We start from the raw sequence: 115,343 nt of genomic DNA, 5'->3' as shown, positions 1-115,343 counted from the left end.
ACAGTGTGCTTAATACTTAGGGAGAGATGATAAATGAAATTTGTTTGTGGAACCTGTCGCCAGTTTCAAAGAGACAAAGAGAATGACAAGGCTATCTGCAGTGCTTGGGGAAACCCGACGTCAGTGAAGCGTGATGGTTGTCAATTTTGGATGCCCAAAAGTGAGCGGCTATATCCGATGGAGGAATCCAATTTACAGGAATAAGTAAACGCCCAACATCGGGGGGAGGCATTGGGCGTTCGTTTGTTAACGATCAGGTTAACAAGCGCTTATTTGATTAGAATTTGTAAGAAGCGCCAAGGTACACAGAGCCAACCGAGAATGTGTATGTTTTTGGGTCACCAATATCGACATTGAAAGCATCAGCTTCATAAGCTAAACGCATTGCTAGACCTTCCACCATCTGAGGAGCATATTCTAGACCTAAGCCATAGCGGAAGCCTGTTGCTGAATCACTTTCTTTTTGACCGTTGTATTTTACATCCATGTTAACGCGAGATAGGCCTAGTGTAGCGAATGGGCGTAGACCATTGTCGAAGCTGTAACCAAGGTTTGCTGCTAGCGAGAACGCAGTTGGGTTGATCTTTACGCCTTGTAAGCTCTGATGTGACAAGTCACCGTAGTTTGTGTAACCACCTTCCAGAGCAACGATACGGTTGAATTGGTAGCCACCATACACGCGTAGTGAACGCTCACCGTCAATGGTTGGGAACGCTGATACATCTTGGTTTTCTAGTTTACTTTCTGTTAGACCGTAACCACCACCAATGTAGAAACCTGATTCTGTAGAGTTCGCCCACGCGCCAGTTGCCATTAGTGCAGAAACTGCAAGTACTACTGCTTTTTTCATTTTGATACCTTAAAAGATTTTTTAGAGTGTTTGTTTGTCGGGGCGTAATGTAAGGGATCTCTGCGGAGAACTCTGTGCTAGAAGTGTCGTGAAATGTGGTGGAAGTGTCATAGAACTGTTTGTGACTTACGTCAATAAATGACAATCAAATACGCAAACGTTTACTCGAATATTATTGAGTCGCATCACACTTTTTTAGAACGTCAGGGTGGTTTTGTAGTACGTTTATCAGTATAACTGCCAACGATTACGACTAGAGAGGTAACGATGAATTATAAACAACTGCCAAAAATCGACCTACACTGCCACCTAGATGGAAGTGTGCGCCCGGAAACTATTATCGAGTTGGCGGAGCAACAGAACATCGATTTGCCTAGTAAGGACGTTAACGTTATTCGCGACATGATGATCGCACCAGAAACCTGTCCTAACCTTATTGAGTACCTAAAGCGTTTCGACTTACCACTGTCTGTCATGCAAACTAAAGAAGCGCTAGAACGTATTGCTTTTGAAGTGTATGAAGATGCAGCGCTTGAAAACGTAACGTATATGGAAGTGCGATTTGGTCCACTTCTACATCGTGAGAAAGGTCTGAATGTTGAGGAAATCATCGGTTCAGTCGTTGCGGGTATGCAGCGTGCTGAGAAGGTGCACGGTATTAAAGGCAATATCATTTTGTCGCTGCTGCGTCATATGCCAACGGATGAAATTAAACATGTCATTGATGTTGGTTCGCAATATGTAGGCAAAGGTGTGGCTGCTTTTGATCTTGCTGGCGGTGAAGAGCTGGGCTTCTGCGAGAAGTTCATCCCATTTGCTCAATATGCAAAAGAAAAAGGTCTCAATGTCACTATCCATGCTGGTGAGCAGGGCGAAGGTCAGAACGTATATGATGCGATTACAATGCTCGGTGCGGAGCGAGTGGGGCATGGTATCCATATCGCGACTCATCAAGCGGCATTTGATCTAGTCTACGACAAGCAAGTTGCTCTGGAAACGTGCCCAAGTAGTAACGTTCAGACCAAAGCGGTAGACAGTATGGATGTTCACCCAATTGAAGATTTTAGACAGCGTGGCATTCCAGTAACGATTAACACAGATAACAGAACCGTCTCCAACACCACCATGACAAAAGAAGTACAAAAAGTGATGGAACAGTTCAACTTGAGCGAAGACGACTATATTCACATCTATCGCAATAGTGTGAATGCGGCATTTACGGATGAAGCTACGAAATCACAGCTCCTAGCAAATTAGCAATAAGCTGAGCTAGTGTCACCAGCCATAAAAAAGACCCAGTTGTTATACGACTGGGTCTTCTTCTATAAGATACGAACGGCCTCTTAAATGACAAGCATTTAGCCTATGTACTCGCCTTTATAGCTAGACCAGTTCTCTAGAAATACACTCTAAAGCCGGCCCTTGCCTCAAGTTCTATTTCAAATTCATCAAGATAAATTGCCGGTGTAACATCTACATAAAATCCAACAGGTTTAACGCGAAACTCAGCTCCAATCCCCGGCGTAACCGCAATATAGCGACTATTTCTATCAACATAATGACCGCCGACAAAGAGGTAGATTGGCGTATCTTGAATACCGAAGGTTTTGTTGACGCCAAAGCCCATACGGTCGTCGAGGCTAACATTAAAGCGAAGATCATTGTGCTTGAAGTCTAACCCCCAATATGGGTCTCCAACAAAAAGACCAACTCCGGTATCCGCTTTGGCGGCTGAGCTAAAGCCCAAGCACAGCGCCAATGTCATCATTATTACGTTTCTCATGTTTGCTACCACTGCTATTTCGTAGGCGTCAACCATAAAAGATCAATGCAAAAATAATGTTAGATAGTTATTGGTTTGACGAATGTCTCACACGATCGGATAGTCTCTCACCATTGCTGACAGTAGGGAAACCAAACAGAAACAACTGCTAACAGCTGGAGCGCTAACTTGAGCGTTGCTCGCAGAATCGCTTAGTCGAATTAATACTTGCCTAAGCTTTTTATGGAAAAAGACCCTCACCAATGGTGAGGGTCTTTTATTAGAAGTCGACTTCGTAGCCTAAGCTAAAGGTCCTACCGCGACCTGAGAAGTAATAGGCACTATGGTGACGGATTTGGCTAAAGTAGTTGATGTACTGCTCATTAAACAGGTTTTCAATACCGACACTGATTCGGCCATACTGTTTCATGTTGTAGAACATCGAAAGATCCATCAGGCCATAGCCATCAAATTTCTGTGCACTGCCCGCATCGTTCTGCTCTTTTGAGCGCGAGAACATGTGGTTGTATTGTACTCGGCCATTCCAGTTATCTGAAAACTGGTGGTTCATTGCGACCAACAGGCGATCTGGCGATAGGTTTTTCAAATCCATATCGCTGTCTACACGACCGTCTTGGTTAGTATCTACCTGACCTTCGACATGCGAATATAGCGCTTGAAGCTGAGTAGTTGGCAAAATGTGGTAGGTGGAGCTTAGCTCATAGCCTTTGATGTCGGTTCTTTGACGGACAACATCATAGGTACCGCCTTTGTTTAGGCTCAGGTTAGCGCCATCTTTTGCGATTGACATGTAAGTGCTACCGCTAATGAAGAACTTATCGTTGCTGTAACTTAGTCCAACTTCATAGTTGTCGGTTACGACGGGTTTAACTGCCGGCATGGTATTGAAATCGATAGGGTGTCCGCCAGATGGAGCATCAACACCAGGGCCGCCGATCCAATTACCGCGAAGTACTCGGCCAATATCAGGTAAGCCGAATCCTTGGCTAAAGCCCACGAACGAAGACACATTTGGTGTGAAATCATAGACCGCGCCCGCGTTAAACACAGCTTGAGAGAAGGTTTGTTCTCCACCGATGATGTTCACCTCACGATGACCGCCGTTGCCGTAGCCCCATAGAGTTTGACCGTTAGCGACTTTCACACGTGTATTTTCAAAACGTACACCACCAGATAGACGCAATGAATCTGTAACCAGCATGTCACCTTGAATAAACGGAGCGATACTCTGGTACATCATATCTGGTGTCACATCGCGGTTTGATTGTGTCAGTTTCTGCTTAGTCGAGTCTTCTAGGCCATCAAGCCCAATCACCCAACTGTCATCAAGACCCAATAAGTCCAGCTTCACATAGCTTAGTTTGAAACCTTTTTTGGTCGAAACGATAGCGCCTTGGTCATACTGTTTGTCTGGTGTTGGCCACCAAGATGCTTGTCCGTAGACAGCTTCAAAGTTTTGATAGAAGGCCTGGAATTTAAGCTCACCGCCTAAGAAGTCGTAGTGATCATAACCAAAGTTGTAGAGTTCAGCGTAGTTAGAGGTTGGGTCGCCACTTGGCGTGCCTTTTACAACCGTACCCGGAACACCATTTTGCCAATCGCCTTTTACTGCAACGTAGTTTTGGTTACTTTGCAGTTTGAATCGGCTGGCACTAAAGCTGACGCGTTGATTGCCACCATCAAAGTTGTAGCCACCTTTTGCAAGAAAATTGGTCGCGTTGGAGTCTTGGGTTTCACCCTGGATCGAGTTCATGCCAATAGGGTTGCCATTACCATCGTAATACAGCCCTTGCTGCTCCCAAGCACCACCGATGAACAGATCATAGTCTTCATCGTACTGGCTAAGGTTGTAGTAAACTTTGCCGCCAGTGCCATCTTCTTTAAGGTTGGAGGTTACTCTTGTGCCTATGGTTTGTTTCCAGTGATCGCCTGGCTTCGCACTCTTGGTCACATAGTTAATGATACCGCCAGTCGCGCCATTGCCTTGCACCGCACTCGCACCTTGAACCACTTCTACGCGTTCTAGCATTGAAGAGTCAACGGTATAGCCATTACGGTTACCATTTCGAAGAGGGTTATTTTGTGGAACGCCATCGACCATAATCAGCGCAGTGCGGCCGCGAAGGTTTTCACCTTGCGTCGATAGTTTTTGACGACTCGGGGTCATGCCTGGTACCAAGTTTGCGATAACGCTGGTTAGGTCGTCGGCGACAGCCGTTTGCTGTTTGAGCTCTTTTTCTGAGATAACGTGGATAGACCCAGGGATCTTATCTGCGTCTTGGCTGTAACGTGTTGCTGTCACAACCATGTTTTCATCGGCGTTGTCTTGTTCTGTTTTTGTCGATGATGCTGTTGTTTCAGCTGCGTTGGCTTGAGCAATGGATAGTGCGAGTAATGAGAGAGATAAAACTCGGTTCCCTGTTGATGATGCCATGAGATGTAATTACCACTGATTTTTAATTTTGCGGCAATGGTAGTGCTTATGATAATAATTATCAATACCGAATTTTCAATGTGTTGTACCTGATGTATAACACATTGAAATGATTAGCGAGCGACGCACATTGGGGTATTGGAAACTGGGTCTTCAATCACCATGGCATCAAGGTCGAACACTTGCTTGAGCAATGATTGAGTAAACACCTCTGAAGGCGTGCCTTCGGTCATTAGTTGGCCATCCCTAAGAACAACCAAATGGTCACAATAGCGGCAGGCTTGGTTGAGATCATGTAAAACGACAACCACTGTTTTGCCTTGCTGATTCATGGCTTGCATGGTGTGCATTAGCTCAACTTGATGAGATAGATCAAGGTAGGTGGTGGGTTCATCTAGCATGACAATTTCGGTGTCTTGCGCAATGATCATCGCGATCCAAGCACGTTGACGCTGTCCGCCTGAGAGAGCATCGATGGGCAATTCGGCTAACTCGCTAATGCTGGTGGCAGCCATAGCGTGTTCGACGATGAGGTTATCCTGTTCGTTGAGTTTTCCCCAATGTGAGGTGTAAGGCGCTCGTCCATATTCCACAAGGCGGCGGATAGAGATACCTTCTGGGCTAGCATGCGTTTGAGGCAACATTGATAACCTCTGTGCAAGCGCTTTGGTTGGGATCTTTGTTAGCGGCGTGTTGTCAATAAACACTTGGCCTGACTTCGGCTGATTAATTCTTGCTAGAGTTTTCAACAGGGTTGATTTTCCACAACCATTAGGCCCAATAAGAGCCGTGATTTTGCCCTTTGGGATAGACAGGTTGAGATCTTGGATAATGGTTTTATTGCCATAGGCAACGTGTAGATTCTTAACAGACAGCATTACCAACCCTTGTGTCGTTTTAATAGAAAGATGAAGTAGGGTGCCCCAATGACGGAAGTCAGGACGCCAGCAGGAAGCTCAATTGGCGGCGAGATACCTCTAGCAATAGCATCAGCGATTAGCACCAATAATCCACCAATCAATGCAGAGCCGATAGCGAGCGCTTTATGATTGTGTCCAAATAGCATGCGAGCTAAATGTGGCGCTAACAATCCAACAAAACTGATCGTTCCTGCAATGGAAACGCTGAGACTCGCCAGCATGACGGCGCTGAGTATTGCGGCTATCTGTACCTTTTCGAGTTGCACACCCAGAGCAATGGCGGATTCGTCACCAAGGCCGATGATATCCAGTCGCCATGCGTACCATAGGGCAATTGGCAATAAAATGGCCAATCCGAGCCAAATATAAGGTAGCTGCTCCCATCCTCTTCCCCATAAACTTCCTGTCAGCCAAATCATGGCGGTGTTGATCTCGATAGGATGGACAACTAAGAGAAAGTCGATACCACTGGCTAAAAAGGCGCTGATAGCAATACCAGTAAGCGCCATTCGCGCAGGAGGCAGCTTTACCGCCTGTGCAATGATAACCAAAGCAAGTCCTACACTGACACCACCAAATATGGCCGCCAAAGGCAGATACCAAATTGGTGCATCGGGATAGATGGTCAATAGCAGTGTGGCTGCGAAACCAGCGCCAGCACTCACCCCAATTAAGTCTGGAGAGGCAAGGGGGTTTCTGATCACACCTTGTACAAGCGCACCAGATACACCAAGTCCCGCACCGACACCTATGGCAAGCAATAGGCGCGGGAATCGATATTGGTTGACGACAAAGTCGTAGTCACCACCGTGAAAAAGGGTATCAACGACTTGTAGCAATGATAATTGAGTGACACCGACGAGCATGCTTACGATGCCTACAGCAATCAGAATTACCACCAGAATTAGCCAAGAAAGCTTCATGAGTTGATGCGGCCTTTTATGGAAATAAGGATGAAAAATGGCGTGCCAATTAGGGCTGTCACTACGCCTACAGGCGTTTCGCTTGGGAAAGCAATAGCGCGAGCCAAGGTGTCAGACAGCATCAATAATAATGCGCCAAGAAATGCGCTCGCAGGTATCAAAGGGAAGAAGTTGTTTCCAACGAGCTTGCGTGCCATATGAGGAACCAATAATCCTAAAAAGCCAATTGGACCTGCTGTGGAGACACTGATACTGGTCAACATAACAATCGCTAGGCAAGCAAGTAGACGAATGACAGTGGTGTTGACGCCAAGCCCAGTCGCGACATCGTTACCCAGCACCAATAAGTTTAATTGATGAGCCAGTCCCCAACTGAGTAACAGAGCAAATAGACTGATCGGGACGAGCAGAGTGATAGAGTCCCAATTAAGGTTACTGACAGAGCCAATTAACCAAGATTGAATGCTATAGGCTTGGTCGTCTGCAAGAATAATGGTGGCTCGAGTTAACCCTAACAGCAGAGCATTGACTGCAATACCAGCGAGAACAAGCTTGACTGGGTGAGGTCTATTTTCGAAGAAACCACCAAGATAAATGACCAGTAGACCACTTAGCGCACTTCCCAGTGCGCCTGCTACAAACGTAGGTAGCGGAAGGGTAAGTATTCCAAAACTGGTCAATACAATCATAAGTGCCGCACCTGAATTGATGGCGAGCACCGACGGTGAAGCAAGTGGATTTCGAGTAAGGCCTTGCATGAGCACACCAGCAACGGCTAAGTTGGCACCAATCAGCGCACAGCCCAACACTCTTGGCATGCGAAGCGTATTGATTATCTGGTGTTCCATATTATTGGCATCGAAAGCAAACCAATAGTGACTCAGAGCAGAGAGCGTTAAATCGAAACTAGACCAAGCGATCAAGGAGATGTTTAGGGAAAGAAACATTCCCAAAAAAAGTGCAAGCCAAAGCTTGCACTGTTGGAATTGGAACATGGGAAATCTACGGCTTTTGAATAATGTCAGTTAGGTTCTTAGCAATGCCTTCTGCTGCGATTATCCCTCGGTTTAGTGACCACAATTGTGGCGACACTTTGACGGCTTGCTGTGACTTTGAAACGTTCAGCATTTTAAAAAGAGGGTTGTTTGCCCAGTCATCGTAGACGGTATGAGGTTTATATGGACCCAGCAGCAGCCAATCAGGGTTGATCTTCAAAAGCTGCTCAAAGCTCACTTCAATGTACGCTTTGTTTGTTTTCGGAACGGCTGGCCCTTTGAGTCCCAATGCAGTAATAACGCCACCCGCGTAGGAGTCTGGTCCATGTAGCCACATGCCTTTGTCAGTTACGACCGCAAACTGAAAGTTGTCTGCTGATGATAAATTTTGGCGATACTGAGCCATGATCTGCTGGTGCTTTTCAATTCGAGCTTTCATTGCAGCTTCACGGTTTACCGCAATTCCTATCTTCAGTGCTGAATCAAGGTTTTCCTCGTAAGTCTCGCCTCGGCTTTTTAAAAGGATGGTCGGTGCAATGCTTGAAAGATCGTTGTAAATGGTAGCGTGACGTTCAGCATCCGCGATGATGAGATCGGGTTTAAGCTCCGCGATGGCCTCTAAGCTTGGTTGTGGACGCACGCCAACAGATTGCCAAGGTTTAATTAGTTCGCGAATTTCAGGAAGAATGCGTTCGATGTTCTTGTCATCGGCGACACCGACTGGAGAGATGCCTACCGCCGCGAGCGCATCCACAAAAGAGTACTCTAGAGCGACAACACGACTTGGGCTGCCTTGAATAGAAACTTGTCCTTGTTGGTCTTCGAAAACTCGGGTGTCGCTTGCCACAGCGGAAATACAGACAAAAGCGAGAAAATTGACGATAACAGCACGAAGTCCTTGTGCAAAAGAGATATTCATAGCGAGCTCAATGTAAAAAATAACAGGTGCGCAATCCTACATTGATTGGGAATGGTTATCAATAGCATTAAATATAAGTTGCTAATATGAAGTAAAACAAACCATTACATAGAGTGAATGGTTTGTTTCGCAGCTGAGAACTAATAGAGAGTAGCTATTGAGGGCGTTGTACCGTGATGGTTTTGTCTAGCGTGGCGTAATCGTTGCCCCCTAAGCGAGATAGTGGGTCGACTTTAAGCGCGTCGATGACTAAGCGCTCGTTTTGCATCGTGACGACTTGGTCATCGATGTAGACTTTCTCTATTTTGGCGATAAGCAAGTGTTGAGGTGTATTACCGACTTCTAGAACATCGTGAAGGGTGCAACCAAAGGCGATAGGGCATTGTTTAACTCTCGGCAGATTGAAGCCGTCTAGATCGTCGAGTTCCACTTGGCTAGCGATGATTTCTGACTCGCCATGACTCAATGTTGCAGAGGTTTGAGTCATGGTTTCGGCGCTTCCAGTAGACGCAATGTGGATGACTAGCTCTTTATTGTTAATGGCGTTCACCGCGGTGTCTTTTAACGTGCCATCAGGCTTTTTGCCCACTGAGAGCATCAACAATGGTGGATTGCTCGATATCGGAGCGAAATATGAAAATGGAGCGAGATTATAATTGTCGTCGGATGATTCTGTGAGCGCCCAAGCTATCGGGCGAGGGATGACGGTTTGCGTCATCAAATGATAGATAGCGTTGGGGGATAACTCATCGAGGTTAAGCTGCATACTGACTTCTCCGTGTCGTCATTTTTAGTATGTCAAAACAGTATCATATTCAATTGACAGTGTGGAGATCCGAAGCGTCCTAGACTACACCTATAGAGTCAGCATAGATAAGGAAACCCCATGATGATCCGACTAGGTACGCTACTCGCTGCTCTGGCAGTGACGTTCTCGTCACAAGCTGAGTGGATGCTCGATAGTAGCAATTCGACACTCAAATTTGTCTCCACTAAAAGCAACAGTGTAAGCGAAATACATCACTTTGAAGCGATGACAGGCACGATCAGTGACGATGGCAAAGCAACGCTGGTTATCGATTTGTCCAGTATCGAAACCAACATACCCATTCGAAATGAGAGAATGCAAACCATGCTATTTAACGTTGCTGACTTTGCTAAAGCAACGATTACCACCGTGGTTGATATGAGTGAACTGGACAATAGCGATATTGGCGGCATTTATAGCATCATTAACGACGTCACTGTGGATTTGCACGGTAAGCAGAAAACTTATCCCGCCAAACTGACGGTAATGAAAATGAGTGATGACAAGGTGGTGATTGTCGCAACTGATCCTTTGATTGTATATGCCGCGGATTTTGGTTTGGAACAGGGTATAGAAAAACTACGTGAAGTGGCGGGTCTGCCGGCTATTGCGACGTCGGTACCGTTGACGTTTATGTTGGTCTATAACCAAAAATAACCAAAAATAACCAAATAAAAAAACGCTGCGTAATTTCGCAGCGTTTTTGAGTCTTCCAAGCTGGGGTCAGCTTACACTCTAAAGTAAGCCAGTTTTTGCGTTAGCTCATCGGAAGCTTGAGCCATTGACTGTGACTGCTGAGCCAAACTTTGGCTCGCTTGTCGGATTTCGCTAATCGATAGATGCACCACGCTAACGTTTTCATTGACGTCATTGGCAACAGTGCCTTGCTGCTCAGCCGCCGCCGCAATTTGCGTCACCATATCGTAAGTGTCGTTGAGTTTGGCTACCGCAGTATCCAGTTTCTCCTGAGTTTGCGAAGCCAAATCCACACTCTCAGACACCTTAGTTTGGTTTGCTGCCATTACTGACAATACGCTGTCGGTGCGCTCGTTAAGCTGATCAATGGTGGTTTGTACTTGCGCCGTAGACTCTTGAGTGCGGCTAGCCAGGTTTCGAACCTCATCGGCAACCACGGCAAAACCGCGACCTTGTTCACCGGCGCGCGCTGCTTCAATCGCTGCATTGAGGGCAAGAAGGTTGGTCTGCTCTGAAACTTCGTGAATCACGTTTACTACCGAGCTAATATCGCTTACGCCTTGTTTCAGCGCTTCCATGAGCTGGTGGGTGCTGGTGATGTCATCAGAAATACCGGCGATATTAGTCAACGTATAGCCCATGCTGCGACTGCCTTCAGCGGCAAAGTTTTTGCTCTCTTCTGTTGTTGTGGCAGTGTGCTCTGAGTTACTAGCGACGTCTTGAATGGTTGAAGACATTTCATTCATTGCTGTTGCAAGCTGCTCAAGTTGCTGGCTTTGAGAGTCAATACTGGTAGAGGTTTCTTCGCTCGCAGCGGCAATGCTACTAGACAGTTGGCCTGAATAATCTGCCGACGACTTCGCTGCGGTGATGGTATCTTTGAGCGCCGACATCATGCGTGCAAGTTCATTACTTAAATAGCCCAGTTCATCTTTACGGTCGCTCGACATATTAACAGTTAGATCGCCGTCAGCTACTCGATGAACGCGTTGTACTAGGCTCTCAATCGGCTTGACGACATTCCGAGCAATGTAGACGCTCATAATAATTAACACGATGGCAGCTAGGGTATCGACAATGAGATCTTTAATTAGCTGGCTTTGGAATGCTTTGTCGATGTCTGCAGTTTGAACACCCGAACCGATAATCCAGTCCCATTCGGGAATGTAACTGACGAAAGAGATCTTTTGCGACTCTTCGCCGTCGCTACCAATCCAGTAATAGGTAACAAAGCCGCTACCTTGTTTGGTCGCAACTGCACTCATTTCCTGCCAGAAATAGTGACCACGAGAGTCTCGCAAATTACTCGCTTTAGTGCCGTTTAGCTGTGGGTTAGTCGGGTGCATGACCACCTTTTCATCGGAAGTTGCGATGAAGAAGTAGTTGTTGCCGTCGTAGCGTAGCGCCTCAATGGCTTTCGCTGCCGCTTGCTTCGCTTGCTCTTCGCCCATCGAAGCACTGAGTTTTTGATAGTGACTTGCTAAGGTGTACGCCACTTCGACATTCGAGCGTACTCGGTCTTTACGTTGGTCGTAGCTTGAGTTTTTTTGAATGATAAGATTATAAGTACCCAGTGAGAATAGAATGAGTACGGCAAAGCCGACAAGAGCCTGTAACTTCGCTCTGATCGACAAATTATTCAGTTTCACAAAAATATTCCTCTTTACCTTATGAATGCAGCAAGTTCCATTTGAAATACCATCGACAGTGTTTTGATTGGTCAGTAGCAAGTCATAGTATCACTTATTACTGATAATAATGGTACTTATTGATTTAGATTATTTATTAACTGCCGAAATTTCGATCTATTTAATATAATTGGCTGGGTTTGGTATGGAAATAGAGGGTTGAATGGATTATTAGAGTATAACTCTCACTGTTGATGGGGGTTTATCTATCTGTTTAATCAATGAATTGGTCGTGGATTGATTGTGGTTATATTAAATGTGGTGTTTATTTATTGGTGATTTTATCGCATTCAATCTGGTATTTATTATCTGAATTAAAGTGAAAGAGAGTTTGAAAAAGTGCTAATTGCTAGCACTTTTCATCAACACAACATTCATCTTGTAAGAAGTCAATGACGCCTGTGAGATGCTCGTATTTCGCAACACAAAATAGAGTTCGACCTTCACGACGTTGCTCTATTAAATTGGCTGAAGCAAGACTCGAAATATGGTGTGATAGTGTCGAACCGGGAATATCAAGTCGCTCTTGTATCTCACCGACAGGGATACCTTGTCGTCCTGCCTTAACGACTTGTCGATAGATAGCGAGGCGGGTAACGTGTCCCAGTTCTTTCAATGCTTTTGCTGCAATTTCAATCTGCATCTGTTTCTCTCCGCAATTACTATTTCGATAGTAATCGAAATTTGGAGTCAGCGCTAGGGACAATCAAGAAAAGCACCAGTGCAAATGCCAGTGAACCAAATAGGTCTTCCGGGCGATGCATACCAAGCCAAAGTCGACTGGTCGCGACGCCAACTGCCCATAAGATCACTAAGGATGAGAGAATAGGATACTGGTGGTTGGCAAATAACCCGGCAAAGAAGAGAACACATACTGCCACAAAAATCGTGTGACCAGAAGGAAAGGAATAGTCAGTTTCACCCAACCAGTGCTTGGTTCGCCATTGGCTTACTTCATCACTCGCTAAAACGATGATCTGGTTTTGGTCAGTACTATCAAGCGTGTAGAACTGCTCGGGTGAAGAGAGCAGCCCCTCTGCCGCTAGTTCATGAGTGTAAGGTCTAGGGCTTTCGGTCCACTGCTTCAAGAACGTCTTAGCGCCAAAGCTGAATACCAGCAGTAACCCTAACTGGGCAATCAATATTACTTTATGTTTGCTGGCTCTCGTAACCCAGAGTGTTATCACTCCAAGTATCGCTAATGTGATTAGGAACCCTTGGTGACCAGCAGAATAAGAGAGTACTTGCATCACGGTACCTAGCTCGTTGCTTACTTGAGCGCTGAGCTCATATGGGTAGAGCAAAGATGATAGAACGAACAAAATGGTCGCGAAGATAGCGAGGCAGACAATCCCCAACAATTTATCTTGGGTAAAAAATCGCAGTTGATGAAGATTCAAGTTTGGCATAGGGAGTCGGGAGTGCTGATGTAAAACAGGGTGGATAGGGTATTGGATTGATTGTATTGATAATTCAGGGGAATGTCATAATTTGTTTGAATTGCCGTTTTAAGCCACTTATTTTCACTGGCGCATGAAAACAACAAGGTACAAAGCAGCATTAAGTGGCAAGCAATGTCGCCACTTGCCACACTAATTCGAGATGCTACTCACTGTCTTAAAGATCACGCATTAATTCTTCATAATCATCATTTGCTCGTTTGACTATGGTGCTTAGATCATCTGCATCTCGATTGTTGAGCGTGATTTGCCATGCTTTATGATCGTGAATCTCAAACCCTCTCACTAGCGTTGAGTGTTGCGAACGTTTGAAGCTGAGCTCGGTCAACTCAGTATTATGGTGTTCATTAGACTCGACAATATCGATATCGAGTTCACCTACTGGATTGACGTGAATTTGAGCGTGACGCTGGTTGCTGCCATGCAGCACAAAGTTGCGATGTGTTTTGATCATTGTCCTCTCCTCTGGAAAGTAACGATTCCTACTAGCCTATGAGACAGTGTAGGAGAGGATGAGTGACGTCTATATGAAATTTAAGTGAAGCTTGATACGGGTCAAACAAACATGCACAAAAGCGATGTGACCACATCTAACTTTTGACATTACTTGGTTGTGAAATGCTCTCGCAACGCGGAGCGGCGGTTTTGAGTTGGATTGTAACCATCCATAGGAACGGTATCTTCATAGCCTTCAAGAATAAAACGTTGCGGAGGCAAAGCAGGCGTGACGCGACGAAGCTGGGGGGAACGGGGTGTGCCGACACGTTCATACACCCACAAGCCACTGCCTGTTTTGAGACGCACAATACGACCATCAAACTCGAAGGAAGTCGTCACGAGTCGATGGTTGCGAAGCGCACCTGCGTCAGAAAACGTCAAGATCTCTGTGCTTTGTTTTGGAGCGCCAATTTCAATCCAATTGCCGTAGACGCGGGTTGGGGAGATATGGTTTTGGTGACTGCTATAAAACGCAAAGCCAAGCAAGCCAGACAGCACGACGATGACCAGCAGTATTACTACCAGCATATAAGAGTCGGTGTTGGGGGTTGCTTTGGCTCTGATCCTTGTCATTCGCTCGGCCTTCCTTGTCGCCTAATTGAGTCTGTGCTCGGTTGTGTTTTTAGCGTCTATTTAGGTTATCGACTAAAGCCGTTATAACTTTACCAAACGCTAGATAGGGAATGTCGCTTCCTCAGCATTAACCATAGCGCTAGATATGAAAAGCTGACAGATAGGCTTTGTAATACTTTGTTATTTCAAGACTTCCGTCAACCTAAAGGGCAAAAACAGCTGGTTTACATCGACTTTGGCCTTGAGGCGAGCCGCCAATAAATACAAGCCACCTATCTTACGATGCAAGAATAACGCATCAGCTGGGGGAGTATGCCAATAGTCCTGCTCCATACTAATTACCGTGCCCGCTTCACTGATGCGCTGTGCAAGGTTACTGGCGCCAAAATCATAGCTACCTTGGTGCTTAAGTGGCTCGCCGGCAAGTTTAACTAGGTTAACGACTGCGTCTCTCTGCGCAGGTAGGATTTGTTGAGTGAAGAAGCCAATTTGCTGCAATGCCTCATAGAGCGCGTCGTCGTCACCGTCGAGGATGGCGCTGAAAGCGAGACGATAGCCATCGCTGATGCGGTCGTCGTAAGCTCGAGTCGCACCAAAATCTAGCAGGACGACTTTGTGTTGCCGCTCATCAAAAAGAAAATTAGCAAAGTTAGGATCCGTTTGTACCAGCTTAAAATCGAATATCTCTTTGAACAGAAGCTCCAACAGTAGGGTAACCACGCGGTTGCGAGTTTGCTGACTACTGTCCACTAACGACTCTATCGCAACGCCATCTACATAGGTCATGGCTAGCACATTATCGGTTGTAAGTTCATCTCGGACGTCAGGCAAGATAAATTGCGGGGAGCTTGCGAGGTAGTTGCGAAATTGGCGCAGAAGTTTGGCTTCTAATAAGTAATCTGCCTCGGCATGAAGCTGTTTCTTTGCCTCTTCCAGTAATCCTTTGTAATCGACATCCTTGGGAATGAGTCCAACCACATTGAGTAGGGTGCCTACATTGTCGACGTCACTGTCGATACTTTGCTTAATACCTGGATACTGCACTTTAATCGCCAGTTTAGTGCCATCGTCTGAGTGGGCTTGGTGTACTTGTCCAATCGATGCACTGGCGATGGGTTTGAAGTTAAATTCGATAAAGTTCTGCTTCCAGTCGGCTCCCAACTCTTGTGTAAGAACCGAGGAAAGTTGACTGGCAGGCATTGGTGAAGCATCGGAGCGCAGCCTTGAAAGAATGTCAGCCAATTCTGGGCTAATAAGATCGCCCGCATCCATCGACATTAACTGACCGACTTTCATCGCTGCACCACGAAGATGAGCCAGTTGATCGGCCACTCGTTTGACGTTACTCGGGGTGAGTAGCAGTTCGCGCGCCTTGGGACGCTTTCCTTGAGCAAACTGTTTTGCGCCCTCTGTGACCATAGAGCCTGTAACTCGCGTTGCCAGTGAGGCTAATTTTCCGAAGCGGGTGAGGCGATTGGTTGGAACTTTACTTTCCTGATTGGACATACCTTGTCTCTGATTAATTGGTTCTGTTTATTTATACCATCACAGACTAGCAAGTGATCAATGACTTGTTTTCGTTAACTTTGTGAGGTAAAACGATGTTTTGCCTTAAGTAAATTACAAGGAAGTCATTATGATCAAAGAAAACACCTATTTTGAAGGAAACGTAAAATCCCTCGCTTTTACACAAACTGACGGTGACAGCAGTGTCGGCGTTATGGCGCCAGGTGAATACACGTTTGGAACCGCTGCTCCAGAGAAAATGACGGTAGTAAAAGGTGCGCTAACGGTCCGTTTAGCTAACACGCAAGAGTGGAAAACCTACACAGCGGGTCAGGCGTTTGACGTTGAAGGCGACTCAAGCTTTGATTTGCAAGTCGAGCAAGCAACCGCTTATCTTTGCGAATATCTGTAGCATTAACAGCGACAGCGTTAAAACGAATATCGCAAAAAAGAACGCATCGACGTATTCAGTCGATGCGTGACACACAGGCAGTGGATTAAGGTGTCAAATCTAAAACTTGATTGTTGAATCAATAACGTTCAAATTCGCCGCGATTATAGTCATTAATAGCCTGCTGTATCTCTTGGCTACTATTCATAACAAATGGACCGTAGTGAACGACTGGCTCGTTGATAGGTTCACCAACAAATACCAACAATCCAGAATCTTCTTTCGCTTTAATCTCCATAGTCTCTCCTTTTGAGACTAGTGCAAGTTCACCTTTAATCAATTTTTTCTCACTCAATGAGATTTCACCTTCGTAGACATAAACCATGGCGTTGTGGTGTTTGGGTGTGCCCAAAACAAGTTGGTCGCCTTTTTCAGCGCGCCAATCAGCAACGGTTGCCGCTACGCCTGTTTGCGTGAGAGGGCCTGTCAACGCCTCACCATCGACGGTTAATGTGCCAGCTAATAGACGCACCAATCCAAATCCCGGTTTTTGATACTCGGTAATCGTTTCTGGTTGGAAATCGTGGTATTGCGCTGGCTTCATTTTGTCTCTGGCCGGCTGGTTTATCCAAATTTGGAAACCGTGCAGTTGACCGTCATCCATTATTGGCATTTCGCTATGGATCACGCCACGGCCTGCTGCCATCCATTGAGCACCGCCAGAGCGTAACTCGCCCACGTTCCCCATATGGTCACGATGCTGGAAGTGTCCTTGCATCATATAGGTAAGTGTCTCAATACCGCGGTGTGGATGAGGGGGAAATCCGCCAACATAATCTTTTTTGTCGTCAGATTTGAGCTCATCAATCATAAGAAACGGCGAGAACGCCTGATTGTCAAAGCCGTGTACGCGACGAATTTTTACACCATCACCATCAGAGGTGGCATGCGATGGAATGATCTGTTGAATGGTTCTAAATGAAGTCATTTGGGATCTCCTTGTTATCTGATAGTCAAACTATAGATCTCCGGAGATCTAAAGAGCAGAGTGGTAATGTGAAAGAGACGTTCGAATAGTTCGAACTAAAAACTGCATGTGTATTTTTGTAAAACTATATAGTTTTGTGACTTGTTCGTAATTTTGAGGGTCTCGTCCTTTAGAAGAGAACGAAAATTTGTTTTATTAGAATCAATCCAACGAGATGTTGGCGACCCCAGGTTTAAAGATTGGCGAACAAACAAATCAAGAGAGCAAAACATGATAGTAGGACTAGATATCGGCGGCACAAAAATAGAGGGTGTCGGACTCGATGCCAATAGCTACGAGACCTTGGTTGTTCATCGTGAACCAACGGCAAAAAACAGTTATTCAGAGTTCTTAACAGCGGTGATGTCTGTGATTGATGCTGTGAGCCAACATGGGGAGATCGAATCTATTGGCATAGGCTGCTGTGGTTCTGTCGGCAATGACGGCCTGATGCAGGGAGCAAATGTGTCTGTGTTAAATGGACAGGACTTTATTGGTGATATTCAAAAGCAGATCGATGTCCCAGTTGTTATTGCCAATGATGCAGATTGTCTTGCGCTTTCTGAATATAAAGATGGCGCTGCAAAGCACGCGACCAACTCTTGTGTCGCAGTCATCATTGGAACTGGCTGCGGTGCTGGCGTGGTGATCAACAATGGCTTGGTGACCGGTCTCAATAAGCTCGGTGGCGAGTTGGGACACAACCCACTGCCTAACTTTAATCCAGAGGTTGATGGTAATCCTAACCAATGTTACTGCGGCTCGATGAACTGCGCAGAATCATTTGTCTCAGGTACGGGCTTTGCTCGCACATTCGCAGAGAAGTATGAACCCGCAAACTCTAGAGAGATTATGGCTCTCTATGAAAGAGGCGACGACCGAGCCATTGAACACTTCAATTTGTACTGTGATCAGCTTGCTAGAACTTTGGCGGCTATTGTGAACTTTGTCGACCCTGAAGTCATCGTGCTTGGTGGTGGGATGTCGAACGTAGACGAAGTGTATCCTTTGGTTCAGCAAAAGCTCTCGCAATACACCTTCACAAAATCGGTCACGACCCAGGTTGTAAAAAGCGTACATGGCGATTCGTCTGGTGTGCGAGGCGCCGCCTTCTTGCACACGCTCTAGTCAAAGCTAATCTCTTTGTCACATATAAACACTTAATTCGCAAATATAACGAGTTCATAAAAACAACTATGACACTAAAAGACGACCTGTTTCTAACTCTAGATTTTGGTGGCTCATCGGTGAAAGGTGCAGTCATGTCGGTGGATGCACAAATTCATGAGCGCTTCTCGCTCTCTAGCCAGGCTGACAGTTATGAGCAGTGGCTAGACACGTTTACCCCTACGTTCGATGAGCTTGCCGCTCGCTTTGCACTGAAAGGCATCGCAATAAGTACTTGCGGAGCTGTCAATGTGGATACTGGGGTGATAGAAGGGGCAAGTGCTCTCCCTTATATCCACGATATCGACGTGAGAGCTTTATACCAAGCTCGGTTCAATCTACCAGTAGAGCTAGAAAACGATGGCTGTTGCGCTGCACTTGCAGAAGATTGGCTCGGAGCTGGAAAAGAAGATAACGAGTTTTGCCTACTAGTTTTGGGCTCCGGGATCGGCGGCGCTATCGTGCGTGATGGTGGAGTCATCAAAGGGACCCACTTGCATGCCGGGGAGTTTGGCTATTGCATACTCCGTTTTGAAGAGGGGCAGCCTATTACCTATTCGAACGCAGCATCCACTCGTGCCCTGGTTGAAAACGTGGCAATGGCCAAAAATCAAAAGGTCGAAGAGTTCGATGGTATTAAAGTGTTTTCGTTTTACGAACAGGGCGACAGTGACGTACAACCGTTGGTTGAGCAATGGTATGGCGATCTGGCAACGATTCTCTTTAATGTTCAGTACTCTTTGGATCCTAAATGCATTCTTCTTGGAGGGGCGGTCAGCCGCAGCCCTCGATTAATTGACAATATCAATCGCAAACTGGATGAGCTGCAATCAAGCATTCCGATTGCCCGAATACGTCCGGTTCCCGCACTGACACAATTTGGTAACGACGCCAACCTGATTGGCGCTTTAAAACATTTTCTGAATAGACAAGGTTAGTAAGATGACGACATACACTTTTCCGCAAAACTTTTTGTGGGGCGCGGCTGCGTCTGGCATTCAAACAGAAGGCACTACAAATAAAGCCAACGATTCTATTTGGGATCTTTGGCACCAGCAAAGTCCAGAGCGTTTTTATCGTGGCATTAGTTCTCAAACGGTAACGGATACTTATCACCGATACAAAGAAGATGTACAAGACATGAAAAAGGTCGGTTTCAATTCGTTCCGTACCTCTATTCAGTGGTCTCGCCTAATCAAAGATTACGAAACGGGTGAAGTATGCCAAGATGCTGTTGAGTTCTACAACAACTACATTGATGAAATGATCGCCAATGGCATTGAGCCAATGATGAACCTTTACCACTTTGACATGCCAGCAGAGCTTCAAGAGAAGTTTGGCGGTTTTGAGTCAAAGAAAGTGGTCGACCTATTTGCAGATTACGCAGAGACCGCGTTTAAGCTTTTCGGTAACAAGGTGAAGCACTGGATCACGTTTAACGAGCCAATCGTGCCAGTAGAAGGTGGTTACTTGTATGACTTCCATTACCCATGCAAGAAAGATGGCAAGCTCGCCGTTCAGGTTGCTTTCAATATCATGCTTGCTCACGCAAAAGCGGTACACCGTTTTAACGCGTTGGAGTTGGAAAACTCGCAAATTGGTATCGTGCTTAATTTAACTCCTTCTTACACGCGAAACGACAGTGAAGAAGATAAAAAAGCAGCGTGGTATGCAGACCTTTTGTTTAATCGCAGCTTCCTAGACCCAATGGTGAAAAATGAAATCCCTCAAGAGCTGTGTGATGTTTTGGCTGAGCAAGGGTTAACGCCTGAAGCAACAGCGGAAGAGATTGCCGCGATTACAACCGCAAAAGTCGAGTTTCTTGGTGTTAACTATTATGTTCCGCGCCGTGTGAAAGCACGCGAAGCAGAGTACGACCTAGATTACTTTACTCCAGAGGTATACTTCGAGAACTACGTAAACCCAGAGGGTCGATTCAATCCATATCGTGACAATAACGAAATCTTGCCGACGGCTATCTACGATATCGCTAAAAATGTTCAAGAGAATTACGGCAACATTCCTTGGTACCTTGCTGAAATCGGTATTGCGATGGATCTAGAATCAGAGGGAGAGCCAGGTGCCGACGGTCTGATTGACGATTCATTCCGCACAGGCTTGATGAAGGAGCATCTAGTTCAGCTTCACAAAGCAATTGAAGAGGGCTCAAACTGCTTTGGTGTTCACCAGTGGACCTTTATCGATAACTGGTCTTGGTTGAACTCGTTCAAGCGTCGTTATGGCTTCTTCCGCTTGGATCTAGAGACTGGTAACCGAATCCCTAAGAAACATGGAGTTTGGTTTAAAGAATTGGCGACGACGGGCTCATTTGACGACTAATTATATTTTTTGAGGCAAAGCGGTGGACTGTAGGTTGTCAATGGCCTTCATCATTTGATACAGTCCCCGCAGCTTCGTATAACCCCAATAATACGGTTTGGGGGTCTCTACCAGTTCCCGAAAAGTGCTGATTACGAAGAGTTAGGATGGCATTGCTGTCTTTACTCTTTGTATTGGCGTTCGAAACTTTTCTTCATCTGTTCCTATACTCAGAGTAAGTGCATCCGCAAGCCCCATAAGCCGTTAAGGCTCTTATAAGCATAATAGGTGGTATATGAACGCATTTATTCAAGGTCTCCCAAAAGTCGAGTTACACCTTCACATCGAAGGTTCTCTAGAACCAGAACTACTTTTCAATTTGGCAAAACGCAATCAAATCGACATACCTTACGACTCGCCAGAAGCGCTTCGCAAAGCGTATGAGTTTGATGACTTACAGTCATTTCTCGATATTTACTATCAAGGCGCCAATGCGCTGCAAACCGAGCAAGACTTTTACGACCTAACTTGGGCATATTTAGAGCGTTGTCAGCACGATAATGTGATTCACACAGAAATCTTTTTTGATCCACAAACCCATACTGATAGGGGTATCGCGTTTGATACCGTTATCAAGGGAATTGTAAGCGCGTTAAAAGATGGGCAACAGAAACTGGAGATAAGCTCGCAGTTGATTATGTGCTTCTTGCGTCACCTTTCTGAGGAGGCGGCAATTGAAACACTCAAACAAGCCATTCTCTACAAAGATGACATTGTTGGTGTAGGTCTGGATTCTTCTGAGCAAGGTCACCCACCTGAAAAGTTTGCCCGTGTATTTGAAATGGCTAGAGAGCATGGCTTCTTGACGGTTGCTCACGCAGGGGAAGAAGGTCCTGCTCAGAACATTATTGATGCGATCAGTATGCTGGGTGTTAGCCGTGTTGATCATGGCGTACGCTGCGTTGACAATGAGGCGCTGGTGGCACAGCTTATTGAGTCTAGGATGCCGCTCACGGTATGTCCGCTATCAAACATAAAGCTTCGAGTGTTTGATGAAATGCAAGATCACAATATTGTGGAGCTACTAAGAAAAGGCGTTGCAGTGACCATCAACTCAGATGACCCAGCTTATTTTGGTGGCTATATGACAGACAACTTTGTCGCGGTCAGTCAGGCTCACCTTTTAACCCATGAAGAGCTCGCACAGTTTACGCTTAATGCTATCGATGCCAGCTTTATTGGTGACACACAGAAGCAAGCTTACCGGAAAAAGGTGACGGATTATTTAAATTCGGTGGTTTAGTGAGGTCGATATAAATAGAGGTTAAACGCCAAGAAAAAGTTAAGTCGTCACTCCCGAAAAAGGTGGCAGCCTCAAAAAAGGAATGACGACTTGAGTGGTAGACTCAGAGGTGGTTAATCAACTGAGTGATTTATTTGTAGCGCGTTCTGTTATTACCTGCAATACAACAGGTTATGAAACCTCAATTAGAGTTCGATTTTGTGAAACATTTCACTTTATGTAGCGAAAAATTGATGTAGTGCACTTTGTTGTACTACATCATTTTGCGTTTGATTGTGTGCAAGCTCAATTGAGCGCGCTATCCTTAAGCTAACGTCTTCTCAGCATCTAGAGCGAGGAAGTGACATGGGGAAATTGGCTTGGCTAGTGTTGTTCATTGTATCGTGCAACGTTCATGCTTTGCAGCGCTCGTGGGATGAAGTATCGGTGCCGAGTGAGGGGGAGTCCAATTCAATAGGCAGTTATGCCAATGGCTGTTTAGCTGGGGGACAACAACTTTCTCTAACGGGTGAGGGCTATCAAGTCATTCGCTCGCAACGTAATCGTTACTACGGCCACCGAGATATGATTGCCTACTTGACCGAATTAGCTCGTAACGTCGATAAGCTCGGGATAGGGCATTTACTAGTTGCCGACATCTCAATGCCAAGGGGAGGGCGATTTACGTCTGGGCACGCGAGTCATCAAACCGGGCTTGATGCCGATATTTGGCTAAGACTTCCCAATGCTCCTCTCAATGCGGAAGAGGCAGCGGATCCCAAACCTTACCCTGTCGTAGATATTGAAAAGTATCGTTTTAAACAAGATAAATGGACGACGAATCATGAACTCCTGCTTCAAGTTGCTGCTGTCGATGAGCGGGTAGCACGTGTCTTTGTTCATCCTTTAATCAAAAAGCAGCTTTGTGAAGTCGAATGGAAGGAGAGAGATTGGCTTCGTAAAGTGCGCCCATGGTGGGGGCACTACTACCATTTTCACGTAAGACTGCATTGCCCTGAAGGGGAGGGAAAGTGCATAGCGCAAAACCCTCCACCACCGGGAGATGGCTGCGGACAAGAGCTTGCATCGTGGAAGCCCTATATTCCAGCTAAGAAAAAGCCTGCAGACAAAGTAACGAAAAAGGTGACGCCTAAAAAGCGCGTTTCAAAACCAAAGTTTCAAGAGTGTATTGCGTTATTGGCTGAGCCTTAAGAAAGCAGTTATTGAAGTCGATACTCGATGGTGACCTGATTGCCGTCGACACGGATATTGGTAATGTCGCCGTCGATCGTTAGGCGAGTATTGAAAACTCGGTCAGCTTCGCTAACAAAATGGCTGCGCATTGATGGTAGGTGGTGGCATGGGTCGATATGCAATAGTCGACAAAAGCGATCGACAAAGGTGGCGTCTAAAGGCACGTTGCCATTGAGTCGATTAGACAGTTCAATTTGACTGACGTTTAGGCGTTTGGCCACTTCCATTTGCGTAATGTGCATTTTTGCTTTCTGTGACATCCAGACACGGTAAAGTGCTTCAGTATCTTGTTGTGTAAAATTCATTATTAACCCCTGCAATTAGTTGGAATTGTTCCATTCCCTTCTATACCCAAGTAACCTGTAGCACTCTGAATTCGGCATCTTGTGGCCTCTTGGGTAGATGTCGCGTATTTCAGCTTAGCTTAGGCTTGATGTTGTCAGAGCCTTGCAAGCCAGGTAAAGCCACTGTCCGATTGAGGACAAATGCGCGTCAATATTTTGAACTACGTTGTGTCGCACTGAAGCTGTTCTCACTATGTAAGAATTCATTCACCTTTCTTCACTGCGCTCCTAGTGTGTAACCTTAATTATTATGTCATTGAACAAACGAAAGTTATCTGCTCCCTCAACATACTATTGTCGAAAAATTACACATACTGATAACAATATTAGTGATGCGCTTCTCAAAAAACATTCATTAATTCCAATTTGCTGCCTGGTTGTATAGCATTTGTTAATTATTGCAGGGTTATTGATTTGCAGTAGTAATTGACATAACTATAAAGCTAGGAAGTGGATGGATACATTGACTGCATTTTCTCTTGATATGAGAACGCTGAATTTTGTGATGATTTTGTTCAGCGTTATATACTGCATTGGATTGCTGTTATTCGCTACGACTCAAGAAAAAACCAAAGGAATAAGACTGTTTGCATTGGCGCTATTGGCCATGGGGGCAGGTCCATTATTAATAAGTTTACGCGGTGTCGCCCCTGACTGGGTCTCAATTGTTACTGCGAACACATTGATCGCCGTCTCCTTTCATATGATCCTGCATGGCATGTGTCAGTTCCGTGGGGTTCAAGCACAGTTTGCGCATAGCTTCAGTTGGGTCGTTCCACTTGTCTTGGTGCTAAATCTCTATTTCACTTATGAAGCCAACTCGATCAATCAACGCATTTTGGTTAGTGCGTTGTCAATCGCAGTCGTTACGCTGGCAACTTCGTTTGTAGTCATAGTGGGTAAACACAGAGACTACCAGCCTGCAGTTTTTACTATGGCCGCGACGTTTGGTTTCTACGGGTTGTTTATGTTGTTCCGCGCTGCTTATACGTGGGACAGTGCTGAGATCTTCCAGTTTATGGATGCTGACTTAGTACATAAACTGACATTTCTCTTCAGCATTTTTTTAACGGTAGCCTCTAGCTTTAGTATGCTGTGGCTGATTAATGCCCGTCAGATGGATGATATTTATGCGCTGTCTTATTTCGACTCCTTGACCAATCTGCGTAATCGCCGTGCTCTTGATAGTTATACGTTGGCGCTGGCAGAGGGTGGTGGTAAGCCTAAACAAAGCATTATTATGCTTGATATCGACAGGTTTAAATTGATCAATGATCGCTATGGCCACGTTATTGGCGATAAAGTGATAAAGGCAGTCGCTTCGCAGATAAAAGGCACTTCGAATGCCCCCAAAGCTATCTATCGATTTGGGGGCGATGAATTCATTATCGTCTTAAACAATCAAACCATCGACTTTGCACTGTTCCTTGCTGAATCCATGCGCAAGCGCGTCGCAGAGCACGTGCGCGTGGATGGTATGCCCGTCAAAGTGAGTTGCAGCTTTGGGGTCGCAGAGTCTCTTTGCGATGAAAGTTGGGACGCTCTGGTTGCGCGAGCAGACGAAGCCTTATATCGAGCAAAGCAAGAGGGTCGCAACTGTGTTCAAATGGCCTCTGAGCAAGCTCAACTTATCGTAAACGCATAGAGCGAACAGCCATTATCCAAAAAGTAGCGGGGCATGAGCTTTACCTATGGTAAAGATGGTCAGCCATATTCCACAGGTAATCAACATCACGAGTACTCGAGTACGTTTTGCGAGTGGGAACTGGAAGATAACCATAGTGCTGATCGCATAAACGATAAATAACCCGAGTTTCTCAGTAAGCCACGGGTTTGATAGTGGAAATTGTCCAATAGTCATACAAAGTCCCGCCGCACTTAATAACATAAAGGCGGTAAGTACTTGATGGATGACCAGAGCAAACTTGTTTTCAACTAAAGCGGAATGACTAAAACCCCACCAAGCGCGAATGATGAAGCTGATAAAGCTCAGTAGTGCCAAAGTGACGTGTGTTTTCAAAAGAAGCGTGTACATAATATCTAAATAACCTCAAGCCGCCGCCGCGGTTGCCACCCAAGTCGTGCTCGCTGACTCAAACATTGAGTTCAGTGCTAACTAGCACTAGCAGGGTATAAAGCTTTTACACAGTGTTTACATTTTCATGTCGCCACGATAGGGAATAGTACAGAGGTGGTCTTTGATGTAAATCAAGTGTTACTTCATTGTTTCTTTTATCTGCACCATAGGGTTCTTAGAACGTGATGTCTGCCGGACAATGTACCTATTTATACAAATCCATACGTTTTACTGATGTTCTAATCCACTGAAATTAGGGGAGATACTTTACCTATTTACAGAACTCATACAACACGCCGTTTAGTCATGTTGTTTTCAAATTGATGTAAGTTTGCCTAGTTGTTTCTTGATTGTTTCCGGGTGTATGTTGTTTTCACAATAAAAACAGCGCAAATAGCGTGAACATTTTTGGTCGGTGCGTGCCGACTTACTCTATCCCTCGGAGAAACAACATGGCGATTAGAACATTAAACCCATATACCAATCACATAGAACAGCGATTCGATACTTGGCAAGACGCTCAAGTTGTGGAGCGGATTGATACGGCTCAGGCTGCTTTCGAAGCGTGGAGAGCAACAAGTCATCACGAGCGAGCGGCTTTGCTTTCCCGCGTTGCATCGATGCTAGAAGAGCGAGCAGAGCACTATGCGGCGCTTATGACGACAGAGATGGGTAAATTGCACAGCCAAGGTGTCGCGTTAGAAATCCCACTGTGTGCTCAGATATGCCGCTACTATGCTGAACATGGTGAGCGCTTTCTCACTGCAGAGCCTATTGAAGAAGTTGCCACAGGCCGAGCTGAAATTCAAAATCACCCGCTCGGTGTGATTTATGGCGTCATGCCTTGGAACTTTCCGTTCTATCAAGTGATTCGTTTTATTGCACCAAACGTAATGGTGGGCAACAGCGTTGCCTTTAAACATGCGTCTAACGTTCCTCAGTGTGCAAAGGCTATCAGTGAGTTGTTTGAAGATGCGGGGGCGCCAAAAGGATTGGTTCAGCACTTGTTTGTTGCATCGAGCCAGTCAGAGCTGATTATTGCTGATAAACGCGTACAAGGTGTGTCGCTAACAGGCAGTGAAAAAGCCGGAGCAAGCGTAGCTGCGTTGGCAGGAAAATATTTAAAAAAAGTGGTCATGGAATTGGGCGGTAACGACCCGTTTATCGTGCTTGCTGATGCCGACGTGAATAAAGCGGTAGAGCTGGCAACAATCGCGAAGATGTTTAATTCTGGCCAGGTGTGCATTAGTGCTAAGCGATTTATTGTTGCCGATGAAGCTTATGATGAGTTCATGGAAAAGTTTGCTGCAGCGCTAGGCACTCTAAAGGCGGGAGATCCTATGGATCCTCAAACCGGGTATGCGCCTGTCGTGAGTGTTCAAGAACGTGATTATTTACTTGAACAAGTACAACATGCCGTTGAACAAGGTGCTAGCTTAGTATTGGGGGGTGAGTCAGAAAACCTCGAAGGGGCATGGCTCAAGCCAACTATCCTTGCCGATGTTACTCCGCAGATGGATGTGTTCGACCAAGAGCTATTTGGACCTATTGCCGTAGTATATCGCGTTAGCAGCGATGAAGAGGCGATAGAACTTGCTAATAACAGCTCTTATGGATTGAGCTCTGCTGTCATTTCAGAAAACATCGATCGCGCCAATGCGGTCGCCGGGGCTTTGGACTGCGGCGCATCGTTTATTAATACGTTCTCAATGTCGGAGGCATGCCTCCCATTTGGCGGTATTAAAAACTCTGGTTTTGGTCGTGAACTAGGCCGATTGGGGCTGGATGAGTTTGTAAACAAGAAGCTGGTTAGGTTCGCATAACTTTGACTCTACGGTCGAGCATGTCCATGTTGGACATGCTCGTCGTTATTTCATTTCAGTACGCTGGTCCTATTGAGAGCGACCAAAAAGCATGTTGTAAAATCGCTGCCTGTCTTTTTCGCTGCTGCTGCGGTGAGTGAGGTAGGTAACGTGTTCGTTATCGGCGGCATTTTCAGACAACGAAATGCTCCACAACGCATTGAGCTCATTGGGAACAATGGAATATCGTACGTCGATAATCCTCTGATTACTCTGTTCGCTAAGAGCCACAAAATCATCAGAAAACCAAGAAAAACGCCCGATATCTTTGGCTTGCTGCGAATTTTCATGTAACCAAGGAAACGCTTTTTCCTCGTTTAGCTTTTCTACATTGGTGCCAGGATACACAGTCAGCTTTTGTCCAGCTCTCACCGCATCAATGTAAAACCTTCCGTCAGCTTCATAGATAATCTTCCAAACCAGAATATTGCCAAAACTGGGTTTCGCTTCGAGCCTAACTGGGCTGTGATTACGCTCGTTTGCGACTTGCCAGCCTGTGCGCTCTGCCCTGTCTCTTTGCAGCATGCCTAGGGTTGGATAAATTAGCGCCCATAGGAATGCGACTCTTGCAATTGCTGGGCTTCGCTTCCACAGAGCTATAGCCAACACGATGAGCAGTGGGAGCGTGAATAGGGGGTCGATGACAGAAATGCTGTTCCAAGCAAAGCGCTCATTAGTCAGCGGCCAGAGTAGTTGCGTGCCGTATGACGTGCACGCGTCTAAAAGTCCATGAGTTGCATAACCAAGTGTGCAATAGAGCCAAGATTGCTTGAATGAGAAGCCACGCTTTTTGGCGATCAGAGGGTGAAAAAGCATGGCACAAATAAGGCTCCCTATCGGGATAAACAGCAGTGAATGAGTAAATTGGCGGTGAAACTCCAAAAACAACAACGGATCGTGCGAAGAGCGGATCAATACGTCTATATCGGGTGCTAGTCCAGAAAGCAGACCTAAAACCCCCGCGACCACAAACCTAGGTCGGTTACTCACCGATTGCGATAATGATGCTCCCAACAGTCCTTGTGATAATGGATCCATAAATAGTACTTTGATCGCCCGAGAATAAATAACTTAGAATACAATAAGCTATAGCAGTAAACCGTTAGAAGCGACAAGGCGAATGGGAAAACTAACGGTAAAATGAATCTGCCATTAAAGCTTTTAGACTTCGATGGCAGATAAATTAGGTTTACTGGGTCAATACTCGATTAGGACTGAGCCGGAGAGGCGACTTGATCGACAAGATAAAGAATCGATTGATAAGGGATCCCGCTATGGTGAGAGAGGCCAATTTCACAGGTAATACTGTTGCTAAAGCCTCGGGTGCACCCTTGTGGTACTTGTGCCTTAAGAGGTGCTACAGCCGCTTCATTGAGTTCTGGAGTAGTGAAGCCTTTGTCACCTGCCCAACCACAACATTGAATGTGTTCTGGGATGATGACGTTGCTAGCACAAGCTTTTGCGAGCGATAGCATAGCGCTTTCCAATCCCATACGTCTTGAGCTGCACGTGACATGCAGCATCACGGTTTCATTGATTGGCGATAGTGTTAGTTCGCTGAGCAGATAATCACTGACGAATTTTACTGGTTCAACAATGGTCATCGGTTTAGTGAACTGCTCTATGCTGCGTTTCGCGCATGGGCTGGTGTCCATCAAAATAGGATATTTGCCATGCTCCGAAGCTTCCCATAAAGCAAGCTCTAGCTGTTCACTCTTTTGTTTGGCGATGTCGGTCATTCCTTTGCTGTCATAGGGCATGCCACAGCATTGGTCACTGAGTGATTTTGGAGTGATGAGTGATACTCCCGCTTTTTCAAAAAGTGACACTGTCACCTCGCCAAGGGAGCGCTGGTCATATGCATTGGATTGAGTATTCATATTGCGGCTGGCACAAGATGGTAAATACACCACTTTTTTGTCTTTCGCCATTAGGTTATTTGAGAGGTTTCGGCTGTCAAACTTGGCTCCTCGCGGTGTTTCTGGTAGCCAGGCTGGGGTAGCTTTTTTGGTGATTTTGCGTATTCCTTCGGCGGCCTTAACGACACGCTCTTGGCCTAGGATATTGGTAGCAACCGCACCACTTTTGAGACCGAATCGCGCTATGGCTGTGGTCGCGGTAAAGTGATCTGCCGTCCACTTGGCGAACGGTCGGAATTTTTTGTATTTCGGCTCTCGAAGTTTCTTAATCAGATCACCGGTGTTGATACCGACAGGGCAGCGATCGGCACACAACCCCGTGGCTGCGCACGTATCGATGCCTTGGTACTCAAAGACTTGCTCCAGTTCTGTCGCCTCAACCGTTTCACCAGCGGCTTTGCGACGTTGAAGTTCACGGAACAGAACAATGCGCTGACGAGGTGAAAGGGTAAGGGTGCGAGACGGGCAAACTGGCTCACAAAAACCACACTCGATACAGCGGTTCACAATGTCATCGGCAGCGGGCATAGGTTTGAGATTTTCGATGTGCGAGTGGGGATTGTCGTTAATAATCACACCAGGGTTGAGCAAACCTTCTGGATCGAAGAGTGTTTTGATTTGTTGCATCAGCGCGTAGCCTTCTTGTCCCCATTCCAGTTCGACATAGGGAGCCATATTGCGCCCTGTACCGTGCTCAGCTTTCAACGAACCTTGGTATTTGACGGCAACAAGATCGGCCACATCATCCATAAAACCGCCGTAGCGGTTGATCTCTTCCTGGCTATCAAATCCTTGGGTAAACACAAAGTGCAGATTGCCCTCTAGTGCATGGCCAAAAATGATGGCTTCGTCGTAGTGGTATTTGTCGAAGAGTTGCTGCAAGTCACGCACGCCGGCCGCGAGGTTTTCTACTGGGAAAGCAACGTCCTCAATGATGACGGTGGTGCCGACTTCTCGCACAGCGCCAACCGCTGGGAACATGCCTTTGCGAATGCCCCAAAGCGTGGCAACAGTTGCTGGATCAAGTGTGAATGGTACAGACTCGACGATAGTATATTCGCTCAGCGCTGTCATTACCGCGTCGGTGTGGCTATCTAATGTATGCTGGCAAGACGCATGAACTTCCACCAAGAGTGCGGTCGCTTCTAGGTCGAGTTGCTGAATGAACTCGGGCATGCCTGGTTTATCTGCCACTGAGCGTAGAGCGCGTCCATCCATCATCTCTACTGCGGCAACTGGCGTTGTTGCTATCGTCGTTACTGCCTTACTTGCTGTTTCAATATCGGAAAACACCAGCAAAGTAGAGGCTTTGTATTTGTGTTCCTCGACCGTGTTATAGGTAATATCAGCGATAAAACCTAGGGTTCCCTCGGAGCCAATCATCAAATGCTCTAGAACTTCGATAGGGTCGCTGTAATCAACGAGCGCATTCAGTGCGTAGCCAGTGGTATTTTTTAAGCGGTATTTATGAGCAATTTTCTCGGCGAGCTCGCTGTTGGCTTTGGTTGTCTCTGCAAGGTGTTTGAGCCCTTCAATAAACTCAGGTTTGTCCGCTTTAAAGCGCTCGATACTTGCCTTGTCTCCGGTATCTACCAAGGTGCCATCACTCAGCACTATCTTCATGCTGTCGACGGTTTTATACGAGTTTTGTGCGGTGCCGCAACACATGCCGCTCGCGTTGTTGGCAGCAATACCGCCAATTTTACAGGTGTTGATAGACGCAGGGTCTGGGCCGATTTTACGTTGGAATGGGAGTAGGTATTTATTGGCGTCGGCGCCGATAACACCGGGTTGAAGGCGGATTTTGGCGCCTTGCTCAAAGATAGTATGTTCGCGCCAGTCGTCAGTGAGAGCGATAAGGACAGAGTCAGACACCGCTTGGCCTGACAAACTGGTGCCAGCGGCACGAAAGGTAAATGGAATACCGTGTTCACGGCAACACTGGATAGTAAATATCACCTCATCGAGATCTTTAAGGCGCAGCACGATCTGTGGGATCAGTCGATAGAAGCTCGCATCGGTACCATAAGCTAGGCGCTCTGCTTCACCGGTGATGATGCGCTGGGAGTCGATTCTGGAGGCGAGTTGCTGTTTGAGCAATTCATAATCGCGTTTGTGACTCATCTTGGTGTCCTTTATAAGTTCTTATTCGTCTTCCAATAACAGTACGATCAACTGACTCGGGTCATGGGCGCCGTAGGCGAGCGTTTGTTGAATGTCCGCGGTTTTCGAGGGGCCAGAGATTAAAAGCGCATTGGTCGGCATGTAATGATCCCAATTGTTCTCTTGCATCACTTGCAGAAAGTGTCCGTAAAGCGCTGACTTTTTGACGACTGCTATGTGACTTGGTGGCACTAGAGATAAGGTACGCGGCTCGTGCTCGTTTGGCCACAGTACCAGTGCGCCTGTGTCTGCAATACCGCCTAGCGTGTGGGTGATGCCGACATCAATATCGCTAAAAAGCTCGGCTTTCCAGGCTTCGATTTTCTGGTTGAATGACGTCACTTGTTTATCTTGAGCGGCAGCTTCGAAATCGCGGATGAATTCTCCTGCTGTCCCTATGGCAACGCGATTGAAGCCGTAACTGTTCATCACATCACGTAGGGCTTGGGTAAGTTCAGAGCGCTGTATTGTGCGAACATCTGCATGATTGGCGCTCATCATGTCGACAAAGCGCTTCGCTTTGTCATCAATAGTGATATCTGGATGACTACCCCAAGGATAAAACGCTAATTCTTCCGCTGACTTTGGGGTGCGTTTAGCTTGTTTGAGTCGGCCAAGAATAGTGTCTTTGGCAAGTCTAGTGTCCATCTTGGTTTCCTCGCTACTGCTTATCGCTTTTGGCTTTGCTGCGTTCAGCCATGATCTGGTGTAAGGTTTTCTTAGCCGGTTTTGGGCTGGTACGACATTGTGTCCAAGCGCCGAGTTTATCCGGGATAAGATTTTGCAGCTTGGTCGCCATGTAAGTGCCTGTGTGATACAAGTTTGGATTACTTGCTGCGAGCGCGAACCCTTTCATTGCCGCGGTTTCAAGACCACTGCTGGCGGCGTTTTGCCCTTTCAGTGCTAGTGTTTCTTTTTCCGCTTTGTTTTTGGCTTCTTTACGTAGGCGAAGCAGCATGTCCGGTATCGGAATTCGTACTGGGCAAACCTCGCCACATGCACCGCAGAGGCTAGAAGCGGTAACAAGGTCTTTGGTTTTATCTATACCCAGTAAATGAGGCGAGATAATTTTGCCAATAGGGCCAGGGTAAACTGTGCCATAAGCATGACCGCCAATTTTGGTGTAGACAGGGCAGTGGTTCATACATGCGCCGCAGCGAATACATTGTAGAGTCTTGCGAAGCTCTTCATCGTGGTACGCTTGACTACGTCCGTTGTCGAGCAAAATTAGATGCACTTCTTGCGGGCCGTCTTTCTCACCGTTTTTGCGAGGAGAGGTGATCATGTTGAAGTAAGTGGTGATGGCTTGCCCAGTCGCAGAGCGAGTTAACGCGCTGTAAAGCGGTGGTACATCAGACAAAAACTCAACGACTTTCTCGATACCGGTGATGGCAATGTGCACGTTTGGTACCGTTGTCGACATGCGGCCGTTGCCCTCGTTTTCAACTAGACACAGCGTGCCGGTTTCTGCAACGGCAAGGTTGACACCGGATAAACCAATATCGGCTTCGAAGAATTTTTGTCTCAGACGGGTGCGGCCGGTTTGAATCAGGCTATCTACATCTGTGGTAGGTTTGAAGCCATCGAGATGTTGCTCAAAGGTGTCACTTACTTCCTGCTTATTTTTGTGAATCGCTGGCATGATTATGTGAGAGGGCTTGTCGCCATCGAGTTGAACGATGTATTCGCCCATATCACTTTCTAAGCATTCAATACCGAGTTTCGCCATCTCATGGTTCATCTCGATCTCTTCGCTCACCATGGATTTGCCTTTGATGATTTGTTTGGCATCGTGCTCATCAGCAATAGCGGCAATGATGGCATTCGCTTGTTCTGGGTTTTCTGCCCAATGAACTTGAATGCCATTTTTGTAGCAATTGAATTCCAACTGTTCGAGAAGTTCTGGTAACTTGCTTAGGCAGCGTTGGCGGATGGATTCGGCAAGATCTCTTATCTGCTTCTCTTCCTTTTCGTCACTAAATGCTGTTTTACGCTTATCACGCAGATAATCCATCGCACCACGAAAGTTTGCTCTGAGCTGTTTATCACCTAAGGCATTTTTGGCTAGCTGGTGGAACTGTTCAGGAGTTTGGCTCATTGTGCATTCTCCTGTGTTCGCTCAAGAAGAAATGAGGCTAGATGACGCCCTTTGATGGGCTTTCCTTGATATTCAAACGCGCCATTGATGTTGAGAAGGCATCCCCAGTCAGCACTCACCAGCGTATCGGATTGGGTCGCTTCGATATGGTGAGTTTTGTCTTTCACCATCGCTTCGGAGATATTCGGGTGGCGTACAGAGAAACTACCACCAAAGCCACAACACTCGCTTTCATAGTCTTGCATACGAAGCTCGACATTGGAGAGCTGACTCAGTAGTTCGGTCGCCGTGACGTGGACGTTCATTTCACGTCTTGCCGCGCAGGAGGTGTGTATAACAACGCTTGTTGGTTGGCCTTTGTCGTCAAGTTTGACGCGACAGACATTAACGAGAAACTCGGTAAGTTCAAACACTCTGTCGCAGAACTTATCGACTTGAGCTTGATTGTTATCCCCCTTAAATAGGCGGCGATAATGGTGATGCATCATGCCACCACACGAACCAGACAGAACAATAATCGGATACTCTTCAGGAAACAGATCCATCTGGCTTTTTGCAACCTGTTTAGCTTCTGATTCATAGCCCGATGTATAGGCAGGTTGTCCGCAACAGGTCTGTTTTTCGACGAACTCAACTTCAATGCCTTGTTGCTCTAAAAGGGTCATGGCATCTAAGCCTGCTTTGGGGTCAAATACGTCTACTAGGCAGGTGGCATAGAAGTAGACCTTGCTCGGTTTTGAGGGATAGATTCGCATTGTATTGCTCCAGCACTAGACCCATTTTTATGGGTTCATATTTTTATATAGACTAGTTGTAAGGTTATGAAAAATAAGCGCACTTACCTTCTTGAAGTGTTTCACAACTTTGCCGATAGTCGGCAAGTGCGCCTTTGACTAAAACCTAAATCAGTTTATGAGTGCATCGGTCACATGAAAACCGTACACCATTGCCAGTCCGATAAGGCCAGTGACAACTAGGTAGTAGAACGTAGGGATAATGGTTTTTCGCAACGTCAGACCTTCACGGCCGAGTAGTCCCACCGTGGCAGAGGCTGCGACGACGTTGTGAATAGCAATCATGTTACCCGCAGCAGCGCCAACGGCTTGTAAGGCAATCACAGCGGTCGTTGAAATAGTCAGTGTCTGAGCCACTTCAAATTGGAACTGACTAAACATCATGTTCGAGACAGTGTTAGAGCCTGCGATAAAGGCACCGAGCGCGCCAATGGTCGCACTCAAGGCTGGGAAGGCTTCACCAACTAGAGCGGAAGCAAAATTCGCTGTGGTTACTGGCATGCTTGCGAGATCAGCGCCGTTAACACCGGAGTTAATAAAGATACGAACCATAGGAATGGTGAACACGAGAACAAAGCCTGCACCAATCAGTGTCTTACTCGATTCACCAAACGCTTCGACTAATGGTTTTGCAGAGCGCGATTGAATGATGACCGCAAGGATAGCAACGAAGACTAAAATCCCTCCTGGCAGATAAAGGGGCTGAATGGCCGTACTAATACCCGTCTCTCCAAGAATATTACCGAATGACAGGCTTACACTGGTTAGGAAACCCTTGAACTCGCTGCTTACTCGGCTTGCGACAAGGATAACGGCCAGTAAAACATAGGGTAGCCATGCCACTGTCATTGACATCGGTTTGCCGGCATTTTGCTTAAGATCCATTTTTAGCGAGCCAAGCCATTCTGCTGGCCACTTATTTTCGCTTTCAAAGTCCCACTTTGATTTGGGAACGAGAAAACCACGTTTGGCTGCGCTGACGACGATCGCAAGGCCAACCAGACCACCAATCAGTGAAGGGAACTCAGGACCCAGTAGCACGCCTGTTAGTGCGTAGGGAACGGTAAATGCAACACCAGCAAAGAGTGCGAAAGGAAGGATATCTAGACCTTCAGTCCAACTGCGGTTTTTACCAAAAAAGCGAGTCAGCATCATCGCCATAAGTACCGGCATCAGCGTACCCACACAGGCATGAATAATGGCAACGTTAGCGGTGATTTGCTGTAGGTAGAGATCCCACGACGCACCTTGGGAAACCAATGATTCGCTGATGTTATGCGTATCTAAACCCTTGTTTACACCAACGATGATTGGAGTGCCAACCGCGCCAAAAGAGACCGGGGTTGATTGAATCATCATACCCATCAAAACCGCGGCTAGGGCAGGAAAGCCAATCGCAACTAGCAGAGGTGCTGCTATCGCTGCAGGCGTGCCAAAGCCGGATGCGCCTTCGATGAAAGACCCGAAACACCAAGCGATGATGATGGCTTGAACGCGGCGGTCAGGTGAAATATCGGTAAAGCCATTACGAATCGTTGTAATAGCGCCAGTGTGTTTCAGTGTGTTGAGCAAGAAGATGGCGCCAAACACAATCCAAAGTATGGCAACGGTGATGCCGAATCCTTGGAAAATGGACGCTAAAACACGGGTAACGGACATGTCCCAAGTGAATAGGGCGATGACTACGGTTAGGCCAAACGCAACAGGCATGGCTTTTTTGGCTGGCCAATTCAATCCCACCAGAAGTATGGCTGCAACCAAAATGGGAGAAAAGGCAACAAGGGCAAGTAAAGTTTCAGACATTAGCGACTTCCTTTTGTCTTGGCTGACTGTTGGTGTTGAGTGAGTCAGCCGCGTCGTGCTTATTATTTTTGTAATAGGGTTGTTAAGGTGGGGTAAATTTATCCCTTTCTTTTTTGGTGATATAGAGAAATAATGAAAATGATTATTTCCAAAAATGACATAAAAGTATGCGTGCAGACGATTTGATCCTGTTTTATCAGGTAGTAGAAACTGGGGCGTTCAGTCGTGTTGCTGAGCAAAATAACCTTACAAATTCAGTAGTTAGCAAACGAATTGCAAGGCTTGAGGAAGAGTTAGGGGTTCAATTATTATATCGAACAACGCGCAAATTAACGCTAACTGAAGCAGGTAAGGCGCTAGTCCACGGCGCTAAAAATGTGAAGCAAGCCACCCAAGAAGCAATGGAATCGGTGTCGGGATTTGGTGAAAACGTCAGTGGTCACATCAAAATGTCGGTACCAACCATCTCGGGAGACCTCATTTTGGCCGATGCTGTGGCTGAGTTTTGCAATATGCATCCGGGTCTTTCGGTCGATATGTCATTGGACAACCGCTTTGTCGATCTTGTTGATGGCGGATATGACTTAGTCATCCGTACCGGCTATTTGGAAGACTCAAGTCTGATTGCGCGCCATATTCTGGACTCCCAGTGGGTGGTGTGCGCATCTCCATCTTATATTGCGAAAAACCGCAAGCCACTAGAGCCTGAGGATCTGACTGAGCATAACTGTTTACAATACGCCTATCAGACGACGGGGGCGTCGGAGTGGGAGTTCAAAGGAAGCAAAGGCAACTATATCGTACGCGTGTCAGGCTCTTTCTCTACCGATAATGCGACTGCACTTCGCAAGGCTGCTCTGGGAGGACATGGTATCGCTTATGTACCAAGATGTTTGGTATATCACGATATACGCAATGGCCAGCTGGTGGATATTTTCCCGGATCAAGTGGGCAAGAGGCTGGGTATTTACGCTGTCTATCCATTTACCCGTCAGCCTCCAAATAAAGTGAGATTGCTAATCGAGCATATTCGTACACGCTACCTTGCGATTTCGCACTACTTTTAATGAGCACGATACTAGGTGTTAAGCGCCAGTGGAGCTCGGTTTTTGCTGGATCCACAGCCTTGAAAAGTTACACCAACCGATGGAATTGATTTCCACACCGCGAATCCGAGAGGGGATGGTTAGGGTTAAGTCTTCGGATTTGATGATTGCAAGTACGTTGTCTTGATATAGCCATACCAGTAGTTCATCTAAGAGCCGCTCTCTTTCTGTCGAGTTGTGCGCATGCCTTACTGTGCTTAGCGCCTTACTCAACTTATCTTGCTGTTTCCAATTAAGATTGCTGTGCCAGTATGGGTAGAGCTTGAAGAAGGCAAACAGACTGGTAGCTCGGTCTCCTTCTAATCGGATGCCACCAATAGAGAGTGCTTGGTTAGTCTTAGGATGCCCGTAGATAACTTGCGTTCCGTGCCCTTGCGAGCCGCCAAGCGTTAGACCTTCTTTAAGTTTTTTGGCGAAGGTACGATTTTCGTTGTTGTTTTCATAGCTAAATTCGATTGGCAGAGACGAGCACAGTGCTGAGGACTGCTCTTCAGAGAACAGTGACTCTAACTGATGTTTGAAGTTGGTATTTTGAAGCTCTGTGTGGTTGAGCAATAAAAAGAAGTAACCAATATCGGCGGTGGCGACTTTATAGGTTTCCTCCTCGTCGTTAAGAAAGAAAAAGTTTTCTGCACATTTTTTATCTTTCGCCCATTCCTCATGAATCCAAAGCTCTATATGTTCTACCAGCGCATTGCTACCAGAGTATTGACTGTGCCGAGTAAGACGCAGCAATTTTTCTGAATTCACAGTGACCGAAAATGCACCGGAGCCAATGAGTTTGTATACGCTTTCGGCTCGGTGCACCATACTTTTGGGCAAAATAGCGGCTTCTGAGCGGCATAGGAGAGCAAGAAAGTGAGGGTCAGGCTCTGTTAGCTCAATGGTTATTTGATAGGGGGAGTTTGCACTGAAGAGTCGATGTGATCATACAGACGACTCCAATAGGGAGAGGTTGCCAGAGCTTGAAGGCTTTCGACCACGTCGACCACGTCGAACGCGCTGAGTGGCGTTTGATCATGAAAAACAACGCCAGTACGCAGGTAAAATGTCCAACTGCGATAGTATTGGCAATGGTTCCAACTGTGTGCTAACTCACCAGTAAATTTTTTCTCACTTGAGGTCACCAAGGTTTGAAATACTTCATGGATTAAATGCCGCTCGGTTCTCTCCATCGCATAGTGAGGATGTAACCAGCTGAGCTTGCGATGAAATGGCGCATGCACCGTATTCTCGCTTTCGATGGTTGCGTGAGTGAGATACTGCTTCAGCGCACTAGCAACATTACGATCGTTGAAGCCGATGAGCTTATGAGCAACATCGTACTTGCCTTGTTCAGTTGCGATATCGACTTCGTTATAGCAGGCTTGAAGTGGCTCAAGCAGGCAGGTAAGACTACCTTTCAAGCCTCGGCCTCGAGCTGGCTTCCAGCAAAGCCAGCCGCGCTCCGACATCTGCTTGAGTAGTGTTCGAGCATGTCGCTCGCTGCAGTTCATTGTCTCCCCAATCGCAGAGACGGTGATAGTGTGAGCGCCAGGCCCTAGATGTCTAAATAGGTTTTCGTAGAGCTCAAGTTTACGTTTGTTAATCATGCCAGCCCGCTAACAAATGTTCCGGTTATTTGTCTTGTTTATCGCTATCTATACCTAACTCTAGTCCCCAAAAGGCGTCGGTATCAAAGAGTTCATTGAGACGTGCGGCGCGCTCAGCTGGAGACAAGTAGAACAGCTTGGCTAGTAGTGTGTCATTGGTTTCGTATTTATAGGTTGATTGAAAGTAGTTTGCAACGTAGTTGAAAAAAGCCATGTTTGTATCTCTGTTTACTGTTGATGACAACAGATTACAGAATGCAGATAAAATAAAACCGGAACAGATTTTTCAACTGTTCCGGTTTACTGTTTAAGCATGACTCTGTTTAAACATGATATCTGAACTTAGCGTGCGACCGCACCACCAAGTGTTAGATTGTCCGGCCACTGTGTAATCACATTACCGCCAAGAAAGATGTTGCCATTGACGGTCATGGTTTTGGGGAATTGAGTGATCTTTGAGCCACCAATATATAGGTTGCCTTCGATAACAATGCCTTCGGGAAGTTCGGAAATAGGCGTTCGAACTAAACTTAGGTCTCCGTTGACCAGCATACCGTTAGGCAGTTTTTCAATGGGTGTATCACCCAGGTTGATGTACCCACCAGGAACAACACCTTGCGGCCAAGCTTTGAGTTGGCTGCCTAAAAAGTTGGCGTAACCTGTGATTTTGGTTCCTCTTGGCATGAATTCCACTAAACTATCTGAAGCATCTAGGCTACCTTTGATCTCGAGATTTTGCGGCATCATTTTTATCGGTGTTTTGGCGATATTCAGATTGCCTTTGACCACTAATCCATTGGGAAGGCTGGTATAAGGTTTATTGCGTAGATCCAAATTGCCGTAGTTGTCTAGATGGTTGAGAATTTTGTAGTAATCAAGCTCAATGGCACTTGAGTTTGAGGCTAGCAACACTAGAGACAAAAGGGCAATGGTGGATCGAAGCATACAGTTTGGGTTCGCTATAATTGGCAACAGAATATTTTCGAAATATAGTCTGTCTAGAACATGGTCAGTTTGGAAACGTTAGGTAGTTTGCAATGGAAAAAACAATTTCACAATGGAAATCCACACGCGTTGTGATGCTCGCCATTGTTGGCGCGCTGGTGGCGTCGACAGTATCGGCGAAAGTCATTACCACGCCTGGTTCGGATGTCGGTGCTGCGGTACTACTGTCAGATTCTAAGTTAGGTAAACGGGTTTGTTATTACAATGATAAGGCTTACTCATTAGGGGCGGTAATCAATGTTGAAGGAGTGGTTCTTCAATGTGTGGCTGAGCAAGATTTTGAGATGAATGGACAGCTCAAGTGGAAGGCATTAAAAAGCGAGCAATAATGCTCGCTTTAGTAAACTTGTGCTTTTTTGGGCACCAGCTAATTGCGGTATTAGCGCGCTAGAGAGCGCGTTTTTAGTTCAAAAATCAGCTTCTCTGCACTCACTTCAAACTTGAAACGAGCTGTAAGCTCTTTGCTCTCTTCACCAAGCTCAGAAATTTCAAATTCAACGTTCTCTGACACAGTCTTTGCCAAATCGATGTATTTTTGAATTTCTGCTTGTAGCTGAACTTGCGATTCGCCGAATAATTGTACTTCTGCGACGTCATCGCCTTCCTTGATGATGAATCCCATTTCTCCAGCAACGCCACAAGCGTCACATACGGTTGGTTCTTCATAGGTGTTTGACATAACGATACCTCTCATAAAATCTGTGGTTATTCTATAACTGTAGAAATTAGGTATCCAGCAATAAATTCACTGCTTCTAGGCTAAGTGTTAGTAAATGATGCACGAGCTTAAGCATCATTTTTTGAATATTAGGCTTTGGTATAATATAAATTGTAAATATCTATTTGTTTATCAATAGCTTTTGGATATGCAAGTGGTGTTGTTTGTTTGTGATTAAGTTCTCAAAAATGAGACTCTTGTACTAATGATATAGTACAGATTAGTACAAGCCTTAGTGCGAAATGGTAGACTTTATAAGTTACTAATCAATAACTTGATTTTTATATTATTTTAAATGGTATCTGTACCAACTATGTGTCTCGTGTATGGTTTGCTTTCAGGTTGCCGTAATCTGTGTTTGAGCAAATTGATACATAAATGGATAGAAAATTACAGCGAGCACTGCTTTAATTATGGTATAGCATACAGCGTACGCAGATAACGATTAGAGAAGCTTAAGAAATGCCAAAGCGTAGTAAAGAAGATACTGAGATTACGATCCAGAAAATCATGGAAGCGGTCGTTGATCAGATCATTCGTCTTGGTTATGACAAAATGTCGTATACCACATTAAGCCAGCAGACAGGTATATCAAGAACCGGAATTAGTCACCATTTTCCAAAGAAGACGGATTTTACCGCCGCACTAGATGGACGTATCTTCAAAATGTTCGTTGAACATCTGGAGTTTGAAAAAGGCATTGATGGATTCACAGTAAGTTGGATTAATTCTCTTAAGAATCATGAGTTTTTAGCTATTCTTAAACTTCTGTTCCACCACATTGTCACTTCAGAAAACTCACACGAGTTTGCCTCTAAGGGGATTGACCGCCTTTATAAGCTGGTTGAGACGCAGTACGGTGAAGGTAGTGACAAGGAACTAGAATGGCTTATCGGCCGTTCATTGATCCAATTGACTAAGTAGTCATCGACTCCTAGCCATAGCTGGCAAAACAGTAAGATGAAAACCGCTCAAGATAGAGCGGTTTTTTTGTATCTGAAGCTTATTGAGTTAGAGGTCTATTGAGGTAAGACTAGCGGAAAGTTATGTTTCGGATGTTTGGTCACCATAGAGTGGTAGCCATATACCTCTTCAATCAAGTCACTGGTGAGCGCTTGCCAAGGGGCATCATCCGCGACGATCTTTCCATTATCTAGGACGATCAATCTATCTGAATATTGAGACGCGAGGTTAAGATCATGAAGTACAACCACTAGAGCTGCATTTTGCGTATCGGCTAGCTCTCTGGCGATTGCCAAGGTGTTGTGTTGATGAGCGAGATCTAATGCTGAAGTAGGCTCGTCTAACATAAGTATCTTTTGATCACCTGATTGATGTAACTGTGTCAATACTCTAGCGAGGTGCACACGTTGCTTTTCTCCTCCAGAGAGCGAAGGGTAAAGGCGCTTTGCTAAATGCTCTACGTCTGCTGTACCCATATAGCGCTTAGCGAGTGATTGTGTTGCGTGGTTGCAGATCTCCAATGGAATAGCGCCAAGCTCAACAACTTCAGATGCCAGAAATGGAAACGACAAAGTACTGTGTTGTGGCAATAGTGCCAGGTGCTTTGAGAGCCGCTGTGCTGGCCATTGGGTTCTTGGTTTACCGAAGTAGCGAATGTCAAAACTTGAAGGTGTTTCTCCACATAGAAGTTTAAGTAGGGTGCTTTTACCTGCTCCATTAGGGCCAAGCAATGTGGTGACTTGCCCAGAGTAAAGGTCAATATCGACATCATCCAATATCACTCTATTCCCAAATCGCATCTTAAGACCACGCGCTGAGATAGCGATGTCATTGAGACGGTTTTTAACGGGATTTTTTCCAGGGTGACTGCTTTCAAGGAGACTGTCTTCAACAAGATGGCTTTCAAGACTCATACAAATTTCCCTTTTTGCTGAAATAGCAGGTATAAGAAGAATGGTGCACCGACAATTGCCGTAACGATGCCTACAGGCAGCTCTGCGGGCGCAACTGCGACACGAGCGACCATATCTGCTGCGGTCATGAGCAGAGCGCCAAGTAGCGCGGACAAAGGTAGCAAGGTACGGTGGTCTGGACCTGCTAGCATGCGGCCTAAGTGGGGGATAACCAAACCAATGAAGCCGATCAATCCTGACACGCTGACCGTAACACCCACACCAACGGCGGTGAGTAAAATTAACTGTCTTTTTAGGCGTTGAACCGGAATACCGAGGTGCTTCGCTTCAGACTCACCAAGTAATAAGGCGTTTAGTGCCATCGCTTTTTTGTAAAAGAACCAAAATAGAATGAGTAATGTTATGGCTGATAAGGAAATTTTGCCCCAACTGGCTCCTGCTAATGAACCCATAGACCAAAGTGACAGATCGCGAAGCATTTGATCGTCAGCAATGAAATTTAGATAGCCAATAGCCGCGCCCGACAAAGCACTTATCGCGACACCAGCTAGCAGCATTATGGTGACAGACGTGCCAAATTTACTTGTGCCTAATCGATACACCAAAATCGTGGTCAGTGCTCCACCAAAAAAGGCGAATACAGGCACAACCATTAGCGCCATAAACTCAGGGAATTCGATACCTAACGCAGCAAAACCAACAATCGCCAATGCACCACCAAGTGAGGCACCCGCGGACACGCCAATGATGCCTGGTTCGGCCAATGGATTACGAAATAGCCCCTGCATGACAGCGCCGCAAACCGCGAGAATGGCACCGACCAACATGCAAAGTAGTGTTCGAGGAAGACGAATATCGTGGATGACTAAGTTGATATGCGGCGCCAAATCATTAGTCGCCATCGTCAGCGATTGAATACTCTGCCAGAAAGAGATGTTCATGGGGCCGACGGTAATGGAATACACGGAAGACAGCACCAGCAATATCGCAAAGGCTGAAAATACGAGAGTGTTAGAGAAGTTTCTTAGCATAAAAATCTTAAAGAAAGCAGGGTGTTAAGATGCAATAAGTTGGAGGAGGTATAAGCGTACTTTGCACTATTACCCCCAACAAGCTAACTATGGGTAAAGGAGCGCGTTAATGCGTTTTGCCTCTTCTAGGCTCTTTAGACCAAGACCACCTACCAAAGCATGGCCGTCAATGGTTAAAATGGCATTATTTTGCCCAGCAGGCGTTGCTGACAACATTGGTAAGGCATCAATAATCGCAGCACTACCGCCGAGCTTCGCGTAACTGCGTCCGCTCACAAGCACCACATCTGGCTGCATCTCAATAATGGCTTCATTTGAGATTGGTTTGTATGACGTTAGCGATGCGGCGGCTGGGTTTTAACCCCCTGCCAGAGTAATGATGGCATCTGGCGTCGTGTCACTACCAGCAACGTTTGCTGGACGGCCTTCATGTATTAGCAAGAATAAGACTTTCTTTGTTTTATGCTCTACGTTCTGATTCGTCTCTAAATCCTTAACTATTGTGGCAACTTGTGATTTTAGGGCGGGTGCTCTGTTTTTTGTGTGGGTTAGCGCGGCGATTTGGTCAATGCGTTTGTTTAGACCAATGATTGTAGGATCGTTATTCACCACCTTGATATCGACACCAATCCGCTGCAACTGATCTAATGTTGTCTTTGGCCCCATTTCATCTGACCCAATAATCATAGTCGGCTGCAGTGCTAAAAGGCCTTCTGATGATAACGCTCTGTGGTAACCAACTTTAGGGAGTGAAGAGTCTTTAGGAGTAATACTAGTGACATCGACGCCTACGAGTTGACTCTCTGCATCAAGTGCATAGATAAGTTCGGTGACTGAAGCGCCAGCGCTGACGATTTTTTCATTACTGGCGGCAAAAGCTTGACCACAAGCTAAAGAAAAAGCGGCGCCAGCTAAAAGTACGTTTTTAAGAGCGTGTTTCATTGTCGGGATCCTAAGCAAACCAGTGCTTTCCATAAATGGGTTTTCTGGGCGTACAAGTATGTTGTTGCCCTGAGTTTTATTGGATTATGCATGTTAGTGAAAATAATATCAATTATCATTTGCATAATCACTATGGGGCTATTATGATCTTTCTCGTTTTAGATTAAGCCTTATACAACAGGGCGTTGATAGTTATCGTGAGCAGTTATGAAAATTGATTTAAGTCAACTCGATGAGTCACATTTAGGGGTAAATACCCCAGATCCATTGCGATTTGCATTCGGAAAGAAGACCTCACCCCATGCGGGTGGTATGGCCGTACCAATCCAATCGGAACGATACGAAGGCTTGTTTAAAGACTTAACCGCTCAGACAACCTCTCGCAGTAAAAAACGTTGCTTGTACATTCATATTCCATTTTGTCGTGTTCGTTGCACTTTTTGTAACTTTTTCCAGAATGCTTCAAGTCGTCGATTGGTCGATGACTATTTCGAAGCTCTTATGAAAGAGATTGAAATCAAATCAAAGCTAGAGTGGACCCAAAGTGGATTATTTCATGCTGTCTATATTGGCGGGGGTACGCCAACAGACTTATCTCCCGAGCAGGTGCGTAAGCTAGGGAAAGCTATTCATGCCTCTTTCCCTCTAGCGACTGACTGCGAAATTACCCTTGAAGGGCGCACCAACCGTTTCAGTGAAGAGATGTTTGATAACGCACTTGAAGGTGGCTTCAATCGCTTTTCGTTTGGTGTTCAGAGCTTTGATACTAAAGTGAGAAGAAGTGCTAAACGTCTTGATGATCGAGAAGTCGTTATGGAGCGACTCTCTCAACTAGCGGTACGCGATGAGGCGCCAATCATTATAGATCTGCTCTATGGACTTCCTTATCAAACACTTGAAGTATTTAAACAAGATCTCAAGGATTACATGGAAACAGGCGCTCACGGTGTCGACTTATACCAATTGGTGGTGGGTGGATCGGCGCCAATGATTGGATTAGTTGAAAAAGGGCGCTCTGAAGCACCAGCAACATCCGCTGAAAAGGCCGCTATGTACAACCTTGGCGTCGACTTCATGAATAAGCATTTCGTGAAGCAGTTAAGCGTGAATCACTGGGCAAGAGATAATCGAGAGCGCAGTCAATATAACAGCGTTGCAAAAACATTTGCCGAAGTATTGCCTTTAGGGGCAGGAGCAGGTGGCAACATAGGCGGCTATGGAATGATGCACCATCGAACGCTAGAAGCTTATATGGACGCGATGCGTTCAGGTAAAACAACCGTAGCAATGATGAGCAAGCAAAGTCGCTATGAGCCAGTGTTGGCAAGCCTTAAAGCCGGTTTCGATAGCGGCGTTGTGCGCAGAAGCATGTTGGTGAACTTTGAAGGTGAGAATACCTTTGATCTACTCACGCCTCTGTTTGAAATTTGGGAACAAAATGGGCTCGTTGAATTGCATGAGGACTACCTTGTTCTTACCGTTGCTGGCTCTTTTTGGTCTGTAACCTTGGCACAAGGTGCTATCGCTGCAATCAACACAATGATTAAAGATAAACCACAGATGCCAAAAGGTATGGGTCGTCCACATGCCATGCAGGCTCAAAAACATCACAAAGCAAAAACAAACGCTGCATAGGAAATACAATGACAACTGAATTGAAGCAAAATGTTGCAAATATCTTGGAAACTGAACCATCACTATTGCCAGCTGCTATCGCAGAACAACTGGGAGTGAGTGAGCGTGATGTAGTTTGTGCAATGCCTGAAGAAATGGTGGCATTCGAAAACGGGAATGTTGCACAAGACATTCTAGAATCAATTACTACGTGGGGACCAGTGACTACGATTGTGCATTCGTTTGGCTCTATCTTTGAAGTTAAAGCTCCATTCCCGAAGGGCAAAGTAGCGCGTGGCTACTACAACCTGATGGGTAAAGAGGGCGAGCTACATGGCCACTTGAAGCTAGATCTGATTAAAACAGTAGCTTTGGTTAGTAAACCTTTCATGGGTAATGAGAGCTACTATTTTGGTTTCTTTGATGAAGCAGGAAACAACGTATTCAAGATTTACCTAGGTAGAGATAAAAAGCGCGTACTATTACCAGAACAGGTAGACAACTTTAAGGCACTGCAACAAAAATTGCGTGGCTAGTGAGTGGCCAGGTTAAGCAATCGATTTAAAACATAATAATTATTAGAGAAAGTGAGGTTTCAACATGGATCAACAAGTTAAGCAAGAGCGCCTACAAGGACGTCTAGGCCCGGAAATTAAAGAATTTCGTCAAGAGCGTAAAACCATACAACTAGCCACGGTTGACCAAGAAGGTCGCCCAAATGTCAGCTACGCACCGTTTGTACAAAATCAAGATGGCTATTTTGTTTTGATTTCTCAAATCGCACGTCATGCGCGTAACTTAGAGCAAAACCCGAATGTATCTTTAATGATGATTGAAGATGAAACGGAGAGTAAGCAGCTGTTTGCAAGAAAGCGTCTGACCTTTGATGCCGTTGCCTCAGTTGTGGCGCGTGATACAGAACAATGGAAGTTAGTTGTTAGCCAAATGAAAGAACGCTTTGGCGAAATCATTGATGGATTAAGTCAGCTCGAAGACTTCGTTTTATTCAATTTGAAAGCGGAGCATGGTCTGTTTGTTAAAGGCTTTGGCCAAGCTTATCAAGTGTCTGGCGATGATCTTGTCGACTTTGTTCACCTTCAAGAAGGTCACCGCAAAGTAGCAGATTCTGAAGCTTAAACAGATTAGTGAGTTAAGAACGTTTACATAATAAACGTGTTGTCATCTAACATATCGTCATCCCCTTGAAAAAGGGGATCTTTCACGGCGAGTGACTCGCATAAATTGGGTGCAATACTCGCTGACAAAGATCCTCACGTGCGGGAGGATGACGGTTTAATGTGTATTACTATATACACTATTGTGAACTAGGTTTGGTCGAGAAGCCGCCTTGAGCTCATAAACCAATTGAGCGAGCAAAAGCACTCCAGTCGCAGCAAGGCCGACCAGTATACCGCCCCAGATCCCAGCAAGCTCATAGTGAGACATCAATAACCAAGCCGCGGGAAGGCCAAATATCCAGTAACCGATGGCGGTCATGATGGTCGGCAAAACCACAATTTTCATTCCACGTAGAAGGTTAATTGCCAGTAGTTGCCAAGCATCGACAACAAAACAAAGTGCCACGACCCATATCAACGAAGAAAGCATATCCGTGAGCGTGTGTTCGCCTTCTCCATCAAGCTGGAAAAGGTTCGCTATGGCTTCTGGCCATACAATAAAAACAACCGCCAGCACTGCGCTTAAAATAGTAACGAGGGCAAAACTGCGCTTTGAGACCGCTTTAACGCCATCTAGATTGTCATTACCGAACTCTTTACCCACTAAAATAGCGGCAGCTTGCGAGAAGCCGAAGTTGATGTTCCACGTAAAGCTTAAACATTGCAGTAAGATCTGATGTAGCGCGAGTGCGGTTACACCAATAAAACCGGCCATAAGGGTTCCGCCGTAAATCAACCCCATTTCGAGCGCAGCGGCAATGGCAATTGGAATACCCATCGACAGCAGTGGCAACATGAGTCGCCATTCGTATTCTTCTAAGTGAAGCCAAGGAGCAAATCGGTAATATGTAGGGCGCTTGAATACCCAGTAACCATAGCCAATCAATACCAATGTGGCGGCTAGTGCTGTGCCAAGCCCTAGTCCGGCAATACCCCAACCTAAATTGAATGCAAGGAAGTAACTAAACGGTACGTTCAAGGAGACGGTTGCAAGTGACATGATCATCACGGATTTAGCGTCGCCGTAATTGCTGGTCAAGCCCCGTAGAATAAGGAGCAGCAAAGTAGGTAACATGGCTCACTTGAGCGTGTCGAGGTAGGTCATTGCCACGACAATCACTTCTTCAGACTGCTTGGCCATTCGTAGGAAATCTGGGGCAAAAACAAACGCTGAAGTCAGAACAATGGTTAGAAGTAGCGACAGCATCACGGCGCCTTTAACCGCGAGTCGCACTTGTTTTTTACCATGTTCAGGTCTTGCAACACTTTGGCCGTAAGCAATAGCAATTAAGTTGGCGACACAACCAACGGTGCTGCCTGCAACAAGGAAAACAAAGGTATAGACAGATGCGCCAAGACCACCGCCAGCAAGGTCACTAACGCTCAGTTGTGCCATCATCCAGACGTCAGTAAGTACCAGCGCCATAGCAATGAGCTGTGAAATGATAAGTGGTGTTGCGAGTGACAGAATGCGCTTCATGAATAATTCCCGGTGATGACATGCATATTTTAGATGCATACTTATGGCGTTCAATTAACATTTATGTCACGCTGGCATTCCTGCAGATCATGTGATTAATTATGAACCCATATTCGAATATTCCTTACTCACATAATGCTCTAAAAGTGTTTGAAGCTGTTGCGAGGCTTATGAGCTTTACGATGGCGGCGAAAGAACTGCACGTCACGCAGAGCGCTGTGAGCCGGCAAGTTAAGCAGCTTGAGGATGAGCTCAATGCATCTTTGGTTATTCGTGGTCACCGTTCAATACAACTCACGTTAAAAGGGCAGGCGTTGTATGAAGTGCTGGGCAGAAACTATGCGGCATTGCAGTCATTGCTAGACTCTTGGAAGGAACCGGACGCTAGTAAAATCGTTATACGAGCCGCACTGAGTTTCGCAACACGTGCTTTGCTACCAAAAATACAGCAGTTGAATGAACGTTTTCCCAGCTATGAAATCGCCGTCATTCCGGTGATTGATGAGGAGGAGAGCTTAGGGAAAGGGGACTATGATCTGTTTGTATTCACTACGCGCAACAGTGCAAACTACGAGAATGACCCTGAGATATTCTTCATGCGCGAGGAATACATGGCGCCAGTGTGCACCCAGCAGTTGATAGGGGATAGACGTGATATTGCGCATCTGCTAACGCTACCAAGGCTGCATCCAACCCTGGATCATCTTGATTGGCGATCTTGGCTTAATAAGATCCATCACACAGACAGAAGCGTGCCCCGAAACTCCACCTTTTTCACGCTTGATCTTACACTTAGTGCTTGTCTATCGGGCCATGGTGTCGCAGTTACCGATCTTCTGCTCGCATTGCCTGAACTTGAGCGAGAGTACTTAGTCTGTCCTGAGAACGCTCGAATACATTCAAGCGGTTGGCGATACTTTTGCCATCAACGTACCCAGTCCCCCATCGTAGAAGAGCTGGTGGATTGGCTGAAACAGGAAACAGTCGAAGAGCTCAGAAAGCTTCAGCAGCTTTCTGAGCGACATGGTTGGGGACCGATTAGAGGTTAAGATTTACTGAGCAGAGAAAATTCTTAGCCACAATCCCATTGGCGTTGTCACGCCTGTCGAGATGTTTTCAATTTTGCCTTTGTAGATGACAGCAATAGTTGGTGTGACGCTGATATTCCACTGGCGACTTATTAAGCCATTTGAATCGTTGATGACAGGAAACTCATAGTCCTTCGCCTGCATATATCGATGGACACGCTCATCGGATCCTGAAGACAGTGCTACGGATACCACTTGATAGTGGTTGGAAAACCAATCCACTGTAGGGCTTACTAGTTTGCATGCCCCGCACCAAGTTGCCCAAAAATAGAGTACGACAGGCTCTTCGTGACTTTGGGTGATAATGTCGACCGGTACGCTATCCAAAGTCATTGCGTGGATAGCAGGAGCATCTCCTTGCGGCATGTTCAGGCTTCGATACCAATCGATGGCTAGTGACACAAGCGTTATCAGGATGAAGATACTGACAAGCTCTTTACTCCACTTTATGAGTGTGTGTTTCCATCCAGTAGGTTTAGTCATTGGGTGTTCCATTCGCAGCATTCAGCGCTTGTGTGACGCTTTCTGATGTCAATATGACAGGTAGTGCTATTCCCTCTGGGTGTTTAGGACCATAGACAATATTGAACGGTACCCCAAATCGGCCATAGCGTTGTAGGTAATCTGTGACGCTGTCACTTGGCGTGGTCCAGTCACCTCGCATAGTGACTACGTTCGCTTGTTGCAGGTGACTGTATACTGGGTCTTGAAGAACGACACCAATTTTGTTGGCTTTACAGGTAATACACCAGTCTGCGGTGACATCGACGAATACCGTTTTACCTTCTGCTACGAGCGAAGGAATAGATTGGGCATCCAGTCGTTGCCAGTTGAGATTATCGACAATTGGAGTTGACCAACTATCTGCAGTGACGCTGCCAACGATCAAACTGCCGCCCAATGCCAATACCGAGAGCCCGGACATCAAGATGAATGCTTTTCGGCCATAGACTTTTCCGACTAGGATGAACGAGGCTATTACAATAACGCCGATAATCACCGCGGTTGCGGCTGTACCAAAAAATGCAGAAAGTAATGAGGTCAACCAGAGGCTAGTCAGTAGCATCATTGATCCAAACACCAGCTTAAGCTTATTCATCCAAGCCCCTGGCTTAGGGAACGCCTTTACTAGTCCAGGAAAAGCGGTAAACAGTAGCCAAGGAATGCTCATACCAATGCCTAAAAAGGCGAAAATTAACCACAGTTCACCGTAGCTCGCGCCCAGAGCGTAAGCGACGGCCGTTCCAAGAAATGGTGCGCTGCAGGGCGTTGCTAACAAGGTCGCAAACATGCCTTGTATGAAATGCCCGCTGTAGCTATGGTCACCTTTTGTGGCGAGCCAAGTACTCATCGAACTTGGCAGTTGAATATTGAACAATCCAAGTAGATTGGCGGAAAACAGCAAGGTAACAACGGCCATAAGAATAATGAATCCGCTGCTTTGGAACTGAATCCCCCAGCCAATCATGTGGCCAGCCATCTTTAATGCACTAAGAGTGCCTGCCAACAGAATAAATGAGGTGATGATACCGGCTGAAGATGCTAAAAATGACAAGCGAACCTGGCTTCTCGATTGGCTGGCCCCGGAGATAATTGAATTGAGCTTCATCCCTAGTACCGGAAGTACACATGGCATGATGTTTAGAATAAGGCCGCCCAATAGAGCAAAGCCAAGCATCCACAACAATCCACCTTGGTTGGGTACTGCCATCAGGCTTGTGGTCACGATGGTCGACGTTTCGGCCAGAATCAGTTCATCTGACACGGTAACCTGAATGCGTTTATCGGCAATATTGGCTTCGCCTAGCCAGTTGCTAACGTCGAATTTGGCGTAGAGTGATTGTCCATCGATAGTCAGCTTAGGTTGAGAGAAGAACTCATCTGCCACATCTTTCCCATCAACAAGAACGAACGGTTTTGACCAAGCAGTCTTGGAATCAAGCTTAAGCGTTAAAGTTTGTGCTTCTTGATCCCAGTAGTTATCAGTAACTTCAACCTGCTCGCTGGTTTTAGGCGTAAGGCTCATTCCTTGCCCAAACAAATAGGCTGCGTCGGAGTCTAGTTTTAGTGAGTCTGGGTCTATGGTGAGTTCGATCGGATAGTCAGTAATCACACAGATATTGGTGCAACTTGGCAAACGCAGGTTTGCTTTGAGCTCAATCGGTTTTGTCGGGTCACTAACCGTTACGATAAGCGGAAAACTCACTTCGTGTTTATAGCCTAAAGTGAGCACACCCAACTGCTCATAGTACGCGGGTACTGGCCAGTGCCAATCGACTTGCTCGATGTTGGTTGAATCGCTCCAGTCAAACTCGGGCGCAACACCCCCTTCACCGGGGCTGCGCCAATAGGTTTTCCAATCACCTTCGAGCTCGACATCCATTACCATCTCCATTTGACGGGTGGTAGGGTCGATATGCCCGGTGGATAGTGCTCTCACTTTAACAGGCGGGTGCATAGGATCAGTTATCCAACCTGTGGATTGAGTAAAAGCGTTCACGCTGTAGAGCGCGGCGACATTCGTTATTACAAGCATCAAAGCAATGCTTAGCAGCCGACTCATTGACGGCAAAATAGTAGGTGCTTTAACAGGGGCACATTTAGTTTCAGTGTATGTATTCGACACAGTATTCTCCAAAAAGTAATTAATAGACCTTGGTGAATACTTTTTTATTCCCTAAATGTGCAGAGCGTCAGATGAAGCCGGTACTTTGTTGGCGTCTCATCCGAGCGTTTGAAGTGCTTATGCTGCGAAAGGCGAGTAGAAGCTATCGCAATGAGCGCAATAAGAAACAGAAAAGGTGCTAGGTTTTCGATGCTAGGAAGAGATTGAGTAAGCAGCTTCTTAGTAACAAAGCACGGTTCTGTCCCTGACGCCGAGTCGTGAACGATTTTGTCTAGAGACTCACTATCAAGTAACTCTGCTAAGTTCAACGTGCTTGTTGATGCGACTGGAGCAGTTTGTAACTTGCTGTGATAGGCGACATTAGTTTTCAGTGCGCACAGAGCCACTACCAGAAGGGCAGTAAGCAATAGCAAAACGCGAAAAGTGGTGTGCCTGAAGGTTTGCAAAAAATCTTTCTCTATTTGTGAGAGTAGGGCAGAAACCCAAAGTTAAGAGCGACTACGTTAACGTTTTATTGAGAAAGATCAAGTGGAAATGATTCTCAAAACCACTGAATTTGGCTTGGTAGATTGATCGGGGGAATGGGAGCTTGCTAATGGAATGACAAAGAAGAGCAACGCGATGGTTGCTCTTCTTGGGCTGCTTTGTCTAGGCGGCTTTGCTAACTAATCGCAAAATCGCTTTATTAATGCCAATAAGATCGTTGACGGACGTAGCGCCTTTAATCGCATCTAGCAGTGATTCCTTGCTACAGCTTGGGATAACATCAATGTTTTTTACTTTTCCCTGAAGTGTGTTTTTCATCAATTCAAATTGTTTTTGTTCGAACATGATATTGAGCCTGTGACGTTGTTTATTATTTGTATTGCGCCGCTATCTTACCCTCTTATTGTGACAATTGTTTGGTTTTTATTGCAACAGGTTGTGGTTTGAGCGGCATAGTCTCTCGACCGGGCGCATATGATAGGGGTTTATGCTAACTGATTCTAATGCGAACTGGCAATGAAACGACGGATCTTATAGGTGGTGCATATCCGAATTGAGACTCACCTCATTAACTGTTTGATACTCAACTAGTATTAGTAAAAAATTTTGTAACCTGTTGTTAACGGTGTGTGTGCTGTTGCAAGGTGTGCACGTATTTGTGTGATCTTACTCGAAATAATACTTGCAAGGTCGCGCTGACGAGAGATGAAAAAGCCCCTTAACATAAGGGGCTTGGTAGGAGAATTTAGCTTTTACTTACCAGCGAGCCAGAAGACGGCATCATTCACCTTATCACTTCGCGGCGTACCCTTAGCGAGAATTTCATACTCAGTACCCGCTCTGAGGCTCATAAACGAAATGATTTCCTGCGTTGAATTACTTCTATCTAAAAGTAGGTAGTCGTACTCTGGATCGACGCCATCAAGGATCGCTTGCGCACGTTCTTTATCGACTCGTGGTACAGACCAATCGTGATACAGGAAGAAAATCGACGTCATTGTTTCTGAGAAACGAATGCTAGCTATACGATCGCGCTTTTCTTCTGGCACCTGTTCAACAAACGTAGCCAGATCTGGCTTCATATCCTTGGCAATGTCTATAGCAGGGAACAAATACGTGAATGCACTTGAGAAAAACAGTGCCGTCATAATTGCCATCTTACTCCACTGTGGCCAACCTTTGCGCTCAACAACGACCATCAGAGCGATAGCGGCCAGTGGGATCAAAGCGACTAAGTGCCACGTGCTTAACCATTCCATTAGTGCTGGTGGAATTTTGTGCTCAGGAAGTAAGCCAGACCATAGAGGAACTACGGCAAAGGCGATCAGCAAAAATGACATCAGAGCTAGCCATGCGCGGCGATACCAGTCAAACCATTTGCCTGCCAATGTCATGGCGGCATCGGCAATAATTAATGCAAATAGTGGCATTAACGGTGCCAGATACATTGAGCGCTTTGTTACCGAATAAGACAAAACGAAAATCGCCAAAGCAAACCAGAAAGTAAGGAAACCATCAATCCAAGAAAGTTGTTTTGGTTGACGCAACTTGTAAATAAAGTGACCGAGCCAAAGTACCAGTAGTGGCGTCCAAGGAGCACTGTATTCAAGTATACCTTTTACGTAGTAGAAAGGTTTGCCAGCGTGGTTGTGACCCAATGTATTCGTTGCCGAACCGGTCAGGCGGCCAACTTGGTTGTCCCAGAACCACGCTTTCCAAAGTTCTGGAGAGGCGTTTTTGTAGAATGGGTATATCCAACTCGCCGCAACCAAACACATGGTTGCAATACCAATAAGGTGCATAGCGATGAATTGACCCATTGGTGCGGCTTGTTCCGGAAATTGCTTACGCAAATGCAGTGCGCGAAGTACTAGTGGCACCCAAGCTAATCCGATACATAGCACGATAGCAACCGGGCCTTTGCTTAAGAATGCAAGGCCAGTAAAAGCACCGGCAACCACTAAATAGCCGAGCTTTTGGCGCAAGTACGCTTCACTGAAAGCCCATGTTGCAGCAATAGTGGTAAACATCAGCGCAGCATCAACACGAAGCCAATGGAAGTTAAGCACAAAGCCTTCTAAGGTGCCCAGAACAGCGAGTGCCATCCACGCATAGTTCTCACCTTTGAATAGGTAAGCGATGCGATAGGTCGCGGCCAACGAGCCAAGGCAAAGTAGGGAAAGCGCTAGACGACCTGCCATGATGGCGTCGAGACCCGTGGCATGCATCAAAAGCGTCGATATGACGAAGAAAACAGGGGGCTTTTCAACGAATGATATGCCAGCAAATTGAGGAATGATAAAGTCCCCAGTTAGGTACATGCTATGAATAATCGCAGCTACGCGAGGTTCGTCTGGTGTCCAGACATCATGATCGAATAGACCACTAAACACCACCGCGAGAATGGCGAGTACCAGAATAAACTTCCAGCTCTGGGTTTGATCACCGGTTTGCGTTGTTGACACTTTTTTTCTCCACTGTTGCTGCAAGTAAAATAGCTTGCGAGCGCCATGTTAAAACATTCATTAAGATAAAAGGGGTAAATTCTAGTTAGCTAGTATTGATGCATCAATAGTTTGTCCCTGAAATACAAGTGTATTTCCACAAGAATTGACGTCGTGCTGACAGGAGGATACCTTCCTATAAGTTAGCTTTATATGTTGTTTTTGTAACGATTGATAATTCTATACTTACAACTAGATGGGTATAAAGCGATAAATCGTTATGATAAATGGTTCTAGTGTTACCTATTGCTAGAAATTGTGATTTGGATCGACTATTGTCCCCAAGGTGATGGGGTTCCACCTACCTTAACCGCCAACTGGCTGATGACTCCTACAGTTTCTGAAAACAGGTGTAACTTGTTCGTGGGACATTTTGTCACGCGGTAACTGTAGATTTAAGCCGATTCCTACACCTGTTTTACTGTTAGCGGAAAACACCTGCAATATTCCCTTGCCCACGACTTTTGCTCCCGATGTTGTAAAGTACTTGGCTCGGTCTTATCACTTTACAGTTTGAACTCGATGATGTTGGACTCGCTTTCATTAATTAGCTTCTTAACAAAGTCATCAACCGGCATCGGTTTGTCAAAGTAATAACCCTGGCCGATTTCACAGCCAATTCTAGACAGTGTATTGGCTTGCTCTTTGGTTTCGATGCCTTCAGCAACCACCAATAAATCGAGGTTATTGGCCATAGCGACCATAGCCTGAACGAGCTGCTGATCTTTGGAGTCGGTAATGATGTCACGGACGAACGACTGGTCGATTTTTATACCATCCACCGTGAATCGGCGAAGGTAACTCAGTGACGAATAGCCGGTACCAAAATCATCTAGCCAAACTTCAATGCCACTTGCGCGGATTTCTTTCAGCGTACGTTCCGCCTCATCTTCATCTTGCAGTAGCAAGCTTTCTGTAATTTCCATGCGGATAGTGCGTGCGGGAACATGGTATTTCTCCATGTAGAACGCGAACATTTCCACTAGGTTTTGTCGATAAAGTTGTTTGGACGAAATGTTAATCGAAACATGAAAGTCGTGCGCAAAGTAAGGCATCCACTGCTGAATCTGGAAGCATAAACGCTCTATGAGCCACTGACCAAGCGGCAGAATCATCGCCGTTTCTTCGGCGATTGGGATAAAGTTGGCAGGCGAAATTATGCCCAAGACGGGGTGGCGCCAGCGAACCAATGATTCCGCGCCCATAATCCGGCCAGTCTTTAGGCAAACCAAAGGCTGGAACCATAGCTCAAACTGTTGCAAATCAGCGAGTGAACGTCGAAGTTCGCGCTCGATATTCGCTCGGTGCGTGACCGACTTGAGCATTTTTGGCGTAAACACTTTGTGCGTGTTTTTACCATCAGCCTTTGCTCGATACATTGCAATATCGGCGTTCTTGATCAGATCTTCGGCCGTTTTACCATTTTGTGGATAACGAGCGATACCTATACTTCCTCCCACCACGAGTTCTTCATTTTCCATCAGAATAGGAGAGCGAACTGCTAGGAAGATCTTTTTCAGTAAGCCATCTACATCTTCCGTCGTTTTAAGATGTGGGATCAACATTAAAAACTCGTCGCCGCCGATCCTAGAAATCATAGTCAGTGGATGATCGTTGGTGATTTCGCGTGCACATGTGGAGAGTTTTTCCGCTAGTCGCATTAGCAAAAAGTCGCCACTATCATGACCATAGTTGTCATTAATAACCTTAAACTCGTCAAGGTCAATAAATAACACGCTAAACGATGTTGCAGGGTAGGATTTTATCGTACCTTGTAAGTGTTGAATGAAGCGGGTTCGATTCGGGAGGTCGGTTAACGCATCGTGATAAGCTAGGTGCGAGATTTTTTGAGTGCGCTGTTCAAGCTTTGACGCCATAGACTGAACAGCGATGGTCAAATGACCGATTTCATCTTGCCTTTTCATCGTACTCATCGCTTGCGCAAGTTTGAAATCACCGCGTCCAATGGACTCTGCCTGCTCAGTGAGTTTAACCAACGGTCGGCTCCAGTGGCGAGAGATAATGGCAGCCATCAGCGCCGAAAAAGAGAGTAACAGTACTGCGGCGCCTAAGACCCCAAGATATAGGGCTTTTTGAGAGCGGTCATTGGTCGAATCAATCAATGTCGCCATGTTAGCAATATCGCGGTCGACTTTATCTAATGAAAATTCGATAAAAATCCCACCAATGATTTCGTCCTCAGCTCGAATCGGGCGAATGATGACTAAACGTTCATCAGAAAACTCATGAATTCGTTGGCCTTGGCTTAAGACTGCGCTGACATCATAGGGAAATGGTAGATCTCTTCCAAGCATCTCAAGTGAGGGGTCGCCGTCATGAAAAACATGTCCCTTGCTATCAAATACGACGAGACTTTTAAGTTCATCCATTTGTAGTAGTGGTTCTAGCAAATAGCCCGCTTCTTCTAAGTTGTACATATAGAGTGGATCGAACATCGACTTTGACAGATAGCTAGATATTTGCTCTGCACGTTTACTGAGCTCGGTTCGAAAGGTTTTACTATTTTGTACTGTGAGTTCGTGAAGTAGCCGTTGTGAGTGATTGGATGCCAACCATAAGTGCACCGCGGCACTAGTTAGCGTCATCACTACTGCTAGTGTGAATGTCACCAGCATGTATTGCCCTTGTAGTCGTAATTTCAGCTTCATTACTCGTATACCTACTTAAACCACATGCTTTCGATTTGCATACGATATTGATTGTAATCTACGAAAGAGTGCAATCGTGCGGGGGAGAATGTCTCAAACTTTGTGGTTTGCTGAAACTTATGCAGTGCCGCTTTTCCTTCTGCAGATTGATGTGCATTTACAAGACTGGTTTCAATGGTTTGCTTAACTTGAGATGGCAGATCTCTTCGCAGCAAAATGACACTGCGAGGGATGAACTCAGTACGATAAATGATCTCTATTTCCGGCTTTATGTGCGGTGGCATATCACCAGAGTCGTCCCAGTTGGTATTGGCGAAAGCACCCGCATCAGCTTGACCATGTGCCACCCAGGTTGAGAGGGAAATCTCATCAGCGCGGCGAAGCACATCGCCGGCAACGACGATATTGATGTTGTCGGGATTGGGAATTCGACTTGAAGCAGACTGAGATTTCATCGCTAATTGTTGGCTGATAAGGGTTTGTACTGGCATGTAAAAGCCGGAGGTGGAACTTCTGTCTTCGAGTACTAATGTTTTACCAATGAGATCATCAAGGGTATGAATACCACTGTCCTTGCGTGCGAAGAACACGGTTTGGTAATCCGCTTGTCCTTTTTTCCAGCGATGCAGACGAATATCAGCTTTGTGCTCTTGCTGGAGTTTTAGAGCGGCAAACAAGGTTTCCGAGACCATATCTACCTCACCAGTGTCCAGCCACTGGCCTAATTCGACGATGGAGTTGGTGACCTTAACGCGCCCTTCTTTATAACCATACGGAGCGAGTTGTCGCCCCAGGTATTTTGCAATAGGTGAAGTGAAACCGATGTGTTTACGTGCTTTGCTACTTAAAACGCCGATAGTAAAGGTTTGACTCTGTGATGCCTGTGCTGGTTTTTTAGCCACTTTGGGAGTGGATGCAATACTGAAAACACTGAAGCTCATTGCAGTCAGCCCTATAACAATAAGTCCGAGAGCTCTTCGCACTGAGCTTTTTTGGCACAGTGTACGGGCTAACATCGGACTAAAGATAGAACTTACACGCATTACAACAAGCCTTATAAATAACGATACAGATATATTAGGTGATAGCTCTCGACATTCGAATAAAATAGGTTGGCCGGAAACATTTGAGGCACTACTTATGGAATGGTTCTCACGATTTTTCAGTCAGAGCCCATCAAACGAATAAATTTTGGTAGCGGAACTATCTGCTATGATTCGGAATGTTAACATAATCATTTGTTCTGTGAATGCTTGTGGGGGTAAAAATAATTGGCTGATTTAGCTCAGGATTTGATACTTAGCCCAATTATTCATTAAACTTGATTCTGTAATTGCCGATATAGTGTGTATATCGATGTATTGAGGCTCGCCTAGGTAAACAGTAGGTAAGGTGATAGTGAGAAAGATTTTATTGGGACTTGGCGTAGGTGTCATGGCACTGGGTGCTGGCGGCGGAGCTGCGTATTATCTTGGTTACTTTGACGAACCCGAATCACCACAAACTAGTGGAGCTCGCAAATCGCAAGTTCCCCAAGACATGGTGGAGCCCTCAAAGATTGAAGAGCCGACTCCGGAACCAAAACCACTTCCTAATCAATATTACGTTTCTCGAGCCGCAGAGACCGTGTACTTGCAACCAGAAACCACCTCGATACCGGACGGTATAGCTTACTATGGCGAGCAGCTAAATGTGATGGAGAGGCGTGGTGATTGGATTCGAATTGCGCCAATTTATCAGCTGGAAGAGGGTGCTGATGAAGTGTCGCAGTGGGTCGATAGTGCTCACTTGTCTGTAGAGCCGGTAAAATTATCTGGGAGCGATTGGTTTGATGTACTACAAGAGTACATCGAGAACAGCGATCATTATATGAGCTTTCAAGAAGCCTTTCTCGACGCCAGTACTCAGCTTATCAAAGGCAAACAATGTCGCCTTGCTGACTTTGAAGAAGTCGGCGGTTGGATTAAATCAATTAATCACAAAGATAGCGTCTACTTTACCTACTGTGGTGGTATTGAAGCCGAACATAAAATTTACTTGAATGTTGCCAGCGGAAAGATATTTTAACGTCTGCAAAGCGATTACCAAGGAGATTTGTCTCGTTCTTTGTCTGCAGTACGCGCCATTTCTTGTACGCATTGTTTGAGTCGTTTTATTGACGTGAGGTCACCGTGCTCAATATGTTCGATGGGGGCGTAGCCATTGAATGCTTTGGAGTTATTGCGCACGTTGATGAAGTTGTTAATAAAATGAGAGCTTTCAAAGGCGGTGCGGAGCAAGCCATCTATTTCGACAATAAGATGCACTCGTTCAAAGGTCGATGGACCTACCGGTACGGTCGCTGGAGTCACTTTAAGGCGAGCGTGCTGTTCTTGTGAAAGTTCAAGAATGGCCTCGGTTTGATGATTGGATGCACCCCAACCATCGAGCACACCTAGCGCGTATTTGACCAGTGTAAGTCTTTCATTCTGTGACAGTTCCATTGTCTTATCCTTTTCACCACTACCATTTTGAATATAGTTGCTGAGCTGTATTACCTCAAGATGACGGACATTAAAGGGCTTCAAACTCTTTGTCTTAATGGTTTAGCTTTTTTTATTTGTCTTCTAACTAGGTTAGGCACATAATGCGAGCCTATTAGTATAGAGGTTATGTCTTTGAGTCGGTTCAGTGTGTCATTTTTGCTTGCTTTTGTTGTCGCGTTTTTCGCGCCAATGGGGTTTGCTGCATCTGATACTTTTGAAGGTGACCGAGTTGATAATACAAGCATCGCTGTATGGACGCACTCCCAAAGCTCCTATGACGCTTCCCATAAGTCGGTAGGCACACCGCGTGAGTTATCGAACAGACTTTCTTCAAAACTAAATCAGCGCCCAACCCATCCACGCAAACCTAATCGACCAACGTCTAATTCATTTGGTGAGCATGACGCGCAAGGCATTTTGTCTTCGTTGCGATGGTTCAACAGCGGTCAAGAATCACGTGAACAAGAAGCGCCAGATTACACTCAAATCGCTGATTTAGGTGCTTCTTGCTACTTTGAACAGTTTGTTTGCTCAGCAGATTCAAGACTGCTCACTCCTTTCTATTTTCGTCATGCTGCTTCTGAGCACCGTTTGAGTGGTTGGAAAGATGGCAACACCTTATACGTCTATTTGAGCTCGCTCTACGCTTAGTTCCCCTTTGCTATTTCTTAATTACTAGACTTGTGCTCAATTTCGCACAGGCGATCTAGTGCATTTCATTTTTTATATATTTAGCCTTTTGGCTGAGGGAAAACTATGCGTACAAAAAAACAACCCAGAGCAGTGTTGAATCATTATTCCACTTGGAAATACCTTGTCTTGGTCGTCACTTGCGTCATTTTAGCTCTTAGCGCGATGCCCTCATGGTTTGGCGAGAAACCCGCGATTGAGATTAAGTTACGCCAGCAGAACACGCATTTAGATACGCCGTTTAAAATCAATTCATTGTTGACAGGGCAAGGCGTTGAAACGACGTCGATCACCGTTGAGAATCATGTTGCTCAGCTGGTATTTGATAACGAAGCCGAGCAAACGGATGCTCGCAATGTGCTGGGGAAATGGGTCGGTAAAGAAGACACCATGTCTTACTCTTACACATCAGTTGCTCCGCAATGGCTTCAAACTATGGGTTTTACGCCGATTAAATTAGGTCTTGATTTGCGTGGTGGTGTTCAGTTCTTACTCAATGTTGACGTTGACCAAGCCGTCTCAGAGCAGCGAGATGCCGTGATTGATGAAATCAAACAGCAACTTCGAGATGAACGTGTATTTGGTGTGTCAGTAAGACCAGAGTCACACACGGCAATTAGCGTTACTGCCAAAGACAAGCAAGGGGAAATCGCGGTTCGTAAGTTTGTTAATGCGACTTACCCTGAGTGGCAAGCGAAAGGGGAAGGGAATGCGTTGTTGATTGCGATGAAAGCGCAGCCTTACACTGAGTTTGAAACGCTCACAATGCAGCAAAACCTTAAGATCATGCGTCAGCGTATTGAAGAGTTGGGTATCACAGAAGCCATGGTTCAGCGCCAGGGCAGCACAGGTATCCGAATCGAGCTCCCGGGTGTCCAAGACCCTTCATTAGCAAAGAGAGTGATTGGTGCAACCGCTAGCCTCGCATTTCATGAAGTCAGTACGTCATCGAATCCAATATCGACTTTACGTATTAAAGATGAGCAAGGTCAGTTTGTTACGCTGGTGAAAAAGCCAGTGTTGACGGGTGAGCACATCGTGAATGCGCGAGTGGGCTTCGATCAGATGAAGCGTCCGGAAGTTGATATCTCCCTTGATCACGCTGGTGGCAAGAAGATGAGCGACTTCTCGTCTACACATATTGGCAAACCAATGGCAACTGTGTATCGCGAGTATGGTGTGAATGCCCGTGGTGAGACGGAGCGCAGTGAGAAAGTAATCAGTGTGGCAACGATTCAATCTCAGCTTGGCAGTCAATTCCGTATTACCGGTTCGGGTAACCTAGAGGAAGCTCAGCAGCTTGCACTTCTGCTGCGAGCGGGTTCGCTTACAGCACCGGTCACCATTGTAGAAGAACGTACTATTGGTGCATCACTAGGTGCAGAGAATATTCAGAATGGATTTGCGGCGTTGGCATTGGGTATGGGACTGACCTTGACCTTTATGGCGCTCTGGTATCGTCGTTTGGGTTGGGTTGCGAATGTGGCACTGATTCTGAACATGTCTTGTTTGCTTGGTTTGATTGCCTTAGTTCCAGGGGCAGTGCTAACACTTCCGGGTATTGCTGGCCTAGTGCTTACAGTAGGTATGGCGGTGGATACCAACGTACTTATCTTTGAACGTATTCGAGACAAACTGGCAGAAGGGCGCAGTTTTGCTCAAGCGATTGATCAGGGCTTTAACTCTGCTGTGGCGACTATTTTGGATGCCAACATCACGACCATGATTACTGCTGTGATCTTATACGCTATTGGTAACGGTCCTATCCAAGGGTTTGCTTTAACGCTTGGGTTAGGTCTACTCACTAGTATGTTTACGGGAATTTTTGCCTCCCGCGCTATCATCAATCTTGTTTGGGGTCGCGACACTCGTCGTGAGGTAAGGGTTTAAGCATGAAACAGTTCTTTAAATCGCACATTCGTAATGTTCGTTATTTCACCAATATATTGTCGATTGGTTTAGTGGTGTTGTCTGTCGCTGCGGTGGGTATCCGTGGATTGAATCTTGGTCTAGATTTCACTGGAGGCGTGGTATCGGAAGTTCAACTGGGCAGTGCTACGACTCAAAGTGAGCTGCGAGACACCTTGACGCCACTATTGGGCGAGGGGATTTCTGTCACCAAATCGGGCGAAGAAGGCCGTTGGACAATTCGTTACGCTGCAGACCAAGATGCAGCAAAACATCAAGCGTTCAAAGAAGTGCTAGCGAATGCGTATCCGCACTCGAAAGTGGTGAGTGACAGCATAGTCGGTGCTCAGGTTGGTCAAGAGCTATACGACCAAGGTGGCTTAGCTCTGTTGGTTTGTTTGCTGTGTATCCTTGGATATTTGAGCTTCCGATTTGAGTGGCGTTTAGCAAGTGGTGCATTAGCTGCGCTGTTGCACGATGTGATCTTAGTTTTGGGTTTCTTCGCATTAACCCAAATGGAGTTTAACCTAACGGTATTTGCCGCGGTTCTAGCCGTGTTGGGCTATTCGTTGAACGACTCTATTATCATCGCCGACCGAATTCGTGAAATCCTGAAACTGAAGCCGAATGAGCAAACGGCGGACGTGAGTGACCAAGCCGTCATTGCCACATTTGCTCGAACCATGGTGACTTCTGGTACGACGCTAATTACCGTAGGAGCGCTATGGCTGCTGGGTGGTGACGCGCTGCAAGGATTTGCTACGGCGATGTTTATCGGTATTTTTTCTGGTACATGGTCGTCGATTTCGATGGGCACTGTTATCCCAGAATGGCTGCACCTTGAAGCGAAACACTATCAACCGGTTGAAATTGACACTGCACCTTAACCGGTGGCTGATTTAAAGTTAGGGCACCTCGTGGTGCCCTTTTTTGATTTAGCCTGCTCTAACTGTCTGAGAGGTACTTACTCTCATCTACCGCATCAATTTGGCTTTGCTCTAAGAACTGATTGGCGTAATCCATATACACTTTGCTGCGAACAAACAAACGAAAGACTTCGATATCCACATGATTATCTAGCGCCATATTGTGCAGAATATCGAGTGATTGACTGATGGTTTTCGCTTTTTTGTACGGTCTATCTGAGGCTGTGAGTGCTTCAAAAATATCGGAAACCGCCAGAATTCGCTCGGGTATAGATAACTCGTCTCCAGTTAACCGTCTTGGATATCCTGTCCCTTTCATTGTTTCGTGGTGAGTGGTGGCGATGCGCTCAACGTTCTGCAGATCTTCGGGAAATGGAATGCTACTCAGCATTTGGATGCCAGTGATCATATGTTCGTTGATTTTAAAGCGCTCTTCGGCCGTTAGTGTGCCTCGTGATATGGTGAGGTTGTGCAGTTCCCCTAGGTTATAGAGATGCTCAGGGACATCCACTTTTATGCCAAGCTCCGGTGGGTAAGTAATCTCGCTGTGATGATGGATAACGTGCTCGATTTTATCGCTGAGGAGCGATTCACTGACAGGGAGTGAGTTACTTTGTTTGGACATGCGTTTCTCTTCCGCCGGTGATAAGCCTAATTGATTATCGAAATAGCGCTGCCACGGCTGTTTAGCTATCTCGATGAGTCGCTCTTTGTCTTGGTCATTTAAAAACTCGCCACCGATATTGACGTTAGCAACAAAGGCAAATTGTTCGCGAAGCGTTTGTTGGCGAGCTTGGAGCGCTTCGATGATTTGCTGTTTATTCTCTGGCCCGTCAATTTCAGATTTCAGCGCCTCAATTTCTGCATCACGCCATAACACTTCAAAGCGAGTTCTGACTTCATTGATGCGATTGTAATTGGTTTCAAGCTTTGTACCTTTATCTACGACGTATTCTGGTGTGGTTATTTTGCCGCAATCATGCAGCCAAGCGGCTATCCTAAACTCACGGCGCTCCGCGTCATTTTTAAAATGGAAATTCTCAAACGTGTTATCTTTTTCCTGTTCAGCTGCGTCAACCAACATGAGCGCAAGCTCTGGTACGCGCAGGCAGTGCCCTCCTGTGTATGGGGATTTGCTATCAATGGTTTTCGCAATTAGTTGGATTATCGATTCTATGAACTCCTCCTGAGATTGCTGATATTGGTTTAGGGATTGAGACATTTCAAAGATGGCAGTAGAAAGCTCATCGACTTCACGAATTGAACTGCTGTGCTTTTCGACTTGGTCATATTGACGACGTTTAACTTTGTCTGTTTCTTTAACGAGTCGATAGATAGGGTTAGAAAGCGGGGTACTGAAATACCAAACAATGGGGACCATGATTACCAGTGCTGCTAGTGTCCACAGTACGTTGTAGATTACGTAGTTATAGACATGGCTCAGCACTTTTTCTTCTGGTAACGATATGATTAGATACTCCGCAGGTACGTTGTTTACTTTATCGACGAATACGTAACTTGGTTTATTGTCGATATCAATTGCGGTGATATCACCAAAACTTGCAGGGTCGGCGAGACGTGATAACAACGTCTCATTGTTAATGTGCCCTAAGGTTTGTTTCGGGGAAGCCAGCCAGCGAGTTTTTATTTGTTCTAGTACACCAATTTCTTTTAAATATTGAAGAGACTGGTTGACAAGGGTGACATACGGCTGAAGTTCTTCCCTTGCGACGAAGGTAAAGCCTTTCGGTAAAATACTGTCATCGGCAATAGTTCGAAGGGTTAGCTCTCCATCATCATGCCGCGCTAGTTTGTTGACGAGAATCGCTCGATTGTCCAGTACCGCACTTATTCTTTGATCCTTTGCATCTTTTATCGCGTCGCTGTACGTATCGTATCGATAGACGGTTATGTCAGGGTATGTATCGATAAGCCTTTGCGTCACTGACCAGCCATCAATCATGCCGATGGTTTTGCCGGACAGATCTGATAGTGAGTTTATCGCGGAGACGTTTTGGTGCGAGAGCACTGCATAGTCGAGTTCGTAGAGTATATCGCCTTCGAGGTGTGATTCGGTAATGGTGTTAGTCGTGGCGATAGACTGAAGAATATCAATATTTTGCTTTTGGAAACCTTCAACGAGTTCGCTCCAATGCAAACCATTGACATATTGGAACTGTAAACCCGTAGCATCGGAAATCAGTCTAAATAGATCGGGTGCCAATCCGTAAGGTTCACCACTCACAGCAAAATCGATAGGTTCCCAATTGAGTTGGTTAGAGACGGTGAGTACAGGGGCGTTTATCACGGTAGTGATTTGATCATCGCTTAGGGGCATGGTACTGACATAAGGGAGATCAATACTTTTTGAATCAAAATGATTACCTCCGATTATTCGACCATCGAAACTGCTCACATAAACTTCTGCTCCTTTAAGAAGCTCGACACCTTCTAGGGATTGCTCAAAGTGACCATCAAGTCCCGCTAGAGAGATATCGACTCCAACGACAGCATTACGATCTGGTAGGCGTTTGGAGAAGGTCTGCCCAGTGATTCTGATGTTGTGAAATAAATACGGCTGAGATTTGCTTACTGAACCGGGTTTTGCGCGCGTATACCAGACACGTTCTGTTGGGTAGTAATTGCTAAGATTGGTAACCTCTCTGCTAGGTTCCAAATTGTCGAAGAAGTAGCGAGTGGTTTTAATTCGGCTGTTGCTATTAGTTTGGTGTTCAACCACCATCCACGTTTCGCCTTCCATTAGGTCAAGCTGCCTGCGGATATATTCAGGTTCAACATTAAACAATTGAACAAAGTGGTCATCATCAAAACCGATATAAATACTGTGCAAAAAGTTATTGCCTACGAAAGCGGCGCCAAACAGTTCGATAAGCTCTGCTGTGGTTTTTTTTCCGGGTGTTGTATTTAGTAAGTAGGTCAACTGGTTTGTGGTTTGTTCTCCTACTTTATCGAACTGCTCTAGTCGATCAGATACGATGGAGGAGACAAGTTCGAGCGTGCCTAGCGCGGTATCAACTTCTCGTTGTTTGGTTAGCGAATAAATTACGGATGCAGACAATATCGCTGTGGCGGAGATCGCGACGATAAAGAGCAGCGCTACTGCGCGGCGAATGGAGAATTTTTTTAACCCACTGGACTTTTTGGACATGGACAAGCGAAACCTAATTAAGGTCGAGGTTATTCCTGCATTGTTAGAAGGGAACCTGACTCTATTTATCTAATTTTATTGATTTATTTAAATATAGTAGACATTTTGGTTTGCGAATAAAAAGCCTCGCGAATGCGAGGCTTAGTGATTGATTAGACGTGTTTATATCTCTTTGTCTTTACCAAGAGATAGCAACCAAAGTGATACGGCTGCAACCCCAACAAATCCAGACAAGATGATGACCGGCATTGCGGCGTAGCCAAGCACGTGCCAAATAACCGATTCAAATGTGCTCATTCAGTGCTCCTTTATTGCCAGCCTTCAACGCCTTCCATGTCAGGTAGACGGTGTGCGATACCTTTGTGGCAATCTACACAAGTCTTTTCACCTGACGCAAGCGCTGTCGAGTGTTGTTGAACGCTTCGTGGACCCTGTTCAGAAAAGTCCATAAAATCGAACTCATGACAGTTTCGACATTCCAGTGAGTCGTTACCTTTTAGTCGTGCCCATTCGCGCTCTGCTAGGTGTCCACGACGAGCTTGGAATTTCTCTTCTGTACCGATAGTGTCGAGTACATAGTGAGCGAATAGTTCTTTCGATGCTTGAACCTTACGAATGATTTTATCTGTCCAGTTATGTGGAACGTGACAGTCAGAACAGATAGCACGAACACCCGAACGGTTTGACCAGTGAATGGTTTCCTGGATTTCCGCTACGATAGGAGCATGACAGCCCGAGCAAAATTCCTCGGTGTTGGTCATTTCCATACCCGTGTTAAAGGCACCCCAAAACAAAAGCCCACCAGAGAAGCCTAGGAACAGGACAACACCCGCCGCGACTTTACTTGGTGACTTAAGACGTTTCCAAAACGCTTTTAAAAATTTCATATATAGCCTCTCTCTACTTCAATTGGCTATTCAGTACGCAATGAATCAACGCGCTCGAAGTCGTTGCCAACCAATGGTTGAGCGTCAACTTGAGGTACGTGGCACTGAAGACAGAAGTAGCGACGAGGAGACATATCAGCCAACACAGCATCTTCACGGTTCATGTAGTGAGTCACACTGATTTTGGTTGCACCTGCTTCTTTCGCATTTTTCCAGCTATGGCATGCCAAGCACTTGTTCGCGTTAAGCGATACTTCATAGTTACGAATCTGGTGAGGGATCAGTGGAGGCTGATACACATATGAACTCTCTACCAGTTGGTCTTTAGGTGTGTGCTTGAAGTCATCCGCAGGACGAGTGTCTTCAAGGTTAGTACTACCACGAAGTGAATCTAGACCACCAGTTCCACCCGGGTTATTCAATTCTGCTTGTGCTACGCCGGCGATAAGTGCACCAACAGAGAGAATAGCAACAATCAATTTTTTCATTTTTGTTTCTCCGCCTTTAGGCTAATTCTTCGATGGCTACTCCTACTGGAGCAGCCGTTTCGCTCATTCGTTCTCTGTTAAGCCAATTTGGTGATCTTAACAGGGCACTTCTTGAAGTCTGTCTGTTTGGACAGAGGATCAGTCGCATCGAGAATCAACTTGTTGATTAGGATACGAGCATCGAAGAATGGTACGAATACCAAACCTTTAGGTGGACGGTTACGACCACGTGTTTCAACACGGACACGTACTTCACCGCGTTTGTTTGCCATGAGAATTTCTTCACCGCGACGTACACCGCGAGCCTTGGCATCTTCTGGGTGCATGTAACACACAGCATCAGGGACTGCTTTATACAGCTCAGGAACACGACGAGTCATAGTACCTGTGTGCCAGTGCTCTAGAACACGGCCGGTACATAGCCACAAGTCAAATTCTTCGTCTGGCACTTCTGGTGGCGCTTCGTACGGTGCTGAAATAATCCAAGCTTTGCCGTCTGGCTTGCCGTAGAAGTCCCAGCCAGAACCGGCTTTCGCGTAAGGATCCGAACCTTCTTTGTAGCGCCAAAGTGTTTCTTTACCATCAACAACCGGCCAACGTAAACCACGTACTTGATGGTAAACATCGTATGGTGCTAAGTCGTGACCATGGCCGCGACCAAATGCTGCGTACTCTTCGAACAGACCTTTTTGAACGTAGTAACCGAAGTGGTGCGCATCGTCGTTTAGCTCACGAGCTTCTTCAATAGGGTACTTATCGACTTGACCGTTTTTGAACAGCATGTCGTACATTGTCTTACCACGGTACTCTGGAGATTTAGCTAGAAGCTCTTCTGGCCAAACGTCTTCCATCTTGAAGCGCTTAGAGAATTCCATAACTTGCCACAAGTCAGATTTTGCTTCGCCTACAGTTTCTACTTGTTGGTACCAAGCTTGAGTACGACGTTCTGCGTTACCGTAAGCCCCTTCTTTTTCAATCCACATAGCGGTTGGAAGAACAAGGTCAGCAGCTTGCGCTGTCGCTGTAGGGTATGGGTCAGAAACAACAATGAAGTTTTCCGGGTTGCGGTAGCCGGGCAGACGCTCTTCGTTAATGTTAGGACCGGCTTGCATGTTGTTATTACATTGAACCCAGTAGCAGTTTAGAACGCCGTCTTTCAACATACGGTCTTGCAGTACAGCGTGGAAACCAGGTTTTGGTGGGATCGTGCCTTCTGGCAGTTTCCATTCTTTCTCAGCAATCGCACGGTGTTTAGGGTTTGCAACTACCATATCAGCCGGTAGACGGTGAGCAAAAGTACCAACTTCACGAGCAGTACCACATGCTGATGGCTGGCCAGTCAGTGAGAATGGGCTGTTACCCGGAGTAGCGATCTTACCTGTTAGTAGGTGGATGTTATAAACCAAACCGTTCATCCATACACCACGAGTATGTTGGTTCATACCCATAGTCCAAAGTGACATCACTTTAGTGTTTGGATCGGCGTATTGTTTCGCAAGCTCAATCAATTTCTCTGGCTCAACACCTGAGATCTCTGATGCTTTTTCTACTGTGTATGGAGCAACAGATTTTTTGTACTCTTCGAATGAGATATCACTCATGTTGCCAGAGTTAGGGTTTGCTGCTGCTTTTTGCAGTGGATCGTCATCGCGTAGACCGTAACCGATATCGGTATCAGCTTGTTTGAAGTTCGTGTGTTTGTTTACGAAGTCCCAGTTAACCGCATCGTTTTGAATGATGTAGTTAGCGATGAAGTTTGCGATCGCAAGGTCAGACTGTGGATTAAAGATGTAACCGTGATCTGCAAGCTCGAATGAACGGTGGTAGTACGTAGACAGTACGTTAACGCGAACATGAGGGTGACTTAGGCGACGGTCAGTAATACGCGTCCAAAGTACCGGGTGCATCTCTGCCATGTTTGAACCCCAAAGCACGAATGCATCAGCGTTCTCGAAATCATCGTAACAACCCATAGGCTCATCAATACCAAAGGCACGCATGAAACCCACTACCGCAGATGCCATACAGTGACGAGCGTTCGGGTCGATGTTGTTTGAACGGAAACCTGCTTTCATCATTTTAGCTGCAGCGTAACCTTCCATCACGGTCCACTGACCAGAACCAAACATACCGATGCTTGTTGGGCCTTTGGCTTTGAGAGACGCTTTCCATTTCTCAGCCATGATGTCGAACGCTTCGTCCCAAGAGATAGGTGCAAACTCACCGTCTTTGTCGAACTTGCCATCTTTCATACGAAGTAGAGGTTGTGTTAGACGATCATTACCGTACATCACTTTAGACAGGAAGTAACCTTTGATACAGTTCAAACCCTTGTTAACTGGCGCTTCAGGGTCACCTTGGGTCGCAACAACTTTACCGTTTTGCGTCCCTACTAGTACAGAACAGCCTGTACCACAGAAACGACAAGGTGCTTTATCCCAGGTAATTTTTGTTTGGTCGGAGCTAGCAATTAGGTTGGTTGCTGATGCAGGAAGGGTAATACCCGCTACAGCCGCCGCTGATGCCGCTGCGTTCGCTTTCACGAACGCACGTCTTGTCATTTTCATACTTCACCCTCTAATTGGGAATGGTTACTTCCAGTGTTATTTTCATCGTCGTCTAGCCCGGACTCAATTTGGTGAAACACCAAGGCGCAGGTTAGGACGTTAGGTAAGTTGTTGATAGCGTCAATAGTGTCAGTGACGAAACCTTGGTTTTCGGTCTCTAGGACGACAACGATCTTGCCTTCCTCACTGTCTCCATAGATCTCTGCGTTATCGAATTTCTCGATTTCGCTCTTAACTTCTGCGAGGTGTTCTGCCTTGCAGTTAACTACCAAACTTGAGATATGTACTTCGTTTAGTGACATTAAATGGTGTTCTCTTTGTTATTTTTAATTCTGTTTCTAGACATTGCTCACTGAGATAGAAGAAGTAGGGCACGGAGACACACAGGCTCCACATCCATTACAATCTGCTAACTCCAATTGAGGTAACGCGACGCCACCTGCACGTAACTTAAACGTAATCGCCATTGTTTCGCAGCTATCACCACAGCTTCTGCACTCAACATTATTATGCGCTAAGCAAGTGTCATTAATGACGGCTTTGGCGTTCCATGGTTGTGTCTTGATACCATTAAATATAGGCTCTGGGCAGATTTCTGCACACTTGTAGCAAAAGGTACATTCATCAACTGCGAAGTCGATAGCAGGGTAGCCGCCGTCGCCTTTATGGATAATTTCTGTTTCACAAACTTCTTCGCATTTTCCACAGCGGGTACATAAGTCTGTAAACTGTTCAAGATTGTTGACCCAAGGGAGTCTGATTTGAGTAGGATCGATGGCTTTGCGTCTAAACAAACGTCGTTTTGCAATATCTACCATTCATGGCACCAATGAAACGTGTAATAACAAAAGTGTAGCCCACTTTGCCTGTTAACAATCTTTAATTAATAGTCATATGAATTGTAGTTTTCGACACATTTGTATAAATACCTCCTAGGAGGTAATTGAGTGCTAAGCTTGTTTTGGATCAATAAATTACTGACAATAGATGGATAGTGTTGGCTCTAGTTTTAGCACGTTCGAGATGATGGCTTTGCGGGCATTCGATAGTTTGATGAGATGAATGGATTATGAAAAAACCGACAAAATCCGTCACAGGAACCATAGCGAAGGCGATGATTTTGATTTTATTGCTCTCGTTAATCACAACCAATTTCGCGATTTTGACCTTGGCGTCGAGCTTGAATGATGCTGAAGCGGTCAATGTGTCGGGGTCTATGCGAATGCAAAGCTATAGATTGGCGAACGATATTCAAATGGACTCACCTGAGTATCATACCCATGTTGAGCAGTTTGAGCGCTCCCTCTACTCACCCTCTATGAAAGCGCTGCAATCTTGGGATGTACCAGAAGCAATCACTCAAGACTACTATCAAGTCATCATACGTTGGCATGAACTCAAGAAGATATTGGTGAGCGAAGACCGCCAGCAGTATTTGCACCTCGTCGCAGACTTTGTGGATGGCATTGATCACTTTGTGTTACAGCTTCAAGAGCACTCTGAAAACAAGCTGATTCGTTTAGCGTGGGCGGGTGGTATAGGTTTAGGCGGAATCCTTATCGTTGCTATCTATGTGGTCTTGTTCGTGCGCAAGCAGATTGTAAGGCCGTTAGGTCAGTTAATTTCAGCCAGTGAGCAGATTCAAAATCGCTACTTTGATGTTAAGGTCGATCTGCGTTCTGATAATGAGCTTGGCATTTTAGGCCGCGCTTTCAAAAACATGGCCGATGACCTGGGGAAACTTTACCGGGGGCTAGAGGATGCCGTGAATGAGAAAACACATAAGTTGCAGCATGCTCATCAGTCATTGGAAGTGCTTTATCAATCGTCGCAGGAACTAACGGCCACGCGTATATCTCATGAAAACTTCAGAGCCATCCTTAGTTACATCTACAGTATTGAAGGTATTACGGCGGTTGAGCTTCAAGTTTCTGAAGTAGAGGGCACACCATGGGTAGTAAGTGAAGGTCAATTCAATGGTAATTCTGAACGAATTAAAGCACTGAAACTCGATGGTGAAACCTTAGGGCAACTACGATATCAAATCGGCTTGCCGTGTCCTGATGAACAGCTGGTGGACAACTTTGCGCAAATTTTAGCGCGTGCGGTTTACTATAATAAATCACAGCGACAGACCGAACAGCTTATATTGATGGAAGAACGAGCTACAATAGCGCGTGAGCTTCACGATTCTTTGGCTCAGTCGCTGTCTTACCTAAAGATACAGGTTACACTGCTCAATCGCTCTATTAGCAAGGAGTTTGGCAGTCTTGAGGGCAGCCGATCTGCTGTCGTGCTTAATGATATACGAGAAGGGCTGGATAATGCTTATATTCAGCTTAGAGAGCTACTTACCACGTTTAGATTGTCGATTAAAGAAGGCACATTTGGTGAAGCGTTAACTGAGATGCTGAATCAACTAGATAGCCAAACCCCCGCCGATATAGCGTTAGACAATCAAATGTCATCTTTGGAGCTAGGTGCCAATGAGCAAGTGCACATACTGCAGTTGATTCGAGAAGCTGTGCTTAACGCGATTAAACATGCAAAAGCTTCAAAAATTCAGGTCTCTTGCCTAGAAGAAGAAAATGCAGTGGTCACGGTTAAGATAGCCGATGACGGCGTAGGATTCGATCAAGCGATGGAGAAGTTGGATCACTACGGGATGAGTATCATGCAAGAGCGTGCGGCGCGCTTAAACGCAGATTTTTCGATACATTCTGCGAAAGAGCAGGGGTGTGAAGTGCGATTTACGTTTCAACGAACAGATGCAGCATAGAATGATTTCTGTATTGCAAAAACATAACAAAGCGAAGGAGCCACTCAGTGAGCGAATGTAAAGTCATGTTAGTCGATGACCATCCATTAATGAGGCGCGGCATTGGTCAGTTGCTCAGCTTTGAGGATGACTTTGAAGTCGTCGCAGAAGCTAGCAATGGCTCAGATGCTGTAGCCTTGGCTAAAGAGATAGAACCGGATTTGGTGCTTCTCGACCTCAATATGAAAGGCATGTCGGGATTAGATACGCTAAAAGCGCTTCGTGAAGATGATTTCCAGGGCTTTATTGTCATCCTGACGGTCTCTGACATTCCTGCCGATATCGATTCGTTGGTGAAAGCCGGTGCCGACGGGTACTTGCTAAAAGATACTGAGCCAGATGAAATAGTCGAACTCCTTCGCGGTTTAAGTGATGGCAGCAAAGCGTTTAGCGGTGCGATCAAAACGTATTTGAGTGAGCGCGCGAATATCAGTGATGTGTTTACCACACTAACAGAAAGAGAGATGCAAATTCTTAAAGAGGTAGCGAAAGGGTTTAGGAATAAACAAATCGCTGACCGCTTGTTCATCTCTGAATCGACAGTCAAAGTGCACATGAAAAGCCTGTTGAGAAAGCTGCAAGTGCCATCAAGAACGGCTGCGACGATTTTATATTTAGAACGTTATGGTGAAGCTAAATAGCGCTGATTGAACTGCTGCGTTCAAATAAGTAATAAACCAAAATCCCGACCTAGAGTCGGGATTTTTTGTACGTATCGATATCTATCTTGCTATAACGTTACCCATCACTGGGAGTAACAGATAAAAAAAGCCCCCACCATTAGGTGAGGGCTTGATAGATTTTAGAGTTTGGTTACAGCTTCTTAGAAAGCACACCAGTCAATGCGATGATACCAAGACCAATCAGCATGATAGGACCCTTACCGCTGTCGAAGCCGCTAGAGATACCAGCGAATGCTACGATAGCTACTGCTACAGGGATAACAAATTTAACTAGGTTGTACCACAGACCGAATAGTGGGAATTTAACCTCACCATCGTTAGTGATTTCTTTCTCTAGCTCTTCGCGGCTTAGTCTCCAACCAGCGAAGATACATACCAACATACCGCCAACTGCTAGGAAGATCTTATCAGTCATTAGGTCGAAGATATCGAATGCACCTGTATCAAACAGAGTAGGACCTACACCGCCTAGCGATAGAGAAGCGAAGATACATAGCACTGCCATTACTGCTGCTGCAGAAAGCACGGCTGTAGAACGTTTCAGGCCTTTCTCGTCGATTAGGTAAGACACAACAACCTCTAGTAGAGATACTGAAGATGTCAGTGCTGCAACCGTTAGACCAACGAAGAACAGTAGTGCGAAGATAAGACCAACGCCGCCCATTTCAGCAAATAGCTGAGGAACAACGACGAATACTAGACCAGGACCTGCTGCTGGCTCCATACCCAGAGCAAACATTGCCGGGAACATTGCGATACCCGCTAGGATAGCAACACCTGTGTCCATTGCCGTAACCATACCTGTCGTTTGAACTAGGTTCTCTTTCTTCTTCAGGTAGCTACCGTATGTGATCATACAACCCATACCTAGGCTTAGAGAGAAGAATGCTTGACCAAGTGCTGCAAGCACAACGCCGCTATCTACTTTCGAGAAGTCTGGGCTGAATAGGAACTCAACACCTGCCATCGCGCCAGGTAGTGAAAGACCTTTCACCGATACGATGATTAGGATAAGGAATAGGATCGGCATCAGGATCTTACCTGCTTTTTCGATACCACCTGAAATACCACGGCTAACGATGATGATGTTCATTAGCAAGTAGACACCCATCCAAAGAAGAGGCTGTACAGGGTCTGTGATGAAACCACCAAAGCTATCACCGATGGCTTCAGGTGTGCTCAACAGGCCTGTTGCGACTTTCTGAACATAAGCCAGCGCCCAGCCACCTACTACCGGGTAGAAACCCATGATAAGTAGACCACTTAGTACGCCAATTACCCCAACAAATGTCCAGCGACCGTCTGTCGATTTAAAAGCACCAACTGCACTGCGACCAGTCTTACGACCAACAGCAAATTCAGTCAGCATTACGCTAAAACCAATGAAAATAACAAATGCAAGATAGATAACGATGAATGCACCACCGCCATTTTCGCCTGCTGTGTATGGGAATTTCCAAATATTACCAAGACCTACAGCAGAACCTGCTGCGGCCATTACGAAGCCAAGCTTCGAACCCCAATTGTCGCGGGGTGCTGCGTTTGTGTTGCTCGTTGCCACGATAACTCCAATTAATCTGTTGTGTTTGTCCGTAACTTTGGCGCCGAAACGTTGTGTGTATTTTTTTATATACACCTTCTAAAAGTTGTAGAGGCGCGCTAACAGTGACAAGTAAACCAGTTTATGGTTGCAGTTGGAACCCTTAAAAGTGTTTTTTTCTGACTTTTGTAGGAAAAATGTTGTCAACTGCTGATTATTTAAACGTTGGTTGTATGTTTTTCTATAAAATCCTAGACAAGCAGTGCCAATTCCTGATTTTCGCTAGTCACTTCATTGCATATTATAGGCAAAGATTCTGGAGATATTTGGATTTTTAGCATGACTACATTCGAAGCCATAGAGTTGCGAGGTGAATATAATTTGCCAGTGTTTGACTAACATTTCATCGATTACACGCAAAAAATGTATGTTTACTCGTGGGTTTTGAGAAGAATTGGTAGGTAATTTGTATGTTTTTGAAAGTCAATTTTAATGGTGAATTTAATTGTTATTTAAATTGTAAATTATTCATTCCATGGAATTGATGCAAAGTTTCAATTTATAGTAACAAGGTAGTTAATAATTCTGGTTATTTCCAGGAAATGCCGATAATTAATCTATTGGATGAAATGGAGAAGATGAAAAGGAAGTCGTTTAAATGCAAGTAGGGTGATGGAGCGGAGAAAAGGGAACGCCTCTATTCAGATGCCTAAATAGAGGCGCCCCATCGATTAAACTTTAAAGCGGCTTAGAATAGCTTCTTGCTGGTGGACATTCTCAAATTGATCTGTCATCGCAGTATTCGCGCCATCAGCGGCTTCGGAAACCTGTTCGCTAAGGTCTTTAATCTTAACTGTATTAGCGTTGATCTCTTCCGCTACTAGGCTTTGCTCTTCAGCAGCCGCAGCAATCTGCATGTTCATGTCAGAGATTTGCGCAATAGATTGGCGGATACGTTCTAACGCATCGTTTGCTGACTGCGCACGATCTACAGCGAGCGTTGCACTGTCTTTACTTTGTGCCATTGCTGCCGATACCGAATGTGCACCAGATTGAAGTTGCTCGATCATGTTGCGAATCTCTGTCGTCGACTCTTGCGTGCGCTGTGCTAGCGTTCTAACTTCATCCGCTACCACGGCAAAACCGCGTCCAGATTCGCCAGCACGTGCTGCCTCAATCGCAGCGTTTAGCGCTAGCAGGTTAGTTTGATCGGCAATGTCGTTGATGACCTTAAGAATCGTTTCAATGTTGTCAGTGGCTGTTTCTAAGCCCTGAACTTCAATGACTGCTTCATCAATACTAATTGATAGGTTAGTAATGGCGCTTGTGGTATCCAGCACGACTTCTGAGCCTTCTTGAGTTGCATTGTCCGCTGCTTGCGCTGCGCTTGCTGCACCTTGTGCGTTATTAGCTACCTCTGATGATGTACTTGCCATCTCGTTCATTGCGGTAGCGAGTTGCTCTAACTCTTGAAGCTGAGTATTCATCGCTATTGCCGAGTGCTTCGCACCTTCAGTAGTTTGCTGTGTCAACGCCAAAATCTTAGTAGAGATTTGCTTCGATTGAATAATCTGTTGCTGTAGATTCCCAGTAAAGGTATTAAAGCCTTTAGCCAACTCAGCAAACTCTTCATCGGTATTGATATCAAGACGATGAGTCAGGTCACCATTACCATTGGCCACATCTTGAATGGCCGTATTAAGGTCATTGAGTGGACGCATTAGGAAGCGAATCAGTACGGTTAGCGCGATAACACTGACGATCAGACCAATGACCGTAAATAGAATGGATTGATTACGCATGCTACTGATTGCTGAAAACGCAATGCTTTTATCAATGATTGCGCCTACGTACCAGTTCTCTTCAGGTACTTGCACTAGATTGACTTGGTAGTCTTGGCCTTTGATAGAAAGCTGCTGAGCGCCAGATTTTAGCTGAATACCTGGAACAAACTTAGTCACCGGTTGACCGTTGAAGCTGCTATCAGGGTGAGCAATGGTCATACCTTTGTCAGTTACAACAAACAAATACCCTGCACCAAATAAATCGGTTTGATTCACGAGATCAGCCAAGGTTGTTAAAGTCACATCAAAGACAACGCTACCAATAAAGCGACCGGAGTCGTCGTTAAGTGCAGAACCGAGTGAAATGATCACGTTTTTCGTTGATGAATCAACATAGGGGTCAGTAATAATTGTGCCGTTGGTTTGTTTTGCTTCTTGATACCAAGGGCGTGTACGCGAGTCATAGCTGCTATCTGGTACCCATCCGTCGTTGCTGATTAGCGAACCATCAGCTTGATAACCGACACCAACGGCTTGAAAACTACTTTTCAGTGTTGGAGTGGCGATGACGCTGGTGATGAATTCGCGATTTTCAGGATTGATTTCTAGAGATTCAGTCACAGAACTGGCGATATCACGCTTGGCGTTTAAGTCATAGGTGATGGTGTTTTTAATGCCCGTAGTCAGCTCATGGATGCTGCTATCAATGTGATCTTGAAGCTCGCTGCGTACAGTAATCAACTGAGTGATACCCAAGGTTGAGACGGTAACGAGCAGTAATGCCGCTGAAGCGGATACGATTTTGTGGCTAAATTTCATACTACGTCCTAGATTCGCTAAAACTATTGATCTATTGGTTGGCTGACATTGAATGTATACAAGGTGCTATGAAATGGATTTATTATTAAGAACACTGTTTTGTATAACTAGGTATTGTATCGGTATCAGAGAGGGATTCTTTAGCATTTTGAGTAGCTAATTTTACTGGTCAGATAACTCTTGAAGCATTGCTCAATAAGGGCTGCGCTTATTCGATGTAGCTTAACGATAAATGTAGGAAATCCCTCACTAATTTCATTGCCTCTGACTGATTTCGTTGGTTATAGTCAGACGTTAGGAAGACGACAAGGAATTAAAATGAAGACTATTGGCCTGCTTGGCGGAATGAGCTGGGAATCGACAGCAAACTACTACAAAGCAATCAATGAAGGCGTAAAGGCTGCGAAAGGCGGGTTCCACTCCGCAAAGATTGCGCTTTTCAGTGTTGATTTTGCAGAGATAGAAACTATGCAGCGAAATGGCGATTGGCACGCTGCGACGGAGCATTTGAGTCAGGCTGCCCTTTCTGTTCAGGCGGCAGGTGCTGATGCACTGCTTATTTGTACCAATACGATGCACAAAGTGGCGCCAGAAATAGAGCAGAGATTGTCAATTCCGATTATTCATATTGCCGACGCTACTGCAAAAAAACTAGTCAAAGATGGCGTAACCAAAGTCGGCTTACTTGGCACCGCCTTCACCATGGAACAGGACTTTTATAAAGGTCGTTTAGAGCAGCAATTTGGTATTGATGTCTTGGTTCCAAATAATGAGCAACGTAAGTGTGTCCACGATGTGATTTATCAAGAGCTCGTCAAAGGGGAGGTGCGTGAAGCCTCCAAGCAAGAGTATCTACAAATTGTTGGCGATCTGGCGGCGAACGGTGCCCAAGCGATTATTCTTGGCTGCACGGAAATTGCTATGTTAATTCAGCAGACGGATACTGTTGTCCCTCTGTACGACACAACTCAAATTCATAGCGATGCTGCTGTTAGCTTTGCTATTGATGATGAGCAATAATTTATAAAATCCATTCATCTCTCACTCTTTATATAAGTGACGCCTTAGTGATCGACCATAGTGCGATCTAAGTCGAGAAACTCAAAAATACGGAAGGCGTGTCACAAAATAAGCGGCTATAAATAAGACTCTTATTAAGTAGTTGCGAGTATGTGACATGTTTATTATGTCCCGGTTTAAGGTAGTTTGGCCATTAGCCTTTATACTGGTACTGATCTGTCATGCTTCTTTTGCTTTTGATAATGAGCCTCCCCAAAGTCTTAACGTCTATGATGTCGCTTCTGAGGTGAGTGAGCCGTTCTCATCCAATCGTTTAATTGTCACCAACTCCAAAGCATGGAAACCATACTCATTTATTGATGAATCGGGAAAACCTGCCGGCATTTTGGTTGATTTTTGGGAAGCTTATGGCGAAGCCAATGGCGTTGAAATCGAGTTTCAATTAGTGGATTGGCAAGAATCTCTTGAGCGGGTAAAACACAACCAAGCGGACATTCATGCAGGGCTGCTTTGGTCTGAGTCGAGAGCGAAGTATCTGGCGTATGGACGAACTTTGTTTGCGATAGACACTCAACTTTACTTCCACCAATCCTTGCAAACATTTGATGCGAATGCGTTTTTGCAAGGTAACCATAGACACAGTGTTGGAGTGGTTTCTGGTGGCTATGAAGCCGACTATATACAAACTCACTTCCCAAAGGTTTCGCTGACGTTTTTTGCTAATAATGCACTCATGATTGAAGCTGCACTTGGTAATAGAATCCGAGCATTCGTCGCTGATCAGCAAGTCGCCAATTATTATCTTACCACCTCCCGTGCTAGTGGGCAGTTTATAGGCGTTAAACACCTCTATTCAGGAGAGCTTTATTACGCTACGTCAATTTCGCGTGCTCAAGCTCTGGGTAGTGTGATTGCCGATTTCAACAATGTTACCGCACAGGAACGCAACCAAATATTAAGTCGTTGGATGCACATTACGACGGTCTATCCTGACTATTTACCTAAGTTGGTTATCGGTGTTGTTGGTGCGTTAGTCATCCTCTACTTAGTCGTATTCAACCTCGCAGTAAAGCGGCGCACAGCTGAACTGGCTAGAACCAATCAAAAGCTTAAACACCTATCAGAAACAGATGCGCTAACTGGACTCTGGAATCGCCGGTACTTCCTAGAGAAGCTCAAGCTCTACGGACAGGCAAACTGGAATTTGACCGTCATGATTGTCGATATCGACAACTTCAAGTCCATCAATGATACCTACGGGCACATCAAGGGGGATCTGGTGATTAAAAGTGTGGCGGAAAAACTCAATGGCTTGACGACCTCAACTCAAACCGTAGCCAGAATTGGTGGGGAGGAGTTTGCAGTTGCTTTTGTTAAAATGGCGAAAGGTGCTTCCGAGCAGCTTGCAGAAAACATTTGCCGCGCGGCGAGGGAGGTCGCTCTTGAGGAAATTGATTATCACATGGTGACGGTAAGTGTGGGTTGTGTCATCTATCAAAATGCGAGTGACTTTGAGACTCTGTATGAAGCCGATAAACTCATGTATGCTGCTAAAAAACAAGGCAAGAACCAAGCCGTAATCGAATATCTGCCTTCAAGTATTCAGATCATCCAGTCGGCGAAATAATCACTTTAGGCCACCCTAGAGAGAGACCGTAGCTCACTATGTTGGGGGAGGGTGTACAACACAGCATGCAGGCCGATGAACAATAAAACCAATCTCAATCTTCTCTACACATTGCAAGTACTGCTCTCAGAGCGTCATGTCAGCCGAGCTGCATTACGATTGAACCTAACACAGTCGGCAGTTAGCCGTCAGTTGAGCCAACTTCGTGAGATCTACCTAGATCCACTACTTGTGCGTGATGGTAGCCACTACGTTCTCACTCCACGCGCCATAAAGCTCAGCAATGAGGTTGAACCTCTTCTCGACAATATTCAGCGGGTGCTCGGAAATGACGAGTTTGATCCCAAGCGCTACCAACAAACACTGACGTTTTCATCCTCCGATTATGTAGCTCAGTACATCTTCCCAGAATTGGTTGGGCGCATTGGAAAAAGCGCGCCATTAATGGACTTTTCTTATCGTCTTTGGGAGCCTAATTTACTGCAACGTCTCGGAGATACAGACGTTCAGCTAGCTTCAACTATGCTGCCGGAAGCGCCAAGCGGTTTGAGCTCCCGAAAAATTGGTGAAGACATACCTGTGATTGTGACTCGCCAGCATCATCCACTGACAAGTCGTAAGGCACTGAGCTTTTCCGATTTGGAAGCCTATCCTCACATTCGTATTTCAGCGGGGGGTGATAAAGACAGCTTTCTTGATTCAGCGATGAAAGAGAAAAGCCTGGAACGGAGAATTTTAGTATCGACTCCATTTTTTAGTTCAGCTTTTGCGATGCTTTCACAAAGTGATGGACTGCTTACGTTGCCAGAGCATATTGCTGTAAACCTCGCTAAGCAACTTGGGCTACGCATCTTTGAACTGCCATTCACTCCGCTTAAACACCTCTACTGGCTAATTTGGCACCCAAAGTATGACCAAGATCCGGCGCACACTTGGCTACGTGAACAAGTGCTAGCGCATATGCGTACCTCAATGTATTCGGTTCGAGAGTGAGGGTTATGATCTTAAATCATGATGATAATGATAAATCGTGATTTCAAATCATTAACGGTGAGTGGTAGATTGATGCTCAACGGAGGATACAATCTATGAGCTTCACTATTTGGTTATCACTTTTTGCTATTTGTCTGTTAGGAGCCATGTCACCAGGCCCGAGCTTGGCTATTGTCGCTAAACACAGCCTGGCCGGAGGCAGACAACATGGTCTTGCCACTGCATGGGCACATGCGTTTGGAATTGGCGTTTACGCGCTCGTTACCGTTCTTGGTCTCTCAGTATTATTGCATCAGTTCCCTTTGGTATTTAAAGGGATTTCTCTATTAGGTGCATTGTATCTCGCATGGTTAGGCTATAACGCACTGCGCTCAAAAGGAGGCATTGTTGAGCGTTTAGAATCGGGTAAGCAAGTATCGGTAATGACAGCTGCAAAAGAAGGGCTGTTTATATCTTTATTGAGTCCTAAAATAGCCTTGTTCTTTACTGCACTGTTCAGCCAATTTGTTGCCATAGGTAGTGAGTTATCTGACAAAGCGATCATCGTTTTCACCCCTTTGGTCGTTGATGGTTTGTGGTACACCCTGATCACTTTCATGCTGTCATCACCTCGTTTACTGAACAAGCTGAAATCTAAGGCGAAGCTGATTGACCAGTTATCAGGATTAGTGCTTATTCTATTGGCAGTTCGCGTTGTGACGACCTTGTAATTGCTCAATTAAACTTGTGAATCACCGTTTACCTTCATAGACTTAGATTGCCTTACTACTCTTTGGAGAACGATGTGAAACAAGTCATTGTCCTTTTTTCAATTGCAGCTTTATTGCAAGGCTGCAATGAATACACCAGCGAACCACGCCCACAGGTCTTTACGCTCGACAATATCGATAGACTGGTAGTAGAAGATATTCTGATCCCAGAAAAGCTGGATCCAAGAGACAAAGAGTATCGATATAAGTCTGGCTCGGCAGATTTGAACAATGATGGCCGTGATGAGCTATTGGTTCTGATGCAAGATCCCTATTTTTGTGGCTCTGGAGGATGCACAGCTTACTTGTTTGATGATAGTGGAGCGATCCTTCATCGTTTAACAGTAACTGCGGTGCCCATACTGCTCTCCAATCGCGTCAACGAAGGTTGGAAGGACTTTTACGTATGGAGTAATGGTGCATTGAGAGCACTAATTCACGATGGCAACAGCTATCCCACTAACCCCTCTGTGGCACCTGTTTATGATCGTCAACTTGAGTTGAGTGCTGCCAAGCAGCGTGTTGAAGTTCAACAGGTCTTCGTGCAAGATGGCTACGATCTCAAACAGGTTGTCGACGTGCCGATTTTTTTTCCTGCTCACAGTTATCATTTTACTTTCAAACATCATGGTGATACCGCCCATTTGTATCACGCTAACGTCGATATGGTGACAGGGGAGATGCATATTGAGGCCAAACCCTCTTCTCAAGTTATTGAGTGAGTTTTCAAACTGATATTTCTCAATTATGAGAAGCACATTCTAATGAATTCCTATATTAGCTGTCCTAGTCTGTAAGAAATAACATCGCTAAAGGACTAGCTTAATGATTCTTTCCACTCTCCATCGTCATTTTTTTACACTCGGAATTGGGTTGTTAATATTGGTCAACGGGTCTGTGGCGTCCGCATCGGACAAAGCAAGAACAGTACACCTATATAATTGGGAAGCGTTTTTGTCTGAAGAAGTGATTCAGAATATAGAAACCGAACATCATTTACATATTGAGGAAACCTATTTCTCCGATGAGTCGGTGCGTGATGAGCTGCTGCTGAGTAAGCGCCGTAACTCTATTGATCTTGTTGTCATCGAAAGTGTTCGCCTAAATATGTTAGCTGACCAAGGCGCGATGCAACCGCTCACGGAGATAAGAACACAGCTGAAGCCGCGTTTTGACAATCGCTGGTTTGAGCAGTGTGGCGATTACGGTATTCCTTATGCTTGGGGAACCAGTGGGTTACTGTATCGCAAGTCAGCTTTCGAAAAACCTATAGATTCATGGCAACAGCTGATTGAGCCTCAAGAACAGCTGCGTGGACGTGTGTCCATGTATTATCACCCCGTCGATCTAATTGGCGCAGCATTGCTCGCTGTTAATAAAGATCCGTTTACCGATGATATCGATGACTTAAAGCTTGCCTATCAAGCACTAAAGAAACAGCGAGCTTATTTGAACTCGACCGAATATGTGTTAGATGCGATTGATGATCCCAGTTTACTCGACAAAACAGATTTGGCATTTGGTTTTTCCGGTGATGACTATGTTTTAAATGAGTTCAATACTGATCCAGATGGAGAATGGCAATATGTTGTGCCCAAAGAAGGCACGTTTGTTTGGGTGGAATGTTTGGCTGTACCGTCAGGCATTATCACTAAACCACAAACCAAGCAGGCAATAGACTATTTAACTAGGCCAGATGTCGCGGCGAAAAACGCGCAAGATTCTTGGTTTTCTACACCGAACTCGAACGTCAAACGTTATCTTGATCAGGATTACTTAAGTGACCCTGTGATCAATCCATCTCCTGAGCTTATTGAGAAAAGCTACACCCACAGAGAGATTAGTGACCATGCCTTATCCGTCAGACAACGAATTGTGAAGGAACTTAAGTAACGATGAAGTTAGTTCAACGCTTACATTTTGCTTTGACTCCAGTGGTCGGTGCGTTGGTTATATCGGCAGGGATCATTGTTTACCTTTGGCAAGTGAATGAACATCGGGCACTCGAGCGCGACCTTTGGCTAAATCGCCTATCCAGTGCTTTGATTGCGGCTGAGTATGAAAGCCGTGCGATCGGATTTCTCAGTGGTGAGCTTGCTGCATCAGAACAATTTGTTCGACATCTACAAGATACGGGTGATTACAGTGTAAGAAATTTTTTGGATGCGCATATTGCTTATCTAATGTCTGAGAAACGCACTGAGCAGATGGGCACCGTGCATCTATTTGTTATCGATGACCTGTTTACGATTACTGCTGCGAGTAGCGCGAGCGATCCTTTTTCAGCTCGTGAGTTACCGAGTGACATTTATCAAGTGGTGTTTGATACCCATGTATTAGTGACGCTTGGAGAGCCATTTACTCGAAAGAGAGAAGTGTATATTGCTGCTAATGGTGAGTTGAGGGCAACGGTCATCAGCGCGCATGATCCCGTTCACGCTCCGGGTGATAAACGTTCCCTAACACGAAAAAATCGGAGCTTGTTGGTGATTGATGCGCCAATGCTTCAAATCAACAAATTGATTGAGACTGCGAGCCATCTTCCTGATGTGTCGTTGTCGTTTGGTTCGATCAAGGATTATGAGTCAGAGGTTTCTCACACTCATATTGAAAACGCGTTTATTGATGGCGAGGTATGTCAAGTCAGTGCTTTTGGCATCTCACTGGAACTGACTATTCTAGATAGCTATTACAGTCCATTTAAGCGTGAGCTATTGGCTCAGGCGCTAGGCTACGTTGCGGTGATTATAGTGACTTTGCTGTCGATTGTGCATATTGTGGTAAGGCTGAACGTTACTGGTCCAATACAAAGCTTGCTTGCAGACATTCAACGTGGAGGTCTAGAGCTTAGGTATTTTAAACGCTCCAAAGAGAACAGTGAGGTTGCGGTGTTGCGTAACGCCTACATTGATAGCTTGACCAAAGTAAAGTTCGAAGCTGAGTTTGATAATCTTACTAAGCTTGCCAATCGTAAATCCTTTATTGAATATGTTGATCAACGCGTGGCGAGCTACGCCAACGACAGCAGTTATTTAGTTGCTTGGGACATTGTTAATTTTAGACGCATCAATGACATCCATGGCCAAGACTACGCTGATCAGCTTTTGGTTCGTCTTAGCGAACAACTGCTCTTACTGACCAATCACAATCAGAACAAGCTGGGGGTAGGTTGCAGTGATTATTCAATGAGTCGCTATGGGTCAAACACTTTCTGTGCGGTATTAACATCCTCCAATTTAGACAATACTAAAGCGCTGGCTACTTTATTCAGAGCACGCTTTTTCCAAGCCTTTCAGTCTTCAGGCTTTGCCTCTCACATTGAAGTTGCAATGGCGTTGATTCCGCTAACCAACAATCAGCATGTGCAGATGTGGCAAAAAGGCGTAGAAGAGGCGCTGAGCAAAGCAAAACAGATCACTAACGGTTTACCCATCAGTGTGTTTGACGATGATCTACTTAGTGAGTTGAGCAGAAAAGCAGACATTGAGAAACAACTACTCAGTTGCATTAAAGATGGTGCATTTGAGCTTAATTATATGCCCTTAGTTGACTCGAACACCCTAGAAGTTGAGAGTATTGAATGCTTAATTCGCTGTCCTGTTTTGCGAGACAAAGGGGTTGGTCCCGATGAGTTTATTCCTATCGCAGAACAAGCAAATGTAATCATTGAGATAGATAAATGGGTATTAGACAATGCTCTGTTTGAATTAGTTAAAATGACCAAAGAGTGCGGCTACACTGGTTGTATATCGATTAATGTGTCCGCTTTAGAGTTATATAACGACAGTTTTATTGAACACTTGTGCAGCGTTTGCAGCAGCCATGGTGTCGAATACCACAGAGTTATATTAGAGATCACCGAGACCAGCTATGTGAAGAGTACACAGGAGACGATTACAATGATCCGCTCGCTACGTGATTTAGGCTTTAGGATCTCTGTTGATGATTTTGGCACAGGTTTTACTTCCATCAATCAATTGCTTCACTATCCAGTGGATGAACTCAAAATTGATAAGACTTTTGTCGACCTAATTCTTTTGCAAAGCGATGAAAAGAAAATGCTCAAGTCTATTATTGCGTTAGGGCACAGCTGTGGTGCCAAAGTGGTGGGAGAAGGGGTGGAGACCCAACTGCAGAAAGAGTATCTGAACTCATTAGGGTGTGACTACTTACAAGGTTTTTATATAAGCAAGCCATTGACATACACAGGCTTTTGTAACTTCTATAACAGGCTAAGCTCCAACTCAAGGAGTGAAAATGTAACTGAGTTAACCGTTCGTAGTGATGGTTGATCAAGCAGTCCAGATGACGACTAAAAGCGGTCTGCCTGCTCCGCATCATAGCGGTGAGGCAAAGGTATTCACAGCGTCAGATCAAGTCTGTTTCTAACGGTCTTCTTGATAGCTGTGTTAAACGTTCTAATAGGTGGTCATTTTCCAAATCGGGGTCATAGATCACACTGACATCCAATACTAATGTCATATCAGACAAATCAACGGGTTGAGAGAGCGCATTCTTTAATTCTCTAAGGTGGTTATTACCGCTAGATTTATTACTTTTTCTGTGCAGAATAATAAATTGGGCGCCACTATAGCGGTAAACACGGTAGTCTGAATCAAAGATAGACATGATTCGTCTGGCGGTCGCTTTAATGATGATGTCGCCGTAATCAATACCATAGCGCTGATTGACCTCAAGTACATTATGCACACGGATTGACAGCAATTCGTAGCTTTTCCACGAAGAGTGGTGTTTAATGTCTTCGTTTAGCGACGCTCTATTGAGCGTGCCTGTTAGCGCATCGTTACGCTGAATTTTCTTTCGTAGGCTTGCATCAAGCCAAAACACGTATGAAATAAACGTCACCAGCACCACGAGTGTGATAGAGCTCGTTTTTTGCAATGTCAGTAATTTGTCTAATTCGCTGCGATACTGCTCGGCAATCGGGTTTTCTATTCGAAACTTATCATTGATAAAACGGATGATTTGGTCGAAATTTAATTGAATCCTTTTTAGTAAAGGTAGCCTCAAGTCTGGTAGTTTTGCGGTAAGTTGAAGCGATTTTTCTAAATTTTTGAACTTATTAAAATGCTGTTCAAAAAAAGACCGATAGTTGGCTTGAGCAATAAATCGGGAGGATTCTTTGCTATTCAAAATAATATCAAACCGGCTCCACGTTAGATCGTACGCCAGGTTTACCTTAGCGTTGTCATAGGGAGTGATGCTGACTTGAGTAATGAGATTCGAATACTCTTTTACCAATTGTAGAACAAACCAGGTTGCTTCATTTTTGCGATCCGATAGATCAGCATTAATGCTGTTAATGCGGTCGATAGTGAATAGGTTGACCATGAGTACCAGCGACGTAAGTAAGACAAGAGTAAGCTTGGCAACATTTATGGGTATTTTGTTAATGATTGACTTGAGCATCATGATGAATCTCCGAAACGCATTAGTATCTTACTTCTTTAAGTTGCCAAATCATCTTTGCGTGGTAATCGGTATTGTTAATCTCTGGGTAGTCGGTTAAAGGGAAGATAAGCCAGAATGGTCCTTTATCTCGTACGGGCATTATTTGGCCATTCTTTCTGTTGGCGATAATAGGTTGGTAGTTTTTGATATCCTCAATCGCAACTTCAATTTGGTAATCATTTAAAGCTACCAAGGTAATCGATTCAGGTATTGGAGTCTTCATGTGATTGAAAATATCTGCCACTTGAACACCAGAAAATGTCGTCACTCCTTCTATCCATGGTAACTCCGTGGCGATCTCTGTTTGTGGGAGCTCTGAAAAGTCTTGGTCCGACAGTGTGTTAATAGTGATACCATTGCTGACAAAGCTAAGTTGAGCAGCATTAACTGTGAATATGAATGAAGCCAGAAGAAGTGTGATCCATCGAGTCATGAGTATATTTCCCCTTGTAATTGACTATAAGAAAAGTCTAGGATCGCGTTTTGTCGCGTCAAGGGAAAACGCGTCGAAAATTAGCAATGAAAAAGCCGAGTCCCATGGGGACTCGGCTAAACTTATGTTTAACGGTTGACGCTAAAACGACTATTTATTTGAGAACTGTTTTCGCGGTGCTCACGACATTTTCGGTAGTGAAGCCAAACATCTTAAAGAGTTCACCTGCAGGCGCAGACTCACCAAAGGTAGTCATACCAACGATCTTGCCACCAAAGCCAACGTACTTGTACCAGAAATCGGCAATACCCGCTTCAATTGCAACACGTGCAGTCACGCTCGAAGGCAGTACAGACTCACGGTATGTTTCGTCTTGCTTGTCGAACAAATCCGTTGCTGGCATAGAGACCACGCGTACTTTCTTGCCTTCTGCAGAAAGCTCAGCTGCCGCGTTAACCGCTAGCTCAACCTCAGAACCTGTTGCGATAAGAATTAGCTCAGGGGTCCCTTCACAATCTTTCAGCACGTAAGCACCTTTTGCGATGTCAGCCACTTGCTGTGCGTCACGCTCTTGTTGCGCTAGGTTTTGGCGAGAGAAAATAAGCGACGTAGGACCGTCTTTACGCTCAATTGCAAATTTCCATGCTACTGCTGACTCAACTTGGTCACATGGACGCCATGTGCTCATGTTTGGCGTTAGGCGAAGTGATGCGATTTGCTCAACAGGTTGGTGCGTTGGACCATCTTCACCCAGACCGATAGAGTCGTGAGTGTAAACCTGGATGTTTTGCACTTTCATTAGCGCTGCCATACGCATTGCATTACGCGCATATTCCATGAACATTAGGAAGGTTGCACCGTAAGGTACAAAGCCACCGTGCAACGCAATACCGTTCATGATAGCCGTCATACCGAACTCACGAACACCATAGTGGATGTAGTTACCAGATGCGTCTTCAGCAGTGAGAGACTTAGAACCAGACCACATGGTTAGGTTAGACGGAGCAAGGTCAGCAGAGCCACCAAGGAACTCTGGCAGCATTGCGCCAAACGCTTCTAGTGCGTTTTGAGACGCTTTACGAGATGCAATGTTCGCAGGGTTTGCTTGAAGGTCAGCAATGATTTGTGTTGCTTTTTCGTCCCACTCAGCGGGTAGTTCGCCATTTACACGGCGTTTGAATTCAGATGCCAACTCTGGGTAGGCTGCTTCATACGCTGCAAATTTCTCGTTCCACGCAGCTTCTTTAGTTGCGCCCGCTTCTTTCGCATCCCACTGCGCATAGATGTCCGTTGGAATTTCAAAAGGACCGTACTCCCAGCCAAGCTCTTTACGTGTTGCTGCAATTTCGTCAGCGCCTAGCGGTGCACCGTGACAGTCGTGTGAACCTGATTTGTTTGGTGAACCAAAACCGATGATGGTTTTTGTACAGATAAGAGTGGGGCGTGGATCTGCTTTAGCAGCTTCAATCGCTGCATTGATAGCATCAGAATCGTGACCATCTACTGCTGGAATAACATGCCAGCCGTATGCTTCAAAACGTTTAGGTGTATCGTCTGAGAACCAACCTTCCACTTCACCATCGATAGAGATGCCGTTGTCATCCCAGAACGCGATGAGCTTGCCAAGGCCTAGTGTACCGGCAAGAGAACATGCTTCGTGAGAGATCCCTTCCATCAAACAGCCATCACCCATGAATGCATAGGTATAGTGGTCGACGATGTCGTGGCCGTCTTTGTTGAACTGAGCCGCTAGTGTTTTCTCCGCCAGCGCCATACCTACAGCGTTTGTGATGCCTTGACCAAGAGGGCCGGTCGTTGTTTCGATACCAGGTGCGTAACCGTATTCTGGGTGACCCGGTGTTTTCGAGTGCAGCTGACGGAAGTTCTTTAGCTCTTCGATCGGTAGTGCATAGCCTGTCAGATGAAGCAACGAGTAGATCAGCATAGAACCATGGCCGTTTGAAAGCACGAAACGGTCGCGGTCAGCCCACTCTGGGTTTGATGGGTTATGGTTTAGGTGTGAACGCCAAAGTACTTCAGCGATGTCAGCCATGCCCATAGGCGCGCCAGGGTGACCAGAGTTAGCTTGTTGAACGCCGTCCATGCTTAGAGCACGGATAGCATTAGCGAGATGTTTACGATCCATAATACATTCCGAAAAAAATTGATTATAAAGAGAGAAAATTGAAGAGGGGAACGCAAACGTTCCCCTCTAGAAAATGATGTGGATTAAAGCTTAGCTTCAATCATCGCCTCAAGTTTACCTTGGTCGATAGCGAAGTTACGGATGCCTTCTGCTAGCTTCTCTACCGCCATTGGGTCTTGGTTGTGCTCCCATAGGAACTCAGCGTGAGTCATTGCAGCAGGACGCTCTTTTGAGCCTTTAGAGTCGACAAGCTTCTCTACTACTTCGCCTTGTGCTTCTTCTAGCTCAGCAAGCAGTTGTGGGCTGATAGTTAGACGGTCACAACCAGCAAGCTCTAGGATTTCACCTGTGTTACGGAAGCTCGCACCCATTACTACAGTGTTGTAGCCATGGTCTTTGTAGTAGTTGTAGATACCCGCTACAGAGATCACGCCTGGATCTTCTGATGCTTCGAAGTCACGACCTTCTTTCGCTTTATACCAGTCCATGATGCGGCCAACGAAAGGAGAGATAAGGAAAACGCCAGCTTCAGCACATGCACGAGCTTGAGCAAATGAGAATAGAAGCGTTAGGTTACAGTTGATGCCTTCTTTTTCCAAGATCTCTGCAGCGCGGATGCCTTCCCAAGTAGAAGCCAGCTTGATAAGGATGCGGTCGTTTGCGATACCTGCATCGTTGTACATTTTCATTAGCTGACGTGCTTTCGCTACGCTGCCTTCCATATCGTAAGAAAGACGAGCATCAACTTCCGTTGAGATACGACCTGGGATAGTTTTAAGAATTTCTTTACCGATGTTAACCGCTAGCATGTCGCAAGTGTCTTGTACTTGCTGTGCTTTGTTGTCGCTTTGAGATTTCGCGTACTCGATAGCTTGGTCGATAAGAGGTGCGTATTCTTCAATCTGCGCCGCTTTTAAAATCAGAGAAGGGTTTGTCGTTGCGTCTTGTGGTTGGTACTTGCGAATCGCTTCGATATCGCCAGTGTCTGCAACAACAGTAGTTAGTTTGCGAAGTTGCTCTAATTTATTGCTCATCGGTTCGTTCCTATTCTAGAGGGCAGAGAATTTGAGACTTAGCCTCGAAATACAAATGTTAAACAGCGGTTCAAAGATTCACTTAATCCCCAACACCGCTAAAAGACTGCTTGGTCACGAGGGTCTACAATTGCCTGAACATTTGCATCACTCGTGAGTAAATGTTGAAGTCATATTTACGCTATGCACGATTAAAGTCAACCAAATACTAGTACAAAATTTGTTATTACTAGGGTTATTTTCGGTTTTTGCAGGTTCGCACAAATTTGTGGAGCAAAGATAATAAACGTAAGGGCTCTGGCTTAGTGTGAGTGGCGAAAAAATCCGCTGAGAAATTGTAATGAAGGTGAGCGAATGATATGGTGTCAATATGTCTGAGCATATGATTGAGCCATGAGCCAATGCTCATTTTTATAAAATCCTTGTGGTGTATGCATCGATGAAGAATGACAACAACGAAACCAGCAATGACTTACTGACCGAAATTGCGGTGGCCTACTATCAAGACGGGGCGACACAAGAGGAGATATCGAAGAAGTTTGGTGTTTCTCGTGCAAAGATTGGCCGTTTACTTAAACAGGCTAGGGATGAAGGTATCGTTGAAATCACGGTTAAGTATCACCCGGTCTACAGTGCCAAGATTGAACAGCGACTCATTGAACGTTTTGGTGTTAAACGCGCACTGATTGCACTAGACCAACCGGATGAAGAGTCACAGCGCATGCAGGTGGGTGGCTTGGTATCTAACTATTTGGCTCAAACTCTTCGAGGTGGCACGGTTGTCACGGTAGGGCAAGGCCGAAATGTGTCGGCAGTTGCTCATCATATGGGGGTTATCGCGCCTCGTGATTGCAAATTTGTTTGTGGTATCGGTGGTATCCACCCGAGAGGAGGACGCTTCAACGCAGACCATATCTGTCGTCAATTAGCAAAAAAGTATGGCGGTAGTTCCGAGACGCTTTATGCGCCCGCTTATGCCGAAAACCGCGATCAGAAAATGGCCTTCATGCAGAACGCTACCGTCAAGCAGACACTGGACTTAGCGCGCAAAGCGGATGTCGCTGTGGTCGGTGTCGGTGACATGAGCGAAAATAGTTACATGGTGGATTTGGGCTGGTTTACGACGGACGAAGTGGTTCAGTCTCGTTTGAATCAGGGCGTTGTTGGTGATTTCGCTGGCTATGATTTTTTCGATATTCAAGGAAGAGCGGCCAACACTGTAATGAGTGACCGCGTAATCGGATTGGGGCTTGAAGAGTTTCGCCGGATTTCAGAAGTGATCGCGATTGCGTCTGAAAACAGTAAGCCAATGGCACTGCTTGGTGCGTTACGCACAGGTGTCGTCGATGTTGTTGCAACAAGCGTAAGCAACGCACTGACAGTGCTTAACCTTGACGAACAGATGCTAAGTCTGCCAGACAGCCCTCAACAGGATTAGGAAAACTCCGTCTCTTTAATGACATCAAGCAGAAATGAATATCGCGCGGCTAGCCGTTTACGTTTCTTCTGCACAAAGTATAGGGGCTCACTCACGAGCTCCGCTGTCTGCCAGACATCCACCTTATCTTTATACTCTGAATATTCGATAGCGACCTTGGGCAATACGGTGACGCCAATTCCCATTGCGACAGGTTGCAAGATCTGACTGTGCTGATTGATATAGCTAACTTTTCGAAAGTCTTGCCATTCGGCACCTTCTAATTCTGCAAGTCCACTTTGATCAATTAACTTTTGCAAATAGTACTGAGCATCAGGGTGGTCGATAACACCTAACTGCTCTAATGCCTCTCGTGGGCTGAATTTCGAGACTGAAGACTTTGAACCAATCAGACACAATTCCAGTTCTCCTAAGTGCTCTGCGGAGAGATCAGGGTGCTGTGGTACGGCAGTAACAATGCCAGAGTCTATGCTGCCGTTGGCGACACTTTCTATGACGCGTCGATTAGGAGCGGCTTCGATGTTCACTCTCAAGCTTGGGTATTGAGTCTGAAGATGAAGAAGTTTTGGATAAAGCGCCGTGCTTATCGCACCAGAAGCTGAAAAGCTGAGACTCCCTGATTCAGGATCATCGTATTTGAGCTTTTCAAATAGTGAAACCTCTCGCTTAGCTAAATCACACGCATAGTCGTACACCAGCCGGCCTTGCTCGGTTAGCTCAAAGGTTTTCCCTTCCCGAGTGATTAACTCGGCTTTGAGACTAGTTTCAAGCTTTTTGATGTGCTGGCTAACACCTGGTTGAGTCATAAATAGCTTTTCGGCCGTTTGGGTAAAGTGACCAATCTCTACTAGAGTTTTAAACGTGTTAAGCCAAGTTGTGTTAATCATACACTCTACATTTGATAACAAATCCTTATTGCTTGAAGAGTATATGATAAATAACGACGAATCCATCAGAAGTATCTTATTCTCAGCGAGAGAGGGACACCACTCATGACGTCACCCAATACCAACCACACTTATCCACGTACTTTTAGTCACATTGGAATATCGGTTCCCGATTTGGAAGCTGCCGTGAAGTTTTATACCGAGGTTTTGGGCTGGTACTTAATTATGCCCCCAACCGATGTCAACGAAGACGACTCTGCCATAGGCGTCATGTGTACCGATGTATTTGGCGAAGGGTGGAACCATTTTCGCATTGCACATATGTCGACGGGCGATCGCATAGGCGTCGAACTGTTTCAATTTGATAACCAGGAAAACCCAGAAGATAACTTTGAGTACTGGAAAACGGGTATTTTCCACTTCTGTGTACAAGACCCGGATGTGGAAGGGCTCGCTGAGAAAATTGTCGCTGCAGGTGGCAAGCGCCGCATGAAGGAGCCGCGCTATTACTATCCGGGGGAAAAACCGTATCGCATGATCTATATGGAAGACCCGTTTGGTAATATCCTTGAAATCTATTCGCACAGTTACGAGCTGCACTATTCGAGTGGTGCTTACACGGGCTGATTGAGCATCAACATTTGGTGTGTTTAGTGAACAAAAGCGCCGCCCTTGATGGGCGGCGCTACAATGATCATTGCTCCCAAGAACGGTAATTACACCTCTAACGGTAAGTCGGTTCTTTGTCCCCATTCCGTCCACGAGCCATCATAGACTGACAAGTTGGTGTACCCACAAATATAAGCACCAAGAGCTAGAATGCATGCCGTTACACCTGAGCCACAACTGAACACTAAATGCTCGCGTTTACTGCCACTGATGGATGCAAACAGAGGTGCTAACTCTTCCTGAGGCTTTAATGTACCGCCTTCCATAAGTTCGGCAAATGGCAAACAGACTGCGCTAGGAATGTGGCCGCTGCGTACGCCTTCTCTAGGCTCTGGAGTTTCTCCCTTAAAACGAGCCAAAGAGCGAGCATCGACGATGCGAGCATTGCGCTTTTGCGCGTGATCTAATACTTGCTCTGCCGATAAAAAATAGTGGCTGTCGAGTGATTGAGACAGCTCGGCAGGCTGTGGTGTTGAATAGTCACTATCTACTTCGTACCCAGACTCTTTCCATGCCGGAAGGCCGCCAGAAAGAACGTACACCTTCTCAATACCTAATGACTTTAACATCCACCAAGCACGTGGTGATGCAAACGTCCCGGAGTTGTCATACACGACGATGGCGCTAGAGGACTGTATTCCTAGATCAGACGCAAGAGCATTAAAACGCTCAGCCGTTGGCATCATGTGTGGGAGCGTGGCGTCTGGGTCGCAAAATACCGTATCATAGTCAAAGCGCTGTGCCCCTGGTATCACGCCGCTTTTGTCCTTTTGCGGCTCTAGAGGAATTTGAAATTCAATACTAGCATCAAGAATGATGGTGTTAGGGTTGGCGGCAAGTTGTGAGTGAAGCCATTGGGGAGAGACGAGAGTGTTGGTCATAAGCCACTTCCTTATTATTGTTTTAATCCTTGTTTTTAGGATGCAGGCTAATCGCGGCGATGTCTATACCCGCTTTCTTGGTACAAACTGAAGTGTGAACATGGTCAGCGTGGCAAGCACTGCCCAAGTTGGTAGGTGTTGGTCTTACCCAAAGAAGAGGTAACGTTGAGCTCGACTTGTGAGCCGATAGGGCATAAGGAGTTTTGGTTGGTAACCAATCTTGTAGTTGAGCCATCGGCGAGCTTCACCACCATATAGTGACGATTGCCATCAAGAGATTGAGTAAGAACATGGTTTTGTACAGTTGCAGTGACTGTGCCGTCGATATCAGGGCTGGTTACCTTAAGTAACACCAACAAGAGGCTTACGCCAGCAAGAAGAAGGATAAACGCGATGGCGAATGGTTTCATGCGATGTACTCCTTTGTTGGTGTCGAATAGAATCAGCTACAAACAGGGCATTGTTTAGATTTAGGCAGTCCCATCTCGCGCCAGCTTACTGTGAGTCCATCAAATAGCATCAACTTAGCGACTTTCGGTGTCCCATAGTTGGCAATGACCTTGATGGCTTCCAGTGCTTGGGTTGCACCAATGATCCCGACAATAGGCGACATCACACCTGCTTCAACACAGCTTAGGCTGGTTTCTCCAAACAACGCGCTCAAACAGCAATAGCACGGTTGAGCGCTGTCTTGATAGGTAAAGACAGAAATTTGTCCTTCCATACGAATTGCCGCGCCGCACACCAAAGGGATTTTATGTCGATAACACAGACGATTAAGTTGGTTGCGTGTTTCCACGTTGTCCGTCGCGTCTAGCACAAGCGTATGTTTGATGATTTGCGCTTCAAGATCGTCATCGCTCAAACGCTTATCAAAGGTGTGAACGACGAGATGAGGGTTGAGCTTCAACAACGCTTGCCTTGCTGAGTCCACTTTCTTCAGTCCGATGCTAGCGTCATGATGCAGTACTTGGCGCTGCAAGTTCGATAGCTCGACCACATCATCATCTACCAAGGTCAAAGCGCCAACGCCCGCTGCTGCAAGATATTGGCTGGCAGCACAGCCGAGGCCGCCAGCACCGATGATAAGGATAGAAGATTGCTTGAGCGCTTCTTGGCCGTCAAAATCAAAGTTTTTTAGAATAATTTGACGGTTGTAGCGAAGCATCTCTTCATCAGAAAGAATATCCAAAATCACCTCTTAGAACAGTGTTGGATTGAATAATTGGATTTGTACAGTCTCACCAACTTCTACTGAGCCGCGCTCGCGCTCTAACACGACAAAGCAATTGGCTAGACTCATTGATCGGAATGCACCAGAGCTTTGGTTGCCGGTCGTTTCCACAACAAACTGACCATTTTCAATACGATAGATACCACGCTGATAATCGGTGCGTCCCGGCGCTTTCTTGAATGCGCTACGAGTGATAGCTGGGATAGATTCCGGCGCTTTCCATTCGCTGTTACCACCCAACTTAGCCAGCAGAGGCTGAACCAAAACATACATGGTAAGTACAGCTGATACAGGATTACCAGGAAGGCCACAGAACCATGCAGTATCAAGTTCGCCAAACGCAAAAGGTTTGCCTGGCTTTATCGCAAGCTTCCAAAAACCTATTTGTCCGAGCTCTTCGAGAATATCTTTGGTGTAGTCTGCTTCACCAACGCTTACGCCCCCTGAAGTGATCACCACATCGGCCATTTGTTGTGCGTTCTCAAAGGTTGTTTTTAATGTCTCTTGGCAATCAGGGATAATGCCTAGATCAATGGCTTCGCAGCCAAAGTTTTCAATCAGTGGTTTAATGCCGTAGCGGTTGCTGTCATAGATTTGACCAGGCTCTAACTCGCTACCGAGTGGTTTGAGTTCATCACCCGTGGAGAAAAATGCTACCTTCGGTTTACGATAAACGCTGATGTGACTGATGCCAAGTGTCGCAATCATTGGGATATCACGCGCAGTTAGGCGAGCACCTTTGTTCAAAACCACATCATTAGCACGAATATCATCACCAGTAGGGCGGATGTTCATGTTGGTTTTGATGTTTGGCTGATCAAAGGTGATGAGGTCACCGTCAGTGGTGGTATTTTCTTGCATAATCACCGCGTCACAGCCTGATGGGATCTGAGCGCCAGTCATAATACGAATGGTGGTTTGTGCTGGCCATTCGCCTTCAAAAGGCGCGCCAGCAAATGATTTTCCTACCATTTTCATGGTGGTCGATTGCTCGAAATCACTAAGGCGAATGGCATAACCATCCATCGCTGAGTTATTAAATGGTGGAACATTAATTGGAGAGCGAATGTCTTTTGCCAATACGTACCCTAGCGCTTCAGCGAGTGGCAATGTAATGGTATCGATAATTGGCGTGATTGGTGTGAGCATTTTATTCAATGCTTCTTCTATAGGCATCAAGCCCGGTGCGTCGCAGCAACCCATAAGATAAGTCATCCTAATTGAATCTTTAAAACCTATCGACTGTAACACATTTTTGCCGACGAATGGCTTATCCCTTTGGATAAAAGCGACTATTTGAACCACAAATCATTGCAGTTACAAAGCAATACGGAATTTGTGGGTGTAATTAATATTAAATCCGAGTATCCTTGTCTGCCCTTACGGGAGTTAGTGCGAGGATGTAAGATGTCAGGTTTAAGTGAATCAGCAAAATTGGTGAAAGCAGCGTTATCAGAGCGCGGTTTGGAAACACCAATGTTGCCAAATGAAGTGTCGAGAGAAGAAAAGAAAGAACGTATTGAACACCATATGCGTGAGATCTTAACTCTCCTTCAGTTGGATCTCGCCGATGACAGCTTGATGGAAACGCCGCACCGCATCGCAAAGATGTATGTGGACGAAATCTTCTCTGGCCTTGATTACCAGAACTTCCCAAAAATCACCGTCATCGAAAACAAAATGGATGTCAGTGAAATGGTGCGTGTTAAAGACATCACGGTGACCAGCACTTGTGAACATCACTTAGTGACCATCGATGGTAAAGCAGCAGTGGCGTATATTCCACGTGGTAAAATCATCGGCCTATCGAAGATCAACCGCATTGTCAGATTTTTCGCTCAGCGCCCACAAGTGCAAGAGCGCATGACACAACAAATTTTAGTTGCTCTGCAGACACTGCTCGAAACAGACGATGTCGCAGTGACTATGGACGCCGTTCACTACTGCGTGAAGTCACGCGGTGTGATGGATGCGACCAGTGAAACAACAACAACCGCTTTGGGTGGAATTTTCAAGTCTAACCCTGCAACGCGCCATGAATTTTTGCATGGTTTGCGCTAAATCTCTCGAATGTAAATAAAATGCTAATAACGCCCTCTAAATTAAGAGGGCGTTATTGTATTTGTCACTGCTTTTCGTTCATACTATTGATTATCTAAAGGATTTGCTAATAAATTAGCTAGTTAGGCCTCAGGCGCACCACAAAGCTAGAATAAAACGTCGTGGCAAACTGTTCTTATAGTTGGGCTAGGTTAAAATGAACAGAATTCAAAAAATCTATAGTTATGCTGAGCCGAATACGACTTTGGTAGTTGTTATGGGTGGGCTTGGTTACCCCTTTTACTTCTGGGTATGGGATACGCTATACCCGCAGCCGTATGAAAACTTGTGGTTGAGGTTAGTTTGCTCACTGTTGGTCTTCGTGTTGGCTTTCCGTGGTGTGATGAGCAGTCGGCTTAAAAAGTTGGTTCCTTATTACTATCTAATATCAATCGGTTTTTGCTTGCCGTTTTTCTTTTCTTACATGATGTTTATGAACGGATGGAATGATGTCTGGGTATTATCCTTTATGTCATCTATTTTCCTTCATATTCTTTTGGTGTATGACACTCGTGTTATGATGTTGCAAGCGCTTTTATGTGTACTTTTTGCAGCTCTTCTAGCACATTTTAACTTACCAAACGGGATCGAAGTTTTTGAGCATTTAGTCTATTTTCCGATTTTTGGCTTTACTTATTTGTTTGGCAATTTGTTCTATTTTAGAAACCAGACTGAACATGAAGCCAAGTTTACCGTCGCAAGGTCTTTTGGTGCTGGCATTGCGCATGAAATGAGAAACCCATTAAGTGCATTGTTATCATCTTTTGAGGTTATTAAGAGTATCATACCAAGCGGAAATTCTTCTTATAGAAATACATTTCAATTGAACGCCCAAGAAATTCAAATACTCAACGATATTATTGATGACTCGATGAAAGCAATCTGGACGGGCAACGAGACCATCGACTTGTTGTTGACTTCAATAGACCAGAACAGAGTGTCGACCTCTACATTTTGTAAGCTAAATGCGAAGACAATTGTCGAGAATGCGGTAGATAGCTTTAGTTACAAAAATGCGGCGGATAAAAGGTTGGTTTTCTTTGATATTAGAGAGGACTTTAATTATTTTGGAAGTGATACACTTTTAAAGTATGTGGTTTACAACCTGCTAAAAAACTCGTTTAGACATAGAGGTGTAGGTAAGTTCAATATAGTGATCAGTTCAAAAGTCATAGATGATGGACACAGTGTTTTGTTTAGAGATACTGGTGTTGGGATCGAACCTGAACTTATAAAGAACATTTTTGACGACTTTTACACTACAGGTAAAAATGGCACGTTCGGTTTAGGGTTATCGTTTTGTAAAAAAGTGATGCGCTCGTTTGGTGGGTCTATTGTATGTCGCTCTAAAGTAGGTGAATGGACTGAATTTGAACTGTTTTTCCCAAATTATTCGTCACCTGCTGTGAGCAGCATTAAAACAGAGCTTATTAAAGCTAAAACGGTACTGTTTATCGGTGAAGAGACATCTGATGTCGCCATTGAGTTGGAACGATTGAAGTATACGAATGAAATGGATGTTGAAGTTGTCAGTCTACAAGATGCATGTAATCGAGATGAGCATCACTTTGAGTACAGTTTGATCCTAATCGACGGTGAGTTCAGTCGCAGCGGTTGGTCATTAATGTCTAGGCTAGAGGGTAAGTTGGGGTTCACAGAGGCTAGAATTGTATTTCTCAACGAAGAGGGGAATACGAGAAACCTTTACTTTCAGAGGTATGTAAATATTGTACTTAAGGCTCGAGAAGACTTTATTCGAAGACCTATAGAGACATTGGATTTTTTACTATTTGACTCATTGGAAACTGAAGAATCTAAGCCAGCATATAATGAAATATCCACTAAAAAAACCGTAATGATAGTCGATGATAATCACTCATTGCGTTCGATTACGAGTATTGTGCTGGAGAAGCAAGGCTTGCACGTCATCCAAGCAGAAAATGGCCAGGTTGCCCTTCAAGTGTTGGATCAAGAGGATGTGCATTTAATACTGATGGATGTAGAAATGCCAGTCTTGGATGGTTTGTCTGCGACTAGGAAAATTAGAGAATCCAACATGCCATATTCGTCGATACCTATTGTAGGCTACACAGGTGATAAAAGTGATGAAACTGTGGTACAGATAAACCAAAGTGGTATGAACGATTATATCGTCAAACCTACACCGAAGGATGAGTTAATCGATAAAGTTGCAACTTGGTTATAATCGAACTCTGTCAACTATTTCCTCAAAGTTAAAGGTGCGCCTACAAACCTGTAGGCGCATTCTATATTAATCGAAGTTCAAATCATCATTGTTCCAAGCTAATCGGCATACCTCGATCACTCTATCGAGATCCTGCTTGGTATGCTTAGCATTTATTGAAAGACGAAGTATATGTTTATTATTAGGTGTGGCTGGTGGTGCAAAGACTGAACCAAACACTCCGTTCTCTTCGAAGAAGTTTCTCACTTTGATTGTATTCTCAACCTCTCCAGTTTCTAGGCCTATAATTTGAGAGTTACTTTGAATATCAAATCCAATTGTACGCAATTGCTTATTTAGATACTCAGCGTTCTCCGTGAGTGACATTCTCCTTTTTTCAGAGCTGACAATCACATCATGCGTCTTGCTGAGTCGTGCTAGCTCGTACGGTAGCATGGTAGAGCTAAAGATGGCAGGGAAGGCAACCATTGGGACGCAGTAGTTTGTTTTTTCATTTGCCAAGATCACCCCTGCGCGATAAGCATATGTTTTTGCAAGACTAGCTGTAATGTAGTCGACATGTTCTGTAAGCCCTAGCTCTGCTACAAGTCCGGCTCCTCTTGGCTCATGAGTACCAAGTGAGTGAGACTCATCAACGACCAAAGCACAGTCGTATTCGTAAGCGAGCGATACTAAGTCAACGAGTGGTGCAACAGTACCCACAGTGCTGTATATCGAGTCGACAAGAATGATGCCGCTGCCATTTCTAGATATCTGACGTTTAAGGTGCTTGATGTTGTTGTGCATAAACATGTGCACGTTTGCGCCTGCAATACGGGCGCCCTCCCACAAAGAAGCGTGAGCAAAAAAGTCGACGTAAACATTAGTGTCTTTTTGACAAATCGCTTGCAGCAAATTCACGTTTGCCGTCCAGCCGGACTGAGTCACTAAACAGCTTTCGAAGCCAACATGGCGAGCGAGCTTCGATTCAAAGTCGCTTTCTTTTTCTGCACCAAGTAGGTAAACACCAGACATCAGGAGGCTTTCGTTCGTTTCGCGGATCCCTTGAATATGAGCTTGTTGAATTTCAGAGTGATCGTGCAGGCAAAGGTAGTCGTTAGTTTGCATCACAACATCGGTCGCAGAAGGGCGACCACCACAAACAACAGGATGGTTTTCAGAATTTGAACTTATCCTATCTGCAATAAAGTGCTCATGCTTTTGTGTAATAAAACTTGGGAGAGTCTTTTTGATCTTTGTTAAGTGCATAGCAATTATTCTCTATGTAAATGGAATCATATGTCGGCCGATGCATTTATTTATTGCCGACTAGAGAATAACTGTCACTATTGAATATTTTATTATTTGTTGCTGGTTGCAAAATGAACTATATTGGGTGGGAATAGTTTTATTCTGATTATACTTGTTGGGAGTCTAACTGATTGATAACTGTGTCAATATTTATAAATTCTGACATTTGTATCAAATAAAATCAATGCTTACTTACTAGCTCCGGCCAATACATTTTTACAAACCCCACCGTTACCCAAGCAACCGCCAAAGACGCAACTGACAGCTCCAAAAAGCCGAAATTATGCAGCCAATGCCAGTGAGGATGCTCAGCTTCAAAGAAAGTCGTTAAGCGATGCATGGCGATAGAGCTGATCACAGACGGAAACGTGATAGCGGCAATAGATGGCTGAAACTTCAGACGTAATAATCGAATGTAGCAAAGATAGATGAGTAGCGTCATGGTTATTGCTATCCCTGCAAGCGCACCTGTGAGTATAGGATCGGGCTCGGAAAAGTTAACCAAGTATGCAGATAATGTGAGGTTGATCGGCGCTGCCATGATCGCCAGTGTAGGCCTCGCACGTTTGGGTAGCATACCCTCAAATACCAATCGATAAAGCACCAGTGGCAGCATAAAAAAGTAAATAGTGATACAAACAGACGCGATGGTTTCTGAGTAAACCGTATGGCCAAATTGGGTCCCAGCGAGTGAACTGCTAATTAGCCCCACTGGATATAGAAACCAGCTTGGTACTATATTCGACATGCGAAAGTTTTTTAACTGGTAATAGAAAAACAGCACGGCCATACAAACATGCAAGGTTAATGCGGCAAACCAAAGTGGATAAGCTATTAAGGGAAGAATAACGGCCAAATAGTCACATAAAATGAGCAGAGCCATGCTCATTGGCGCCATTAAGCTGCCTGTTAGGGGGTGTTTAATATCTGCAGAAAAGGTATGTCTATTGAGTAGGTATTTAATAAGTACCGGCAGAAGTAATAGCGCACCAATGGAGGCTAAAATTGGCTGCACCTTTTTCCCAAACTCCGGAACATACAATGCCCAAGCATGACCAAGACCAATCATACCAAGCGCTAGGGACGCTTGCGAGGTCGGTACGTTGTGAAACTGTGTAAGGCGCTTTAATGAAGCAAGGCTGATGGTCACTACGGGCTCTCTTGAAAATCCATATCAATCGACAGCTAGAAATAGCAGTCTAGCCGTCTAATTATACATGCTTTTTGAAGAGACGAAACCATCACCATAGTTTGTGAGGTTAGTTTGTTTCTTTTCTCGGCAAATCTTCCTGACGCAGTTTCTCATTTTTTAGTGTTCTGTGTAGCAACTGGCTGTAGATTGGTTGGCCTCCAAGCATCTGGGCGACAATCGTTGCACCAAGGCCGGTAATGATGAGAGGCAGAATAAGATGGTAATTGTTGGTCATTTCAATCACCAACAAAATGCCGGTTATAGGGGCACGTACCGTAGCGGCAAATAATGCTCCCATTCCTGCAATAGCAAATACACCAGGTTCGATAGGCAACTCAGGAAATAGCGAATGTGCGACTAAACCAAACGCATAACCAAAAGAGGTACCTAGGGCTAACATAGGTGCGAATATTCCCCCAGGAGCCCCAGAACCAAAGCATATGAGCGTGGTAAGGACTCGTCCAATAAACAGAAGAATAAGGATGCCCGCACTAAAGCTGCCGTTGGTAATTTCCGGGATTAGGCCAATGCCACCGCCCGTGAGTTCAGGTACGTATAAAAGTAGTAAACCAAAACTGCCACCGATCATAGAACCAGTAAACAGAAACCTTTTGAGATCGTTTTTGTGGATACGTACAAACATATCCTGAAACAGTGTAACTAGCCGATTGAACACGACCCCAAAGCCACCAAATAATGTACCGAGCAATAGGAATAACCATAAGACAGTGAGGTCAGGCGAGTCATATTGCGGCATTGTAATAACCGCATGTTGGCCATTGATGGAGCGGAATACAATGGTAGCGGTTACCGCAGAAATGAGTACCGCTTTGATTGATATAAGCGAGTAACGAAAGTGAGGACGCATTTCTTCCACAACAAACATAATGCCAGCGAGAGGCGCGTTGAAAGCGGCTGCAAGACCACCGGCTGCGCCAGAGGCGAGAAGGGTATGTCGACTATCGTCGTTTTTAACTCGGAAAAGGTCAGTTACCATACGACCAATGTTACCGCCCATTTGAACCGTTGGGCCTTCACGTCCTAACACCATTCCGGAACCCAGGGCACCTAAGCCGCCGAAGAATTTTACCGGGAGCACACGCCACCAACGAACAGGGCGCATGTTGTCCATTGCCCCCTCAATTTCGGGAATACCGGATCCGGCAGCTTCGGGCGCAAACTTGTGCACCAAAAAATAGCCGATGAACGCCAAGAATGCGCTAATGACAAAAGCGAGCAGCCATAGAGGCAGTACAGAACCGATTTCATCTTTTAGCCAGTCAGTGCGAGTTTCAGTGACAAAGTGCACACCAATCTCAAACAAGGTACCGACGAGCCCGGCCAAGATACCAACTACGCAGGAAAGCAGTAATACCGAGATAGGCGTTTTATCGCTAGAGAGAAACTGATTAATCGTTCCTTTTGGTACGCGGGCGAGCAACGATTGTTTTATTTTCTCTCTTTTGGTCATAGGGATGAGTGCCTGTATGGAGGATTGAATCTTCAAGGTTAAAATTATACGACTTAGCAAAATTGGCAATAGTGGCAAGAATGAAAAGTAGTATTCCACTTATCACTACTTCTTATGCTTTGGTGGAAAGTTTCACCAATGCTCGACCATTTTGACGTAGGTTCAAAAGCACCACTTATTTTTAGTATTCAGCTTGAAAAAAGTCATTTTTGTACCATAGTTAAATCGTAGGGTTCATATTCGACAAACATGGAGGATCTCATTCCCTACCTACAATTTGGATGTGCAACTTAAGAAACACATACTACTGCCTCGTTTTTATATCTCAGCCGATAGACTTGGTTCAGAGATTCGCAAACTCACGATTGAGTAACGAGGGATCAAGGCGCGCGCAAAGTGCGCCTTTTGTCGTCTATAGAAATCCGAAAATTCCCCCAACTGTTTCTGCCCCTACTATAGTTATGGCGATCCAATACCGCGGCTAGAATAGTTCAGTGCGTTAGGTATATACTTTGGTCATTGACAGACATCGAGTAAGACAATGAAAAATCAAGTACCTACTAACATCATCACTGGGTTTCTTGGCGTAGGTAAAACCACGGCCATTCTCAATTTATTAAAAGAAAAACCGCAACATGAGAATTGGGCTGTATTGGTCAATGAATTTGGTGAAGTCGGCATCGACGGCGCCATGATGGCAGAAGGCGGAGCCATGATTAAAGAGGTACCGGGCGGTTGTATGTGTTGTACAGCGGGAGTACCCATGTCGGTGGGTATCAATGCGCTGCTCAGACAAAAGCCTGATCGCCTGATTATCGAGCCAACTGGCCTTGGTCATCCTAAGCAAGTGATTAAAACACTAACCTCAGAACATTACCAAAATTACATTGATTTGAGAGCGACCATTGCGCTGGTAGATCCACGTAATTTGTCTGATGAGCGCCATCTTGAAAACAATAATTTTAACGACCAGTTAGCATCGGCAGAAGTCATCATTGGTAATAAGGTTGATGAGTGCAGTGCACAAGATATCGACGTATTCAATGACTGGGTGACAGATCAGCAACCCGCTAAGATATTTCATAAACTGGTGAAAAACGGCCAACTTCCTCTTGAACTGCTAGATCTCGAAAGGCGAGAGGCTTCGGTAGAGGGAAATGGTCATGCTCATCATCACGACCACGACCATAGTGATTTAGAGCCAGTATTTGAACTGCCGCCAGAGAAGCCATTTATCCGCCGTGAAAACCAAGGCCAAGGTTATTTTAGTTGTGGCTGGATTGTTGGTGAGGAGCACAAGTTCAATTTCGACGAGCTGTTTTCACTGTTCAGTGACCTTAACGCGGAGCGTGTCAAAGCAGTCGTCAATACCGATAAAGGCTGCTTTGCATTCAACGTCGCGAAACGAGTCGTATCTGTTAATCAGATGTCACTTGAGGGCTATGAATCGCGCATTGAAGTTATTGATTCGCAATTGATGCCATGGGAAGACTTGGAAGGCATCCTGTTGAGGCTTTGCGGTTTGAACGACGCATAATATCGTAATGAAACACTGAGCATTACAGATTAATTAACGAGAGAGGCGAAATGCCTCTCTTTTTTTGTGGAAAGTGAGTAAATCCGCTGGTGAAGCTTGCCGGATGTCCATTCTAGACTATTGTTATTATTGAAATAACAATAACTTGCAAACAAGCAAAGGAATGTCGGATGGGCGTAGTGGTTCGGGTGGTTAGCGCTGTGATCATACTGCTGGCAAGCGTGAGTTCATATGGAAATGAAACCAAGTCGTCGATGGCGAGCGGTGGGCAAGCGAGTTACGTCGGAAGTGACGCTTGCATTGAGTGTCACCAGAAAGAAGTAGAGCAATGGAAAGGCTCTGATCATGAGCGAGCAATGGATCACGCTACTTCACAAAGCGTGTTAGGAGACTTCGACAACGCCACGTTTGAGTTTAAAGGCGAGGAGAATCGGTTTTTTAGAAAAGGTGAGCAGTTCTGGGTCAATATCCAAGGTCCAGATGGTCAGTTTTATGACTACCAAATTGCCTACACATTTGGCCATTATCCGCTTCAACAATACATGGTTGAATTTGAGGATGGCCGCGTTCAATTGATCCCGTTTACCTGGGACTCTAGAAATAAGGAGCAAGGTGGTCAACGTTGGTATCACCTTTATCCCGATACAACGAGCAGCGATGAGTTCTATTGGACAAATACAGGGCAAAACTGGAACTTTATGTGTGCCGATTGCCACTCAACGAACCTCGAAAAGAACTACGACAAAGAATCCAATACCTACGCGTCAAGCTGGTCTGAAATCACGGTGGGGTGTGAGGCCTGCCATGGTCCAGCAAGTGTGCATGTCACCTTGTCTAAGCAAAAGAACCCTAAACAATTTACTATAGATAATCACTATGGGTTTGACCGTGATCTCTCCAAAGCGGTATCTGAGTGGGTTTACCAAGAGGGAAATTCGACCCTTCAACCTAAGTCAATCCAAGAGACCCAACAAGTCAAAGTGTGCGCTCAATGCCACAGTCGCCGAGTGCAACTGTCTGAGCAATACGATCACGTTCAAGGGGATTTATTTGATAGATACCTAGTCTCGAATCTAACGCCTGAGCTATATCATTCTGATGGTCAGATTTATGATGAAGTTTATGTTTTCGGTTCGTTTGAACAATCAAAAATGGCGCAAAAAGGTGTAACGTGTGCTAACTGTCACGATCCACACACGGCCGAACTCAAAATTCCAGAACAAGCGGTCTGTGCTCAGTGCCATGTTGCATCGGAATACACTCCAGAAAAACACACCTTTCATGAGGCTGGTAGCGAAGCGAGTCAATGCACGACTTGCCATATGCCCGAGACGACTTACATGGGAGTAGATCCAAGACGCGATCATAGCTGGCATGTACCCAGACCAGACATGAGCAAGCACATCGGCACTCCAAATGTCTGTGCTTCTTGCCATGAGGACAAGGAGGATGATTGGGCAGTTCAAACCTTAGCTAAGTGGTTCCCCGAGTCGAGCTATCAGAACAGCCAGCATTATGGCATTGCATTTTATGCGGCAGACATCGGTCACCCATCGGCAGCTGATGCGCTTTCCTATATAGCGCAAGACATTAACCAAGCGTCGATTGTAAGAGCATCTGCATTACAAAGAATGGCGAACTACCAAGGGCAAAATAGCTTAATCGCGCTGGGTAGAGCCGTTAAAAATAGTGAGGCCATGATTCGAATAGGGGCGATTCAGGGTAGCGCTCCTTATCCCGCTCACCAGCGCTGGCAGATCATTTCACCGTTACTTGATGACGATGTTCTCGCTGTTCGAGCAGAAGCGGCCGGCGCGTTGGCGCAATATTGGCGCGAGCTAAATCCACTTCAAAAAGATCAGTTGAAACAACCGCTAAAAGAATACATTGGTATTCAGCAGTACAACGCAGACCGAGGCTTTGGCCGCACAAACCTTGGCAATGTGTATGCCGCCCAAGGCAAGACGGAGCTTGCTATTAATGAATACCAAGGGGCGATTAGCATTGAACCCTATTTTGAAAACAGTTACATCAATCTTGCCGATCTGTATCGAGGGCAGGGGGACGAAGCGTCGGCGGATAAAACACTCGCGCTTGGTATCAAAAATCAACCAAAATCGGCAGCTATTCATTACAGCGCAGCGTTGTCAAAGCTTCGTCAAGGCGACAAAGCCACGGCTAGCCAACTGCTTAATAAGGCGACACAGCTAGAAGCAAATAATCCCCAGTATTGGTTTGTGTTTGGGTTAGCAATGGAAACGGCTGACGTTAACGTCTCACTCAAAGCGGTTGATAAGGCCTATCAGTTGAGTAGAAATCCAGAGCACCTGTTTTCTAAGTGCGACTTAATGCTTAAGCATAAGCACCAAGGTGCCGCACAGTGTCTCAACCAGTTATCGAAGTTGGCACCACCAGAAGTTATACAGCAGCTAAAATCACGTTATTAACAATGAAAAAGCATTACCTCTATAACCAAAAGTTATAGAGTGACTAAGTAGTATTAAGTCAATTATCGAGGTCTATTCATTTAAACAAAGACGAGCAAGCAAAAGGTGTGAACCCATGAATCAAGCGCAAACAGAACTTAACCGCCTAGTGACAGAAGTGGGAAAATCAGTGATTGGCCAACAACACGTGGTAACAGCGCTGGTGGTCGGCTTGATTACCAACGGCCACATCTTGCTTGAAGGCTTGCCCGGTACCGCAAAGACTCGCTCAATTAAGTCGCTGGCCGAGCGGTTAAATACCAGTTTTGGACGTATTCAGTTCACCCCAGACCTACTCCCTTCCGACGTTACAGGTACTGAGATATACCAAGACGTAGATGGCAAACCTCAGCTTCATTTTCAAGCTGGTCCGATTTTCAATAGCATCGTTTTAGCCGATGAAATCAACCGTGCCCCTGCAAAAGTACAAGCCGCGCTCCTTGAGGCTATGGCGGAAGGTACAGTCACCGTGGGTGGTGATAGCCATAAATTGCCAGAACTGTTTATGGTGTTGGCAACGCAAAACCCGATTGAGCAAGAAGGTACCTACCCACTGCCAGAAGCGCAGATGGATCGCTTCATCATGAAAGTGACGGTGGATTACCCAGAAGATGAAGCTGAGCGCGACATCATTCGGTTGGTACGAAATGAGGAGCGCGCAGTAGGTGGCGTTAACAGCTCGAAGCCAGCGGATGAATCGGAGTCAGTGACAATCTCAACCGATTCCGTGTTTGCTGCAAGGCGTGAAATGCCAGAGATTGAAGTTTCAGAACTGGTTGAAAACTACATTGTTAACCTTGTTATGGCGACAAGACAGCCCGAGCGCTACCCAGAATCGTCACTCGCAGATTGGATTCTTGTTGGCTCATCGCCGCGCGCTTCTATTGCTCTAGATAAGTGCAGCCGAGCTTATGCTTGGTTACAGGGTCGCAATTATGTCGAACCTGATGATGTAAGAGCGGTTGCCAATATGGTACTTGGCCATAGAATTGCATTGTCCTATAACGCACTGGCTGAACAAGTGACGCAGCAAGATGTTGTTAGTCACTTGCTTGATGTTGTGGCTATTGGCTAAGTCATTCGAGGTACTTCTATGGCTTCTAAACACGCTAATAATCACGATCATCGAATCCACACCTCGTATGAGCGCTTGGTTAATCTGCAATCACAGGTTCAGTCGTTTTCGTTGTTGCCACATTTAGTTGCTCAATCGCGAATGTCAGGACGACATGGTTCGCCTTTTCGTGGGCGTGGTCTTAATTTTGAGGAGCTTCGCCACTATCAAATGGGCGATGATATTCGCAACCTCGATTGGAAAGTCACCATGCGCACAGGCAAGCCCCATGTTCGCACTTACACAGAGGAAAAAGACCGCAACTTTATTCTCTGTGTTGACCAGCGCAGTGGGATGTATTTTTCCTCCGTCGATACCATGAAATCTGTGGTTGCTACCGAGATAGCAGCACTGTCCGCGTGGCGCATTTTAAAAGATAACGATCGGGTCGGTTTTATTATTAGCCGATCGAATCAGATTGAATATCTAAAACCGCAACGCTCTCAAAATCATTTGTTACACGCTCTAAAACGATTGAATGACGCGAACCATACGTTGGATATCGCCAGCGAGGATAGTGAGCGTGCGAACTTTTCTTCAACCATTCGAATGCTAGGAAACCTAGCGCTCAAGAATGCCACCATTTTGTTTATCAGTGACTGGTCAGGCGCGACTGAGTTTGATTTGGATAGGCTCAAGTACCTTCAGCAGCACAATGATATTTTGAGTGTGGTGATTTCCGACCCATTGGAAGCTGCTTTACCAGCCGATATTTTAGATTCTGCTTCGTTGGTGTTTGGAGATGGAAAATATCAGCTGAGTGTGACGGAAAAAACCAAATTGAACAAAGCGAACCAAGGTTTAAAAGCACACGCTCATCATCGCCTGGAAAAGCTTGAGCAATTGATGGCTATGAAGCGATTGCCCGTTATAGAACTATCAACAGATGGCCAGCATATTGATGCCTTCAAACGAGCTGTCGGAGGCTTTACATCATGACCCAAGTTGCCCCGAGTTCCTATATTCTTCGCAATATGTCAGAAGTCCCAAATCCTGATGCCATCTCTTGGTTTCCTCAAACCTTGGGTTGGCAGGTTTTGGCCTTGTTGATTGTTGCCTTCATCATTTACAAATTCGCGCTCGCATATTGTAACAAGCAGATGCAGCGTTATCGAAAAGAAGCAAAGCAGGTATTGGAAATGCATCGCCACACCGATGAAATGCCACTGGTTTGCTACGACGTGCTAAAAAGCACGTTTCACTATTTGTATCCAAACCAGCCACAGCAATTTAACCGAGCTTGGCTATCGACCTTGGGTCAAACATCAGGCGCAAATCTATCGAGCGAACTGGATCTAGATTTAGGCGCAAAGTGGCTGAAAACGCTGGTCACTCGATCCGTAGTATTAACTGACCAAGAAGCTAAGCAGGTTTACAACATGGTTTGTCTTTGGGTTGATAAACATACGACACCAACATGGCTTAAGCAACATTGGTCATTGAGTGCCACGATTTCGCGAGCCTTGAACAAAACCAAGCGTCTTATTTCTAGCGCAATGGGAGAGACGTCATGAGTTGGGACAGTCTTTCTTTAACTCATCCTTTATGGCTACTGCTGCTACCACTGCCGATCTTAGTTTATCGATTAGTGCCTGCGTACAAAACGAAGCAGAGCGCCATTAAGGTACCGTTTTTCCAAAGCCTATTAGACATTCTTGGGGAAGAGCCTGAGCAGGGCGCAAGCCAGCTAAACCCGTCGTGGTGGCAACGGGCTATTTTGGTTATATCGTGGATATTATTAGTTTTCGCAATGACCAAACCGACCGTGTTAGGTGAGCCTCAAACCCGTGAGAAGCTCGGTCGTGATGTTATGGTTGCCGTCGATCTCTCCGGGTCGATGTCTGAAATGGACTTTCTATCACCGGATGGACAAGCTATTTCCAGACTTGACGCAGTAAAAGGTGTACTAACGGATTTTGTCGCAACGCGTGATGGAGACCGTCTTGGTCTGATTCTTTTTGGTGATGCCGCCTATTTGCAAACCCCATTTACTGCAGACCACGATGTTTGGCTTGCACTATTGAACCAAACCGAAGTGGCGATGGCAGGGCAAAGTACTCACCTAGGGGATGCGATTGGCCTTGCGATTAAGGTGTTCGAGCAATCACAGGGGGAAGCTGAACGCGAAAAAGTGGTGATCGTGTTAACCGATGGCAATGACACAGGAAGCTTTGTTGAGCCCAAAGATGCCGCAACGGTAGCGGCAGCGAAACAGGTACGGATTCATGTTATTGCGATGGGTGATCCAGAAACCGTTGGTGAACAGGCACTTGACATGCAAACCATAGAAAACATTGCTAATTCATCAGGTGGTCAAGCATTTCAGGCGATGGATCAAGAGGCCTTGCAACAAGCCTATCAAGCCATAGGAGAGCTGGAGCCGAAATTGTACGAAAGCACACAGTATCGACCGAAACAAACCGTTCACCAATACCTAATGATGATCGTCGTTGTACTGTATTTAATCGCATTTTCGGCGGCAACGATACGTCGTTCCTTGTTCACAGCGAATCAAAATGCAGAAACTAAACAGCAGGAGAGCGAGTCATGAGCAGTTTGGCTATTGAGCAGTTCTTCTCTCAGTTTCATTTTATGCGCCCGATCTGGCTATTAGCGTTTGTTCCGCTGGGATTATTGCTGCTACTTCGCTGGCGCCGAGAAACAACCGCTGCTTGGAAAACGATTATCCCCGAGCATTTGCAAAAGGCACTCATCATAGGAGAGCAGGGCTGGAAGAGTCAGCTACCACTCAAGTTGCTTAGTGCTATTTTAAGCATTGCTATTGTTATTTGCGCAGGGCCCACATGGGAGCGTGAAGCTTCTCCATTTGGCGAGGACCAAGGGGCGCTTGCCATTGTGCTTGATGTCAGCACATCTATGGTTCAAACAGACCTACCGCCGTCACGTTTAGAGCGAGCAAAATACAAGATTCGAGATCTATTGGAAGCGAGAAAAGGGGGCAAAACGTCGCTCATTGTTTTCGGTGGCAGTGCTCATACTGCGACGCCGATGACACAAGACAATCAAGTCTTCTTGCCATTCCTCAATGCGATCACACCTGAAGTGATTCCAGTGCAGGGAAAGAGTGTCCAATCGGCAATACCTGAGCTTCAATCACAGTTAAAAAACTATCCTTCGGCTTCGATTTTGATTGTTTCTGATGGTGTCTCTCAAGAAGGGATCAAACTCTATCAAGATGCTTTTCAAGACACGAATCAATTGGTGATGGTATTGGCTGTGGGTAACGATGCTATTCATAGTAGCTCGGCGACCGACTGGGACAGTTTGAAGCAACTGGCCAGTGCAACCGATGGTCGTTACTACGCATTGACTACGGACGATAGCGATATCAACAGTATTGCGTCCGATGTTGAGCGTCATATGCAGATCTCGGGAGAGTCGGCGATGCCGTGGCGGGACATGGGATACTACCTAGTGTTTCCAGTGATGCTGTTGGCGTTGCTGTGGTTTAGAAAAGGTTGGTTGGTTCAATGGGCGATTCTTGCCACGTTAATCAGCCCCAATATTTTCCTAAATCAAGCCCATGCAGAGACAGTTTCCGCTGTTGCAAGCAGCGAACAGATCACAGAGCCGAAATCGGCCGTCGAAGAACTTTGGGACAGTGCGACACAAACTTGGATGGATTTATGGCTGACACCAGAGCAGCAAGGCCAGTGGTACTTTAACCGAGGGGAATTCATCAAAGCGGCAAATCATTTTCAGGAGCCAATGAATAAGGGCATCGCTTTTTACTATGGACGCGATTTTGCCTCGGCGCAGTCCCAATTTATACAAGTACAGGGCGATGAACGAGCGGTTCTTTATCTAGGAAACACCTTAGCAAGACAACGAGAATATCTTGCAGCACGAAATCTCTATAAAGATCTTATCGAGAAAACCAAAGATGAGAGTATCGCTGCGGTGGCAAAACAAAACTATCAAGCCATGAGTGAACTGGTGGATGAGATTAATCGTGTCAGTGAGAGCCAGTCCGGCACCACAGATGGTCCAGAAGAGTCTATGGAGCTTGGAGACAACCCAAGAACGGCTGACGGAGCTGAAGAAAATACCGCCTCAGAGCTGATGTTAAA

The 115,343-nt window shown here is 45.5% G+C and carries 98 protein-coding genes, 4 pseudogenes and 2 riboswitches (1 of these 104 only partly in view); of the genes and pseudogenes, 42 read left to right on the top strand and 60 right to left on the bottom strand.

From position 1 onward, the window contains the following. Window positions 1–277: 277 nt before the first annotated feature. Window positions 278–850, bottom strand: a complete 573-nt coding sequence (locus PG915_RS16875; RefSeq protein WP_353499587.1) for a porin family protein — start codon at window positions 848–850, stop codon at window positions 278–280. 267 nt (window positions 851–1,117) lie between these two features. On the opposite strand from PG915_RS16875, the gene add reads away from it, so the two are divergent. Next, window positions 1,118–2,107, top strand: a complete 990-nt coding sequence (add, locus tag PG915_RS16870; protein ID WP_353499586.1) for an adenosine deaminase — start codon at window positions 1,118–1,120, stop codon at window positions 2,105–2,107. 139 nt (window positions 2,108–2,246) lie between these two features. On the opposite strand, the gene PG915_RS16865 is transcribed toward add, so the two are convergent. From PG915_RS16865 to PG915_RS16835, 7 genes are all read right to left on the bottom strand, one after another. Next, a complete protein-coding gene (locus tag PG915_RS16865; RefSeq protein ID WP_353499585.1) occupies window positions 2,247–2,633 on the bottom strand; it encodes a hypothetical protein in 387 nt (128 codons plus the stop codon). Between the two features lie 259 nt (window positions 2,634–2,892). After that, a complete protein-coding gene (locus PG915_RS16860; RefSeq protein WP_353499584.1) occupies window positions 2,893–5,067 on the bottom strand; it encodes a TonB-dependent receptor in 2,175 nt (724 codons plus the stop codon). A 113-nt stretch (window positions 5,068–5,180) separates the two neighbouring features. Beyond that, window positions 5,181–5,945: a Fe(3+) dicitrate ABC transporter ATP-binding protein FecE gene (gene fecE, locus PG915_RS16855; protein WP_353499583.1), complete on the bottom strand. Its 765-nt coding sequence runs from the start codon at window positions 5,943–5,945 to the stop codon at window positions 5,181–5,183. Continuing rightward, window positions 5,945–6,910, bottom strand: coding sequence for a FecCD family ABC transporter permease (locus PG915_RS16850; RefSeq protein WP_353499582.1), 966 nt, complete (start codon window positions 6,908–6,910; stop codon window positions 5,945–5,947). Before PG915_RS16850 ends, fecE begins: the two co-directional genes overlap by 1 nt. After that, window positions 6,907–7,905, bottom strand: coding sequence for a FecCD family ABC transporter permease (locus PG915_RS16845; protein ID WP_420884627.1), 999 nt, complete (start codon window positions 7,903–7,905; stop codon window positions 6,907–6,909). Before PG915_RS16845 ends, PG915_RS16850 begins: the two co-directional genes overlap by 4 nt. 7 nt (window positions 7,906–7,912) lie before the next feature. Next, entirely contained in the window at window positions 7,913–8,824 is a 912-nt protein-coding gene (locus PG915_RS16840) for a Fe(3+) dicitrate ABC transporter substrate-binding protein (protein WP_353499581.1), read from the bottom strand. A 154-nt stretch (window positions 8,825–8,978) separates the two neighbouring features. Next, a complete protein-coding gene (locus PG915_RS16835) occupies window positions 8,979–9,590 on the bottom strand; it encodes a flavin reductase family protein (RefSeq protein WP_353499580.1) in 612 nt (203 codons plus the stop codon). A gap of 120 nt (window positions 9,591–9,710) precedes the next feature. Between PG915_RS16835 and PG915_RS16830 the strand changes: the two genes are divergently transcribed. After that, a complete protein-coding gene (locus tag PG915_RS16830) occupies window positions 9,711–10,289 on the top strand; it encodes a YceI family protein (protein ID WP_353499579.1) in 579 nt (192 codons plus the stop codon). 71 nt (window positions 10,290–10,360) lie between these two features. On the opposite strand, the gene PG915_RS16825 is transcribed toward PG915_RS16830, so the two are convergent. From PG915_RS16825 to PG915_RS16800, 6 genes are all read right to left on the bottom strand, one after another. Continuing rightward, complete coding sequence (locus tag PG915_RS16825; RefSeq protein WP_353499578.1) at window positions 10,361–11,977, bottom strand: methyl-accepting chemotaxis protein; 1,617 nt, start codon at window positions 11,975–11,977, stop codon at window positions 10,361–10,363. A gap of 388 nt (window positions 11,978–12,365) precedes the next feature. Further along, the gene (locus PG915_RS16820; RefSeq protein WP_353499577.1) at window positions 12,366–12,659 is read right to left on the bottom strand and encodes an ArsR/SmtB family transcription factor; all 294 of its coding nucleotides are present in this window, start codon (window positions 12,657–12,659) and stop codon (window positions 12,366–12,368) included. A gap of 19 nt (window positions 12,660–12,678) precedes the next feature. After that, window positions 12,679–13,425, bottom strand: coding sequence for a phosphatase PAP2 family protein (locus PG915_RS16815; RefSeq protein WP_353499576.1), 747 nt, complete (start codon window positions 13,423–13,425; stop codon window positions 12,679–12,681). Between the two features lie 208 nt (window positions 13,426–13,633). Further along, the gene (locus PG915_RS16810) at window positions 13,634–13,930 is read right to left on the bottom strand and encodes a hypothetical protein (protein WP_353499575.1); all 297 of its coding nucleotides are present in this window, start codon (window positions 13,928–13,930) and stop codon (window positions 13,634–13,636) included. Window positions 13,931–14,079: 149 nt separating this feature from the next. Beyond that, window positions 14,080–14,547, bottom strand: coding sequence for a DUF2850 domain-containing protein (locus PG915_RS16805; RefSeq protein WP_353499574.1), 468 nt, complete (start codon window positions 14,545–14,547; stop codon window positions 14,080–14,082). 180 nt (window positions 14,548–14,727) lie between these two features. Continuing rightward, window positions 14,728–16,053, bottom strand: coding sequence for an ABC1 kinase family protein (locus PG915_RS16800; protein WP_353499573.1), 1,326 nt, complete (start codon window positions 16,051–16,053; stop codon window positions 14,728–14,730). Between the two features lie 130 nt (window positions 16,054–16,183). On the opposite strand from PG915_RS16800, the gene PG915_RS16795 reads away from it, so the two are divergent. After that, entirely contained in the window at window positions 16,184–16,465 is a 282-nt protein-coding gene (locus PG915_RS16795) for a pyrimidine/purine nucleoside phosphorylase (protein ID WP_353499572.1), read from the top strand. A 118-nt stretch (window positions 16,466–16,583) separates the two neighbouring features. Here the strand turns inward: PG915_RS16795 and PG915_RS16790 are convergent, their stop codons facing one another. Continuing rightward, window positions 16,584–17,432: a pirin family protein gene (locus tag PG915_RS16790; protein WP_353499571.1), complete on the bottom strand. Its 849-nt coding sequence runs from the start codon at window positions 17,430–17,432 to the stop codon at window positions 16,584–16,586. Window positions 17,433–17,702: 270 nt separating this feature from the next. On the opposite strand from PG915_RS16790, the gene PG915_RS16785 reads away from it, so the two are divergent. The 5 genes from PG915_RS16785 to mepA all read left to right on the top strand — a co-directional run bounded on the left by PG915_RS16785 (window position 17,703) and on the right by mepA (window position 23,451). Further along, the gene (locus PG915_RS16785) at window positions 17,703–18,599 is read left to right on the top strand and encodes an ROK family protein (protein WP_353499570.1); all 897 of its coding nucleotides are present in this window, start codon (window positions 17,703–17,705) and stop codon (window positions 18,597–18,599) included. A 68-nt stretch (window positions 18,600–18,667) separates the two neighbouring features. Continuing rightward, window positions 18,668–19,576, top strand: a complete 909-nt coding sequence (locus PG915_RS16780; protein WP_353499569.1) for an ROK family protein — start codon at window positions 18,668–18,670, stop codon at window positions 19,574–19,576. A gap of 4 nt (window positions 19,577–19,580) precedes the next feature. Next, on the top strand, window positions 19,581–20,978 hold the full coding sequence (locus PG915_RS16775; RefSeq protein ID WP_353499568.1) for a glycoside hydrolase family 1 protein: 1,398 nt from the start codon (window positions 19,581–19,583) through the stop codon (window positions 20,976–20,978). A gap of 54 nt (window positions 20,979–21,032) precedes the next feature. After that, window positions 21,033–21,132: riboswitch (purine riboswitch) on the top strand. 120 nt (window positions 21,133–21,252) lie between these two features. Next, entirely contained in the window at window positions 21,253–22,260 is a 1,008-nt protein-coding gene (locus tag PG915_RS16770) for an adenosine deaminase (RefSeq protein ID WP_353499567.1), read from the top strand. 345 nt (window positions 22,261–22,605) lie between these two features. Next, window positions 22,606–23,451 (top strand): penicillin-insensitive murein endopeptidase, encoded by an 846-nt coding sequence (mepA, locus tag PG915_RS16765; RefSeq protein WP_353499565.1) that lies wholly within the window; start codon window positions 22,606–22,608, stop codon window positions 23,449–23,451. Between the two features lie 8 nt (window positions 23,452–23,459). Here the strand turns inward: mepA and PG915_RS16760 are convergent, their stop codons facing one another. Beyond that, the gene (locus tag PG915_RS16760; protein WP_353499564.1) at window positions 23,460–23,798 is read right to left on the bottom strand and encodes a helix-turn-helix domain-containing protein; all 339 of its coding nucleotides are present in this window, start codon (window positions 23,796–23,798) and stop codon (window positions 23,460–23,462) included. A gap of 493 nt (window positions 23,799–24,291) precedes the next feature. Between PG915_RS16760 and PG915_RS16755 the strand changes: the two genes are divergently transcribed. Beyond that, window positions 24,292–25,482 (top strand): GGDEF domain-containing protein, encoded by a 1,191-nt coding sequence (locus tag PG915_RS16755; RefSeq protein WP_353499562.1) that lies wholly within the window; start codon window positions 24,292–24,294, stop codon window positions 25,480–25,482. A gap of 12 nt (window positions 25,483–25,494) precedes the next feature. On the opposite strand, the gene PG915_RS16750 is transcribed toward PG915_RS16755, so the two are convergent. Next, window positions 25,495–25,872 (bottom strand): SirB2 family protein, encoded by a 378-nt coding sequence (locus PG915_RS16750; RefSeq protein WP_353499561.1) that lies wholly within the window; start codon window positions 25,870–25,872, stop codon window positions 25,495–25,497. Window positions 25,873–26,366: 494 nt separating this feature from the next. On the opposite strand from PG915_RS16750, the gene PG915_RS16745 reads away from it, so the two are divergent. Further along, complete coding sequence (locus PG915_RS16745; protein WP_353499560.1) at window positions 26,367–27,737, top strand: NAD-dependent succinate-semialdehyde dehydrogenase; 1,371 nt, start codon at window positions 26,367–26,369, stop codon at window positions 27,735–27,737. A 69-nt stretch (window positions 27,738–27,806) separates the two neighbouring features. Here PG915_RS16745 and PG915_RS16740 read toward each other — a convergent pair whose 3' ends face one another. From PG915_RS16740 to PG915_RS16715, 6 genes are all read right to left on the bottom strand, one after another. Beyond that, window positions 27,807–28,814: a metal-dependent hydrolase gene (locus PG915_RS16740; protein WP_353499559.1), complete on the bottom strand. Its 1,008-nt coding sequence runs from the start codon at window positions 28,812–28,814 to the stop codon at window positions 27,807–27,809. 170 nt (window positions 28,815–28,984) lie between these two features. Then, window positions 28,985–31,819, bottom strand: a complete 2,835-nt coding sequence (locus tag PG915_RS16735) for an FAD-binding and (Fe-S)-binding domain-containing protein (RefSeq protein WP_353499558.1) — start codon at window positions 31,817–31,819, stop codon at window positions 28,985–28,987. A 21-nt stretch (window positions 31,820–31,840) separates the two neighbouring features. After that, the gene (locus PG915_RS16730; RefSeq protein WP_353499557.1) at window positions 31,841–32,506 is read right to left on the bottom strand and encodes a LutC/YkgG family protein; all 666 of its coding nucleotides are present in this window, start codon (window positions 32,504–32,506) and stop codon (window positions 31,841–31,843) included. Window positions 32,507–32,519: 13 nt separating this feature from the next. Further along, window positions 32,520–33,956 (bottom strand): LutB/LldF family L-lactate oxidation iron-sulfur protein, encoded by a 1,437-nt coding sequence (locus tag PG915_RS16725; protein WP_353499556.1) that lies wholly within the window; start codon window positions 33,954–33,956, stop codon window positions 32,520–32,522. After that, window positions 33,953–34,711 carry a (Fe-S)-binding protein gene (locus PG915_RS16720; protein ID WP_353499555.1) on the bottom strand — a complete coding sequence of 253 codons (759 nt, stop codon included), beginning with the start codon at window positions 34,709–34,711 and terminating at the stop codon, window positions 33,953–33,955. The genes PG915_RS16725 and PG915_RS16720 overlap by 4 nt, the downstream gene beginning before the upstream one ends. A gap of 150 nt (window positions 34,712–34,861) precedes the next feature. Continuing rightward, window positions 34,862–36,553, bottom strand: coding sequence for an L-lactate permease (locus PG915_RS16715; protein WP_353499554.1), 1,692 nt, complete (start codon window positions 36,551–36,553; stop codon window positions 34,862–34,864). 167 nt (window positions 36,554–36,720) lie between these two features. On the opposite strand from PG915_RS16715, the gene PG915_RS16710 reads away from it, so the two are divergent. Then, complete coding sequence (locus PG915_RS16710) at window positions 36,721–37,620, top strand: LysR family transcriptional regulator (protein ID WP_353499553.1); 900 nt, start codon at window positions 36,721–36,723, stop codon at window positions 37,618–37,620. Between the two features lie 18 nt (window positions 37,621–37,638). Here PG915_RS16710 and PG915_RS16705 read toward each other — a convergent pair whose 3' ends face one another. The 4 genes from PG915_RS16705 to PG915_RS16690 all read right to left on the bottom strand — a co-directional run bounded on the left by PG915_RS16705 (window position 37,639) and on the right by PG915_RS16690 (window position 40,196). After that, a complete protein-coding gene (locus tag PG915_RS16705; protein WP_353499552.1) occupies window positions 37,639–38,481 on the bottom strand; it encodes a hypothetical protein in 843 nt (280 codons plus the stop codon). Window positions 38,482–38,546: 65 nt separating this feature from the next. Beyond that, on the bottom strand, window positions 38,547–39,251 hold the full coding sequence (locus tag PG915_RS16700) for an SgrR family transcriptional regulator (protein WP_353499551.1): 705 nt from the start codon (window positions 39,249–39,251) through the stop codon (window positions 38,547–38,549). A gap of 25 nt (window positions 39,252–39,276) precedes the next feature. Beyond that, complete coding sequence (locus PG915_RS16695; protein WP_353499550.1) at window positions 39,277–39,465, bottom strand: hypothetical protein; 189 nt, start codon at window positions 39,463–39,465, stop codon at window positions 39,277–39,279. Window positions 39,466–39,593: 128 nt separating this feature from the next. Further along, a complete protein-coding gene (locus PG915_RS16690; RefSeq protein WP_353499549.1) occupies window positions 39,594–40,196 on the bottom strand; it encodes a hypothetical protein in 603 nt (200 codons plus the stop codon). 92 nt (window positions 40,197–40,288) lie between these two features. Here PG915_RS16690 and PG915_RS16685 point away from each other — a divergent pair, with 92 nt between their 5' ends. Further along, complete coding sequence (locus tag PG915_RS16685; protein ID WP_112462483.1) at window positions 40,289–40,585, top strand: YnjH family protein; 297 nt, start codon at window positions 40,289–40,291, stop codon at window positions 40,583–40,585. Between the two features lie 50 nt (window positions 40,586–40,635). On the opposite strand, the gene PG915_RS16680 is transcribed toward PG915_RS16685, so the two are convergent. Next, window positions 40,636–40,935, bottom strand: a complete 300-nt coding sequence (locus PG915_RS16680; RefSeq protein WP_353499548.1) for a YfcZ/YiiS family protein — start codon at window positions 40,933–40,935, stop codon at window positions 40,636–40,638. A gap of 501 nt (window positions 40,936–41,436) precedes the next feature. Here PG915_RS16680 and PG915_RS16675 point away from each other — a divergent pair. After that, a complete protein-coding gene (locus PG915_RS16675) occupies window positions 41,437–41,898 on the top strand; it encodes a TetR/AcrR family transcriptional regulator (RefSeq protein ID WP_353499547.1) in 462 nt (153 codons plus the stop codon). A gap of 95 nt (window positions 41,899–41,993) precedes the next feature. Here the strand turns inward: PG915_RS16675 and PG915_RS16670 are convergent, their stop codons facing one another. From PG915_RS16670 to PG915_RS16660, 3 genes and pseudogenes are all read right to left on the bottom strand, one after another. Then, window positions 41,994–42,851 (bottom strand): heme ABC transporter ATP-binding protein, encoded by an 858-nt coding sequence (locus PG915_RS16670; RefSeq protein ID WP_353499546.1) that lies wholly within the window; start codon window positions 42,849–42,851, stop codon window positions 41,994–41,996. Beyond that, window positions 42,848–43,882 (bottom strand): FecCD family ABC transporter permease, encoded by a 1,035-nt coding sequence (locus PG915_RS16665; RefSeq protein WP_353499545.1) that lies wholly within the window; start codon window positions 43,880–43,882, stop codon window positions 42,848–42,850. The genes PG915_RS16670 and PG915_RS16665 overlap by 4 nt, the downstream gene beginning before the upstream one ends. An 87-nt stretch (window positions 43,883–43,969) precedes the next feature. Next, window positions 43,970–44,824, bottom strand: a pseudogene (locus tag PG915_RS16660) (heme/hemin ABC transporter substrate-binding protein). 207 nt (window positions 44,825–45,031) lie between these two features. On the opposite strand from PG915_RS16660, the gene hutW reads away from it, so the two are divergent. From hutW to hutZ, 3 genes are all read left to right on the top strand, one after another. Continuing rightward, on the top strand, window positions 45,032–46,459 hold the full coding sequence (gene hutW, locus PG915_RS16655; RefSeq protein WP_353499544.1) for a heme anaerobic degradation radical SAM methyltransferase ChuW/HutW: 1,428 nt from the start codon (window positions 45,032–45,034) through the stop codon (window positions 46,457–46,459). Between the two features lie 8 nt (window positions 46,460–46,467). Then, entirely contained in the window at window positions 46,468–46,974 is a 507-nt protein-coding gene (hutX, locus tag PG915_RS16650) for a heme utilization cystosolic carrier protein HutX (RefSeq protein ID WP_353499543.1), read from the top strand. 64 nt (window positions 46,975–47,038) lie between these two features. Continuing rightward, the gene (gene hutZ, locus PG915_RS16645; RefSeq protein WP_042495440.1) at window positions 47,039–47,575 is read left to right on the top strand and encodes a heme utilization protein HutZ; all 537 of its coding nucleotides are present in this window, start codon (window positions 47,039–47,041) and stop codon (window positions 47,573–47,575) included. A gap of 156 nt (window positions 47,576–47,731) precedes the next feature. Here the strand turns inward: hutZ and PG915_RS16640 are convergent. Beyond that, window positions 47,732–49,096, bottom strand: a pseudogene (locus tag PG915_RS16640) (MATE family efflux transporter). A 101-nt stretch (window positions 49,097–49,197) separates the two neighbouring features. On the opposite strand from PG915_RS16640, the gene PG915_RS16635 reads away from it, so the two are divergent. After that, window positions 49,198–50,145: a LysR family transcriptional regulator gene (locus PG915_RS16635; protein ID WP_353499542.1), complete on the top strand. Its 948-nt coding sequence runs from the start codon at window positions 49,198–49,200 to the stop codon at window positions 50,143–50,145. 3 nt (window positions 50,146–50,148) lie between these two features. On the opposite strand, the gene PG915_RS16630 is transcribed toward PG915_RS16635, so the two are convergent. The 6 genes from PG915_RS16630 to PG915_RS16605 form a co-directional block, all read right to left on the bottom strand. Further along, window positions 50,149–50,667 (bottom strand): protein disulfide oxidoreductase, encoded by a 519-nt coding sequence (locus PG915_RS16630; RefSeq protein ID WP_353499541.1) that lies wholly within the window; start codon window positions 50,665–50,667, stop codon window positions 50,149–50,151. Next, the gene (locus tag PG915_RS16625; RefSeq protein ID WP_420884640.1) at window positions 50,660–52,747 is read right to left on the bottom strand and encodes a protein-disulfide reductase DsbD family protein; all 2,088 of its coding nucleotides are present in this window, start codon (window positions 52,745–52,747) and stop codon (window positions 50,660–50,662) included. Before PG915_RS16625 ends, PG915_RS16630 begins: the two co-directional genes overlap by 8 nt. 711 nt (window positions 52,748–53,458) lie before the next feature. Further along, complete coding sequence (locus tag PG915_RS16620) at window positions 53,459–53,641, bottom strand: hypothetical protein (protein WP_112462494.1); 183 nt, start codon at window positions 53,639–53,641, stop codon at window positions 53,459–53,461. Between the two features lie 407 nt (window positions 53,642–54,048). Next, window positions 54,049–55,761 (bottom strand): ArnT family glycosyltransferase, encoded by a 1,713-nt coding sequence (locus PG915_RS16615; RefSeq protein WP_353499539.1) that lies wholly within the window; start codon window positions 55,759–55,761, stop codon window positions 54,049–54,051. Window positions 55,762–56,076: 315 nt separating this feature from the next. After that, window positions 56,077–56,141: riboswitch (Fluoride riboswitch) on the top strand. 165 nt (window positions 56,142–56,306) lie between these two features. Then, window positions 56,307–58,469: a putative bifunctional diguanylate cyclase/phosphodiesterase gene (locus PG915_RS16610; protein WP_353499538.1), complete on the bottom strand. Its 2,163-nt coding sequence runs from the start codon at window positions 58,467–58,469 to the stop codon at window positions 56,307–56,309. Window positions 58,470–58,480: 11 nt separating this feature from the next. Beyond that, window positions 58,481–59,410, bottom strand: coding sequence for a phosphate/phosphite/phosphonate ABC transporter substrate-binding protein (locus PG915_RS16605; RefSeq protein ID WP_353499537.1), 930 nt, complete (start codon window positions 59,408–59,410; stop codon window positions 58,481–58,483). 457 nt (window positions 59,411–59,867) lie between these two features. Between PG915_RS16605 and PG915_RS16600 the strand changes: the two genes are divergently transcribed. Then, window positions 59,868–60,536 (top strand): hypothetical protein, encoded by a 669-nt coding sequence (locus tag PG915_RS16600; protein ID WP_353499536.1) that lies wholly within the window; start codon window positions 59,868–59,870, stop codon window positions 60,534–60,536. 14 nt (window positions 60,537–60,550) lie between these two features. On the opposite strand, the gene PG915_RS16595 is transcribed toward PG915_RS16600, so the two are convergent. Beyond that, entirely contained in the window at window positions 60,551–60,952 is a 402-nt protein-coding gene (locus tag PG915_RS16595) for a hypothetical protein (protein ID WP_353499535.1), read from the bottom strand. A gap of 174 nt (window positions 60,953–61,126) precedes the next feature. Between PG915_RS16595 and PG915_RS16590 the strand changes: the two genes are divergently transcribed. The 3 genes from PG915_RS16590 to secF all read left to right on the top strand — a co-directional run bounded on the left by PG915_RS16590 (window position 61,127) and on the right by secF (window position 64,479). Beyond that, window positions 61,127–61,645 carry a hypothetical protein gene (locus PG915_RS16590; RefSeq protein ID WP_353499534.1) on the top strand — a complete coding sequence of 173 codons (519 nt, stop codon included), beginning with the start codon at window positions 61,127–61,129 and terminating at the stop codon, window positions 61,643–61,645. Window positions 61,646–61,750: 105 nt separating this feature from the next. Next, complete coding sequence (secD, locus tag PG915_RS16585) at window positions 61,751–63,574, top strand: protein translocase subunit SecD (RefSeq protein ID WP_353499533.1); 1,824 nt, start codon at window positions 61,751–61,753, stop codon at window positions 63,572–63,574. A 2-nt stretch (window positions 63,575–63,576) separates the two neighbouring features. Then, entirely contained in the window at window positions 63,577–64,479 is a 903-nt protein-coding gene (gene secF / locus PG915_RS16580) for a protein translocase subunit SecF (protein WP_353499532.1), read from the top strand. Window positions 64,480–64,537: 58 nt separating this feature from the next. Here secF and PG915_RS16575 read toward each other — a convergent pair whose 3' ends face one another. The 7 genes from PG915_RS16575 to napF all read right to left on the bottom strand — a co-directional run bounded on the left by PG915_RS16575 (window position 64,538) and on the right by napF (window position 72,447). Beyond that, window positions 64,538–67,687 (bottom strand): HD domain-containing phosphohydrolase, encoded by a 3,150-nt coding sequence (locus PG915_RS16575; RefSeq protein WP_353499531.1) that lies wholly within the window; start codon window positions 67,685–67,687, stop codon window positions 64,538–64,540. 162 nt (window positions 67,688–67,849) lie between these two features. After that, window positions 67,850–67,984 (bottom strand): TIGR02808 family protein, encoded by a 135-nt coding sequence (locus tag PG915_RS16570; protein ID WP_353499530.1) that lies wholly within the window; start codon window positions 67,982–67,984, stop codon window positions 67,850–67,852. Between the two features lie 11 nt (window positions 67,985–67,995). After that, window positions 67,996–68,574 (bottom strand): NapC/NirT family cytochrome c, encoded by a 579-nt coding sequence (locus PG915_RS16565; protein ID WP_353499529.1) that lies wholly within the window; start codon window positions 68,572–68,574, stop codon window positions 67,996–67,998. 26 nt (window positions 68,575–68,600) lie between these two features. Continuing rightward, window positions 68,601–69,062, bottom strand: coding sequence for a nitrate reductase cytochrome c-type subunit (locus tag PG915_RS16560; protein WP_042495465.1), 462 nt, complete (start codon window positions 69,060–69,062; stop codon window positions 68,601–68,603). A gap of 77 nt (window positions 69,063–69,139) precedes the next feature. Next, a complete protein-coding gene (gene napA, locus PG915_RS16555; RefSeq protein ID WP_353499528.1) occupies window positions 69,140–71,629 on the bottom strand; it encodes a periplasmic nitrate reductase subunit alpha in 2,490 nt (829 codons plus the stop codon). Further along, window positions 71,626–71,931: a chaperone NapD gene (locus PG915_RS16550; RefSeq protein WP_042471229.1), complete on the bottom strand. Its 306-nt coding sequence runs from the start codon at window positions 71,929–71,931 to the stop codon at window positions 71,626–71,628. Before PG915_RS16550 ends, napA begins: the two co-directional genes overlap by 4 nt. 36 nt (window positions 71,932–71,967) lie before the next feature. Further along, a complete protein-coding gene (gene napF / locus PG915_RS16545) occupies window positions 71,968–72,447 on the bottom strand; it encodes a ferredoxin-type protein NapF (protein ID WP_353499527.1) in 480 nt (159 codons plus the stop codon). Window positions 72,448–72,695: 248 nt separating this feature from the next. Here napF and narQ point away from each other — a divergent pair, with 248 nt between their 5' ends. Further along, the gene (gene narQ / locus PG915_RS16540; protein ID WP_418643002.1) at window positions 72,696–74,408 is read left to right on the top strand and encodes a nitrate/nitrite two-component system sensor histidine kinase NarQ; all 1,713 of its coding nucleotides are present in this window, start codon (window positions 72,696–72,698) and stop codon (window positions 74,406–74,408) included. 47 nt (window positions 74,409–74,455) lie between these two features. After that, window positions 74,456–75,088: a response regulator gene (locus PG915_RS16535; RefSeq protein WP_353499525.1), complete on the top strand. Its 633-nt coding sequence runs from the start codon at window positions 74,456–74,458 to the stop codon at window positions 75,086–75,088. A gap of 172 nt (window positions 75,089–75,260) precedes the next feature. Here the strand turns inward: PG915_RS16535 and PG915_RS16530 are convergent, their stop codons facing one another. Both PG915_RS16530 and PG915_RS16525 read right to left on the bottom strand, forming a co-directional pair. Then, the gene (locus tag PG915_RS16530) at window positions 75,261–76,691 is read right to left on the bottom strand and encodes a sodium-dependent transporter (RefSeq protein WP_353499524.1); all 1,431 of its coding nucleotides are present in this window, start codon (window positions 76,689–76,691) and stop codon (window positions 75,261–75,263) included. 710 nt (window positions 76,692–77,401) lie between these two features. Continuing rightward, window positions 77,402–79,273, bottom strand: a complete 1,872-nt coding sequence (locus tag PG915_RS16525; RefSeq protein ID WP_353499523.1) for a methyl-accepting chemotaxis protein — start codon at window positions 79,271–79,273, stop codon at window positions 77,402–77,404. Between the two features lie 318 nt (window positions 79,274–79,591). Between PG915_RS16525 and PG915_RS16520 the strand changes: the two genes are divergently transcribed. The 7 genes from PG915_RS16520 to PG915_RS16490 all read left to right on the top strand — a co-directional run bounded on the left by PG915_RS16520 (window position 79,592) and on the right by PG915_RS16490 (window position 87,954). Then, window positions 79,592–80,293, top strand: coding sequence for an aspartate/glutamate racemase family protein (locus PG915_RS16520; RefSeq protein ID WP_353499522.1), 702 nt, complete (start codon window positions 79,592–79,594; stop codon window positions 80,291–80,293). A 157-nt stretch (window positions 80,294–80,450) separates the two neighbouring features. Beyond that, window positions 80,451–81,920, top strand: a complete 1,470-nt coding sequence (locus PG915_RS16515; RefSeq protein ID WP_353499521.1) for a transporter substrate-binding domain-containing diguanylate cyclase — start codon at window positions 80,451–80,453, stop codon at window positions 81,918–81,920. A 75-nt stretch (window positions 81,921–81,995) separates the two neighbouring features. Continuing rightward, a complete protein-coding gene (locus PG915_RS16510; protein ID WP_353499520.1) occupies window positions 81,996–82,913 on the top strand; it encodes a LysR family transcriptional regulator in 918 nt (305 codons plus the stop codon). A 95-nt stretch (window positions 82,914–83,008) separates the two neighbouring features. Then, complete coding sequence (locus PG915_RS16505; protein ID WP_353499519.1) at window positions 83,009–83,623, top strand: LysE family translocator; 615 nt, start codon at window positions 83,009–83,011, stop codon at window positions 83,621–83,623. A 74-nt stretch (window positions 83,624–83,697) separates the two neighbouring features. Continuing rightward, window positions 83,698–84,384, top strand: a complete 687-nt coding sequence (locus PG915_RS16500; protein WP_353499518.1) for a hypothetical protein — start codon at window positions 83,698–83,700, stop codon at window positions 84,382–84,384. Window positions 84,385–84,616: 232 nt separating this feature from the next. Next, the gene (locus PG915_RS16495) at window positions 84,617–85,555 is read left to right on the top strand and encodes an ABC transporter substrate-binding protein (protein WP_353499517.1); all 939 of its coding nucleotides are present in this window, start codon (window positions 84,617–84,619) and stop codon (window positions 85,553–85,555) included. A gap of 2 nt (window positions 85,556–85,557) precedes the next feature. Continuing rightward, window positions 85,558–87,954, top strand: a complete 2,397-nt coding sequence (locus tag PG915_RS16490; RefSeq protein WP_353499516.1) for a GGDEF domain-containing phosphodiesterase — start codon at window positions 85,558–85,560, stop codon at window positions 87,952–87,954. Between the two features lie 76 nt (window positions 87,955–88,030). Here PG915_RS16490 and PG915_RS16485 read toward each other — a convergent pair whose 3' ends face one another. The 4 genes from PG915_RS16485 to tal all read right to left on the bottom strand — a co-directional run bounded on the left by PG915_RS16485 (window position 88,031) and on the right by tal (window position 92,747). Beyond that, window positions 88,031–89,095 (bottom strand): diguanylate cyclase domain-containing protein, encoded by a 1,065-nt coding sequence (locus tag PG915_RS16485; protein WP_353499515.1) that lies wholly within the window; start codon window positions 89,093–89,095, stop codon window positions 88,031–88,033. Window positions 89,096–89,114: 19 nt separating this feature from the next. Further along, window positions 89,115–89,567: a hypothetical protein gene (locus tag PG915_RS16480; RefSeq protein WP_353499514.1), complete on the bottom strand. Its 453-nt coding sequence runs from the start codon at window positions 89,565–89,567 to the stop codon at window positions 89,115–89,117. 154 nt (window positions 89,568–89,721) lie between these two features. After that, window positions 89,722–91,713 (bottom strand): transketolase, encoded by a 1,992-nt coding sequence (gene tkt, locus PG915_RS16475; protein ID WP_353499513.1) that lies wholly within the window; start codon window positions 91,711–91,713, stop codon window positions 89,722–89,724. Between the two features lie 83 nt (window positions 91,714–91,796). Next, window positions 91,797–92,747, bottom strand: coding sequence for a transaldolase (gene tal / locus PG915_RS16470; protein WP_353499512.1), 951 nt, complete (start codon window positions 92,745–92,747; stop codon window positions 91,797–91,799). A 439-nt stretch (window positions 92,748–93,186) separates the two neighbouring features. Between tal and PG915_RS16465 the strand changes: the two genes are divergently transcribed. Then, a complete protein-coding gene (locus PG915_RS16465; RefSeq protein ID WP_353499511.1) occupies window positions 93,187–94,185 on the top strand; it encodes a sugar-binding transcriptional regulator in 999 nt (332 codons plus the stop codon). Here the strand turns inward: PG915_RS16465 and PG915_RS16460 are convergent. Then, window positions 94,182–95,072, bottom strand: coding sequence for a LysR family transcriptional regulator (locus tag PG915_RS16460; RefSeq protein WP_353499510.1), 891 nt, complete (start codon window positions 95,070–95,072; stop codon window positions 94,182–94,184). The genes PG915_RS16465 and PG915_RS16460 overlap by 4 nt on opposite strands. A 105-nt stretch (window positions 95,073–95,177) precedes the next feature. On the opposite strand from PG915_RS16460, the gene PG915_RS16455 reads away from it, so the two are divergent. Continuing rightward, window positions 95,178–95,699, top strand: coding sequence for a lactoylglutathione lyase family protein (locus tag PG915_RS16455; RefSeq protein ID WP_353499509.1), 522 nt, complete (start codon window positions 95,178–95,180; stop codon window positions 95,697–95,699). A gap of 89 nt (window positions 95,700–95,788) precedes the next feature. On the opposite strand, the gene PG915_RS16450 is transcribed toward PG915_RS16455, so the two are convergent. The 4 genes from PG915_RS16450 to moeA all read right to left on the bottom strand — a co-directional run bounded on the left by PG915_RS16450 (window position 95,789) and on the right by moeA (window position 99,059). Beyond that, the gene (locus PG915_RS16450; protein ID WP_353499508.1) at window positions 95,789–96,622 is read right to left on the bottom strand and encodes a sulfurtransferase; all 834 of its coding nucleotides are present in this window, start codon (window positions 96,620–96,622) and stop codon (window positions 95,789–95,791) included. Between the two features lie 104 nt (window positions 96,623–96,726). Beyond that, window positions 96,727–97,032 carry a hypothetical protein gene (locus PG915_RS16445; RefSeq protein WP_353499507.1) on the bottom strand — a complete coding sequence of 102 codons (306 nt, stop codon included), beginning with the start codon at window positions 97,030–97,032 and terminating at the stop codon, window positions 96,727–96,729. A 32-nt stretch (window positions 97,033–97,064) separates the two neighbouring features. Next, window positions 97,065–97,814, bottom strand: coding sequence for a molybdopterin-synthase adenylyltransferase MoeB (gene moeB, locus PG915_RS16440; protein WP_353499506.1), 750 nt, complete (start codon window positions 97,812–97,814; stop codon window positions 97,065–97,067). A gap of 9 nt (window positions 97,815–97,823) precedes the next feature. Continuing rightward, on the bottom strand, window positions 97,824–99,059 hold the full coding sequence (gene moeA, locus PG915_RS16435; protein WP_353500212.1) for a molybdopterin molybdotransferase MoeA: 1,236 nt from the start codon (window positions 99,057–99,059) through the stop codon (window positions 97,824–97,826). Between the two features lie 204 nt (window positions 99,060–99,263). Between moeA and folE the strand changes: the two genes are divergently transcribed. Continuing rightward, on the top strand, window positions 99,264–99,917 hold the full coding sequence (folE, locus tag PG915_RS16430; protein WP_353499505.1) for a GTP cyclohydrolase I FolE: 654 nt from the start codon (window positions 99,264–99,266) through the stop codon (window positions 99,915–99,917). 196 nt (window positions 99,918–100,113) lie between these two features. Continuing rightward, window positions 100,114–102,162, top strand: a complete 2,049-nt coding sequence (locus PG915_RS16425) for a response regulator (protein ID WP_353499504.1) — start codon at window positions 100,114–100,116, stop codon at window positions 102,160–102,162. Between the two features lie 66 nt (window positions 102,163–102,228). Here the strand turns inward: PG915_RS16425 and cqsA are convergent, their stop codons facing one another. The 3 genes from cqsA to clcA all read right to left on the bottom strand — a co-directional run bounded on the left by cqsA (window position 102,229) and on the right by clcA (window position 106,115). Beyond that, window positions 102,229–103,410, bottom strand: a complete 1,182-nt coding sequence (gene cqsA, locus PG915_RS16420; protein ID WP_353499503.1) for an alpha-hydroxyketone-type quorum-sensing autoinducer synthase — start codon at window positions 103,408–103,410, stop codon at window positions 102,229–102,231. Window positions 103,411–103,633: 223 nt separating this feature from the next. Beyond that, a complete protein-coding gene (locus PG915_RS16415; protein ID WP_418643004.1) occupies window positions 103,634–104,521 on the bottom strand; it encodes a TDT family transporter in 888 nt (295 codons plus the stop codon). Window positions 104,522–104,711: 190 nt separating this feature from the next. Continuing rightward, entirely contained in the window at window positions 104,712–106,115 is a 1,404-nt protein-coding gene (clcA, locus tag PG915_RS16410; RefSeq protein WP_353499501.1) for a H(+)/Cl(-) exchange transporter ClcA, read from the bottom strand. Window positions 106,116–106,656: 541 nt separating this feature from the next. Here clcA and PG915_RS16405 point away from each other — a divergent pair. From PG915_RS16405 to PG915_RS16375, 8 genes and pseudogenes are all read left to right on the top strand, one after another. After that, a complete protein-coding gene (locus PG915_RS16405) occupies window positions 106,657–107,652 on the top strand; it encodes a CobW family GTP-binding protein (protein ID WP_353499500.1) in 996 nt (331 codons plus the stop codon). A 170-nt stretch (window positions 107,653–107,822) separates the two neighbouring features. After that, window positions 107,823–110,099, top strand: coding sequence for a multiheme c-type cytochrome (locus tag PG915_RS16400; RefSeq protein ID WP_353499499.1), 2,277 nt, complete (start codon window positions 107,823–107,825; stop codon window positions 110,097–110,099). A gap of 115 nt (window positions 110,100–110,214) precedes the next feature. Beyond that, window positions 110,215–110,800: pseudogene (locus PG915_RS25105) on the top strand (AAA family ATPase); the annotation flags it as partial. Between the two features lie 65 nt (window positions 110,801–110,865). Further along, window positions 110,866–111,213: pseudogene (locus PG915_RS25100) on the top strand (AAA family ATPase); the annotation flags it as partial. Between the two features lie 18 nt (window positions 111,214–111,231). Continuing rightward, complete coding sequence (locus tag PG915_RS16390) at window positions 111,232–112,191, top strand: DUF58 domain-containing protein (protein WP_353499497.1); 960 nt, start codon at window positions 111,232–111,234, stop codon at window positions 112,189–112,191. Continuing rightward, window positions 112,188–112,766 carry a DUF4381 domain-containing protein gene (locus tag PG915_RS16385; RefSeq protein WP_353499496.1) on the top strand — a complete coding sequence of 193 codons (579 nt, stop codon included), beginning with the start codon at window positions 112,188–112,190 and terminating at the stop codon, window positions 112,764–112,766. Before PG915_RS16390 ends, PG915_RS16385 begins: the two co-directional genes overlap by 4 nt. Next, the gene (locus PG915_RS16380) at window positions 112,763–113,803 is read left to right on the top strand and encodes a VWA domain-containing protein (protein WP_353499495.1); all 1,041 of its coding nucleotides are present in this window, start codon (window positions 112,763–112,765) and stop codon (window positions 113,801–113,803) included. Before PG915_RS16385 ends, PG915_RS16380 begins: the two co-directional genes overlap by 4 nt. Next, on the top strand, window positions 113,800–115,343 hold the 5' portion of the coding sequence (locus PG915_RS16375; protein ID WP_353499494.1) for a vWA domain-containing protein. 139 nt of this gene lie beyond the right edge of the window; the window shows 1,544 of its 1,683 coding nt (coding positions 1–1,544); it begins with the start codon at window positions 113,800–113,802; its stop codon lies beyond the right edge, outside the window. The genes PG915_RS16380 and PG915_RS16375 overlap by 4 nt, the downstream gene beginning before the upstream one ends.

The organism is Vibrio sp. CB1-14, assembly GCF_040412085.2.
GTDB classification, from domain to species: Bacteria; Pseudomonadota; Gammaproteobacteria; order Enterobacterales; family Vibrionaceae; genus Vibrio; species Vibrio chaetopteri.
This window is presented reverse-complemented; position numbering and strand designations above follow the sequence as displayed.

Excerpts from the sequence above, each read along its gene's own strand:
- PG915_RS16815 (WP_353499576.1), bottom strand. The coding sequence starts at position 13,425 with ATGCCAAACTTGAATCTTCATCAACTGCGATTTTTTACCCAAGATAAA.
- PG915_RS16490 (WP_353499516.1), top strand. The coding sequence starts at position 85,558 with ATGAAGTTAGTTCAACGCTTACATTTTGCTTTGACTCCAGTGGTCGGT.
- PG915_RS16700 (WP_353499551.1), bottom strand. The coding sequence starts at position 39,251 with ATGATTAACAAACGTAAACTTGAGCTCTACGAAAACCTATTTAGACAT.
- PG915_RS16710 (WP_353499553.1), top strand. The coding sequence starts at position 36,721 with ATGCGTGCAGACGATTTGATCCTGTTTTATCAGGTAGTAGAAACTGGG.
- PG915_RS16380 (WP_353499495.1), top strand. The coding sequence starts at position 112,763 with ATGAGTTGGGACAGTCTTTCTTTAACTCATCCTTTATGGCTACTGCTG.
- PG915_RS16805 (WP_353499574.1), bottom strand. The coding sequence starts at position 14,547 with ATGACAAGGATCAGAGCCAAAGCAACCCCCAACACCGACTCTTATATG.
- hutX (WP_353499543.1), top strand. The coding sequence starts at position 46,468 with ATGACAACTGAATTGAAGCAAAATGTTGCAAATATCTTGGAAACTGAA.
- PG915_RS16565 (WP_353499529.1), bottom strand. The coding sequence starts at position 68,574 with ATGAAATTTTTAAAAGCGTTTTGGAAACGTCTTAAGTCACCAAGTAAA.
- clcA (WP_353499501.1), bottom strand. The coding sequence starts at position 106,115 with ATGACCAAAAGAGAGAAAATAAAACAATCGTTGCTCGCCCGCGTACCA.
- PG915_RS16775 (WP_353499568.1), top strand. The coding sequence starts at position 19,581 with ATGACGACATACACTTTTCCGCAAAACTTTTTGTGGGGCGCGGCTGCG.
- PG915_RS16445 (WP_353499507.1), bottom strand. The coding sequence starts at position 97,032 with ATGAAACCATTCGCCATCGCGTTTATCCTTCTTCTTGCTGGCGTAAGC.
- PG915_RS16760 (WP_353499564.1), bottom strand. The coding sequence starts at position 23,798 with ATGAATTTTACACAACAAGATACTGAAGCACTTTACCGTGTCTGGATG.
- fecE (WP_353499583.1), bottom strand. The coding sequence starts at position 5,945 with ATGCTGTCTGTTAAGAATCTACACGTTGCCTATGGCAATAAAACCATT.
- PG915_RS16850 (WP_353499582.1), bottom strand. The coding sequence starts at position 6,910 with ATGAAGCTTTCTTGGCTAATTCTGGTGGTAATTCTGATTGCTGTAGGC.
- PG915_RS16400 (WP_353499499.1), top strand. The coding sequence starts at position 107,823 with ATGGGCGTAGTGGTTCGGGTGGTTAGCGCTGTGATCATACTGCTGGCA.
- PG915_RS16525 (WP_353499523.1), bottom strand. The coding sequence starts at position 79,273 with ATGAAATTTAGCCACAAAATCGTATCCGCTTCAGCGGCATTACTGCTC.
- secD (WP_353499533.1), top strand. The coding sequence starts at position 61,751 with ATGCGTACAAAAAAACAACCCAGAGCAGTGTTGAATCATTATTCCACT.
- PG915_RS16790 (WP_353499571.1), bottom strand. The coding sequence starts at position 17,432 with ATGACTTCATTTAGAACCATTCAACAGATCATTCCATCGCATGCCACC.
- PG915_RS16785 (WP_353499570.1), top strand. The coding sequence starts at position 17,703 with ATGATAGTAGGACTAGATATCGGCGGCACAAAAATAGAGGGTGTCGGA.
- PG915_RS16800 (WP_353499573.1), bottom strand. The coding sequence starts at position 16,053 with ATGTCCAATCAGGAAAGTAAAGTTCCAACCAATCGCCTCACCCGCTTC.
- PG915_RS16745 (WP_353499560.1), top strand. The coding sequence starts at position 26,367 with ATGGCGATTAGAACATTAAACCCATATACCAATCACATAGAACAGCGA.
- PG915_RS16730 (WP_353499557.1), bottom strand. The coding sequence starts at position 32,506 with ATGGACACTAGACTTGCCAAAGACACTATTCTTGGCCGACTCAAACAA.
- PG915_RS16560 (WP_042495465.1), bottom strand. The coding sequence starts at position 69,062 with ATGAAAAAATTGATTGTTGCTATTCTCTCTGTTGGTGCACTTATCGCC.
- PG915_RS16515 (WP_353499521.1), top strand. The coding sequence starts at position 80,451 with ATGTTTATTATGTCCCGGTTTAAGGTAGTTTGGCCATTAGCCTTTATA.
- PG915_RS16605 (WP_353499537.1), bottom strand. The coding sequence starts at position 59,410 with ATGAGCTTCAGTGTTTTCAGTATTGCATCCACTCCCAAAGTGGCTAAA.
- PG915_RS16780 (WP_353499569.1), top strand. The coding sequence starts at position 18,668 with ATGACACTAAAAGACGACCTGTTTCTAACTCTAGATTTTGGTGGCTCA.
- napF (WP_353499527.1), bottom strand. The coding sequence starts at position 72,447 with ATGGTAGATATTGCAAAACGACGTTTGTTTAGACGCAAAGCCATCGAT.
- PG915_RS16690 (WP_353499549.1), bottom strand. The coding sequence starts at position 40,196 with ATGCTTCGATCCACCATTGCCCTTTTGTCTCTAGTGTTGCTAGCCTCA.
- PG915_RS16810 (WP_353499575.1), bottom strand. The coding sequence starts at position 13,930 with ATGATCAAAACACATCGCAACTTTGTGCTGCATGGCAGCAACCAGCGT.
- PG915_RS16610 (WP_353499538.1), bottom strand. The coding sequence starts at position 58,469 with ATGAAGCTGAAATTACGACTACAAGGGCAATACATGCTGGTGACATTC.
- add (WP_353499586.1), top strand. The coding sequence starts at position 1,118 with ATGAATTATAAACAACTGCCAAAAATCGACCTACACTGCCACCTAGAT.
- PG915_RS16735 (WP_353499558.1), bottom strand. The coding sequence starts at position 31,819 with ATGAGTCACAAACGCGATTATGAATTGCTCAAACAGCAACTCGCCTCC.
- tal (WP_353499512.1), bottom strand. The coding sequence starts at position 92,747 with ATGAGCAATAAATTAGAGCAACTTCGCAAACTAACTACTGTTGTTGCA.
- PG915_RS16390 (WP_353499497.1), top strand. The coding sequence starts at position 111,232 with ATGGCTTCTAAACACGCTAATAATCACGATCATCGAATCCACACCTCG.
- PG915_RS16510 (WP_353499520.1), top strand. The coding sequence starts at position 81,996 with ATGAACAATAAAACCAATCTCAATCTTCTCTACACATTGCAAGTACTG.
- PG915_RS16570 (WP_353499530.1), bottom strand. The coding sequence starts at position 67,984 with ATGAGCACATTTGAATCGGTTATTTGGCACGTGCTTGGCTACGCCGCA.
- PG915_RS16720 (WP_353499555.1), bottom strand. The coding sequence starts at position 34,711 with ATGCGAATCTATCCCTCAAAACCGAGCAAGGTCTACTTCTATGCCACC.
- PG915_RS16575 (WP_353499531.1), bottom strand. The coding sequence starts at position 67,687 with ATGTCCAAAAAGTCCAGTGGGTTAAAAAAATTCTCCATTCGCCGCGCA.
- PG915_RS16425 (WP_353499504.1), top strand. The coding sequence starts at position 100,114 with ATGAACAGAATTCAAAAAATCTATAGTTATGCTGAGCCGAATACGACT.
- PG915_RS16715 (WP_353499554.1), bottom strand. The coding sequence starts at position 36,553 with ATGTCTGAAACTTTACTTGCCCTTGTTGCCTTTTCTCCCATTTTGGTT.
- tkt (WP_353499513.1), bottom strand. The coding sequence starts at position 91,713 with ATGGATCGTAAACATCTCGCTAATGCTATCCGTGCTCTAAGCATGGAC.
- PG915_RS16455 (WP_353499509.1), top strand. The coding sequence starts at position 95,178 with ATGACGTCACCCAATACCAACCACACTTATCCACGTACTTTTAGTCAC.
- PG915_RS16520 (WP_353499522.1), top strand. The coding sequence starts at position 79,592 with ATGAAGACTATTGGCCTGCTTGGCGGAATGAGCTGGGAATCGACAGCA.
- PG915_RS16625 (WP_420884640.1), bottom strand. The coding sequence starts at position 52,747 with ATGAGTCGGCTGCTAAGCATTGCTTTGATGCTTGTAATAACGAATGTC.
- PG915_RS16635 (WP_353499542.1), top strand. The coding sequence starts at position 49,198 with ATGAACCCATATTCGAATATTCCTTACTCACATAATGCTCTAAAAGTG.
- PG915_RS16630 (WP_353499541.1), bottom strand. The coding sequence starts at position 50,667 with ATGACTAAACCTACTGGATGGAAACACACACTCATAAAGTGGAGTAAA.
- PG915_RS16680 (WP_353499548.1), bottom strand. The coding sequence starts at position 40,935 with ATGTCAAACACCTATGAAGAACCAACCGTATGTGACGCTTGTGGCGTT.
- PG915_RS16860 (WP_353499584.1), bottom strand. The coding sequence starts at position 5,067 with ATGGCATCATCAACAGGGAACCGAGTTTTATCTCTCTCATTACTCGCA.
- PG915_RS16450 (WP_353499508.1), bottom strand. The coding sequence starts at position 96,622 with ATGACCAACACTCTCGTCTCTCCCCAATGGCTTCACTCACAACTTGCC.
- PG915_RS16835 (WP_353499580.1), bottom strand. The coding sequence starts at position 9,590 with ATGCAGCTTAACCTCGATGAGTTATCCCCCAACGCTATCTATCATTTG.
- PG915_RS16385 (WP_353499496.1), top strand. The coding sequence starts at position 112,188 with ATGACCCAAGTTGCCCCGAGTTCCTATATTCTTCGCAATATGTCAGAA.
- hutZ (WP_042495440.1), top strand. The coding sequence starts at position 47,039 with ATGGATCAACAAGTTAAGCAAGAGCGCCTACAAGGACGTCTAGGCCCG.
- PG915_RS16845 (WP_420884627.1), bottom strand. The coding sequence starts at position 7,905 with ATGTTCCAATTCCAACAGTGCAAGCTTTGGCTTGCACTTTTTTTGGGA.
- PG915_RS16670 (WP_353499546.1), bottom strand. The coding sequence starts at position 42,851 with ATGAGTCTTGAAAGCCATCTTGTTGAAGACAGTCTCCTTGAAAGCAGT.
- PG915_RS16695 (WP_353499550.1), bottom strand. The coding sequence starts at position 39,465 with ATGGCTTTTTTCAACTACGTTGCAAACTACTTTCAATCAACCTATAAA.
- PG915_RS16685 (WP_112462483.1), top strand. The coding sequence starts at position 40,289 with ATGGAAAAAACAATTTCACAATGGAAATCCACACGCGTTGTGATGCTC.
- PG915_RS16415 (WP_418643004.1), bottom strand. The coding sequence starts at position 104,521 with ATGATTGGTCTTGGTCATGCTTGGGCATTGTATGTTCCGGAGTTTGGG.
- PG915_RS16740 (WP_353499559.1), bottom strand. The coding sequence starts at position 28,814 with ATGGATCCATTATCACAAGGACTGTTGGGAGCATCATTATCGCAATCG.
- PG915_RS16460 (WP_353499510.1), bottom strand. The coding sequence starts at position 95,072 with ATGATTAACACAACTTGGCTTAACACGTTTAAAACTCTAGTAGAGATT.
- PG915_RS16505 (WP_353499519.1), top strand. The coding sequence starts at position 83,009 with ATGAGCTTCACTATTTGGTTATCACTTTTTGCTATTTGTCTGTTAGGA.
- PG915_RS16830 (WP_353499579.1), top strand. The coding sequence starts at position 9,711 with ATGATGATCCGACTAGGTACGCTACTCGCTGCTCTGGCAGTGACGTTC.
- PG915_RS16770 (WP_353499567.1), top strand. The coding sequence starts at position 21,253 with ATGAACGCATTTATTCAAGGTCTCCCAAAAGTCGAGTTACACCTTCAC.
- PG915_RS16480 (WP_353499514.1), bottom strand. The coding sequence starts at position 89,567 with ATGACTCGATGGATCACACTTCTTCTGGCTTCATTCATATTCACAGTT.
- cqsA (WP_353499503.1), bottom strand. The coding sequence starts at position 103,410 with ATGCACTTAACAAAGATCAAAAAGACTCTCCCAAGTTTTATTACACAA.
- mepA (WP_353499565.1), top strand. The coding sequence starts at position 22,606 with ATGGGGAAATTGGCTTGGCTAGTGTTGTTCATTGTATCGTGCAACGTT.
- napA (WP_353499528.1), bottom strand. The coding sequence starts at position 71,629 with ATGAAAATGACAAGACGTGCGTTCGTGAAAGCGAACGCAGCGGCATCA.
- PG915_RS16620 (WP_112462494.1), bottom strand. The coding sequence starts at position 53,641 with ATGTTCGAACAAAAACAATTTGAATTGATGAAAAACACACTTCAGGGA.
- PG915_RS16755 (WP_353499562.1), top strand. The coding sequence starts at position 24,292 with ATGGATACATTGACTGCATTTTCTCTTGATATGAGAACGCTGAATTTT.
- hutW (WP_353499544.1), top strand. The coding sequence starts at position 45,032 with ATGAAAATTGATTTAAGTCAACTCGATGAGTCACATTTAGGGGTAAAT.
- PG915_RS16865 (WP_353499585.1), bottom strand. The coding sequence starts at position 2,633 with ATGAGAAACGTAATAATGATGACATTGGCGCTGTGCTTGGGCTTTAGC.
- PG915_RS16595 (WP_353499535.1), bottom strand. The coding sequence starts at position 60,952 with ATGGAACTGTCACAGAATGAAAGACTTACACTGGTCAAATACGCGCTA.
- PG915_RS16405 (WP_353499500.1), top strand. The coding sequence starts at position 106,657 with ATGAAAAATCAAGTACCTACTAACATCATCACTGGGTTTCTTGGCGTA.
- PG915_RS16795 (WP_353499572.1), top strand. The coding sequence starts at position 16,184 with ATGATCAAAGAAAACACCTATTTTGAAGGAAACGTAAAATCCCTCGCT.
- PG915_RS16550 (WP_042471229.1), bottom strand. The coding sequence starts at position 71,931 with ATGTCACTAAACGAAGTACATATCTCAAGTTTGGTAGTTAACTGCAAG.
- PG915_RS16820 (WP_353499577.1), bottom strand. The coding sequence starts at position 12,659 with ATGCAGATTGAAATTGCAGCAAAAGCATTGAAAGAACTGGGACACGTT.
- folE (WP_353499505.1), top strand. The coding sequence starts at position 99,264 with ATGTCAGGTTTAAGTGAATCAGCAAAATTGGTGAAAGCAGCGTTATCA.
- moeA (WP_353500212.1), bottom strand. The coding sequence starts at position 99,059 with ATGGGTTGCTGCGACGCACCGGGCTTGATGCCTATAGAAGAAGCATTG.
- PG915_RS16665 (WP_353499545.1), bottom strand. The coding sequence starts at position 43,882 with ATGCTAAGAAACTTCTCTAACACTCTCGTATTTTCAGCCTTTGCGATA.
- PG915_RS16750 (WP_353499561.1), bottom strand. The coding sequence starts at position 25,872 with ATGTACACGCTTCTTTTGAAAACACACGTCACTTTGGCACTACTGAGC.
- PG915_RS16725 (WP_353499556.1), bottom strand. The coding sequence starts at position 33,956 with ATGAGCCAAACTCCTGAACAGTTCCACCAGCTAGCCAAAAATGCCTTA.
- PG915_RS16485 (WP_353499515.1), bottom strand. The coding sequence starts at position 89,095 with ATGATGCTCAAGTCAATCATTAACAAAATACCCATAAATGTTGCCAAG.
- PG915_RS16840 (WP_353499581.1), bottom strand. The coding sequence starts at position 8,824 with ATGAATATCTCTTTTGCACAAGGACTTCGTGCTGTTATCGTCAATTTT.
- PG915_RS16675 (WP_353499547.1), top strand. The coding sequence starts at position 41,437 with ATGCCAAAGCGTAGTAAAGAAGATACTGAGATTACGATCCAGAAAATC.
- PG915_RS16875 (WP_353499587.1), bottom strand. The coding sequence starts at position 850 with ATGAAAAAAGCAGTAGTACTTGCAGTTTCTGCACTAATGGCAACTGGC.
- PG915_RS16465 (WP_353499511.1), top strand. The coding sequence starts at position 93,187 with ATGAAGAATGACAACAACGAAACCAGCAATGACTTACTGACCGAAATT.
- secF (WP_353499532.1), top strand. The coding sequence starts at position 63,577 with ATGAAACAGTTCTTTAAATCGCACATTCGTAATGTTCGTTATTTCACC.